Below are 97,964 nucleotides of genomic sequence, written 5' to 3'. Positions count from 1 at the left end.
TTGCCTCTTGACAATGTCCTGCTCATATTAAAAGGAACGTCCCTAAGTGCCAAGTTGAGATGAAAAAGGCGGAGGCCCTGGTGAGGGTCTCCGCCTTTTTACAGGGGGCGATATTAATCGCTGACTGCTGGATTAGACCAGGCGGGCGTTGATCGTCTTGGCGATCTCGGCGGCGTCGGTGGAACCCTTGACAGTGGCACGGAAGTCCTCGTCCATGAGTGCCTCGGCGACCTTGGACAGGATCTTGAGGTGTGTGGTGCCAGCCTGAGCACCCGGGATGAGCAGGGCGATGGCCACGTTGACGGGAGCGCCGTCCATGGTGTCCCAACCGGTCACGCCGGACTCGTCCTTGACGACGATGACGGCAGCCTCGGTAATAGCGTCGGACTTGGCATGCGGGATGGCGAAGCCCTCCATCATGCCCGTGGTGCCCTCGGCCTCGCGGGCCAGGAAGGCGTTCATCACGGCGTCGGCGTCGCCGGCGATACCGGCCTTGACAGCCTGGTTGGAGACAAAGCTCAGGGCCTCGTCACGAGAAGCGAAGTCCTCGGCGACAAAGACGTTCTCGACCTTCACGAAGTCGGCAGCCTCGGCCTTGGGAGCCTCGACAGCAGCGGCCTTGGGGGCCTCAACCGGCTTGGCTGCAGGGGCAGCCTTCTGGTTCTTCTCGAAGTCGAACTTCTTGAAGGCCACGAACAAGATTCCACCGACCACAGCACCGATGAGGATCGCGAGGACCCACAGCGGACCGTTCTCGACAACGGGCAGGACCAGGAAGCCGCCGTGAGGCGCCGGATCATGAACGTTGAACATAATGGTCAGGATCGAGGCGATGGAAGAACCGAGCATCATGATGGGCATGACGGGCCAGATGTTCTTGGTCATGAACGGAATGGCGCCCTCGGTGATGTGGGTGCAACCAAGGATGAGGTTGACGACACCGGCGTCGTGATCCTCCTGGCTGAAGTACTTCTTGCCGACGACGACGGCGAAGGTGGTGATCAGCGGCGGAACGATGCAGGCGGCGGAAACGGCAGCCATGAAGTTGGTGCCGAAGTTGTAGGTCTCGGTGCCAACACCGGCGGCCAGGGCCTCGGTGAGCATAGCCGTACCGGTGACGTAAGCAGCCTTGTTAACCGGGCCACCCATGTCAAAGGCGCACATGCAGCCGATAGCAAGACCCAGGACAACGGCGCCAGAGGCAGACAGACCCTTGAGGAAGTCCATCATGGCGGTGTTGATGGCAGCCATGGGGCCGGAGATGCCGAGCATGACCAGACCGACGATGGCAGTCGAGAACAGCGGGTACAGGAAGATAGCCTTGAGGCCGTCCAGGTTCTTGGGCAGACCGGCAAAGACCTTCTCGAGCAGCAGGATGACATAGCCAGCGAGGAAGCCGCCGACGATGCCGCCCAGGAAGCCGAAGCCCACACCGGCGCCACCGGCGTCGATCATGCCGGTATCGGCGTTAACGGGCAGACCCTGGATGGCGATCATGCCGGCAACAAAGCCGGGGACGAGCGCCGGGCGCTTGCCGATGGACTCGGCGATGTAGGCGGAAAGCACCGGAACCATGAGGTTCATGGCGATACCGCCGATAATCTTGAGCATAGCGGCGAAGCTGTTGTAGTCGGCAGCCGTCGAATCGAAGGACGTGATGCCCCACAGGAACGAAACGGCGGTCAGAACACCACCGGCGACGACGAAGACCAGCATGTGGCTGACGCCATTCATGAGGTGCTTGTAGATGACATGGCCGATGGACTCCTTCTCCTCGACCTCGTCCTCGACATCGGCGGCAGCGGCAACCGTATCGTCGCCCTTGGCGGCGAGCGCGCGGTCAATCAGCTTTCCGGCGGCCTCGACGGACAGGGCCTTGGAAACACCGACGGAAACCATGGGCTTACCGGCGAAACGCTCAGCCTGGACATCCTTATCGGCTGCGACGACAACGGCCTTGGCACCAGCGATCTCGCTCTTGGTGAGCTCGTTCTCGACACCGACCTGGCCATGGGTCTCGACCTTAATGGTCAGACCGCGCTCGGCAGCTGCCTTCTCCAGCGCCTCCTTCGCCATGAAGGTGTGCGCGATACCGGTCGGGCAACCGGTGGCGGCGATGATGTCAAACTTAGCCATGTGTCCCTCCTTCTTGAGTACTGCGCCCGCAGGCGCTCCCCTACACGCGCGTCCTTGCGCGCTTTTCCACAACTGAAAGATACCAACCCAGCGCTTTCGCGGAAAGGAAAATGTCCCAATTCTCCGGTGAAAGGTTCTTTCATAACCGTAAACGGTAGGTGAAAGTTTACCATCAACACTTGAAACGGCAAGGTGTATCTTGTAATTGAAAATGCCCGTATACTATGGCATTGAAAAACGAGTCCAATTTTCATGCCAACCAGGAGCCATCCATGACCGATAGCAGCAAGAGCGCGCTCTCCCTTATTAGCACTCATCAGGGATATAGTGGATCCGAGCAGCGCATTGTCGACTATATATTGGAGCACCAGTCCGAGGCGCCGCGCCTGACGGCCGCACAGCTCTCACGAGCCGCCGCCACGTCCGAGGCGACGGTTTCGCGCTTTTGCCGCAAGCTGGGCTTTGGCAGCTTCCGCAGCTTTCAGTTTTCGCTGGCACGCGACTTGGAGAGTCAGCGCAACGAGGGCCTGACCGACGAGGTCTCGCTCGACAACATGGAGCAGAGCCTTAAAAATATCTTGGCTGCCAAGGTCAGCGAGCTTAACGCGACCATCGACGGGATTGACCACGATACGCTAACGGCCGTTGTACACGCGTTAAAGAATGCGGGCGTTATTGAGTTTGCGGCCGTAGGCAACACCAACGCCGTTGCGCTCGACGCGACGTTTAAGTTTTCGCAGCTGGGCCTTCGCTGCATGGCAAGCACCATCAGCGAGACCTCGATTGGTTTCGCGCTCACGTTGCGCCCCGGCGACGTTATCGTGCTGATCTCGAACTCCGGCAAGTCGCGCCGTCTGAATCGCATGGCAAAAGCGGCTCGCGACTGCGGTGCCACCGTGGTCGTCATCAGCAGTGACAGCAAGTCTCCACTTGCGCGCCTAGCCGACTACACCTTTAATACCGTCAATCACGAGGCGCTGCTGACAACGGGCGACTTCGCGTTCTCCAAGATGAGCGCCACGATGATCATCGAGGTCATCTACAACTTCCTGCTGCCCGAAATCGAGGACGCCCGAGAGCACATCAGCTACTACGAGGAGCTCATTCAACCGGATAAGGTCGTAGAGTAGGTTTTAACGGGGGACGTTATGTGCCGTTCCCACAAAACTATGCCGGTTTACTACGATGAAATCGGAACATGCAATCACATCGCATTGTTAAAGAAAACCGCAGGCTTTCTACCTGCGGTTTTCTTTTTGCAATTTTAGCCGTGCTCGAGCTATGCCGATTCATCGTAGTAAACCGACATAGTTTTTTGACGGTCGTGCCAGACGGACAAGTAGCGAGGCAAGAATTACTGATATTTTGCCCCCCAACACCACCGGGTCGTTCTAACCTCGAGCATCTTCCAGCATCTGTCTGGCGTGCGCCAGGCTTGCCTCCGATTGATCGCCGCTCAGCATTCGAGCGATCTCTGCGGTACGGGCGTCCCCAGTCACCTCGTCCAGATGCGTCTGAGGAACGTCGCCTGGCTCCTTGCTGACCACGTAATGCTTGTCGGCCATGACCGCAACCTGCGCCAGGTGGGTTACGACGATGACCTGATGCGTGGCGGCAAGATCGGCCAGCACGCCAGCAAGAGCACGAGCCGTGGAACCACCGACACCGGCATCGACCTCGTCAAATACCAGCGTGTCGACGCCGTCCGCATTACCGAGGACAACCTTGCTCGCCAACATAACGCGGCTCAGTTCGCCGCCCGACGCAATGCGGCGCAAGGGACGCGGCGTCAATCCGGCGCCGCTGCGATACAAAAGCTCGTAGCTCGAAGGCCCCGCCGGCGTCCACTCGGCACGCGGAAGATCACGCGACTCCCAAACCAGCTCAGCGCCGCCCATCTCGAGGCGTGCCATCTGACGACCCACCTCGTGGCAAAAACGCGGGGCTGCCGTATTGCGCGCGCGCTTAAGCGCCTTGGCGGCGGCGAACAGTTCGTGCTCCGCCGCGCCGAGTGCCTCGCGTGCCTTCCTAATCTGCTCGTCACCATCGTCCACCAGCGATAACAACTCCCGCGAGCGGTCACGCATGGCAAATACATCGTCCATGGTGGGACCCCACTGACGCAGCAGGCCCTTGAGGTCGGAATACCGCTCGCGCATGCGAGCGAGCTCGCGAGGATCGAACGCAACGCCATCGCGATAAGCACGCAGCTCGTTGGCGCAATCCTCGAGTGAGATGCAGGCATCCGAAAGTGCGTCGGCGATGACACCCAGTTTGCGATCGACGGTAGCCATGCGCGACAGTTCTGCCACGGCGCCGTTCACGGCATCGAGCGCTCCCCCTTCGGCAGCAAGCGATGCATGGGCATCGTTAGCTGTGGCAACCAGTACCTCGGCATGTTCGGAGCGCGGCAGCAGCTCCTCGAGCTCCTCATACTCACCCGGCTTGGGGTCGACCTCGGCGATACGCTCCAGGGCGAAGCGCGCCTCCTCGACGCGACTCCCCTGCGCACGCGACGCCTCCTCTACGCGACGGACCTCCTTGACAGCCGCACGCGACGCCTTAAGGCAGGCACGGTACTTTTCCAGCGCCTCGAGCGCAGAGCGACCAGCCCAGGCATCGACCATAGCAACATGATGCGCCGGATCGAGCAAGCGCTGATGCTCGTGCTGGCCGCAAAGATCCATCATCACGCCGACGCGCTCGGAAAGCTCGCGCACGCTGGCGATGCGGCCGTCAATCTTGACGCGGCTGCGGCCCTCGGCAGAAAGGCTGCGCTGCACGGTGAAGCCCTCCGCGTCGTGCGGGCCATCGAACAGGCGAGCCTCGACGCTCGCAAGCGCCTCGCCCTCGCGCACGGTCGACGAATCGGCACGCTCGCCCAAAATAAGCTTAAGCGCCGAGAGCAGCGCGGTCTTGCCGGCGCCAGTCTCGCCAGTCAAAACCGTTAGGCCTGTGCTGGGCACCAGCGTCGCCTCGCGAATGAGTGCAATGTTTGAAACCTGCAGCTCATCGATCATGACGAACTCCGTAGAATACGCGACTCACCGAGTTATAGAAGCTTTCGGGGCCATAGTCGAGCAACAGCACATCGCCGGGACCGCGACGCACGGCCACGCTCTCGACCGTGCCGTCGCAGGTAATAAACTGTCCGTCGATAGCGATGGCAGGCACACTCGGGCGGTCGTCAGACATAAAGATCTCGACGACATCGCTTGGCGAGGTCAAAAAGGCGCGAGCTTGAATGGTGTGCGGCGCGATGGGCACGCAAACCATACCCGTGTAATCGGGGCTTACGATGGGACCACCGGCTGAAAGCGCATAGCCGGTGGAGCCGGTCGCCGTCGATACGACCACACCGTCGCCACGCAAGCGGTCGATATGGTGGCCCGACACGGTGATGTCGAACTCGACCATATCGGACAGGGGCCCACGCGTGAGCGCCATGTCGTTAAGGGCGAACGAACGCACGACGTCCTTCGTGCCGTCCTCGCGCACGGAAACGATATCTGCGGCGATGGTGGCGCGACGGCTCACGTGGAGCTCACCGGACAGGGCATCGCTCACAACCTGCAAAACGTCGCGTTCCTCGGGACTGGCCGCCGTCAAAAAGCCCAGGTGACCATAGGAAAGACCCAAAATGGGAATCTCACGGTAGTTGAGAATGCGGGCGGCGCGCAGCAGCGTGCCGTCGCCGCCGAGCGTAATGACCAGGTCGGCATCGTCAACATCGGGCGTGCTCTGAATCTTGGAGCGCTGGTCGGCCGCCCATGCGACCTCGTAGCCCTGGCGCGTCAGCCAGAGCTCGAGCATCAGGCCGCTCTCGACCGCCTCTTGCTTGTAGTAATTGGGAACCAGAAAGACCTTCATAGCGTTGCCGCTTTCTCGCTCAAAGCCGATACCTGGGCTTGCAGCTCGTCATTCGAGCGCTCGCCGGGGGCAAACCTCGTGCCGTACAGGAAAAACTCAACGTTGCCCTTGGCGCCATGGATGGGCGACACGCACACATCGACCGGGAACAATCCCTTCGCGGCAAACAGCTCGATGACCGCAACGAGCGTGTCGACACGCACGGCGGGGTCGGTCACGATACCGCCCTCGCCCACCAGCGCCGCCGGAGCCTCAAACTGCGGCTTTACCAGCGTACAAAACGAACCCATAGGCGTCAGGCAAGCCAGCACCGCATCGATGATGTTCGCGATGCTGGTAAACGACACGTCGCACACAGCCAAGTCGATAGCGCTCTCATAGCCGAGCTCGGGCAGCTGCGTCACGTTGGTGCGCTCATGGAGCGTCACGCGATCGTCTTGGCGCAGCGACCAATCAAACTGGGCACGGCCCACGTCGACCGAAACGACCGTGGCGGCACCGCGCTTGAGCAGGCAATCGGTAAAGCCGCCAGTAGAGCAGCCTACGTCCAGGCAGGTAAGGCCCGTGGGATCGATACAAAACGCATCGAGCGCACCCTCAAGCTTAAGGCCGCCGCGCCCAACGTACGGAATGCGCCCCTTAACGTGCAGCGGCAGGCCCGGCGTCACCTTGAGCCCCGGAGAGGTCAAACGCTCACCGCCGCTCGAAACCAACCCGGCCATAAGAGTGCGAAGGGCATCCGCGCGATCGGCGCAGATGCCCTGTGAAATCAGTTCGTCATCGAGACGCACGCGTTTCATGAATGCCATCAACCATTCGTATCCGGAGATGCGGCCTAGCTATCCTGGGATTCGTTTGCCGCATCCTCATCGTATTCCTGCTCGAGCTTGTCGGCCTCACGCGGCGTCAGCTCAAACTTGTCGACCATATCGACCGCGCGGGAACCCAGTTCAATCGCTTCGTCAAACAGATCGAGCGAACGCTCCAGGGACGTATCCTTGGAGCGAACGGTAGCGATGATCTGATCCAGACGGTCCGAGATCTCGTCAAAGTTGCGGACAGAACCCTCTGGCATGACTACTCCTCGAAGGAGTCGACGACAGCCTCGGCGGCGTCCGCATCCTCGGCCAGCACGCCAGCCTCAGCCTGAGCAACCGCAACCTTAGCGGCAGCCTCGGCAGCCTGGGCCTCCTCGCGAGCGCGATCCTCGGCCAGCAGTTCCTGGTACAGGTCCTCGCCCGGCAACTCCTCGCTGCGCGCGATCTTGCCCAGCACGCCGTTGACGAACGACGCGGACTGGTCGGTGCCATAGGCCTTGGCAAGTTCGACGGCCTCGTTGATCACGATAGCGTCCGAGACCTCTTCGTCGGTAAGGAAGCGCATCTCGTAGACGGCGATACGCAGCAAATTGCGGTCGGCGCCGGGCATGCGCATAAGATCCCAGTTCTTGGCGACGGCGCGCAGGGCACAGTCGATGCGATCGATATGCTCGTAGGCACCGCGGCACAGCTCCAGCGCATAGGGGTCGAGGGGGCCCTTCGAGATCAGGAAATCGCCCTCGAGGACGCGCTCGAGCGGGCTGTCCGTGGCCTCGGCCTGAAACAGCAGCTGCAGCGCCTGACTGCGGGCAAGCGTACGCCCGCGATAAACCTTAAGGCTCAAAGGTTACTCCTTGGGGAAAACGAGGCCGTCGATGCAAACGTCAACGCGCTCGACCTCAACGCCCACCTGGGCATCGATGGCAGCGACCACGGCAGCGCGAACGGCCTCGGCGAGTTTCTTGAACGGATAGCCAAAGAACACCACGACGCGCACGGTGAGCGCGAGCTTGTCGCCGACGACCTCGGCCTCGACCGCCGGCTCGGAAGCCGGGGCCTTGGACGAGAGCATCATGGAGACAAGGTTGGTGGCAAGGTCCTTGACGCCAACGGAGGCGATGCCCTCGACATCGGACACGGCGCGCGAGACGATGGCGGTCAGAACATCGGGCGAAATGCCGATGCCGTCAATCTTGATTTCCTGGGGCATGAGTCCTCCTAGAAGAGTTGGTTGCTAGACGCGGGAGACGAACTTGCCGTCGCGGGTGTCAACCTTAATGACCTCGCCCTCGTTGAGGTACATGGGGACCTGGATGACAGCGCCGGTGTCGATCGTGGCCGGCTTGGTGGAACCCTGGACGGTGTCGCCCTTAAAGCCCGGGTCGGTCTGGACGATGGTGGTCTCGATGAACATCGGCGGAGTCACGCCCATGAGCTCATCGTCGGCGAAGAGCAGCTGGCAGATGTCGTTCTCGCGCAGCCACTTGGAGTTCTCGCCCACCATGTCCTCGGGAACGGGAACCTGCTCATAGGATTCGTTGTCCATGAAGATGTAGTCGGTGCCATCGTTGTAGAGGTACTGGAACTCACGGGTGGTGAGCATGACGCTCTCGAACTTGGTGCCGGCGTTGCAGGTGTTCTCGACGACGCGGCCGCTCTTGATGTCGCGGGTCTTGTAGCGCACAAACGCGCCGCCCTTGCCCGGCTTGACATGCTGGAACTCGACGATGGTGTAGACCTTGTCCTTAATGCGGAGACCGAGGCCGTTCTTGAAGTCGGCGGTAGAAATGGTAGGCATAGCGACCTTTCTTGTTATGGGCAGAACGCACAAGCGTCCAAATTACATACGAGCGAAATTATACACTTGCAGACGGCGCCTGCAGCGAGCGCATAAAAAGAGAACGCGGGGCGTCCGAATTGCTCCGGAGGCCCCGCCCCAAACTATCTACCGAAGTAGACTAGCAATCGATGACGTGAAGGTCATGCGGCGTCTTGGTGAAGGGCTCGTAGCCGTTCTCGGTGACCACGCCGTAGTCCTCCAGGCGCACGCCGCCCACGCCGGGCAGGTAGACGCCGGGCTCCATGGTGATAACCGAGCCGACCTCGATGATATTCTTGCTGCGGTTGAAGTTGGGCAGCTCGTGGATGTCAATGCCCACGCCGTGGCCCAGACCATGGTTGTAGTAATCGCCATAGCCGGCATCGCCAATGATCTTCTTGGAAAGCTTGAAAATGTCGTTGCCCTCGACGCCCGGATGGATGGCGGCGACGCACTCCTCGTGCGCACGGCGCACGAGCGCGTACAAGTCGAGCTGCTCCTGCGTGGGCTCGCCCATCACGACGGTACGAGTCATGTCGGAGCGGTAGTCGCAATAACCCGCGCCATAATCCATGAGAACGAAGTCGCCCTTCTCGATCACGCGGTCGCTCGGGACGGCATGCGGGTTGGCGGTGTTGGGGCCGCTCGCCACGATGGAGCCGAAGGCCAGGCTGTCGGCGCCGTTGGCGAACATAAAGTTCTCGAGCTCGTTGCGAACCTGCTTCTCGGTCATACCGGGCTTAATATAGCCGAGCATGTGCTGGAAGGCGGTGTCGGTGATCGACTGCGCATGGCGCATGAGCTCGATCTCCTCGGCGTCCTTGATGGCGCGCATCTTGCGAATGTCGTCATGCATCAGCGGCAACATGCAGGCGACGGAACGATCCTCCAAGCCACGCTGGATACCCTGGTAGAAGTTGATCTGCATGTCGTCCTCGACAGCGCAGACGCGGCACTTGTTGGCCGCGATCTTGCCGGCGACCCAACCGGAGATGGTGCCCTCGTCCATGTCGTAAACCCAGGGGCTGCCGGCGGGCGTGTTCTCCTCAAAGCTGTTGAGATAGCGCGAGTCGGTATGGAACAGGCACTGGTCGGCCGTAATAAACGCAGCATGCGGGAACTCGAAGGTGTAATCGAAGACGCCCTTGACGCCCGTAAGCCAACGAAGGTTGGCCTCGTCGCGCACCACGATAGCGTCGTAGCCACGCTCAACCATCAGGGCACGGACACGCTCGATACGACCGGCGGGACCGGCAGCAAACTCTGACATGCAGGTTCCTTTCTTGTTGTCTCTATAAAGACGGAACGGGTCTCAACCGAACGACGGAATCGCGCGCGATTCGCAACCGATTGGAAACCCGCCCCTCAACATGATACGAAAGACGATGTATGTCAATAAATCCTAGAGAAGTTCTTTGCGAGAAGCCAAGTATGCGCGAGCATGGCGGTCGAGAACCTCGTCCTCAACGCTCGTTAGACGAATGGCGCCGAGCGCCGCGGGCAGCGGCAACATGCTGCGGTTCGAGCGGACAAACTGCTGCCTGCGGAACTCCTCGATATATGAGGCAGGCTCCAGATCGAAGGCAAGCTCCTCGATACCAAAGTCCTCCAGGCAGTCATCGACCTCAAAGACGTAATCGATATCGAAGTCACAGGCATCATGTGCTAGGCGCGCCTCAAAGCGCATACCCTCGGACAGCAGCTGGTAGACAGGGACCTGCGACGCGGCATCGACCAAGCAGGCGCGCAGGGTACGCTCCCCCGTCTTGCCAAAATCGAGCGCATGACGGGCGCTCGGGTTCGTGGCCATCAGTACGTCCTTACGTGCAGTCTGAGACCACTGAACGGCATTGACGAGCGCGACCTCCTCGCCCGCGAGAATCTCGGGGACGGTCTCGGTAAACTGATTCCAGCGGGACTTGCTGCTCGAAAGCATGGTGCCAACAAGTACCGCATAACCGAGCTTAAGGTCCTCGGGGTCCGCCGCGCGAACAAGGTCGAGGTCACACACGACCAAGCCCGGCTCGGGACGAAACGCGATAGCGGGAAGCGCATTCTCCGACGAGGCGACGAGCGGCTTCATGGTCGTCGCGACCGTGAGCATGGCGTCGAACGTCGTCGGCAGCAAGGCGCACTCGGTGCGACCGCACCACTGATTGGCACACCAGCAAACGACTGAGCAGGTCGCCGTGTCGCCGACAGCGACAACGAGATCGTCACAGGTAATGCCATTAGCCGACAGGGCGCCAAAGACGGTATCGGCATCGACCAGCGTAGCACCGGCAGGCGAAACCTCGAGGACGAGCAGCGACACGGCAAAGCCGGCGTCGACCAGCGCATGCTCGACGACCTCGCCAAAACGCTCGGATGTGGCGTCGTTCCAAACCACCATCGCGCGCTTAGGCTTGCCCACAACCGAGGCAAACATGCGCGGCAGCTCATCGAACGCGCCCAATCCGACACGGACATCGACGCTGCGGTTTTGGAAATTGATCAGTTGACGGCGAATCATAGCAGTCCACGCTCCAAAAGCATCTCGGCACAAAGGTAGGAAACGTCCTCGAAGGACTTGTTGCGAATATCAAGGGTAATATCGGCGGCCTGGCGATACAGCGGACGGCGATGCTCAAACAGGCGCGCAGCATGCTCGGGCGAGCGGAAATCGGGCCGGGTATCAGAACGGCGAATCTGGCGCAACGAGTCCTCAAAGTCGCCTTCGAGGTACACGCATGTACCCATCTCGTGCATCAGTTCAATGTTCACCGGCGTCTCGACGATGCCACCCCCGCACGACACCAGCAGGCTGCGCTCGCTTTGAAGCGAACGGAGTGCCGAGGTCTCAAGCTCGCGAAAACGATCCTCGCCCTCGGTCTCAAATATCTCGGTCACCGACTTGCCACATCGACGCACAACCAAACGATCGGTATCGATAAAACGCCGCTTGAACATAGTGCCGACGTTGCGCGCGAGCGTCGATTTGCCCGCGCCCAAAAAGCCGATAAAGAAAATATGGTCGCAGCCGTGTTTGATGTGCTGAGACATGGCGAAACCTATTCCTCGCAGGGAAGGTCGCGCAGGGCCCGGCGCTCAAAGATACGGAAGATCTGCGTGTACCACAGGTCCTGGGTTGCCTGCGGCTTGACCAGAATAGTGTCAACGCAGGCAAAACTACCGCTCCACACGTCCGTGTACAGCTGATCGCCGATCAGCACCGCCTCGTCTGCCGTGGCGCCGAGGCGCTTAAGACCCGCCTTCAAGGCAAACGGCGCCGGCTTCATGGCGTGGCTGATGGCCTCGAGTCCCAGCTCGCGTGCAGAGCTCATGACCTGATCGCGATGCCAGTTGTTGGACACCATGCACAGCTTAAAGCCTTTGGCGCGGGCGGCGTCGAGCCAAGCGGAAACCGCAGCGGGAACCTGCTCGGTGTCGCGCGGCACCAGAGTGTTATCGCGATCGAGCAGAATGGCGCGTTTGCCGTCGGCCCACAGGGTATCAAGGTCGATGCGATCGACCGAGGCAACGTATCGTTTGGGGCTAAAAATCCTCATGCTAATTCCAAGACTGTTGATGCTCTTCGTAGGTTTGCGAGAAGTACTCCTCGTCCTGCGTAATGTAGAAATACAGGTCATCGGAGTCGGTCGGCTCAAGGGTGGCCTTGAGCGCCTCGAGCGACGGAGAGCAGATGGGCGTGGGCGGCAGGCCCTCGTGCTTATAGGTGTTATACGGACTATCGCTCTGCAGGTCGTCGGCGGTAACCTCTCCGCCGGTGACATACATCATGGTCGCATCGCTATTGAGGTAACGCAGGCCATCGAGCTTGCCCGCCAGACGGTTATAGAAAACCGATGCCACATGCGCGCGCTGATCGGCGTTGAGGCCCTCGCGCTCGACGATCGAGGCAAGGTTAACGATGTCGTAATCGGACATCTCCACGCCATAGCGCTCCTTGATCATGGCCTCACAGCTCGCAAAGTCAAGCGACTTGTACTCGGTGTTGAACTGGTCAAGCATGGCGCGAATCACATCATCGGCAGAAGGGTCCTTACCCAACGAATAGGTCTTGGGGAATAGGAAGCCCTCGAGTGAATCGTTTGCAGCGTCTTTAAGGAAAGCGTAATCATTCACATAATTGCTCGCCTTGGCCTGGTTAAGGAAATCTTCCTTAGAAATGCTGTCGTATGCCGCGGCCACACGATCGGCGACCTGGTCGACCGTCAGGCCCTCAGGGATAGTCAGTGCATCGGAGCCCGCATTGGGGCCTTCCATGAGCTGCTGAACAACCTTGGTCGCGTCCATGAGCGTGGTAAACGAGTAGGTGCCAGGCTTAAGCGACATATCGGCATTGAGCTTTTTGACCGCCGCGTAATAATCCTTGGGGTCTTCGACGATATGGTTCTCGGAGAGAATCGAAGCGATGGCATCACCCGAGGCGCCATCGGGAATCGTAATAGTAACTTGCTGGCCAGCAGCGACTTTCGCATCCTCGCCGGCAAAGAAGCCCTTGACGGCCGGCACAACAAAGAAAACGATCGCGACAAGCGCAAGCACGGCGATGACGCCACCGATAATCATAGGCACCGGAGAGCTTTTCTTTTGGACGCCACGGCGGGCATGCGTGTTATAGCTCGAGCGCGTGGCCGGAGCAACGCCGTGCGAGCCATGAGCATGATGTGCGTGGGGGCGTGATTGCCGGGCCTGCCCCTGCGTGCGCTGGGCAGGAGCCTGCTGCTTAAAACGAGCGCCGCCAGCGGGCTGCGCGGGACGAGCTGCGGGCTGTTGAGCGGCACGCTGAGCAGGTTGAGCCGAACGCTGCGTCGGCTGCGCCGGGCGCTGGCCAGGCTGAGCAGGGCGCGGCGCAGGCTGCCGTGTACGATTCTGCTGGCGCGGATCGGAAGCGCTAGGCATGCGAAACCTCCTCGTTTTTACGATCGAGCCATGTCTGCAAGAACAGGCTGGCGGCGATCATGTCAATCTTGCCCCTCATCTGCTTTTCGTTGAGTCCCTGCTCTCGCAGGATTCGCTTGGCCTCCTGCGAGGACAGACGCTCGTCCTCAAACTCCAGCGGAAGTTCGAGCTCGTCGGCAATCTTTTGGGCCACTGCGGCGACGCGCTCGGCCTGGGGGCCGGGCTCACCTGCCATGGTCAAGGGACGTCCACTTACCAGGATATCGGGCTCATAGTCCTCGACCAGGTAGCGAAACGTCTTTGCCATACCAGTGACCTCGGCAGCCGGAAGCACCTTGACAGGCATCGCCATCTTGCCATCACGGCTCGAGACGGCAATGCCAATCCTGGTCTCCCCTATGTCCAGTGCGAGCGCGACCACAGCGACTACTTAGGTTCTTAGGCGCCGAGCGCGGTCTTGGCGGCCGCGAGGGCATCGGCGATACCGGCAGCATTCTTGCCACCGGCCTGGGCCATGTTGGGACGACCGCCACCGCGACCATCGACCAGGCCCGCGATCTGCTTGATCACGTTGCCGGCGTGGAAACCGGCCTTCACGGCGTCATCGGAGCCGGCGGCGAGCAGGGCCGGGGTGCCCTTCTCGGTAACGCTGGCAACGACGCAGGCGACGGGGCCGGCAACCTTCTGGTGCACGGTATCCCACACATTGCGCAGGTCAGCAGCCTCAAGACCCTGAAGCTCAGCGACGACGAGCTTGTAGCCGTCGAGCTCGACAGCGCCCTCGATGGCGCCAGAGATAGCGTCGGAGGAGCCACCGGTGAGTGCCTTCTTGAGCTTGTTGGACGTCTCGCGCAGCTCGGCCTGCAGGTTCTCCACGCGGGCGGGAACCTCGTCAACACGGCACTTGAGCGCAGCGGCAGCGGCGTCAACGAGCGCCAGGCGGTCGGCCATGTAGTCGAGAGCGCCCTTGGAGGTCACGGCCTCGATACGGCGGACGTTGGAGCCCGTAGAGGACTCGGAAATGATCTTGAACAGGCCGATCTCGGCAGTATTGGCGGCATGCGTACCGCCGCAGAGCTCACGGGAGAACGGCTGATCCTCGGCGCCCACGGAGACGACGCGGACGACGTCGCCGTACTTCTCGCCAAAGAGGGCGACAGCACCGGCGGCCTTGGCCTCGTCGATGCCCATGACGCGGGTCACGACCGGTTTGGAAGCGAAGATCTGCTGGTTGACCAGGTCCTCGACAGCCTTGAGCTGCTCGGAGGACAGGGCCTCGAAGTGCGTGAAGTCAAAGCGCAGGTGCTCGGGCGTCACCAACGAGCCAGCCTGGGAGACATGCTCGCCCAGGACCTGCTTAAGCGCGGCGTCGAGCAGGTGCGTGGCAGTGTGGTTGCGGCGCAGGAAGCCACGGCGCTCGGCGTCGAGCGCGGCTGTCACGGTAGCACCGACGGTCAGTGTGCCCTCGGCAACGTGCGCGACGTGAGCATACAGGCCATTGTGGTTCTTGGTGTCGGCAACAGTCAGCGCAACGCCCTCGGCGGAAAGCTCACCGGCATCGCCCTGCTGGCCACCCATCTCGGCGTAGAACGGGGTGCGGTCGAGCACGACCTCGACGTCCTCACCGACGGAAGCAGACTCGACGGACTCGCCGTTGCGAACGATGGCGACAACCTTGGCACCCTCGATCACATCGTTGTCATAGCCGTCGAACTCGGTCGCGGCAACCTTGTCGGAAAGCTCGACCCACACGTCGTTGAAGCTGCCCCAAGCATCGCCCTTGACGTTGGCGCGAGCGCGGGCCTTCTGGTCCTCCATGCAAGCGGTGAAGCCGTCCATATCGACGTCGTGGCCAGCGACGCCGGCAATCTCGACGGTCAGGTCAATGGGGAAACCAAAGGTGTCATGCAGCTTAAAGGCGACGTCGCCCGGAAGGACAGCACCCTCGGCAAGCGCGGCCAGAGCCTCATCCAGGTAGACGCGGCCGTTGTCGAGCGTCGTGGAGAAACGCTCCTCCTCGGAAGCGACGATACCCTTAACGAGCGCGACGTTCTTGAGCAGCTCGGGATAGGCCTCGCCCATCTGGGCGTTGACCTCGTCAATGAACTTGGTCAGGAAGGCGCCCTCGATGCCCAGCAGGCGACCGTGGAACACGGCGCGGCGGAGCAGGCGGCGAAGGACGTACTCGCGACCCTCGTTACCGGGGAGAATGCCGTCCGAGATCATAAAGTCGACGGCACGAGAGTGATCTGCGATGATGCGCAGGGAGCGGCTAGCACCGGAGTAATCGTCGGCGTCATAGGTCTTGCCGCTGATCTTCTCGCCCAGCTTGATGAGGTGCTGCATCAGATCGCCGTCGTAGTTAGCGGTCTTGTGCTGCATGATGGCGGCCATGCGCTCCAGACCCATGCCCGTATCGAGGTTGCGGTGCGGCAGCTCCGGCATGGAGCCATCCTCCTGGCGGTCGTACTGGGTAAAGACGAGATTCCAGAACTCCAGGAAGCGGTCGCAGTCGCAGCCGGGCTTGCAGTCGGGGCTGCCGCAGCCGACCTCCTCGCCCATGTCAAAGTAGATCTCGGAGCACGGACCGCAGGGGCCGGTGGGGCCAGCGGCCCAGAAGTTGTCGTCCTCGCCCAGGCGGGAGATGTGATCCTCGGCAACGCCCAGGGAGCGCCACACGTCATGGGTCTCGTCGTCCTCGGTAAAGACGGTGAAGTACAGGCGATCGAGCGGCAGCTTGAACTCCTTGGTAATGAGCTCAAAGGCCCAAGCGCAGGCCTGCTGCTTGGAGACGCCGCCAAAGGAGAAGTCGCCGAGCATCTCGAAGAAGGACAGGTGACGGCCGTCCTCACCGATGCAGTCGATGTCGTTGGTGCGGACACACTTCTGGCAGGAGATCGCGCCGATCTCTTTCATGGTCTTCTTGCCCTGGTAGTACTCCTTAAACTGGTTCATGCCGGCGTTGGCAAGCAGCAGCGAAGGATCGTCGGGGACGAGGGACGAAGAAGGATAGAGCTTAAGACCGCGCTCCTCAAAGAAGTTGAGGAACTTGGAGCGAATCTCGGCCGTAGTCATTGACGGGTAGTCAGCACTCATAGAGGGAATCTCCTCGGTTTCACATCGAAACAGTTCAAACGTAACGATATTACCATCCCACCGCGCCTGTGCAAAAAAGAGGGCCGCCAAACAGCGACCCTTCAGCGAAAGTGCACGTTATTATGGTCTGTCAAATACTTTGAAAAAAATGATTTTGGTAAAATTTCATATAGGAATCGTCCGGAAGGAGCGATCAATGAATAGCAAACGGTTTGTCGTGAATGCACTAACCTCAGTAGCCCTTTTAGCAATCTTCGCTTACTCGAGCTGGTATGTGAACCAGCCGAGATTTGGCTACGCATTGTACGCAGTAACATCTGGCGATAAAGCGTATTACACCCTAAGCGCAATTGACACCATCTTTTTCTATGTGGCTGGCCCCTTATCAATCGCTTTGATCGCGTTTATTGTTATTTACAACATCAAGAAACGCTAACAGGGCCTATTTGGAATCCGAATCGTCCATGGAGCCGTCGATGCCGGTTTTGGTGTCGTCGTCAGAGCTTGTGTCGTCGTCCTTGGCAAAGGGGTTCTTAAAGAAACCCGTCGCGTCGGGCTGTAGGCCTGAGAGCTTAATCCAGGGATTATCGAGCTCGGGCTTGGGCATTGCCTGGGCCTCGGGAGCGGTCTCGTTGCCGATGAGTTCGGACTCGTAGATGAACGTATCGTCGCCAAGCGCGTCGTAGGCGGCAACTGGGTTACCCTCGGTATCGCGATACGGAGTGCCCTTAAACACGGCGCCGTCGTATGCCACGAGCTGACGGCCGGTCTCGTTCTCAAAGTAGTAGACGAAGATGCCCTTGAGGGCCGCGCACAGCGGAATGGCGATAACCATGCCGATGGGACCCATGAGTGCCGAACCGATAACGAGAGCCGTCAGGCTCATAACGGGATGCACCTGCACCGAGCTCTGCATGACCTTAGGCGAAATGACATTATCGGTGACGTTTTGAGCCACCATGGTCACGACAAGCGTCCACAACGCCAGCATGGGGCTGAACATAAAGCCGAGCACCGTGGCGATCGCCGCACTCACCCAGGGACCGACAACCGGAACCAGGTGCATAATGCCGGTAAAGATAGCCATGAGTGCTGCATACGGATGGCCGATGATCGTAAAACCAATAAAGGCAAGAAAACCGCCACAGATCGATGTGATGACCATGCCACGCATGCAGCCGCCGACCGAACGCGAAAGGATGGCCACCATAAAGCGGTACGAGGTCTCCTTTTCCTGCCCGATGATGGTGCAGACCTCGTGGTGCATGCGGGGATAATCGCAGGCAAGCCAGTAGGCAAGCACCAGACCCAGGAAGATGACGAACAGCTGCGAGGCCGTGTTGGTAATGAGCGGAAACACACCGCGGCCGAGCTCAGCAGCGATTTGCGAGACGTACTTGGACGCTACGGTAACCAACGAAGAAAGATTGTCGTCCAGATACTCCTTGAGCGGCGTGTTGTTGAGCGTCTTAGCGTGCGAGAGCATCTCGTTGAGATCGCCACCCGCAACACGAAGCTGCTCGGGCAGGCGGCTCAGGACTTCCATGATTTGACCGAGCAAAATAGGCGATAGGATGCAGACGACGCCGACGAGCACGGCAACAACCACAATGAGTGCGATGAGCGAACCGAGGCCACGTCCGACGCCGTGATGCTCGAGCCAGTTGGTGATCGGAGACATCACAAAAGCGATGATGGAACCGACAGCGAGAAACTCGATGACCGGTGCCAGGATGCCCATAAGGTTGAAGATAACGGCAGCGATGACAATGCAGCCGACGACGCCCCAAATGCGCAGCGTCAGAATGCGGGTATCGCGAAGCGTGCGGTCGATTTGTTGGGGGTGCTCACTCATGAACGAACCATCACTCCGTCGGGGTCGATCTTATCCTGAATCTTCTTGAGGGTGCGGCGCAGCAGGCGCGAGACCTGCACCTGCGAGATGCCCAGCTTCTTGGCGATCTCGATCTGGGTCATGCCCTTCACAAAGCGCAGCTCGATAACCTCACGCTCGCGCGGCGAGAAATCGCGGATGGCTTCCTCGATCACCAGGCGGTCATCGGTAAAGTCGAGCTCGTTGTCGTCGTCGGCGTAACGGTCAAGAATCGAGGGCGCATCGTCGGAATCGGACGCTCCGGGAGCCTCGATGGGCACCGACGTATAGGCCGACGACGATTCCATGGCCTCCAGGACCTCGTCGACGGTCACGTCCAGGTACTCAGCGATTTCTTCAACCTTGGGCGAGCGCTGCAACTCGTTGGTAAGCTTGTCGGTAGCCTGGTTAACCTTGGCAGAAAGCTCCTGCAGGCGACGAGGCACGCGCACGCTCCAGCCCTTGTCACGGAAGTGACGCTTGATCTCGCCCAAGATGGTGGGCGTGGCAAACGTGGTGAACTCGAGTCCGCGCTCAGGGTCAAAGCGGTCGATTGCCTTGAGCAGGCCCAAATAGCCAACCTGCATCAGGTCGTCGAGCGGCTCGCCGCGATTCTTAAATTTGTTGGCAAGGAACCTTACCAGGTTCATATGGGACATGACGAGCTGCTCGCGGGCGTCCGGATCACCGGTCTCCTTGTAGCGACGAAACAGCTCGCGGGTTTTCTCCTTGTCCCAAGCGGTCTTGCCGCTCCGGGAACGTTCGGTCATATTAGATATCCGCCTTGAGATCGAGGGAAAGCGTCAGGGGCGCCGCAGTCTTTTCGTAGGAATCGCACACGCTCGCGAGGATGAGCTCGGCATACACCGCAGCCTGGTCGTTTTCATCAACCGTAGCCTGGTCTCCAAAGGTAATAGTCATGCCAACGTGAGTCTCATCGACATCGAATTTGATGGTGATGTCGTCGCAGTCGACCGCGGTGCACCCAAAGATGAAAGCCTCCTCGGCAGCCATGCGGATGTCCTCGATGCGATCGACAGACATGGAGCACAGGGCACCAACGTTGGCTGCCGTCATGCGCACAAGGCGAGCGAGACGCGGGTCGCCGGCAACGGTCAGCGTGATGGGGAAGGTTGCTTCGCTACTCATCGCAGGACTCCTCAGAGGACTCGGCGGGCGTATAGGTGTAATACTGAGCCGGCTTGGCTGCGGGCTTCTGAGCCGCATCCGCACCATCGGCGGCCTCGTCCTCAGCCTCACCGATCAGAACGCGCTCGGTAGGCTGCTCGGCCTCGGCGGCGGCAGCGGCTAGCTTACGATCGGCGTCGGCTGCAGGAGCCTTCACCTTATTGAAGAGCTTCTGCACGGCGCCGGCCGCAGAATCTGTCACGCTCGATACGGCATTGCTGGCCTCGGCCATACTGCCCGTGACCTCGGAGATGTCGCGAACTACCGCCTCAACCTCAACGAGGTTGGACGTCAGGGCGTCAATGGCAGTCTTGCTCGACTTGAGGAGCGGCTCCATCTGGGCAAGTGCCGGCGTAAGCTCGTCAACGGCACCATCAAGCTTTGCCACCACGGGCTGCGCCTCGGCAATCGTATTATTGAGGTCGGTTACCGTCTTGTCGAGCGAGTCGACAACGGTGCGGGTTTTACGCAGGGTGAGCGCAAGCTCAACGATAGCCCACACGCCGGCAACGGCGAGCAGCAGCAAGGCGATTTGAATGGGACTCATACAAGCCTCCCAAAGGAATCGAAATACAAACGCTTTCCATGGTACCCCAAAGGGGACCGAACATGCCAAGAGCAGCAACGTGGGACAAAATTATCAGCAGCTACTTCGGTGCATTCCCGCTGCGGTCGCGTTCGCTTTGCTCTACGCGCCATTCTTCCCAACCGCGGCCGGCAGGCTGCCAAAATGCACCGCGTTCTAAGCCTTCGGGCAAATAGCGCTGGTCGACCCAGCCTTCGGGATAATCGTGCGGATACTTATACACACCGTATTCATCGCTGCCCGGGCGATGGCGATCGCGTAGATAACTCGGCACCTCGCGAAGCCCACTAGAATGGATATCGGCCAGCGCCGCATCGATTGAAGCCTCACACGCGTTGGATTTAGGCGCCAAGCACACATAGAGTGCAGCCTGAGCCAGGTTAATGCGACACTCGGGATAGCCAATGACCTCGGCAGACTTAAACGCGGCATGCGCCACCAAAAGCGCCTGCGGATCGGCGTTGCCAACATCCTCAGAAGCCTGAATCATAATACGGCGTGCAATAAACTTAGGATCCTCCCCTGCATCGATCATGCGCGCGAGCCAATAAATGGTGGCATCGGGGTCGCTGCCGCGCATGGACTTAATGAACGCACTGATAATGTCGTAGTGCATGTCACCGTTTTTGTCATACGAAAACCCACGGCGCGGATTGGCGATCTTCACATCGTCGACCGTGATGGGATACCGCTCCCCCGCCGCCGGAGCCGGCGTCCCCTCGGTATCGGGACGCGTGACGGCAATCTCGCTCGCCAACTCAAGCGTCGTCAGGGCCGAGCGTGCATCACCCGCTGCCAGCGTGCAAATGGTCTTGACCGTATCATCATCGACCGAGAATTTGCCGTTCAGGCCCTGAGGTGCCTCGAGCGCACGCTCGATAAGCATGGCGATATCCTCATCCTTTAAATGCTCAAACTCCACGACTCGACCACGTGAGAGCAGCGCCGAGTTGACCTCGAAGTACGGATTCTCCGTCGTAGCGCCAATCATAATGACGGTACGGTTCTCAACTGCATGCAGCAGGGCATCCTGCTGCGACTTAGAGAAGCGGTGAATCTCATCGATGAATAGAATGGTGCGGCGGTCGTACGTATTCAGGCGCGTCTTGGCCTCGTCAATCACGCGGCGCAAGTCCTTTACGGTGCCCGTCACGGCGCTGACCTCGACAAACTCGCTCTTGGTATGGTTGGCGATAATGTGGGCCAGCGTCGTCTTACCCGTACCGGCCGGCCCGTACAGAATCACGCTCGAAAGCACGTCGTGCTCGATCGCGGCACGCAACCATGAGCCCTTACCGACGGCCTTTTGCTGGCCCACATACTCGTCGAGCGAATTGGGGCGCATGCGCACCGCAAGCGGCGCATTCTGAAAGGAACGCTCGCGCGTCGAAGCAGAAAAAAGGTCGTCCATAGCCATCCCGTGCATCAATCAAAAACGTTTTCCACAAACAGTATACCGAATAAATACGAACTACCGTTCGTTAATATAGGTACGATGCGGAAACTTTAGACCCGGGAACAGCTTGCTCGTCAGCTCGCAGAAATAACCGTCCGTCATGCTCGCGATGTAATCCACCACGGCTTGATCCTTGTCGTCCTGCCAGGCATAGGTACGATCGTAGTAGGAAAGCTGCTGCTCAATGCGCGAAATATGGTGCTTAAAGATATAAGAGGACTCGTCGCCACTGTTTAGATCCCGCAGGCAACGGTCGTAGAGCTTTTCGAACGCCTCACGCAGCTCCTCCTCGGAATCGCCTTCGATACCGCCCTTGCTATAGATCTTCTCGTAGTTCTCGCGCTTGGCTCGGCGAATTTCCTCAAACAGGTCCTCGCTCATCTCGATGCGCGGCTTACCATAGCTATGCTCAACGATATCGATGGAAGCGTGCGTGAGGATCCAGCTGTTATAGGCGCCGCCCCGACCATCGTCAAAAGCGTCGGGCGAAAGCAGACCCGCCGCGATCGCATCCTGACGGTCACGACCGACGTAGGCAAGAATATCCGAGATGCGAACGACGCAGCCCTCGAGCGTCATGGGACGCAGGTGCCCAATGGCGCCATAGCCCGTGGCGATGCAGTCCTCGACCGCCTGATCGAACTGGTCAAAGGAGCCCATATCCGACAATTCAAACACGCGCTGCTCGTACTCGCCGTTATGGCATAGCACGCCGTCGAGCGTCTGGAGTGACACGTTACGGCCGTACAGCGCGTCGAGCACGCGGACCGACTGCACGTTATGGAAAAAATAACGCCCCGTACGCTCGTGGTAGATATCGTTGAGGAATCGCTCACCGGCATGGCCGAAAGGCGTGTGTCCCAAGTCGTGGCCCAGGCCAATCGCCTCGATCAGATCGCAATTGAGCCCCAGGGCGCGACCGATATCGCGCGCAATGCGGGAGACAAGCTGCACGTGCAAACCGCGGCGTGACAGATCGTCATTGCTACGGAAGCTAAAGACCTGCGTTTTGCCTGCATAACGGGTGTACGCCGGAAGATGAAGTATCTTTTCGGTATCGCGCATAAACGCCGGACGCATAAGCGTGCCTTTGTCGGCGGCGCGATCAATACGACGAATGACCTGATCGTCGTTGCAACGATACGGGTTAACATAGCCCGAAGCACGATCGGTGGCAATGCGCTCGAAAAGTTCGGGCGACAACGCCGAGGGAATACGGTCCATGCGCGCCTTAATGACGGCCGTTTCTTGATTAGTTGCCATGGCATGCTCCTTAAAAAGGATGCGCAATCGGTTACAATGTCCAGCCCACGACCTCGATTATGGCAAATATCGGCACCAAAAACGGGAGCAATGGCAGGGAGCGCGATTTTGTGAAGAGGCAGGAGAGGGCCAGGACCAGGAGCGCAACGGCAAATGCCACGATGCCGCCCAGAGGGTCGAGCGTGCAAAGCGCGAAAAGCGCCTTGGCATCCCCCATGCCGATGCCGGGAGCCTGGCGGAAACGCCGCCAAAGCGACTCGGTCAGCACAAGGGAAAGGTACACGATAACGGCAGGACCGGCGTGGTCAAGCGCCGTGTTCAAGCCCCTGTCCAGCCAAACGCCTGCAAACGCCGCCACGGCGCATGCGGCGGCAAGCGCGTTGGGAAACCGCCGTTCACGGACATCAATCACCGCACCGGCAAAGGCGCAGATCCAAAAGGGAATATAGACCATTGAACACCTCCCGGGGCAATCACTCAAAAGCAGAAACCACCACAAAGGTGCCTGTCCCCTTCGTGGTGGTTCTGGTCGTGGTTACTTGGCGCCCTGCATGACCTCGTCGAGGGTAACGTTAACGGCGTGCTGCGTGGGCACCCAGTCGACCTTCAGGAACAGCGCGGCAACCGTGATGGGGATATAGCTGAACATAAAGATCGGGAAGGTAAACAGGTTGGTCACCAGGCGCCACTTTTGCGCGCAATGGATGTGCTTGTACTCGAAGATAGTCGTGAGCAGCGCCAGGATAAAGAAGGTCTGATACATCATGACGAAGGTCATGATGAGCGAAGCGGCACACGCCTGCATCTCGACCTCGGTAGCCAAAAAGCCATGCGAAAGACCACCGACGATTAGGAACGTGGCGTTGGCGAGCATCGAAATCAGCGATAACAGCATACCAGGGGCAATCGTCATAAACATGTCGTAGGCGGCAAAACGATGATAGCGGAAGGTCGACTTGACCAGATGCTTACCGTAGGTAAAGAACACCTGGTAGAAACCCTTAGTCCAACGCATACGTTGCTTCCAGGACGCCTTAAACGTCACGGGCTGCTCGTCAAAGAACTCCGCCGGCGCATAGCCAATACGAATGCCGTGAATAGCGCAGAACGTGGTGAACTGAATATCCTCGGTCAGCGTATGGAACTGCCAGCCGTGCATGCCCTCAATAACGCTAGCCGAGATAAGGTAGCCCGAACCCGATACGGCGCAGGACGTCTTGCAGATGTTGCGCGCGTTGTTGAGAAAACGCGCCTCGCGCAGATACCAAGTGGCATTCGCTGCCGAGATCCACGAGCTTCCGAAGTTCTTGGAGTTACGATAGCTCGTGACCACATGGAAGCCCTGGTCAAAGGCATCATTCATCTTGGACACGTAATCGCGGGCGATAACATTATCGGCATCGAAGATAAAGTAACCTTCAAAGGTGTCGGGATACTCGTTAAGGATACGGTCGAAACCAAAGTCCATGACCCAGCTCTTGCCTTTACGGGCCAGGTCGTTTCGCTCGTACACGACAGCGCCCGCCTCGCGCGCGAGCTGCGCGGTGTTATCGGTGCAGGCATCGGCGACGACAAAGACCTCGATGAGCTCGGACGGATAATCCTGGTCCTTGATGGAGCGAACGAGGTTGGCGATAACGGCCTCCTCGTTGTGTGCTGCAATAAAGAAGGCATACCGGTGGAGCTTTTTGGCCTTGGGAGGCGCGACCTCGCCGCGGAGAGCACCGATGACAAAGAAGACCACCTGGTACAAGAAGCAGACCGTGAGCAGCGTGACGACAATCTGGTTGAAGATCACGATGGGTGTGTTGGTTTGTAAAAAGGCGAGCATGCAGGCTCCCAGGAACGCATTACGTAAACAACCGTATATCTTACCGCAGGCTAGGGGCGTTCAAGAAACCACCTAATACCGACTAGGCTTCGAGAAGACCGAGCTGAGGAACGATCTCGTCGCCGGCAGCGGTGCGACCAAGCGAGCGCGGGGCCAGGTCGTCAAGAACCGCAGCGAGATCCCACGGCAGCTCGTCGCGGCACTCAATGCGCTCCCCCGTCACGGGATGGTCGAATGCGACGCGCCAGGAATGAAGGAATTGCCTGGTCAGCCCCTGATCGGCGCGTGCATCGCACTTGCCGTAGAGTGGATCGCCCACGCAGGCGTGGTTGATATGGCGCATATGCACGCGTATCTGATGCGTGCGGCCCGTAAACAGGTGGCACTCGACGAGCGTATAGCCGTCGTCAAAACGCGTGGAATCGAAGCGCTCGAGGACCTTAAAGGTCGTAATGGCCTGGCGCGCGAAAGGATCGTCCGAAACCGCCATCTTGACACGGTCACGCGTAGAACGGGCAATGCCGGTGTTAATGGTGCCCTCATCCATAGCGATATGTCCGTGAACGAGCGTAATATAGCGGCGGTCGAGCGTGCGCGTACGGATAAGATTTTGGAGCGCGCGCTGGGTGTCGTCGTCCTTCGCCGCAAGCATAAGGCCCGAAGTGTCGCGATCCAGACGATGCACGATGCCGGGGCGATCCTCGCCCTGCACGGTGCCCAGATGGTCAATACCGCAGTGATAGACCAGGGCATTCGCGAGCGTACCGCTCTCATGACCATGCGCAGGATGGCACACCAGGCCGCGCTGCTTGGAGAGCACGATAAGGTAGTCGTCCTCGTAGCGAATATCGAGGGGAATGGCCTCGGGAATCACGTCGGTCGGGTCGTGCGGCTCGGGCAAATCGACCGAAATACGGTCGCCGGCTCGCACGGCGTACTTTTTGGACAGGCAGGTCTCGCCGTTGACGGCAACGGCGCCGCCCTCAATCAGATGCGCGCAGGCAGAGCGTGTGGGACAGCCGTCGTTGGCACCTAGATAGGCGTCAAGACGCTGAGCAGCGGCATCATCGGCAACAAGGATATGGATGTCGGCCATTAGCGCTCATTCCTTTCGCGAATCTTGCGGGCACGCTCCCCACGCTGCTTGGCTTTGCGCTTGGCGCGGGCCTCGTCACGGGCGTTAAGCTCGGCGGTCGCATCGACCTCACGGGCCGCGGGGCTCAAGAACATGTAGCCAAAGAGGGCGAGCACGACGCCCACGGTAATGCCGATATCGGCAACATTGAAGACGGGGAAGTCGATGAAGGTGGTGGCAATAAAATCGGTCACAAAGCCAAAAGCCAGACGGTCGATCGCATTGCCAATGGCGCCGCCCACGACCATAGCCATGCCCACAACCTCAAAGCGAGCAAGCTGGGGCGCGCGAAGCAAGTACACCGCGATCGCAACGATAACGACAAACGCCAGCACGGCAAACGCGAGGCCATGTCCCTCGCCCATGCTAAAGGCAGCACCGATGTTACGCACGAAAAGGAAGTCGATCACACCGGGGATAATAGTCACATGCAGAGCATCGCCGACGGCACGAACCGCAAGCTTGGTCAGCTGGTCAACAAGCAGCACGGCCAACGCCACGCTACCAGCAACACCCAACCGCCAACGCAAAGGCGGCGTCATATCCGCAGAACGACCCAAATCAATCCCCTACCCTCAAAAACATCGAATTACGTTTAACGCAATTAACCATCTTATATTGCCACACGCAGAACGCACGACATATCCACCAACGCAAGCGAAATAACCAGCTAAAAACGAAAGCGGCATTCCGAAAAACGGAATGCCGCTTTTATTCAGCGGAGCAAATGGGCCGAAGGCGCCCAAATTCTCCCTATAACTAAAATGCCGAGTTACCGTGCCTTAAAGGGCATTCGCACACCTCTCGCAGATGTGAGCGTGGCCGTTGTACTCGCCGACGGTGGTGCGGTAGTTCCAGCAACGGTCGCAGCACTCGCCCTCGGCAGCCTCGATAGCAACGGAGAGCTCCTCGCCCTGGGTCAGCTCAACATCGGAGACGATGTAGAACTCGGCCAGGTCGACGGCCTTGTCGCCGGTCAGCAGCGCATACATCTCGGCGGGAACGACCGCCTCGACGCGGACCTGCTGGCTCTTGGTGAAGGTGCCGGCAGAACGGGCATCCTCAAGGGCCTTGGTCACGGCGCTACGGAGCTCGAGAGAAGCCTCGAGCACGCCCTCAAACTCGTTGGCCTCATCAACCGTGATGGGCGACTTGTACCAATCGAGCAGCGCGGCGTACTTCTGGTGGTCGACGCAGCCGGCGGGCGCATATGCCATGGCCTCGTCGACGGTGTAGGACAGGATCGGCTGCAGGTCGCGCATGAGCATCGAGAAGAGCTCGGCCAGCACGGTCTGAGCGCTGCGGCGCTCGAGCGAGCCGGGCTTGTCGCAGTACAGACGGTCCTTCAGAGCGTCGAGGTACACGTTGGAGAGCTCGGTAACCACGAAGTCGTAGAGCGCACGGTAGGCGCGCGGGAACTCGTAGCTCGCGTAGGCGTCGTCGACCTCGGCCTGGACCTGGGTCAGGCGGGCAACCATGAGCTTGTCGAGCGGCAGCAGGTCGGCAAAGGCGACGCCGTCGGTCTCGGGCTCAAACTGACCCTCGAGCTCGGAGAGCAGGAAGCGCAGCGTGTTGCGGAAACGACGGTAGGCGTCGGACGTACGAGCGAGAATCTCGTGGTCGATGGAAACGTCGGAGCTGGTGTCGACGGAGGCAACCCACAGGCGGATGATGTCGGCGCCCATCTCGTCGCAGACCTTGTTGGGGTCGATGACGTTGCCGAGCGACTTGGACATCTTGCGGCCCTGACCATCGAGGGTGAAGCCCTGCGAGACGACCGCCTTGTAGGGAGCGTGGCCGTTGGCGCCCACCGAGGTGAGCAGCGAGCTCTGGAACCAACCACGGTGCTGGTCGGAGCCCTCGAGATACACGTCCGCCGGGTACTCCAGCTCGGGACGGTACTCGCAGACGGCCTTCCAGGACACGCCGGAGTCCCACCACACGTCGAGGATGTCCTTATCGGACTTGAGGTGATGACCGCCGCACTTGGGGCAGACACAGGCCTCGCCCAGGTAGCTCTCGGGAGCGTCGGTGAACCAGGCATCGGAGCCCTTCTCGTGGAAGAGCTTGATGACGGCGTCGAGCGTGGCGTCGTTCATGACCTTCTCGCCGCAGTCGGCGCAGGTGTAGCTGGGGATAGGCACGCCCCAGTTGCGCTGACGGCTGATGCACCAGTCGGGACGCTGCTCGACCATGGCACCGATGCGGTTGGCCGCGTGGGCCGGATACCACTTGACGTTCTCGCGGACCTCCTTGCCAGCCTGCTCGCGCAAACCGGTCTTGTCCATCGAGACAAACCACTGGTCGGTAGCACGGAAGAGCACCGGGTGCTTGCAGCGCCAGCAGTGCGGATAGCTGTGCGTGATCTTCTTCTCGAGGACCAGGGTGCCACGCTCGCGCAGGAACTCAATGATGTGCGGGTTGGCCTCATCGGTATCCATACCGCTGAAGGGGCCACCGGTGCCAAACTCCTCACCGGTGTAGAACTTGCCGTCGTCATCGACCGGCATGCAGATGTCGGTGATGCCCTCCTTGAGGCAGGCGAAGTAGTCGTCGACGCCGTGGCCGGGCGAGTTGTGGACGATACCGGTACCGTCATCCACACCGACGTAATCGGCCAGCAGTGCCACGCCCTCGACACCGTCAAAGATCGGCTGCTTGTAGTGAATGTGGTGGAAGGTCTCGGCGGGAACCACGTAGGGCTTGCCGTCGACCATAACCGGGGTGTACTCCCAGCCAAACTCCTCGCAGCACTTGGGAGCCAGGTCCTTGAGCATGACCTCGGCACGACCTTCGTGCTCAACGGCGACATAGGCGGCGCCGGGCTTGAGGGAAACTGCCTGGTCGGAGGGGATGGTCCACGGCGTGGTCGTCCAGATGATGAAGTCGACCGGGCCGTCGAAGTTCTCGAGGCCGGCGGGCTTAGAGGTCATCTCAAAGCGAACGAAGATGGAGGGGCTCGTCTCGTCAGAGTACTCGATCTCGGCCTCGGCCAGCGCGGTGTGGCAGTGCTTGCACCAGTGAACCGGCTTGTGGCCACGATAGATCATGCCCTTATCAAACATGGCCTTGAAGACCTCGATGTCGGCGGCGTCATGCTGGTGATAGAGCGTCAGGTAGGGGTTGTCCCAGTCGCCGAGCACGCCCAGACGACGGAAACCGGCCTTCTGCAGCTCGATGTTCTCGACGGCGAACTCGTTGCAGAGCTCACGGATCTTAGCCGTAGAGGTCTGGTTGAACTTCTCGGTGCCGAGCTTCTCCTCGACCTTGTGCTCGATCGGCTGGCCGTGGCAGTCCCAACCAGGGACATAGGGGACCTCATAGCCCTGCATCATCCAGTAGCGGTTGATCATGTCCTTGGAAATCTTGTTCATGGCGTGGCCGATGTGGATCGGACCGTTGGCGTACGGAGGGCCGTCGTGCAGCACGAACTTCTTGTGACCCTCGTTCTTCTTCAGAACTTGCTCGTAGACCTTGTTGTCCTGCCAGTCCTTGAGTCGCTTGGGCTCGGACTTGGAAAGACCGGCACGCATGGGAAAACCGGTTTTGGGCAGATTCATCGTCTGCTTGTACTCGTTTGCCACGGTACCCCTTTCATGTCGTGGGCGCGCACGCCCGTTGGGCACCAAAAAAAGCGCCCGTCCCTGCAAGCTGGGACGAAGCGCCACAAAACGGGCCGTCTGCCCGCAAAAGCTCTTCGCTTAACCACCCAGCTTAGATGCCCTCACCCGCATTACAGCGCGCTCGCATCCGTTACTCGGCTGGCCTGTATCGACGACCATCTCGGCGATGTCTACTAAGACGTGCCTGTACGGCGCGTCCGTTGGGACCGCAGCTCCGGGGTGATTTTCATCGGTCGCATGCACGGGTTCTCAGCGCTCCCCGTTCTCTGTAGCACACGGACGGCCGACTACTCGTCCCCATCAACGCTTATGCGCTGTATGGTAGCACGGTCAACGCCGGCGAAAAACCCTCAACATCGGTTTCATACTTTAGTAATTTCTCGCGGTCGCAAGCACTCACTTGGAGCAAAATACCTGAAAGCACTTTATCTAACGAAAGAAGGCTGCTATGCGCACGATTGGAATGAGCGACTACACCGTCGGCGAGGACTGCTTTGACGAGCTGCCCGGCGCGCTGGACGAGTACGGAGCGGCCAAGGTCGCGATTATCGGTGGTAAACGAGCACTGGCCGCGGCGCTTCCCAGTATCGAAGCGGCACTGGAGGGCACCGACATCGAGATTCTGGAGACACGCGTCTACGGCACCAACAGCACGCGTGCCAATATCGCCAAGCTTGTTAACTCCCCCGCCTGCCGAGAGGCCGATGTGCTCATCGCATGCGGTGGCGGCAAAGCGCTCGACACCGTCAAGACGGCGGCCATCGAGCTCAAGAAGATCGTCTTTACGGTACCGACGATCTGCTCCAACTGCTCGGCCGCGACCGCCATTGCCGTTGTCTACAACGACGACGGCTCGCTCGAGGGCTATTCGTACCCCAACCGCCCCGCGCACATCTTCATCAACCCCAAGATCATCGCCGAGGCTCCGGCGGAGTACTTCTGGGCGGGCGTGGGCGATGCCCTGTCCAAGCAGCCCGAGGTCGAGTACGCCACGAGCGCCGGCAACCTGGAGCACACCGCAGGTCTTGGCCTGGCGCTCGCACACACCTGCTCCGAGCCGCTGTTTACCTATGGCGTGCAGGGTCTTGAGGACGTTCGCCAGAACCTGTCGACCGAAGCCGTCAAGCAGATCGCGCTCGATATCGTGGTCAACACGGGCTACGTCTCCAACCTGACCAACCAAAACGATTACTACTACAACTCGAGCGTGGCGCATGCGTTCTACAACGCCACCTGCAGCATTCCGCGCGAGGGCACCTACCTGCATGGCGAGGTCGTGAGCCTGGGCGTGCTGGTGCTGTTTGCCTACACGGGCGATACCGAGAACCTTGAGCGCTACTCAGCCTTTAACAAGCAGATGGGACTGCCCGTGACGCTTGAGCAGGTCGGGCTTTCCGAGTCCGATATCCCCGCCCTGTGCGAGTACGCGCACACCACCAACGAGTGGAAGCAGGGAAACCCCGGGCCCTTCACCGACGAAAAGTTCGCCGCCGCCATCAAGGCTGCCAACACCTACGGCCACACGCTCCTCGCCTAACCTACCAAAACCACCACAAAGGGGACAGTGAACTGCGCCCCGAAACTTGGACTGAATAAATAGCGACTACGCCGCAAGGGCCCGGTTCCGGAACTCCTCCGGCGTCAGGCCCTTCAATCTTACCTGCCTGCGCCGCGTGTTCCAATGGGCTATGTACCCCTCTAGGTCGCGCTTGAAGTCCCCGAAGCTGCCCCACTCCCTGCCGCGGTAGAACTCGTCCTTCACGTGGCCGAAGAGCTGCTCGGTGGTGGCGTTGTCGATGCAGTTCCCCTTGCTCGACATGCTCTGGGTGATGCCCGCCCCCTCCAGCCTGGAGGTGTAGGACTCGTGCTGGTACTGCCAGCCCATGTCCGAATGCATGGTCGGCGCCGCCCCGTCGGGCAGGGCCTCGAGGAGCCGGTCGAGCATCCTGTGCTGCTGGGCGAGGTCCGGCGAGGTCGATATGTCGCTCGCCACGATCTCCTTCGTGCAGAAGTCGAGCACCGGGGCCCAGTAGGCCTTGGCGCCGGCCACCTTGAACTCGGTGACGTCGGTGCCGAGCTTCTGCCACGGCCCCTCGGCGCCGAAGTCCCTCGCGATGACGTTCTCGAACGTGCTCCCCACGAGCCCCCTGTAGGAGCTGTACCGGCGGCGGGAGCCCCGGCGGCGTATCCCGCACCGGATGCCCATCTCGCGCATCATCTTGAGCACGGTCTTGTCGGCCACGACCGCGCCCAGCTCGGCGCGCAGGCACATGGCTATCTGCCGGTGCCCGCAGCCGTTGGCGGTGCGCGAGAATATCTCGGCCGCGGCGTCGCGCAGCTCGGGCCGGGTCGGCCTCCGCGGGTGCGCCAGCGCGTAGTAGTAGGTCGACCTCCTGAGCCCCGAGCACTCCAGCAGGTGGCGCAGGGAGTGCCCCTCCGCGCGCAGCGCCCTCACCGCCTCGGCCGCCGCCCTGGTCAGAGCCCGTCCCGCTCGACCAGGGCGCGCAATTTTTTAGGTAGGCGACCTCGGCCTCGAGCCTGCGGCAGCGCTCCTCGAGCTCCTGCTCGCGGGTGCGGGCCCGGGGTTTCGACCTCGACCCCCTCGGTCTGCCCTTCGGGCGGGGCCGCAGCGCCTCGGCGCCGCCCTCGCGGTAGAGCCTGCACCAGCGCTCCAGCGGGGATTTCGACCTGATCCCGAACTCGGTCATGGCGTCGGCCTTCGCCATCCCGTCGTCGACCACGGCCGACGCCGCGGCGACCCTCTGCTCGAATGTGTAACTGGATTGCTTCCCGTCCATGGACAGCAGCGCCTCGCTTCCGAACGCCCGGTATACCCACTGCCATTCTCTCACGGTCTCGCGGGGGACGGACAGGGCCTCGGCCGCCGGCTTGCAGCCGACGCCGGCGTCGAAGAGCTCGACGGCCCGCCTCCTGGACTCCAGGTCGTGCTTCGACCTGAGATCTATACTCATGGAAAACCTCCCATTTCCCGATGTCCAAGAAATGGGAGGCAGTTCACAGGCACCTTTGTGGTGGTTTTATATTGCTCCAGCATTCAGTTCGTACTCGGAACGGTAAACAGAAACGAACAGAGGCAGGGTATCATCGTGGTGATGGTATCCTGCCTTTTGTTTTGCGGGATCAAGGTCGCTTTATGCGAACTTGATCGCCACTTATATGGCGCATTGATGGCAATTGCTTCGTACGTGCATACCGGGAGCCTGTACACCTCTGGCAAGGCGTAACACACTAGACTTTGTTCCAAAGTCCGTGTGCTAAGGGGGCAGGCCCCTTAGAATTCCTGTGGAGTGTGTACGCACGTACGCAGGAAAACGGCAAAATTTCGCTATATCAGGGCGTTCTTTCATTGGAGAGTATGGTATACACGGCTTAGTTCAACAAATAAGAATTTATATATAAAGGAGAATATTGATGAAACTGTTTTTATGTTCTCACTTTTCAAGTGTAGGAAGTCTGATAAAGGAAGAAATTGAAAATAAAAAAGTCGCATTTATTCCAACAGCTTCGCTGCGTGAAGGCTACACCGGTTATGTCGGCTCGGCTCGAAAATTATTCAAAAAGTTGGGAGCAATCGTAACTGAAATTGATATTTCAACGGAGGCTTATTCAACGATACAGTCTCTTTTTGAAGATGCGGATGTGATCTATTTTACCGGCGGAAATTCTTTTTTCCTTATAGACCAGCTCCGTAAAACGGGAACGGATGAGCTGTTGAAGAAAGAATTGGCAAAGGGAAAACTGATGATTGGTGAATCGGCAGGTGCGATTGTATGCGCTCCAAGCATCCAATATATCGAGCAAATGGATGAAAAGCCGGAGGACTACTCACAAGAAGATGATGCAGGGCTTAATTTGATTGATTTCTATGTTCTTCCGCATTATCTTACAGCACCATTTAAGAAAGTTACCGAGAAGATAATGACTGAGTTTTCGGATTTGAATCTATGCCCAATTAACAACCGTCAGGGAATTGTAATTGATGGTGAATGTTCAAAGGTAATTTGCAAAGACTAATTTGAATATTTCAGTTTGCTGTACTCATTCCTAGCAGGGTTTGGGGCGGGCACGCCCCAACAAGAAGCTGTCCCAAAGGGGCAAGAATGGGGACTGCGGACGATTTCTTGGACCGCTACGCGGCCCTTCCCAGCGCGGCGCGGAACTCGGCCGGCGTGCGGCCGCCGAGCGCATCGCTGCGCCTCTCCGTATTGTAGCGGCCGATCCAGGCCCCGAGCTCCTCGATGAAGCGGGCGGGGGCCCAGCCCGACCAGTCCCTGCCGTGCCAGAACTCCCTCTTGAGCAGGCCGAAGAAGCCCTCCATCGCGGCGTTGTCCGGGCTGCAGCCCTTGGCGGACTGGATTGGCTACACTGATGTGGACAGTTCCGGGAGGGGCGCAAGAGACGGGAAGGCCGTGTGCGCGTTCCTGCGTGAGGGCCGCGGGGAGGGGCTGCCTGGGTACGGCGCCTGTCAACTCGGTCTACGTCTTTGATGACCGGGTCGTACTCAATATCAACTTCACGGATGATGCCAAAACGGTCACCCGTGAGGAAGTGTTGGGTTCGAGTGCTATGGACAATGTTCCAGCATGCTGGGATCGAATTCGCTTGCCGGGATCACGCGGTAGCCGTGGCGCAGGAGCAGGTCAACGAAGACACCGTTACCCGTTGTGAGCGTGCCGCTGAAGGAACCGTCGTAGATATGGCCCACGCCGCACGACGGACTGCGATCCTGCAAAATGCACGCAACAATCTCGGACGGGCCGCCCGCCTGCTCGCACATATCGAGCGCACGTTGAGCACCCTGGCGAAACTCGCGATCAACCGACACGCCCTCGCAGGTACGAACCTCTCCGTTCACAATCTCGGACGGCTTGCGCGGTGTAGGCAAGCCACCAAAAACCTCAGGGCATACCAACAGGACCTCGGTCCCCGTACGCTCGCAAGCCTCGACCAGCTCGCGATGGTAGTTGTCGAGCCCGTTATACTTGCAGCTCTCGCCCATCAAACAGGCACTTACCACGATCTTCATATACAACTCTCCCCACGCAAAACGCCCCATTTGAGATGGACACTCAAATGGGGCGATTGACACTGTGCAACTAGTATTACTGCTGCTTTGGCATCAGCGGGTTCTCGCGCGTGAGGAGATTCATAAACTCCTCACCCGTGATCGTCTCCTTCTTGTACAGATAACGAGCCAGCTCGTGGAGCTTAAACTTGTTCTCCTTGAGAATCTGCAGGGCGCGGTCATGCGCATCCTCGATCAGCTTGGCGACAATCGCGTCCACGCGCTCGGCCGTACCGGGGGCGCAGGTGAGAGACGTGTCCTGGTTGAGGTACGCATTCTGAACGGTACCGAGTGCCATCATGCCAAACTCATCGGACATACCAAAGCGCGTCACCATGTTACGGGCGAGCTTGGTGGCCTGCTCGATATCGTTGGCTGCGCCGGTCGTCATCTCACCAAAGATGAGCTCCTCGGCTGCACGGCCACCGCAATAGACGGCGAGCTTGTCCAGGACCTCCTGGCGTGTGGTCAGGAAGCGCTCATCCTCCTCGACCTGCATGGTGTAGCCCAGAGCACCGCTCGTGCGCGGTACGATGGTAATCTTCGTGACCGGCGCAGAGCCCTTCTGGCGAGCGGCAACGATGGCATGGCCGATTTCGTGGTAAGAAACGACCTGCTTCTCGTGATCGGACAGCACCGTGGACTTGCGCTGCTGACCGGCGATGACGACCTCCACCGACTCCTCGAAGTCGTCCTGGGTTGCACGCTTGCGACCCTCGCGAACGGCGCGCAGGGCGCCCTCGTTGATGATATTGGCCAGGTCGGCACCCGAGGCGCCGGGCGTGGCACGGGCGATCGCAGTCAGGTCGATCGGGGGCTGCGTCTTCACGCTCTTGGCATGGAGCTCAAGGATGTTCTTGCGGCCGGTCAGGTCGGGCAGCTCAACGGGGATGCGACGATCAAAACGGCCGGGGCGCAACAGGGCCGGGTCAAGGCTGTCGGGTCGGTTGGTAGCAGCGAGAACGACAATACCCTTGTGGTTATCGAAGCCGTCCATCTCGGTCAGCAGCTGGTTGAGCGTCTGCTCGCGCTCGTCGTTGCCGCTAAAGCCGCCGCCGTCACGCTTTTTGCCGATGGTATCGATCTCATCGATAAAAACGATGCACGGGGCCTTTTCCTTGGCCTGCTTAAACAGGTCACGCACCTTAGCAGCGCCGCGACCGACAAACATCTCAACAAACTCCGAGCCCGAAATGCTAAAGAACGGAACACCGGCCTCGCCGGCCACAGCCTTGGCAAGCAGGGTCTTACCGGTACCCGGAGGGCCGACAAGAAGAGCACCGCGCGGCAGCTTGGCGCCGATCTCCTCGTAGCGCTGCGGCTTCTCCAGAAAGTCGACGACCTCCTTAAGGGATTCCTTGGCCTCTTCCTGGCCAGCAACGTCCTTAAAGGTCACGCCCACATCCTTGGAAGCGATAACGCGAGCACCGGACTTGCCCAGTCCGCCGCCGCCAAAACCACCGCCGCCAAAGTTCATCGACGGGCCGTCATCGCCCATGGCCTTCTTCATGCGACGATTGAGCCACCAACCGATGAGGAAGAAGATAGCCATGGGAAGAATGAGCGTAAGCAGGTAGTAAGTCATCAGACCCGAGTTCTTATCGGGGACAACAGATTCCAGCGAGGCGCCGGATTCAAGCACGCGATCGGTAAAGCCCGCATCGTTTGGCACACCGGTCGTCTTGTAGGCGATGTTCTCGTCCTCGCCCTTCTTGGTGTAATAAATCGTGTAATCGTCCGTATTGTATTCGACCTTGTCGACACTCTTCTTATCGAGCGCTTTGACAAAGGTCGAGTAATCGGTCTTCGTAATCTGCTGCGTGTGACCGATGTTGGGGAACAGAACGGTCGAGAGCACGAGGTAGACGACGAAGGCGATGAGCACGTAGAGGATCATATTCCGTCTACGTTTGTTGTCATCCATCTCCATCTGCTTGAACTCCATCTACTGGGGTTGATAATGCTTTCTAGAATACCCAACCCGAGCGACGATAAACCGACGCCGGGCACGAAAGGACAGAGATGGCATCACTGGAAGTCGGCAAGGTTCAGATCTACACGGGCGACGGCAAGGGCAAGACGACGGCTGCGCTGGGGCTTGCACTGCGCGCCACGGGCTATGGACTTAACGTGCTTATGCTGCAGTTTGCCAAGAAGCTGCACTGCGCCGAGCATGATGCGGCGCCCCGTTTAGGTCTGCGCATCGTACAAGCCGACCGCGACACGCCCGAAGCCTGTGCCGCACAGATCATGGAGCTGGCGCGCGAGCAGATTAGCCAAGTCGACGTTCTGATTCTAGACGAACTTGGCGAGGCCATGCGCCGTGGATTTGTGACGCGCGTGGATGTCGAAGCGCTGATCGCGACAAAGCCCGCCACCACGGAGCTCGTGCTCACCGGCCGCGGTCTGCTGCCCCTCGCCGATCTGGCAGACCTGGTCACCGAAATGCGCCCCGTCAAACATTACTTCGACGAAGGCCTCCTAGCCCGCCAAGGCATCGAATACTAAATGATCCGAAGGGGACGGAGGAAAACGGATCATTTTGCCTTATTGCCAGGTCAATGATCCGTTTTCCTCCGTCCCCTACGGATCATTAGGCGGTGGCGCGGCCGAGCCAGTTGCCGCTGTGGTGGTAGATGGTAAACATCGTGGCCGTGATGAGCCAGGTTACGGGGTAAACCAGCAGCAGGTGCTCAAGCGACGGATCGAACGGCATAATCGCAAACACCCAGATCACCCTGAGCACGACGGTGCCAAAAATCGTGAGCATCATAGGCTGGAAGCTCACGCCAGCGCCGCGGATGGAGCCGGACGCGTTTTCGATAATCGAGAAGATCGCGTAGAACGGCGCGATGAAATGAAGAATCGTCGTGGTGTAGGCCGAAATCGAAGCATCGTCGACAAACAGACGCGACAACGGACCCGAGAACACCAGTAGCACGGCAGACAGGCCACCAATGAGCATAAACGACAGCACAAGCGACGTATGGTAGCCCTTGCGCATGCGCTCGTAGTTGCGCGCGCCAAAGTTCTGTGCCGAGAACGTGGTGATCGAAACGCCAAGCGCCTCGGTAACCATCCAGACAATGCCATCCAAACGGCCCGAAAGACCCCACGCCGTGGTGACATCGGCACCAAACGAGTTGACCGACACCTGAATCAAAACGTTGGAAATCGAATACGCAGCAGACTGAAAGCCAAGCGGCAGACCACACGAGATCATGCTCTTACAAATGCCAGGATCAATGCAGAGTTTGGACAGTGAAAGCCGCCACGCACCCGGAGCGTGCATCATACGAATCACGATCATCGTGGCGTTGGAGCAAATGGTCAGCGCCACCGCGATGCCGCAGCCCAGAGCCTCCATATGAAGCACGGCAACGAAGATGACATCCAGCACCGCATTAACAAGGCAGCCGGAAGCAATGATCACAGCAGGACCGCGTGTGTCGCCCACGGCGCGCAGCAGCGCCGTTCCCATATTGAGCAGCAGCGCCGCAACCATGGCGGCAAAATAGCAACGAGCATAGGCCACGCCCTCGGCCAATAGTTCATGCGGCGTGTTCATAAGTACCAGCATGGGCTCAACGAACACTATGCCAAGAATCGAGAAAACGATACCGCCCACCAGCGCGAGCGTCATGGCCGTATGGACCGAACGACTCAATCGCTCATCATCGTGCTGACCAAAAAACTGACCGGTAATGACCGCGCAGCCAGCGCCCACACCGACGCAAAAGCCAATGCAGAGCTCGGTGAGCACCATCGTGGCTTGAATGCCACCCAGCGCGAGCTTGCCGCCAAACTGGCCGACGATATACGTACCAATAAGCGTGTAAGCCTGCTGAAAAAACGAGCTAAAGAAGATAGGGACGCACAGCGACAGCAGCTGTTGCCAAATGACACCCTGCGTTACATCGATAGCCGTAGATTTCTTAGCCACACGCCCTCCCCACCAGCGTACGTCAAACAACAAAACGGCAATTTAAGACCAAAGCCAATACCAGCTTAGCACCGACCGACGTCGGCCGAAACGCCCCGAACCAGAGCCCGGTGCGAAATATCTGCCTAGTGATACAGCCCCGGCTGGTAGTGGTACTCGTTGCTCACATGCGGGCAGAGCTGCCAAAAGGCAACAGCGCTTGCCGCGGCCACGTTGAGTGAATCGACCCCATGCGCCATGGGAATACGCACGGCGCGGTCGCAGCCTGCAATGGTCTTGGCGCCCAAGCCAGCACCCTCGGTGCCCATAAAGATTGCCAGGCGGTCAATCTCCTGGAGCGCGGGATCGTCCAGCGACACCGAATCATCCGTCAACGCCATAGCGGCACACGAAAAGCCGGCATCGTGTAGCGCCGCCAGCCCATCATGCGGCCATACGCGCGCCTCGCTGCCAATGCGCGTCCACGGCACCTGAAACACCGTGCCCATGCTCACACGAGCCGAGCGACGATACAGTGGATCGCAGCACGTAGGGCTCACCAGAATGCCGTCGACATTGAGCGCGGCAGCCGAACGGAAAATTGCGCCCACGTTCGTGTGGTCGACAATACCCTCGAGCACGCATACGCGCACTGGGCGCTCCCCCGCCACCTCGACGACGCCGCCCAAGAACTCATCAACCGGAATCTGACGCGGGCGACGGAACGCCGCGAGCGCACCGCGCGTCACGTTAAAGCCCGTCAACTGCTCCATGAGTTCCATGGAGGCCACGAACACGGGAACCGGGCCGGCGCCCTCGCACACAACCAGGCGCTCAAACAGCGGCATCATTTGATCGAGCCAGCGTTCGCCCAAAAGAAAGCTCACCGGCTGGTATCCGGCGCGAACCGCACGCTCGATGACCTTGGCACTCTCGGCGATAAAAATGCCCTTCTGCGGCTCCAGCACGCAGCGAAGCTCACGCTCGGTCAGTCGCACGTAGGCATCGAGCCGCTCGTCCTCGAGAGAATCGATTCGCAGCACCTCAACGGCATCAGTCATAGCAGCCAGCCCGCACCCTTCTTTACAGCGCATCTATACCAAACGAGGCGACGCTAAGCGCCGCCCCATGCATTCAAACAACCCGATGATACCGTTCACGCCAGACGATTTACGCCTCAACGCGACGATACGTCACGAACTCATAATCGACACCCTCGTCTCCCTCGCCCGAGGCAATCGTGGCAACACCGTCACGCCGCGCAATCTCCCACGCGGGATCGGCATCCAAATCGGGAAAGTACGTATCCACGTCATGCACGCAATGGTCATGCGTAACCTCGGCCTCGGCGCAATACGGCAAAAACTGTCGATATACCTCGCCGCCGCCGATTACCCAGGCAACGGGTTCATCGGCAACCGCGGCAAGCGCCTCGTCGATACTATGCACCACGTCGACGCCCTCGGGAGCAAAGTCCTCATCGCGCGTGAGCACGATATTGCGGCGGTTCTTGAGCGGACGTCCGCCGGGAAAACTCAGCAGCGTCTTGCGTCCCATAATGACCGGGCAACCTTTGGTGCACGCCACAAAATGGCGCATGTCGGCGCGATTGGACACGACCATATCGCCCTCGCACCCAATGCCCCAATCGTCACACACGGCGACAATGGCAGAAAGCTTACACCTCATGCGCGTCACCTACACCGCAATGGGGATGTTCTTGACCTGAGGGCCGTGCTCATAGCCCTCGACGATCAGATCATCGGTCGTAAACGCATAGAAGTCATGCACATCGGGGTTGAGCGTTACCTTGGGCGCAGCAAACTGCGGACGCTCAATAAGCTCGCGAACGATATCGACATGACGGTCGTAAATGTGGGCATCGGCGATCACATGCAGCAGCTCGCCAGCGATCATATCGACCGACTGCGCGACCATCATCAGCAAAATGGCGTACTGGCACACATTCCAGTTGTTCGCAGCCAAAATATCCTGGCTGCGCTGGTTGAGAATCATGTTGAGCGTCGGTTTATCATCCTGCGGACGCTGCGTCACGTTATACGTCACGCTGTAGGCACACGGATACAGGTGCATCTCGGACAGGTCGCTAAACACATAGGTGTTCGTCATAATGCGGCGGCTGTACGGCGTGTTCTTAAGGTCGTACAGCACGCGATCCATCTGGTCAAAGTCGCCCTCGGCATAATGGCTCTTCTGCCCAATCTGATACCCGTAGGCCTTGCCGATGGAGCCAGTCTCGTCGGCCCACTCGTCCCAAATATGGCTGTTGAGGTCATGCACGTTATTGGACTTCTTTTGATAGATCCATAGGATCTCATCCATGGCAGATTTGAGGGCCGTACGACGCAAGGTAAGCGCCGGAAACTCCTCACGTAGGTCATAGCGTGCCGTGACACCAAAGTTTTTAATGGTATAGGCAGGGGTGCCGTCCTCCCACACCGGACGGACCTTTTGGCCCTCGGTGGTGGTGCCATGGTCCAGAATATCGCGGCACATGGTTACAAACTGTTGATCAGCCTTGCTCATTGACCCTCCTGTCAGTCGCCTACAAGCGAGATTCATTGTAGCCCAGGCGCACGCGGCCCCACAGCCCAAACATAAGCCCTTGTTTTCTGACATATGCCAGAAATCTCTTGCGTAAATCTGCACGTTCGTTATTCTATTGTTGACATATGTCAGATAAGGAGCACGTATGGCAGGAAGACGCGAGAAATTGCGCCGTGTTGGGATCATCCCCGAATATCGCGGCTTTACCCCCGACGGCCTTGCCAGTGGAGACGCCATCGACATGACGGTCGACGAACTCGAGGTGCTGCGCCTGTGCGACCTGGAAGGCCTTAACCAAGAGGCAGTCGCACAGCAGATGGGCATCGCGCGCGCCACGGTGGCGGCTATTTGCAGCCGAGCGCATCGCAAGGTGGCAAACGCGTTGGTCAATGGTCGGGCGCTCATCATCGAAGGCGGCAATATCGCGTACTCCCCCATCACCACGACAACGGCCGCATGGCCAGCAAAGGGGGTCGGCACCATGAGGGTGGCAACCACGTACGACAATGGCAACATCTTTATGCACTTTGGCCGCAGCGAGCAGTTCAAGATCTACGACGTTCAGGACGGCAAGGTGCTCAACGAGCAGGTCGTGGGCACCGGCGGCACCGGCCACGGCGCACTTGCGGGCCTGCTCGCCAACGGCGGCGTGGACACGCTCATCTGCGGCGGCATCGGCGGAGGCGCTATCAACGCGCTTGCCCAAGCCGGCATCACGGTATACGCAGGTGCCCAGGGCAGCTGCGACGCTTGCGTCGAGGCCCTTATCGCCGGCACGCTCGCACAGAACGGCGAGGCCACGTGCGGCTGCCACAGCCACGACCACGAGCACACCCATGAGCATGGCGGGTCCTGCGGCTGCCACGGCCACCACGACCACGAAGGCCATGAGGGCTGCGGCTGCCACTAACGGCACGGCACCGCGAGCTCGGGACGCGAAGCCGAACGCAACCCAACAATCAAAGCCAACAACAAAGGCCACCCGGTAGCTTCCGAGTGGCCTTTGCCATATCAAGCTGGAATTACAGCTCTATTTCTTATTACGCATCTGCGCTTCCATCTGGCGCAGCAGCTCCATATCGGACTTGGGACCGCCCGTACCCAGGCCGCCCATGCCGCCCAGACCCATAGCGTCCAGCCCAGGGATATTGGGCATGCGCATCTTCTTGCCCTTCTTGCCCTTTTTGCCCTTCTTGCCGCCGGCCTGTGCCTGATTGGCCATCGTGCGCATGCGGCCCATCATCTTGTTCATCTCGCCCCACTGCTTCATAAGGCTATTGACCTCGGTGGGGGTCACACCGGCGCCCTTGGCGATACGCGCGCGACGCTGGCCGTTGATGATGGAGGGACGCAGACGCTCCTCCTTGGTCATCGACATGATGATGGCCTCGTTCTTGTCGAAGATGCCCTCGTCCAGGTTACCGCCCATCTGGTTGAGCGCGCGCTGGCCACCGGGGAGCATGCCCAGGATACCCTTCATGCCGCCCATCTTTTTGACGGCTTTCATCTGGTCGAGCATGTCGTTCATGGTAAAGCCCTCGCGCAGCATGCGCTCGGCAGCCTCGAGCTGTTCGGCATCGGCGGCCTCCTGGGCCTTCTCGATGATGCCGACAACGTCGCCCATGCCCAAGATTCGCTTGGCCATGCGATCGGGATAGAACGGCTCAAGCGAGTCGGGTTTCTCGCCCATGCTCACAAACTTGATGGGCTTGCCGGTCACCTGACGCACCGAAAGCGCGCCACCGCCACGGGCGTCACCGTCGAGCTTGGAGATAATCACACCATCAAAGTCGGTGCGCTCGGCAAACGTCGAGACCACGTTGACGATATCCTGGCCGGTCATGGCGTCGACGACCATCAGCACCTGGTCGGGCTTGACGGCCTTCTTGATGTCGACGGCCTCCTGCATCATCTGCTCGTCGATCTGAAGACGACCGGCGGTATCGACGATGACCACGTCACGCAGGTGGTCGACGGCCTCCTGGATGGCGCCCTTGGCGATATCGACCGGGTGCTCACCGTCACCGCGGAAGACCGGAACGCCGATCTCGCCACCGAGCGTGGCCAGCTGGTCGGCAGCTGCGGGACGGTAGACGTCGCACGCGGCGAGCAGCGGCGAGCGGCCCTGCTTCTTGAGCAGGTAAGCCAGCTTCACGGCCGCCGTGGTCTTACCGGAGCCCTGCAGGCCCACGAGCATGATGACATTGGGAATGCGGTTGCTAAAGACGAGCTTGCTCTCGGTAGAGCCGAGCATCTCGGTGAGCTCGTCGAGCACGATCTTGACGACGTTTTGCGCCGGCGACAGTGACTCCATGACCTCGGCGGTCATGCAGCGCTCCTTGGTCTTGGCGACAAACTCCTTGACGACCTTGAAGTTGACGTCGGCCTCGAGCAGCGCCATGCGGATGTCGCGCATGGCCGAAGTAATATCGGCCTCGGTCAGCTTACCCTTGCCGCGTAGGCGGTCAAATGTGTCGTTGAGGCGATCGCTCAGGGAATCAAACACTGGTTACTCCTTAGTTGGACTCGCCCACCAGGGCGCGGCAGAAATCTTTGGCGTTAAACTCCTGCAGGTCATCGACCTGCTCGCCCACGCCGATGCGAAGGATCGGGAGCTTGAGCTTCTCGGCCACGGCCATGGCGATACCGCCCTTAGCCGTGCCGTCCAGCTTAGTCATGATAATACCGTCCAGGCCCAGCGCCTCATTAAACTCGAGCGCCTGGTTCAGACCGTTCTGACCAGTGGCGGCATCGATCACAAGCACGACCGAGACCGGCATGGGACCGGCGGCCATATTGGCGGCGCGCTTACGCGTCACGTTGACCACCTTGGCGAGCTCGCGCATGAGCTCGGGGCTCGTATGCAGACGACCGGCGGTGTCGATAAGCACCAGGTCGCTGCCGCGCCTGTCGGCCTCGTCGAGCACGTCGTAACAAACGCTCGCCGGGTCGGAGCCGCGGTCGCGCTTGATGACGGGAACACCGGCGCGCTGGCCCCACACATCGAGCTGCTCGATGGCGGCGGCGCGGAAGGTATCGGCCGAACCGATCACGACATTCTTGCCGCGGGAAGCCATGGCGCTCGCAATCTTGCCGACCGTCGTGGTCTTGCCGGCACCGTTGATGCCCACAAACAGCACGCAGCTCGGCGTATCGGAGAACGGATCGCGCTCGATGGGCACAAAGTGCTGCTCAAGCTGCTTGGCCAGAGCGCGACGAAGCTGCGGTGCGGTCTTGAGGTTCTTCTTGGCTGCGGCATCGCGCAGGTCATCGGAGACCTGAATGGCGACCTCGGCACCCATGTCACCCATAACGAGGGTGTCCTCAAGGTCCTCCCAAAAGTCCTCGTCGACCTCGCCGCCAAAGTAGAAGACCTCGTTGAGGGCCTCGCGGCTGCGCTCAAGTCCGCGCGAGAGAGCGTCAAAGAATCCCATTATGCATTCACGACCTTTCCGGTTTCGCGATCGAGTTTTTGCGAGACGACGCGGCTGACGCCGTCGGCTTGCATCGAGACGCCATAGAGAACGTCAGCGTCCTCCATAGTACGGCGCTGATGCGAAATGACCAAGAGCTGTGTATCGGAACGCAGCACATCGAGGGCTCCGATGAGCTTGGACAGGTTGGCGTCATCAAGCGCCGCCTCGACCTCGTCCAGCACATAGAACGGCACCGTGCGCGTGCGGTACACGGCAAAGAGCAGGGCGAGCGCCGTCAGACTCTTCTCGCCACCCGACATGAGCATCATCTTGGTAATGCGCTTGCCGCGCGGCTGCGCCACAACCTCAATGCCCGTCTCGGCAGGATGCTCGGGATCGGTCATCTCAAGATGAGCCTGGCCACCCGGGAACAGCATGGCGAAGATCTCACGGAAGTTCGCATCGACCTTCTCAAACGTCACCAGAAACGCCTTGCGCATCTTGCGATCAATGGCCACTGTGATCTTGGTGAGCGCCTTGCGCGCGCTCTCCAGATCGGCCAGCTGCTCCTCGATGTAATCGGCGCGGCGCTTGAGCTGCTCGTACTCCTCCATGGCAACCTGGTTCACAGGGCCCAGGTTGTTAATCTGGCGCACGAGCTGGTTGAGCTCGCGCTCGGCGGCGTCGCGGTCGGTGGGAGCAGGAAGCATGAGCGCTTCCTCGAGCACCGTAGTGCCATCGGCGGTAATGGCCTTGATGGCCGCCTCCACCTGCACCTCGAGCTTGCCGCGGGAAACCTTGAACTCGTTTTGCGTCGCCGTGGCGGCATCGACCCGCTCCTTGGCGCGGGAGACCTCGGCCTTGGCGTCTTCGATGGTCTTCTTGAGCGAGGCCGAGTCCGCCTCCTCGAGCGAAGCCTGATCACGCAGACGCGCGGCCCAATCCGATGCGCGATCCAGCAGGGCCGAATAGCGCTCGTGCATGGGGTCGACACGCAGGCGCAGCAGCTCGAGTGAGCGCGAGGCCTGGCGTGTTCCGCGGATACGGCGGTCGATGCCCTCGAGTCGATGCTCCAAGTCGGGCACACGGCCCTTCAGCGAACGCAGACGCTCGCTCGTCTGGGCCAGGCGGACCTTGGCATCGGCGAGCTTGCCGGCTGCCTCGGAATCGTCACGACGCACGCGATCGAGCTCGTCGTTGGCTTCGGCAATCTGGAGACCCAGGTCGCCTGCCTGCGCGCGGGCCTCGTCGCGCGAACGGGTGAGTTCGTCAACGCGCGGGCGCGCAGCGCGAACGGCCTCGGCGGCCTGCTCGCGGCGCTTGGAGATGCGCACGCGCTCGACCTCGGCGTTGTAGGCGCTTTGCTCCAGGCGGCCAATCTCGGAGAGCAGCGAGCGGCGCTCGCCCTCAAGACGGGCGATCTCGCCGGCGGCATCGCCCTCGGCGGCACGCGCCTCCTCAACGGCCGCATTGGCCTCGACGACCTGATCCGACACATGCTCAAACACAGCAGCTAGATCGGGCTCCAGGCCCTCCAGCTCGCGAATGCGACGCTTGCGCTCCAAGGCACCCGACGCCTCGCCAGCATCGAAGCCCACACGCACCAGGCCGCCGCAGGCGACGCGGGCGCCATCGGGGGTCACGTAAGTCACACCGTCAACGACAGGGGCAGCCAACGCGGCAGCCAAGTCATCGACCACGTAATAGCCGCCGAGAAGGGCCTCGACAACCGGGCCATAACCGGAGCGCACGGACAGACGATCGACCAGACGCGTACCGGCAGCGCCCTCGGCGGCAGCAGAGCCACTCACGCCGCGCGCCATCAGCAGTGCCTCGCCCGAGGCCTTCTTTTGGTCCAGAGCAGCACGACCGGCACGCTCAAGCGTAGCGGCGTCATCAAACAGTAGGGCATCGATATCGCCGGCAAGTAGTTGCTCAACCAGGCCCTCAAGCTCACGAGGGGCGTCGAGCACGTCGCCCAGACGGCCTGAGACATCATCGCCCAGTGCGCCCATCAGACGGCTCACCAGCGGCGAGCTGTCTGCCATGCGGGCATCAAGCTTCTTTTGGCTGGCAAGCTCCGAGCGCACCTCGGACAGCTTGTTGCGCGCCTCGCTCTCACGATTACGCAAGTCCTTCAGGGCTGCACGGGCGACCTCGGTGGCCTCGCGCGCATCGTTCTGGGCCTGACGAGCCGCCTCAAGGGCACTCTCAAGCTCCTCAGCACGGTCGCGACGGCTATCAAGCGATGCTGTAACCTCCTCGAGCTGTTCATCAATCTGCTCCAGGCGCGAGGCGTACATGTTGTCCTCGACCTCGGCGTTGCTCAGCGAGTCCTTCACCTTGGCGAGTTCGAGCGCCGCGTTATCGGCCACACGCTGCACGTCGCGTTGCTCACGCGTAAGCTGCGAAATCTGATTGTCGAGCGCCACGCGCCGCTCGTGGAGCTCAGCGGCGGCAGGACCAGCGGCGTCAACGTCCTCCTGGGCCTGCATGTGCGCGCCGGTCACTTCCTCAAGCTGTGCACGCGCGTCCTCGAGCTCCTCGACCACGCGACGACGCTGATGCTCGGAGCTCGAGATCTGGCCACGCATGTCGGACAGGCGCGACACCATGTTGTGGCCCTTTTCCTCGAGCAGGCGCATATCGGAGTTAATGCGGCCGACCACGTCTTGCATATGGCGGCGCTGCTCGCCCAGGTCGCCCACAAACAGGCCCTTTTCCTCGAGCATAACCTGGAGCTTCTCGAGCTCGCGCTCCTTTTCGCCCATGCGGTACTGCGCAAGCTCCAGCTCGGCGGCGCCCTCCTTGGAGCGGCTCTCCAAGTCGTTCCACTGCGACTGCAGCGAACGAAGCTCGTCGACGGCCAGCATCTGCGTAAGTTCGTTCGCGCGCGAGGACAGCTCTTTGTACTTGCGCGCGCGATCGACCTGACGCTCCAGCGGCCGCAGCTGACGGGCGATTTCCTTATTGATGTCGCGGGCACGGGTCAAGTGCTCGTCCATCGATTTAATCTTTTTGAGCGCACGCTCCTTGCGGCGTTTGTGCTTGGAGATGCCGGCGGCCTCCTCGATGAGGGCACGGCGCTCCTCGGGGCGGCTCTGCAAAATGGCGTCGAGCTTGCCCTGGCTGATGATGGAATGCGTATCCTTACCCAGGCCCGAATCGTGCAGGATGTCCTGAATGTCCATCAGGCGGCACGGGCTCGAGTTGATGAGGTACTCGCTTTCGCCCGAGCGATACATACGACGGGTGATGGCGACCTCGTCAAAGTCGACGGGCAGCATATGGTCCGAGTTATCGAGCACCAGCGTGACCTCGGCGACACCCACCGGCTTGCGCGCTGACGAGCCCGAGAAGATGACATCCTCCATGGCCTGGCCGCGCAGCTGCTTAGCGCTCTGCTCGCCCAGGACCCACAGAATCGAGTCAGAGATGTTCGATTTTCCCGAGCCGTTGGGACCGACGATGACGGTCAGGCCCGGCTCAAACGTCATATGGGCGCGGTCGGCAAACGACTTGAACCCTTTGAGCGTGAGGGACTTGAGATACACGGTTCCTCGCTTAAACAGGCTTCTTGTTGAGAATCACGCCGTTGGTGGTGTAGCCCATGCGGTCAAGTGCCTCGAGTGCAGCGGCTCCCTCGGCTTCCTTCTTTGAGGAGCCGGAGCCGCGACCCTGGCGAATACCATCGATCAACACCACGGCGGTAAAGGTGGGCGCATGCGCCGGGCCCTCGGAGCCAACGAGCTTATACGCCGGGGGTTCGTGACCGTCGGCTTGCACGCACTCCTGCAAGAACGATTTGGGGTTCGCGGGGTGCTCGGCACGCTCGGAAGCCAAATGCGGCTTAAGCGTACGGTGGATAAACTCCGCTGCGGCATCCCAGCCGGCGTCCAGGTACAGCGCGCCCACGAGCGACTCGTAGACGTTCTCGAGCGCCGAATGCAGGCCGCGCGCACCGGTACCGGTCTCGGAGGCACCAAAGATGATGATGTCGTCGATGCCCAACTCGTGAGAAACCTCGGACAGCGTGGCGCCCGAGACAAGCGACACCTTCAGGCGCGTGAGCTTGCCCTCGTCAAACTCCGGATAGGACTCAAAGAGCGAACGAGCGACGACGGCGCCCAAAATGGAATCGCCCAAGAACTCAAGGCGCTCATAGCTGGCAGAAACCGGCTGGCCCTCGACTGCCGAGGGATGCGTAAGCGCCGCGCGCAGCAGTACCTTATTATTGAACTCGTGTCCCAGGATTTCCTGGGCACGCGTAAGTCGTTCAGACAAAGCCAAGACCTAGGCCTCCCTGGCGTGTTCGATCGCGTCGACGGCGTCGGCGACAGAGTTGAGCGAGAGCAGAGTCTCGTCATCGATCTCGAGGTTGAACTCGTCCTCGATAGCCGTAACCAGCTGCAGGCGCTCGAGCGAGTTGGCATCGAGATCGTCAAAGGTGGTCTCATCGCTAATTTCGGCAACATCGACGCCCAGAACGTCAGCAGCGACCTCGGCGATCTTGTCGAAGATTTCGGAGCGGTCCATAGCGCTTCCTCTCATAGTGAATGAATACCAAAAGAATGGTACCGCCTGGGCGGTACCAAGACACGGTTCTGATTCTACCCCACGAAGCAGGCCGCGAGGCACATAACAGCGCTCTAACTCGCTCTTACAAAACGATGCCGTCCATGGAGTTGGCGACGTTCTCGACCAGCCTCGCGCGCACGGCTTCGGCCGCCGCGAGCGTACCGTTTTTAACAGCCTCGACCGAGGTGGCGCCATGGCCGATTAGGACCACGCCACGCAGGCCCAAAAGAATCGCACCGCCCTTGGCATCACCAGAGAGCTTGGCCTTAATCTCGCGCATCTGCTTTTTGATGAGCAGCGCGGCAATCTTGGTGCCGAGCGAAGACATAAAGACACCCTTGAGCTCCTGCAGCAAAAACTTGGCCGCGCCCTCGGTGGCTTTGAGCGCGATGTTGCCCGACATGCCGTCGGCGACCACGACGTCAAAATTGCCCGACGTAAGATCGGTGCCCTCGCAGTTGCCCACAAAACCGGGAACAGCGGCCTTCATGGCCGGGAAGCACGACTTGGTAAAGTTGGAGCCCTTCTCATCCTCGGTGCCGTTGGCAAGCAGGCCCACGCGAGGATGCTCAATACCCAAGACGACGCGCGCATAGGCGCTACCCATCTGGGCAAAACGCACCATATCGTCCACCGTGACATCGGGGTTGGCGCCCATGTCGCACAGAACCGTCAGGCCGCCGGCGCGGTTGGGCAGTGCATTGGTGAGGCACGGACGCACCGGCTGCTTCTTACCCTCGGCCTGATAGCGAAACGGCGTCACGTAGGCGGTAGCGGCAGCGGTCATGGCGCCGGTGGAGCCGGCAGAGAAGAACGCGTCCGCGTTACCCTTCTTGATAGCGCGGCAGGCAAGCACGATCGAGGACTTGCGCTTGGTCATCACGGCTCGAATGGGATCGTCATCCATGGCGATGACATCGGGCGCCTCCAAGGCCTCAACGCGAGCGTGAGCCGCGGCAAAGGGGTTCACGATCTCTGCGGGACCGACGGCCAAGACCTCGATATCGGGATCAGCCGCAAGCGCCGCCTCGATACCGTCGAGGACAACCTGTGGCTTCTCGTCTCCACCCACAACGTCTACACAAACGCGAACGTTACTCATATACATACTCCTTATACAAAAATGGCCGACTCATTGAGCCGGCCATTGTGGTTCCAGTTGGAACGGCATCGCATCCAGAGTATACAGTTACTCGGTAACGATAACCTCGCGGTCCTTGTAGAAACCGCAGCTGGGGCACACGTGGTGCGGGAGCTTGACAGCACCGCAACGGGGGCACGTGGACTGAGCCGCAGCCGAGATCTTCATGTTGGCGGAACGGCGGGTGTGAGTGCGGATACGACCCTGCTTTTGTTTAGGTACGGGCATAGTGACCTTCCTTATGAACTATCCAGTGTGGCGATTACGCGCAAGTAGCGATACTACCACAGTTTTACTCGTCAAGCTTGAGATTCTTCAATGCTGCAAATGGATTTTCCGTGGCAGCGGCCCATTCAGCCTCTGCTTGAGCGGCGCAATCGCATTGCTCGACGTTGAGATTGATGCCGCAAGTGGGGCATAGGCCGCGACAATCGGGCTTGCACAGGACAACGAACGGCGTGTCCATGACGACCGCGTCGTTGATGGGCTCACCCAGATCGACGATGCGATCCTCGCCCAGCAGCTCGTAGCCATCTTCGTAGGCCTCGGGGTCCTCGGGCTCGTTAAAGAGATAAAATTCCTCGATCTCACCGGCAATATCAAACGAAGCGGGCTCCAGGCAACGGTCGCACTCACCGGTTGCGTGCGCGCGGACCATGCCCGTAAGCAGAACACCGGTGCCGGCATTGGTAAAGACCACATCGTAGTCAATGCCGTCCTGTAGCTGGTACTCCTTCTCGCCCACCGTATAGGTGGCAACATCGACCTTACCGGTCAGCGGGTACGAGTCTCCGGGAAACTCGAGCTGCTCGGAAAGATCGACGGTAACGCTCGGGAACTCAGCCATTACCACTGACCGTTCTGCTGGGCAGCACCCTCGTTGAGCTGCTGACGGCAACGGGTGACGGTGCCGGTCAGGCTCTTGAGGTTCTCCTCGAGGTGCGTAAAGACCTGCTCGGCGTAGTCCTCGGCGGCATAGCGCGTCTCGCGCTCATACTGCTGGGCACGGTCGCGAATATCGTCGGCCTGCTGCTGCGCTAAGCGGACGATCTCCTGCTCACCGGCAATGGTGAGGGCCTGCTGCTGAGCATCGGCGATGATGGAATCGGCCTGAGCGGCGGCGGAAGCCATAAGCTCCTCGCGCTCCTTGAGGATACGGCGGGACTTCTGCCATTCCTCGGGATAGCTCATGCGGATCTCGTCGAGGATGTTAAAGAAGACGTCGGCATCGATAACCTTCATCTGGGCGTTCTTGCCGAACGGCGTCTTAGCCTCTTCGATGAGCCCCTCGAGCTCGTCGACAAGACTCACGATCCTGTCGCCAGGAAAATTCTCGCCCGGCATCCGGTCTCCTTTCATAGGTAACATATCATCGTGTTAGTTTACCACATGCCACCAGGCATTAAAAAACGTCACGAAAAGCGATGTTTGAGCGCCTTGACCACATTGGGCGGAACAAAATTAGAGACGTCACTACCGAGCGAGGCGATCTGGCGAACCACCGAGCTCGAGATATAGCCGTACTGCGGCGCGCTCATGACAAAGATGGACTCCAGCTCGTTATCCAGGCGGTAGTTGAGGTCGGCCTGCTGCAGCTCGTACTCAAAGTCGGTCATAGCACGCAGACCCTTGACCACGGCTCCTGCTCCCTGTTCGCGGGCAAAATCGACCAAGAGGCCGGTGAAGGGTAGCACCTCGACGCCGTCAATATCACCGAGCGCCTCACGGGCCAGCGCCACGCGCTCATCGAGCATAAAGGTGGTGCCCACGCCGTTTTTTCCCTGCGACTCGGCAACGGCCACGATCACGCTGGGGAAGATGCGGCGGGCACGGCGAATCACGTCGATGTGGCCAAACGTGATGGGATCGAAGGTACCCGGGACGATTACACGGTTAATGGTGTCACTCATGAGCATCCTCCGTGGGTGCGTCGCTATCGTTGCCATCATCCTCGCCGTTGCCAACCCAACGAAGCAGGTCGACCGAGGTAATGCCGTAACGCTTCTCACGCACGATCTCAAAGCCTGCCGGATGCGCACCCGCATCGGCGGCAGCGTGCTCGAAGAGCGCATAGGCACCCGGTACCAGCAAGCCTTGCTGAGCTAGGTTTTGCAGCAGCTCCTCGACCGGCTCGGCGCCATAAGCATAGGGCGGATCGAGCAAGACCAGGTCAAAGGGACCGCCCGGCACGCGGCCGCGCGAAGCGCTTGCCAGCACGTCGCCGCCCACCACACGCCAACGCGCACGGTCACGGCAGAGCGACTCGATATTCTTGGTAATCAGACGAGCAGCGTTGCGATCGATCTCGAACGTGGTGAGCGAGCGGGCACCACGCGAGAGCATCTCTAACCCTAAGGCACCGGAGCCGCCAAAGGCATCCAGCACGCGGACCTCGTCCAGATCGAAGTCGAATGCCGACATGACCATAGATGCGCACGCCTCGCGCACGCGATCGGTCGTGGGGCGGGTGACATCGCGACCACGGGGCTCCTCGATCTTACGACCGCGCCATTCGCCGCCGATGATTCTCATCCTCCGCTGACCTCCTTAAAGATGTGTCGATACCGCATGGCGACCGCATCGCGCAAGGGGCGCGTCGCCACGGAGTCAAGGTTGCAAGCATACCGCAAGAGCTCGACCGCGTCCAAATGGGCCCATTCGATCAATTCCTCGTCGGCATCGAGGTCAACAAAGTGCAAGGTCACGCCGCCATGCTGACGGTAGCCAAGAATCTCGCCCTCGTGGCGCAGACGCAGGTCCATCTGGGCGAGCGTAAAGCCGTCCGAGGTCTTCTCGAGCGACTGGAGGCGATCTTGTGCTGCCGAAGCGCCGCCGTTGCCCTTGGAGTGCGTCATGACCAGGCACGTGCCCGACACGCTGCCACGGCCCACGCGACCGCGCAGCTGGTGCAGCGCCGCCAAACCAAAGCGCTCGCCGTTCTCGATGACCATGACGGTGGCGTTAGGCACGTCGACGCCCACCTCGACCACCGTGGTCGAGACGAGCACATCGATCTCGCCGCGCTTAAAGGCATCGATCACGCGGTCCTTCTCCCCCGCCGGCATGCGGCCATGAAGACGCTCGATGGTAAGCCCCGGCAATGCCAGGCGCAGTCGGTCGAGCTCGGTCGCCGTGTCGTGCAACGGCACAGGCACGGACACGCGGCCTTCGTCGTCGCGAGCGATGCCGGGCACGTCTTCGAGCTCATCGGCCGAATCGCTCGGCTCCACGAGCGGACAGATCACGTAGGCTTGCTGCCCCTTTTCGTGCGCCTCACGAATGGCGCCATAGGCCAGGTCGCGACTCGACTCGGTGAGGACGCGCGTCATCACGCCGGCACCCGGAACGGGACGATGGCGGATGATACTCGTATCCAGGTCGCCATAGACCGAGAGCGCCAACGTGCGCGGGATAGGCGTGGCCGTCATAACGAGCAGGTCGGCGCCCGGGCCCTTGGCACGCAGGGCATTGCGCTGGCCCACACCAAAGCGGTGCTGCTCGTCGATGACGACAAGCGACAGATGCTTAAACGCCACGTCATCCGAAAGGACCGCATGGGTACCAAAGAGCACGTCGAGCTCGCCCGATTCCAGCTGCGCATGGATCTGCTCGCGCTCGGCCGCCGGCGTGGCACCCGTCAGGAGCGCCCAGGACATGCCAGCCTGCGAGAGCAAGGGGCCGGTCTTATCGGCATATTGACGCGCCAGCACGCCCGTAGGCGCCATAACGCAGGCCTGGGTGCCGCTATCGGCCGCAACTGCCAACGCGCAAGCGGCGACGGCCGTCTTGCCGGTACCGACGTCGCCCAGCAGTAGGCGGTTCATCACGCGCCCGCCATCGCACATGTCGTGCAGGATGTCTTGGAACGCGGCCTCCTGCTCGTCGCTCAGCGAAAACGGCAGGGCCTCCTTGAGCATCGCCAGGTGCCCGCCCGCGGCATGCGCATAAGGCACCACGTCGACCATACCGCCATCGTTGCGCAGACGCAGTGCGAGCTGCAAGCAGAGACACTCCTCGTACGCAAGACGCCGGCGTGCGATGTCGCGCTCGGCCATGCTCGAGGGAAAGTGGATCGAGCGCAGCGCACGGGCATTGCTCATGAGCTTCCGCTTTGCGCGCAGCGGCGCGGGAATGGGATCGAACGGATTAGCAGCCACTTCGAGCGCACCGCTCACGATACGGCGCATCCATGCCTGACTCACGCCGTCACTTACGTAGTGAACCGGCAAAATGGTGCCGGCGGCGCGCCCGTCCTCGAGCTTTTCAAAGTGGGGCGAGGCCATCTGCTTAAAACCGTAGGCAAACTCAACCTTGCCCATCACGGCCAGGCGGTCGCCCTGCTTAAGCTGTTGGGCAATCCAAGGCTGACGGAAAAAGGCAACCTGCAGCACGCCCGTCTCGTCCACGAGCGAGACCTCAGTCACCTGCATACGCGGACGGGGCTGCTTTTGCACAATACGATCGACCGTGGCGATGATGGTACACACGGTACCGATGGGCGCCATCTCGATGGACCACGAGCGAGTGAAGTCCAGGTAGCGATGAGGAATATGGAGAAGGAGGTCCCCCACCGTCCGAATTCCCAGACGGCGAAGGGCCTCCTCACGTTTACCCGAAACATATTTGAGTCGCGCGATATCCTCATCGAGCGCATTGCTCTGGGCAAAACGCTCCGAGACGCGCGGCACGGAGCACAGCTCGGACATGGGCAGATGCCTACTCGATCGAGAAGATCACGGGATAGAGCGGCTGCTCGCCACGATGGGCGTCGATCTCCAGATCGGGCTGAGCCTCCTCGATGGCGTCGACGATCTCCTGGAAGGCCTCATCGGACAGCTCCTCGCCGGCCAAAATCGTCAGCGCGTCGCCCTCCTCTTCCTCCTGCATGCGGTTGATGCAGTCGAGCGTGACCTGCTTCACATCGGAGCCGACCACGTCGATGGAACCGGCAATGATACCCATGACGTCACCGGAGTGAATCGGCGAGCCGTCGGAGGCGCTGGAGTCGCGCACGGCGCGGGTGACCTCGCCATCGCGGACCTCGCTGATGGCGTCGACCATGGCGGCAACGGCGTCCTCGAGCTCAGAATCGGGCAGGACCGCGAACAGTGCGGAGAAGGCCTGCGGGACGGTCTTGGTGGGAACGACGGCGACCTTCTTGTCGGTGCAGGCGGAAGCAGCGGCCTCGGCAGCCATGCGGATGTTGCCGTTGTTGGGCAGGATGATGACCGAGGTCGCGTTGACCTGGTCGACGGCGCCCAGTAGATCGGCGGTCGAGGGGTTCATGGTTTGGCCACCCGACACTATCACATCGACGCCGAGAGACTTGAGGATGTCAGCCTCACCAGAGCCAGCCGAAACGGCGACAAAGCCCAGGGCCTTGGCGGGCTCGGCGGCCTTTTCCTGATCCTCATGAATCTTAGCGGTGCGGTCGTGGGCCTCCATCTCCATGTTATGGATAAAGACCTCGTAGATCTGACCAAGCTGAAGCATGTGCTCGAGCACCAGGTTGGGGGTGTTGGAGTGCACGTGGATCTTGTAGTCGGGATAGGCACCAACGAGCAGCTCGCAGTCGCCCATGGAGCCCAGGAACTTCAGGCACTCGTCCTCGTCAAACGGGGCGTCGGCTTTAAAGAGGAACTCGTTGCAGTAACGGAACTCCGAGCCCTCCCAGTCGTCGTTGGCCTCGATCTCAACACGGCCAAGAGCGGCGTCGCGGGCAGAGCCGGCGGAATCAAACGTAGCGGAGAAATCCTCGACCACGGTGCTGCGGCCAAGAGCGGCGGCAACAAAGTTCTCCAAGAAGATGGCAAAGCCAAAGGCGCCGGAGTCGACCACGCCGTTCTCCTTCAGAACGGGCAGCAGGTCGGGCGTGCGGGCGACGGACTGGTAGGCCTCGACGACGATGGCGTCAAGCGCATCCTCGGCAGAGAACTTCTTCTTCTCGCACTCGTCTGCCTTGGTCGAGACATCGCGCAGGACCGTGAGGATCGTGCCCTCGATGGGCTTACGAACAGCCTGGAAGGCAACCTTGACGGCGCGACGGAAGGCGAAGGCGATATTGGCGGACGTAATGGGCTCATCGGCAGAGACAAGGCCCTCGGCCACACCACGCAGAATCTGCGAGGTGATGACGCCGGAGTTGCCGCGGGCGCCCATCAGGGAGCCGTGGGTGATGGCGCCAGCAATGGCCTCCATGTCGGCATCGGCGGGAAGGGCGGAAAGCTCCTTGGTCACCGAGGCGAGCGTGAGCGACATGTTGGTGCCCGTGTCACCGTCGGGTACGGGGAAGACGTTGAGCTTGTTGATCTCCTCGGCCTTGTCGGAAACGGCAGCCGCAGCGATCGGAAAACAGGTGCGAATGGTCTTTGCAATCATGGGTATTTGAATCTCCGTTTTCGGATGCTAGTTCAGACGGCTCTTGAGCGCGTCGATGTGGATGCCGATCTTAAGGCTGGCGGGATCGATCTGTGCGATCTCCTGCAGGGTGAAGGCAACGGAGCTCGAAAGATTGTGGCAGACGGACTTCATATTGACGCCGTTCTCGAGCACGACGTGAAGATCGACCGTAAGGCCGTTCTCGTCGGCGGAAACAAGCACGCCCTTGCGAAGGCGCTGGCCGGCAAGCAGGCGCACGCTCTCGGCGCCCTGCAGCTGTTCGGCCATACCGACGACGCCGTAGCACGTCATCGCGGCATAACCGGCAATATCGGCAATAACGTCGTTCGAGACGCTCAGGCTGCCGTTAATGGTCTCAGACACAAGAATCTCCTTTTCTGGTGCTCGCGGCACCATGTCGTGGGAGCAATCATTCCAACATTTTACAACGACCGCGCCATGTTGAGGTGGTGGGTCGCGGGATTACATCCTCGACACGAAATGTTGATATGGCAACGTTCGAGTCAAGTGGTCGCGGCATGAAAAAACCCGCCGCATATGCGACGGGTTTTACAACCTGGCTCCCCGGGTAGGACTCGAACCTACAACAGCGCGGTTAACAGCCGCGTGCTCTACCATTGAGCTACCGAGGAATTTAAAAGCCCAGCGAAATGGGCTGAGAAATTCTGGCTCCCCGGGTAGGACTCGAACCTACAACAGCGCGGTTAACAGCCGCGTGCTCTACCATTGAGCTACCGAGGAATAGGTGCGTGCTCTCAAGCAACGAAGTCTATTATACGGACGAATCAGCTTAGGGCAAGAACTTTTTTGAGATTTTTTCCGACCTAGTCATTGGGGACGTCCCCAACTGCCACCCAACTGCCAAGCAATGGAGATGCCGCAGGTAGAGGACGGACAGCGAGCGACGTCCAGGGCGAACAAGTTGGCATGAAAAAGGCAAGGCATAGACCTTCTGGTCATGCCTTGCCTTTTGAATGACAAATTGTCGCCCTGGGCGGCGCGCAGCGTCGACTGGTCCGCCGTTCGGTAGAACGGCGGAACCCCTAAGACTCGATGTAGTCCTTCAACTTGCTAGAGCGACTCGGATGGCGGAGCTTGGCCAAGGTCTTGGACTCGATCTGGCGGATACGCTCGCGCGTGACGCCAAACTCGCGACCGACTTCCTCGAGCGTGCGGGGGTGTCCGTCAACGAGACCAAAGCGCAGCTCGATAACCTTGCGCTCACGATCGGCAAGCGAATCGAGCACCTGGGTGAGCTGCTCCTGCAGCATGGAGAAGCTGGCCGCATCGGGCGGAACGATAGCCTGGGAGTCCTCGATGAAGTCGCCCAGCTGGGAATCCTCTTCCTCGCCGATGGGGGTCTCGAGCGACACGGGCTCCTGCGAAATCTTCTGGATCTCGCGGACGCGGTCGGCGCTCATGTCCATCTCGGCACCGATCTCCTCGGGGGTCGGGTCGCGGCCCAGATCCTGAAGGAGCTGGCGCTGCACGCGAACGAGCTTGTTGATGGTCTCGACCATGTGCACGGGGATACGGATGGTGCGGGCCTGGTCGGCGATAGCGCGCGTGATGGCCTGACGGATCCACCACGTGGCGTAGGTGGAGAACTTAAAGCCCTTCTGGTAGTCGAACTTCTCGACGGCGCGAATCAGTCCAAGGTTGCCCTCCTGGATCAGGTCCAGGAACAGCATGCCGCGACCGACGTAGCGCTTGGCGATGGAGACGACCAGACGCAGGTTGGCACTGATGAGCGCCTGCTTGGCCTCGAGGCCCACGTTCTCGATACGGGTCAGACGACGCATCTCGGCACGCGTGAGCTCGATCTCGCCCGCGTCGGCGGCCTCGAGCTTCTCGGTGGCCTCGAGACCGGCCTCGATCTTCATGGCCAGATCGACCTCTTCAGATGCGGTCAGCAGGTCGACCTTACCGATCTCCTTGAGGTACATACGAACCGGATCGCCGGTCAGCATCACCGTGGAGGCATCGATGCCACGCACGCGGGAGCGTGAACGGGACGTGCGCACGGTGCGCTTCTTCTTGCTCTTGGAAGAACCCATCTCGGCATCGGCCTGACGGGCCATCTTGAGCTCGTGATCGTCGAGCGAGCCGGAATCGTGCTCGTCGTCGTCATCGAAATCGTCGGTATCGGTATCGTTATCGTCATCGTCGACGTCCATGGGGGCGTCGTCGTTACCGCTCGCGGAGATAATCTGGATGCCGCTGTTGCGCAGCGCGGAATACACCGCGGTGAGCTGCTCGTCAGAAACATCGATATCCTTCAGGGCGACCTGAATCTCGTCCTCGGTTACCGAAGTCCTGTTTGAGCCGTTGCCCATGAGCTTTGCAACGTAGGATTCCAGCCCAGTACCCGTGCTCTCAGTCTTTTTTGGCACAGATTCTCCCTTCATAGTCCACAGGACTCAATACTTTAGCACACACATAGGCGTCTATACCCAAAAAGAGGACTGGATATAGGCGAGAATACGCTGGTTGACCACAACATCTAGGCCTGTTCGGTGCCTGCGGCCTCCAGACCGATCAAACGGAACGGGTCCGCCACGCCGCCGATAGACTTTTGCAGCTCGCGTTGACGCTGCGAATCCTGCGCGGCCTGCACGGTCAACGCGCGACGGGCCTCATCATCGAGCGAACGGTCCTGGCGCAGCTTGGCCTGTGCGGCACGCATGCGGCGCTTGATGGTGTAGAGCTCGAGCGTATCGAGCATGAACACGATGTTCGTCTCGGTGGGGTGCTTGCTCGTCGCGGAGATGCGCCCGGCACTCACAAGCGTTGCCGCCTCGGGACAGACCGAGCGCGCCGCATCCATGCAGGCTGCAGGATCGGTTCCCGGCGGCGTTGCCAGAACGGCCCATGCGATGGACTCGTGACGTGGGTCAACCCACTCGATAGAGCAGATGCGGTCGGCATACGTGCGGAACAGGTCGGGGTAGCTCGTGAGCATCGTCAACAGCTCGCGCTCCCCTGCCAAGGACTTGCGCTCAAGATCAGTAAGAACCATCGGCGCCGCCGCAGCCGGAGCGCCCGAACCATCAGTCACAGGCACAGCACCCATACCATCAGGCACATCGATCGGCGGCAGGTCGTCGACGACCTCCACGGGCGCGGCACCGTAGGCATCGAGCGGGACGTAGTCATACGGCTCTTCTTCGACCGGCGCGGACACCGGCGGCGTCGCGCCCGATGCCCAAGCACCGCGAGATGCCCCCTGCGAACCAGACGTCCGACCGCCCGCGCTACCAGAGCGCTCGGCTTGCGCCCGCTGGCGTTCATAGTTCTGCTCACGACGTCGTTCCGCATCTTCGCGCTTGGCGACATCGCGAAACACGCGACCCGAACTCGCGCGAACCGTCTCCAGATCCAAACCCAGCAGATCGGCAATCTGGATAAAGTATGTGTCGATCATATAGCTATCGCGCAGCGGATAGATAAGCGTCAGCGCATCTTCCAGCGCCTTGGCACGACCGCCCGGCGTGGTGATGTCACTCGACTCCTGCAGCGAACGGTAGACAAAGTCCATGAGCGGCTCGGCAGCGTCGATGCGCGCCTGAAGCTCCTGTCCACCATGCGCCGTGATGAACTCCATGGGGTCGTTGCCGTCGGGCAGCACCACGCAGCGCAGGTCCATCGAATCCTGCTCGATAAATTGAATCGCGCGACGGGCGGCCTTCTGGCCCGCGGCATCGCCATCGAACATATACACGATACGCTTGGCAAAGCGGGTGAGCGTCTTGACGTGATGCTCCGTGAGCGCGGTGCCCAGCGTGGCGACAACGTTTTTGATCCCCGCCTCCCAGCAGGCGATACAATCGGTATAGCCCTCCACCACGATGGCCGTATCCTGCGCGACGATAAACTCCTTGGCCCAGTTAAAGCCATAGAGGTTTCGCTTTTTATGGAACACGCTCGTCTCGGCGGTGTTGAGGTACTTGGGTTGGCCGTCACCCATGATGCGCCCGCCAAAGGCAATGTTGTGACCCTGCTCGTCAAAGATGGGAAACATCACGCGGTCGTAGAAGCGGTCGGCAAGCTGCCCGCGCCCGCGGCTCACGGCAACGTTGGCGTCGATCATCTCCTGCGGGGTAAAACCCGCCTGGGACAGGTGCGACACCAGCGCGTTGCGGCCCGGTGCAAAGCCCAGGCAGTAGCGGCGGCAGACGTCGCCACCCATACCACGGCTGGCAAAGTACTCGCGTGGACGGCCGTCCTTACCGCGCATAAGCATGGTGTGGTAGAACTGGGCGGTCTCGGCACACAGATCGTAGATGCGGGCACGCTTGGTACCGCGCTCGCGACGATCTCCGGTGTCATGCAGCTCAATACCCGCACGATCGGCCAAATAGCGGATTGACTCGGGAAAGCTCAGGTTTTCGCGCTTCATGATATAGGTGAAGACGTCGCCGCCTTCGCCGCAGCCAAAGCAGTGCCAGACCTGCGTAGCGGGGATAATGTGGAAAGAAGGCGTCTTTTCGCCATGGAAGGGGCAGCAACCCCAAAACTCATGGCCGCGGGGCTTGAGCTCAACCGTTTCCTGCACGATGGCAACTAAGTCGGACGCAGCGCGTACCTGGTCTTTTTCCTCATCGCTAATCACGGATACTCACCCCCTGCTCGCCCAAGTTGTGACGAATATCCTCGATATTACCCTCGACGGTCGAGATCAACTCATCCAGCGAATCGAACACGCGCGACGGACGCAGCCAGCGCGTAAACGCCAGCGAAACGGAAGCGCCGTACAGGTCGCCCGTATAACCAATTAAGTTAGCCTCGAGATGCGCAGAAGCCGCATCGTCGGCATACGTCGGCGGCAGTCCGACGTTGACGGCAGCGGGCCACACGATGTCGTTGACCAGCACCAGGCCCTCATACACGCCATCGGCAGGCACCTGAATGCCGTCGGGAACATGTAGGTTTGCCGTGGGAAAGCCCATGCCAGAACCCTCGTGACGGCCGCGAATAACACCGCCGCGCACCATATACGGGCGGCCGAGTAACTCAGCAGCAAGCTCCACATGGCCCTGTCCCAGCTCATGACGAATGCGGGTGGCGCAAATGGCCTCACCGCCCTCGCAAAGCAAGTCGTGCCCGTATACGTCAACGCCGCGCTTGGCACCCCAGGTGCGCATCTCGTCAACACCAGAAGCACCGCCACGACCCAGCCTAAAGTCGCTGCCAACGCGAATCGAACGAATGTCGACCACGCGTGACAGCAGTGCGAGAAAACCGACATGGTCGAGTGCCGCAACCTCAGGCGTAAAGGGAACGGCCACCACCGCATCGACCCCGGTCTGAGCCAAGGCATGTAGACGGTCGGACGTCGTCATCAATTTTTGAGCGGGCGAAGGACTCACCACAACGTCCGGATCGGGATCGAAAGTGACCACGACCGCCTTACAGCCATGGGCACGGGCGTCACGGACAAGCGCCGCAATGAGCTCTTGGTGCCCACGATGCACGCCATCAAACACGCCAATGGCGATCGACGCGGCACCCAAGAACTCGCACCCATCAAATGCATCGGCAGAGACGATACGGGCCTCATCCAACTCACCCGCGAAAAAGATACGCGCGAGCTCGTGGGGCGCCAGCATCATCGAACACCGCCGATCGCCTGCGGAAAGACGTGCTCCATCACAAAGCGGCCGCCCTCGATACGGGCGAGCGCCTTGAGCCCCCCATCGAGCACGAGCGCGAACGGTGCCTTCACCGTATCGAAGTCCGCAAGCGCGCGTTCAACGGGAATGCGGCGACCACAAAGCAGGTCGTCTGCAAGATTACCCGGCAAATCGACACGCGCGGCACCAAGGGCGGCGATGGGATCCAAGGCGAAGCCGGCCGCAGACTCGGGAGAAAGTTCCTCGACCGCATGACAGGCGCCAATGGAAACCACGCCGGAGGCCGTACGGCGCAGCGCGGAAATATGCGCAGCACTATCGCAGGCGCGACCCAGATCGCGAGCAAGCGCGCGAATGTAGGTGCCCTTGCTTACCGAAAACGCCACGGTCCAGACGCACGCATCGCCCTCGCCGCCCACGGCGATCAGGTCGGCGGCATAGACCTCGACGGGGCGCGGGGGCAACTCAACCGCATTGCCCTCGCGAGCACTCTTATAGGCGCGAACGCCATTGACCGAAATGGCCGAAAACGCTGGCGGCACCTGCATCTGCGGGCCAAGCATAGCGGCCAGCTGCTCACGGGCGTAAGCAAGATCGCGCAGCTCGGGGGCAACGGGCACTGTGCGGACGGCCTCGCCCTCCGCGTCATCGGTATTGGTCTCGACGCCAAACGAAATGTCGGCGACATAACTTTTGGTATCGAGGGTTAGCATGCCCAGCAGACGGGTCGCCTGGCCCACGCCCACCACCATGACACCCGAGGCCATGGGGTCGAGCGTACCGGCATGGCCGACGCGTCGCTCATGGAGGGCGCGTCGGCACTGCGATACCACATCGTGGGACGTACAGCCCACCGGCTTATCGACGGCGAGCAGCATATTCAATTGAGAAGGCGTACGACGAGCCATGTACCATCCAAAATGTTAGAGCTCGACGGTCACCGAAGCGGGATCCTCCCCTACCAGCTCGGCCAGCATGGGGAGTGCCGCGGTGAGCGTCTCGAGAATCGTTCCGTTGTTAGAGAAACCAGCGGCCGCGGGATGCCCGCCACCGCCAAAAGCAGCAGCGATCTCGGAAACATTGAGGTCGCCCTTGGAGCGCAGGTTGCCGCGTACCTTGGTATCGCCCTCAATGCCCTTCAGGAACAGGCAGACCTCCACACCCATCACCGAACGCACCACATCGACCAAGCCGTCGCACTCGTCCGAAGTAACGCCGCAGGCCTCGAGGTCGCTCTGGTACGCATAGCTATATGCCACGCGACCGTGCGCCACTGTCTTGATGCGCCCCATAACGATGGACTTGAGATGCAAGAACTCTACGCGCATGCTCTGGTAGACCTCGAGCGCAACGCGCGCCGGATCGGCACCGTGCGCGACCAGGCGCGAGGCGGCGTGAAACGCAGCGGCATCGGCGTTTTGATACTGAAAACGACCGGTATCGGTCACCAGGCCGCACAACAGGCAGGTCGCGACACCATCGCGAGCCACAATGCCGCAATTGTCCAAAAAGCGGTCGATGATCATGGCACAGGCCGCGGCATCGACGCACCTCAGGCTCAGCTCGGCAAATTCCTCGCGCGCCGGGTGGTGATCGAAGCACACCACATGCGACGAGCGGCGGAGCACCTCGGCGGAGTTGTTCAGACGCTCGACGACCGGCACGTCCACCGAGATGAACAGGTCCGGATTGCCGGTATACGCAGATGCCGGCACCAGACGGTCGGCGCCCTCCATAAAGCGGTAGATGCGCGGAACCGGGTCATCGTCTGCCAGCAGCAGGGCAATGTCCTTGTTGGGAAAGAACTTCCTAAGCGAGAGGCCCAGGCCCAGCACGGAGCCCAGGGCGTCGCCATCGGGAGACGTATGTCCCGAAATCGCAATGGAGGACGCACCCTCGATGAGCTCAAGGATGCGTCGCTGAATATCTGCAGACTCGCACGATGCAAGGTCGGCGGAATTACTCATCTAAAGCTGCCTCCTGGGCGGCATCCGCAATTGGATAGCCGTCCTCGTCCTTTTCGATCGCAAGCGTGGCGGGAACGTTTTCCAGCGCACGCGTGATGCGCTCGGCCTCATCGGTCGAGCGATCGATGCGAAAATCGAGCTCGGGCGTGACGCGCCAATCGAGCGAGCGGGCCAGCAGGCTACGGATGCGGCCCTTGGCGCTGGCGAGCGCCTCCATGACCTCGTCGTAGCGGCTCGCGTCGCACGACACATACACACGCGCGAACGAACGGTCCACCGCGACCTCGACCGCGGTCAGGGTGACCAGGTCGAGACGCGGATCGGAAACCTCAAAGAGCAGGATATAACCGAGCTTCTCGCGAAGCTGCTCGCCCAAACGGCGGGTTGCCTGCGTTTGCTTCATAGCGCTACCCCCTACTCGGTACGGGCAACCTGGTCGATGCGGTAGCCCTCAATGGTGTCGCCAGGCTTGATGTCCTGGAAGTTCTCCAGGCCAATACCGCCCTCGGAGCCGCTCTTGAGGCTCTTGGCCTCGTCCTTGTAGTGGCGCATCGAGGCGATTTTACCGTTGAAGACCACGATGCCGTCGCGCACCAGGCGCACGGAATCGGTCGCGGCGATCTCGCCCTCTTCGACGCGGACACCGGCGGCGATACCGACCTTGGGCACCTTGAAGGTGTCCAGAACGGTCGCGGTACCCGTGGAAACCTCGACCTCGGTGGGCTTGAGCATGCCGATACGGGCTGCGTCGAGGTCCTCGAGGCACTTGTAGATGACGTCGTAGCAACGGATCTCGACGCCCTCGCGCTCGGCGGCGGAGCGGGCCTTGCCGTCGGGACGGACGCCAAAGCCGATGATGATGGCGTTGGAGGCGTCGGCCAGAACGACGTCGGTCTCGTTGATGGCGCCAACGGCGGAGTGGATCGTGTTGATGCGCACCTCGGACTGGTCCATCTTGTCGAGGGAGTCCTGAAGGGCCTCGATAGAACCCTGGACGTCGGCCTTGATGATCAGGTTGAGCTCCTTGACCTCGGCGTCGGCGATGGTCTCGAAGAGGTTCTCGAGCGTCACATGCTTCACGCGGCTCTGCTCCTCGATGCGGGCCTTGAGCGAACGCTCGTCGGCCAGGGCGCGAGCCTCGCGCTCGTCCTCGAACACGCGGAACTCGTCACCGGCGTTGGGCACGGACTGCAGGCCCAGGATCTCGACAGCGTCGGAGGGACCAGCCTCGGTGACGGCGCGACCCTTGGGGTCGAGCATGGCGCGAACGCGGCCGTAGGTAAGGCCAGCGACCAGCGTATCGCCCACGTGCAGGGTACCGCGGGTCACGAGCACGGTAGCGACCGAGCCGCGGCCCTTGTCGAGCTTGGCCTCGAGGACGTTGCCGGAGGCAAAGGTGTCCGGGTTGGCCTTGAGCTCGAGCACGTCTGCCTGGAGCAGCACGGTCTCCAGAAGGTCGTCGATACCAATCTTCTGCTTCGCCGAGATGTTGACGAACATGTTCTGTCCGCCCCACTCCTCGGGGATGACACCGTACTCGGTGAGCTCCTGGCGCACGCGGTCGGGGTTGGCACCCGGCTTATCGATCTTGTTGACGGCGACGACGATGGGTACGCCGGCGGCCTTGGCGTGGTTAATCGACTCGACAGTCTGGGGCATGACGCCGTCGTCGGCAGCCACGATTAGAATGACGATATCGGTCACCTTGGCACCACGGGCACGCATGGCCGTAAAGGTGGCGTGACCCGGGGTATCGATGAAGGTGATCTTGCGGTCGTTGATCATAACCTGCGAAGCGCCGATTGCCTGGGTAATGCCGCCCGCCTCGCCGGCAGCGACACCGGTGTGACGGATGGCGTCGAGGAGGCTCGTCTTGCCGTGGTCGACGTGGCCCATGACGGTGACGACCGGGGCGCGCGGTTTAAGGTCGGCGGGATCGTCGTAGAACGAGAAGGTGTTCTCCTCCTCGGGGGTGATGATCTTGATCTGACGGCCCAGGTCGTCGGCAACGAGCTCGACGAGGTCGTCGGACATGGACTGCGTCATGGTGAGCGGCGTACCCAGCAGGAACAGGCGCTTGATGATGTCGTTGGCCGGAACGTCGAGGGCCTCGGCGAGCTCCTGGACGGTAACGCCCTGGGAGACCTTGATGGCATCGAGCTCCTCGGGGTTCACGCCCTGGGCCAGCGCCTCCTCTATCTTGCGCTCCTCCTGAGCCTTGGCAGCCTCGCGCTCGCGCTTCTCCTTGCGCTTCTTGCGGCGACCGGTGGACTCGCGAGAGGCCTCCTCGACGGCAGCACGAGCCTCCTCGAGCACCTTCTCGCGGCTGTACTCCTCGGCCTCGCGAGCCATGCGGCTATAGTGGTCCTCTTCATTGTTGTGACCGCCCTTGCGCTTCTTGCCCTTGCCCTGCTTATCGGGGTTGGGGAAGTCCATGCCAGCAGCGACGTTGTTGCTGGCGTTGGTGCGATGGCTGTGCGGACGGCTCTCGGAGGCGTTGCGCTCGGAGTTGTTGTCGGAAGCACTGCGATCGTTACGACGGCCACCGCGGCGGTCGTTGTTGCCGCCACGACGGTTACCACGCTCGGCGGCGCGCTCGGCCTTGGCCTTGTCCTCGGCGTCCTTCTTCTCCTTGAGCACGGTCTCCTGTGCGGCGATCTGGTCGAGCAGCGAACGGAAGCGCGAACCGGAATCGGAAGCGGGAACGGCGCGGCGCTGGGCCTCGCGGGCAGCCTCCTCCTTCTCGCGAGCAAGGCGCTCCTGCTCGGCCTTCTTCTTGGCCTCGGCCTCGGCGCGGGCGGCCTCCTCGGCAGCCTGGGCTGCGGCAAACTGGCGGCGCTCCTCCTCGCGTGCCTTCTCGGCGGCGATGCGCTCGCGCTCGGCCTCGGCGGCGCGGGCGGCCTCCTCGGCGGCAGCTGCCTGCTCCTCGGCCTGCTTGGCGGCCTCGACTTCCTGAGCGCGGGCCTCGATCACCGAGGCGAGCTGCTTGCGGACCATGGCAACGTAGGCATCCTCCAAGGTGGAGGAAGCGGACTTAGCGGGAATCTTCATATCGGCGAGATGACCCATCAGTTCCTTAGAGGTCATGCCGAACTCTTTGGCCAGGGTGGACACACGGACTTTTGCCATATGACTTCACCTACCCTTTCTGGCACCTTGGGTGCCTAGAGACTGAACGAGCGTGGGAGATGCGCCGGGACCTGCCCGGCGCGACCGCGCGCTAGATCAGGTCCTCCGCATCATCGAAGGCGTCGGTGTCGTGGACACCGCAGAAACGGGAGCCGGGACGGGCCTGGTTGCGGCACTGGATGCCGTCCTCGGACACGTACTCGCAGCGACGGACGTCCTCGTCCTCCTCGTCACCGATCAGGTCGGCGGCGGGCTCCTCGTGAACGGGAACGTTCTTGAGGATGTCGGCGGCAAGCGTCTCGGACTTGATGTCGATGTGCCAGCCGGTCAGGCGCGCAGCGAGGCGGGCGTTCTGGCCCTCCTTGCCGATGGCGAGGGACAGCTGGTCATCGGGCACGATGACGCCGGCGTAGGCCTTCTCCTCGTCGATGAGGACGCGGGTGACCTTGGCAGGCGACAGGGCGTTGGCAACGTAGACGGCAGGATCGGCATCCCACAGGATGACGTCGACGCGCTCGCCACGGAGCTCGCCCACGACAGCGCGAACACGGCTGCCCTTGGGGCCGACGCAGGCGCCCACGGGATCCAGACGGTCGTCGAGCGAGTGGACGGCGACCTTGGAACGCTGGCCGGGCTCGCGGGCGATCGACTTGATCTGGACGGTGCCCTCATAGATCTCGGGCACCTCCTGCTCAAACAGACGACGCATGAGCTCGGGGTGGGTACGGGAGATGACAATCGGTGGACGGCTGTGCTCGCCACGAACCGGCTGCAGGTTGGAGTTGGGGTCGCGAACGTCGATGATCACGGCCTTGATGTGCTGGTTGTGCAGGTAACGCTCGCCCATCGGGCGCTCGTTGCGCTCGTTCTCGTAACGGCGCTGATCGAAGTGCGGCAGCTCGGCCTCGACGCCCTCGCGAATCTTGACGATCGTGAAGTCGGGCGTGGATTGCAGCACGGTACCGCTGATGAGGTCACCGATGCGGCCGGAGAACTCCTCGTAGATCTGCTCGCGGGCGGAGTTGCGCACGATGGCGTTGATCTCGGCCTTGGCGTGCTGGGCAGCGATGCGGCTCGTGTTCTTGGGGGTGACGTCGATCTCCTCGAACTCGGTGAAGTTGCCCTCCTCGTCCATGGAATCGTCGATCGGCTCCAGGCGGTAGACGTAGATCTTGCCGGTGGTGCGGTCGATGGTCACCTTGGCGCCCCACTCAAGATGCAGGATCTCGGCATAGCTCTTGGCGAGCGACTGCTCCAGGCGGTCGATCAGGTAGAGCTGGTCGATGTGCTTCTCCTGGCAAAGCTCCATCAGGGCGGACATCATGTCGGATGCTGCCATCTTACTTTCCTTCCTTCGCGGGCTTGAAGTCATAGGTGGGCTTCAACTTGCACTTTTTAACATCAGAGAAATCGAGGGTGACGGACTCGCCGTCCTCGAGCTCGAGGGTCACGTCGGTCTCGGTCGCAGCGGCAATCTTGCCGGCGTACTTGCGACGGCCCTCGGTGGCGGTGGAGGTGAGCTCACAATTCTCGCCCACAAAGCGGGCAAAGTCGCGCGGACGGCGCAGCGGGCGCGCCATGCCCGGGCTCGACACCTCGAGTGTATAGCTCGAAGAGATGGGGTCGAGCTCCTCGATTACATCGCCGACCCATTTGGTGTTGGCCGTGACGTCGTTGAGCGACAGGCTCTGACCCTCAGCACCCTCGATACGCACGCGCACGCAGGGGGCCTTGGTGGCGCCCACGAGCTCGACGTCGACGATGTCGACATCGTGCTGGGGAGCGACGGCCTCGAGCGCGTCGATGATCGCCTGCTCGGTCTTGGTCTTGACCATTGCGGCACCTCCATCCATACAAAAAAGAAGCGGGGCCGAAACCCCACTTCTTTCAATTACAACTTCATTTGCAAGCAAACTATACCAATAGCTGCGGAAACGTGCAAGCACCGTACGAATCTGCAGGTCAGCGTGCGCACAGGTTCTCCACAAGAATAGAACAATTGACCGCGGGCGCTTTGGGCAGGCAAAACAAAACGAGGGACGACCCAACCGGACCGTCCCTCGTTTATTGCATGTCAGCTTTACACGCAGAGCCTATTTGACCACCAGGTTGACCAGCTTGCCGGGCACGCAGATGGCCTTGACGACCGTCTTGCCCTCGAGCCACTTGGCGACGGCGGCCTCGGCGGCAGCCTGCATCTCCTCATTGGAGGCATTGCGGGGCACCTCGACGCGGCCGCGGACCTTACCAAGCACCTGGACCACGATCTGCACCGTGTCCTCAACGGACTCGGCCAGGTCGAACTCGGGCCAGGCGGCGGTGTAGACGTTGCCCTCGCAGCCGAGCGCCTCGTGCCACAGCTCGTCGGCCCAGAACGGGCAGATGGGGGCAAGGACGCTCACGATATCCTTAGCCACGCCGTAGCACATCGCCTTGTCACGGGAAGCGCCCTCAGTAGCATTGAGGTAGGCACTCGCGGCATTGACGAGTTCCATGACGGCCGAGATGGCGGTGTTGAACTGGCCGCGATCGAAGTCCTCGGTGCACTTGGCGATGGTGCGGTGACGCTCGCGATAGAGCTTCATCGCAACCTCGTCGAGCGCGGACTTGTCGAAGGCAACGTTGGCGTCGCCGGACTGGACGAGCTGCCAAACGATACGCCAGGCGCGCTTGATGAAGCGGTTGGCGCCCTCAACGGCCTTGGGATCCCAGTCGAAATCCTTCTCGGGCGGGGCGATAAACAGGATCGCCAAACGCATGGTGTCGGCGCCGTAGGGCTCGATGACCGAGCTCGGGGGCACGACATTACCCTTGGACTTGGACATGGTGTCGCCGTTCTCGTCCTTGACCATGCCCTGGCACAGCAGGTTGGTGAAGGGCTCGTCCACACTCAGCAGGCCCAGGTCGCGCAGCGCCTTGGTAAAGAAGCGGCTGTAGAGCAGGTGCAGAATGGCGTGCTCGATGCCACCGATGTAGTTATCGACGGGCATCCAACGGTCGGCGGCCTCGCGGGAGAAAGGCAGCTCGGTGTTGTGCGGGTCGGTATAGCGCAGGTAATACCAGCTGGAGCAAGTGAAGGTGTCCATGGTATCGGTCTCGCGCTTGGCCGGGCGGCCGCAGACCGGGCAGGTGGTCTCGTAGAACTCCTTGCACTCGGCGAGGGTCTCGCCGGCGCCCAGGTCCAGGTTCTCGGGCAGCGTCACCGGCAGCTGGTCCTCGGGTACGGGGACGATGCCGCAGTGCTCGCAGTGGATGGCTGGGATGGGGTTGCCCCAATAGCGCTGACGGGAAATGAGCCAATCGCGCAGACGGAACTCGACCTTGCGACGACCGCAGCCCATGGCCTCGAGGTCGGCCACGATCGCAGCCTCGCCCTCGGAGTGCTTGCCGCCGCGCATGCCGGTGTACTTGCCGGACTGGACGAGCGTGCCCTCGGCAGCGTGGGCGCAATCCCAGTCGACGGTCTCGGCATGGAAGGTATCGATGGTCTCGCCGCTGGCCTCGACGGCTGCGCGGTCGTCATCGTCCAGGATGATCGGCACGATCGGCAAATCATACTTGCGTGCGAACTCAAAGTCGCGCTGGTCGCCGCAGGGAACGGCCATGACGGCGCCGGTGCCGTAGTCGGCAACAACGTAGTCGGCAACCCACACGGGGACCTTCTCGCCGTTGACCGGGTTCACCACGTAGCGGCCGGTAAAGGCACCGTGCTTCTCGAGGGTGCCCTGGGCACGCTCGACGGCGGAGATATGCTTGGAGTCCTCGACGATCTTGGTCACGGCCTCCTCGTACTCCGTGCCCTCGACGAGCTCGTGCAGACGCGCGTACTCGGGAGCCAGGACAAAGAAGGAGACACCGAAGAGCGTGTCGGCTCGCGTGGTGAAGACGGTGATCTTACCCTCGTCGCCCTCGATGGGCTCGCCATCCTGGTCGCACAGGGTAAAGTCGACCTCGGCGCCCTCGGAACGACCGATCCAGTTGGCCTGCATCTGCTTGACGCGCTCGGGCCAGCCGGGGAGCTTCTCCAGGTCATCGAGCAGCTCCTGAGAGTACTCGGTAATCTTGAAGTACCACTGCTCCAGGTCGCGCTTCTCGGGCTCGGTGCCGCAGCGCCAGCACTTGCCCTCGGTGACCTGTTCGTTGGCCAGAACGGTCTTGCAGGTGGGGCACCAGTTGACCGGGTTCTTCTTGCGGTAAACCAGGCCCTTTTCCCACAACTTCTCAAAGATCCACTGACCCCAACGGTAATAATCGGGGCTGCAGGTCTTGACCATGCGATCCAGATCGTAGGAGAAGCCCATGCGCTTCATCGTGGCGAGCGCCTGGTCCATGTTCTTATACGTCCAGGCGGCAGCCTGCGTGTTGTGCTTGATGGCGGCGTTCTCGGCAGGCAGGCCAAAGGCGTCAAAGCCGATGGGGTGCAGCACATCGTAGCCGCGCATGCGGGCCTGACGGGCCATGGCATCGCCGATGGTATAGTTGCGCGCGTGGCCCATGTGCAGGTCGCCCGACGGATACGGGAACATCTCGAGCACGTACTTCTTGGGCTTGCTGGCGTCGGTGTCGACGGCAAAGAGGTTGGAGTCCTCCCAGGCCTTCATCCACTTGGACTCAATGGCCTGCGCGTCGTAGGCAGGGATCTCATCCTTATGATCTGTGCAATCGCACATATCAGCTCCTTTAATCTTTAATGGGGTCGGTCGGCTTAGCTTTATTCGCTACTGCGGACAGTCCTGCGCAAGACGAAGAGCACATTAAGTGCTCTTCTTTGCGTGCGGAACTTGTAGCGAACAAAGCTAAACCGCCCGACCCTAAGGTTAACTTGACTGATGATAGCAAATACAACAAGCGAGATGTCTGCGACTTGCAGGCATCTCGCTTTATCTAAATAACGTGGTTGAGGCTCAACCTTTATGTGCAGGTCTTATCTTATCGATACGTTACGCTCTGTTGGGAGTCCTTGACTACGACGTCGTGGGCGCCGCCTTCGACGATCGAGGTCGAGCTTACCAGTGTCAGGCGTGCCTTTTCCTGGAGCTCGGGGATCGAGAGGGCACCGCAGTTGCACATCGTGGACTTGACCTTGTAGAGCGTGCCGCCCACGCCGTCCTTGAGGGAACCGGCGTAGGGAACGTAGGAGTCAACGCCCTCGACGAAGCTGAGCTTCGCGGCGCCGCCCAGGTCGTAGCGCTGCCAGTTGCGGGCACGCGCAGAGCCCTCGCCCCAGTACTCCTTCATGTACTGGCCGTTGACGTTGACGCGCTCGGTCGGGCTCTCGTCAAAGCGGGCGAAGTAGCGACCCAGCATCATAAAGTCGGCACCCATGGCAAGGGCGAGCGTCATGTGGTAGTCGTAGACGATACCGCCGTCGGAGCACACGGGCACGTAGACGCCGGTCTCCTCGTAGTACTCGTCGCGAGCGCGGCAGACGTCGATCAGCGCGGTGGCCTGGCCACGGCCAATGCCCTTAGTCTCGCGGGTAATGCAGATGGAACCGCCGCCGATACCGACCTTGATGAAGTCGGCACCGCAGTCGGCCAGGAAGCGGAAGCCCTCGGCGTCGACGACGTTACCGGCACCGACCTTGACGTCCTCGCCGTAGTTGGCGCGGATCCACTCGATGGTGCGCTTCTGCCACTCGCTGAAGCCCTCGGAAGAGTCGATGCACAAGACATCGGCGCCGGCCTCGATGAGCAGCGGCACGCGCTCGGCATAGTCGCGGGTGTTGATACCGGCGCCGACCATGTAGCGCTTATCGCCGTCGAGCAGCTCGTTGGGGTTGGTCTTGTGGCTGTCGTAATCCTTGCGGAAGACGATGCCCATGAGGTGATCGTTGTCGTCAACGATAGGCAGAGCGTTGAGCTTGTTGTCCCAGATGACGTCGTTGGCAACCTTGAGGCTGATGTTCTTATCGCCCACGATGAGCTGCTCACGCGGGGTCATGAACTCGGAGACCTTCTTCTGGTGGTCATCGCGGCTGGGGCGATAGTCACGGCTGGTGACGATACCCAGGAGCTTGCCCTTGGGAGTGCCGTCGTCGGTGACCGGCATGGTGGAGTGACCGGTCTTCTCCTTGAGCTCGATGACCTGCTCCATGGTCATGTCGGGGGTCAGCGTGGAATCGGACTGAACGAAGCCGGCCTTGTGATCCTTGACGGCCTTGACCATAGCGGCCTCGGACTCGGGAGCCTGGGAACCGTAAATGAAGGACAGGCCACCCTCGGTAGCGAGCGCGACACCCATGTCGACGCCCGAGACGGACTGCATGATGGCGGAAACCATGGGGATGTTCAGGGTGATTGCCGGCTTCTCACCGCGTTTAAAGCGGGTTAGCGGCGTCTTAAGAGAGACGTTGTTGGGGATGCACTGCGAGGACGAGTAACCAGGGACCAGCAGATACTCCGAAAACGTGTGGGACTCACCGGGAAAGAACGTAGCCATGTTTCTCCTTTTTCCATGCGACCGGTCGGCTGCAGGCCTCGTAGGACCCAGCCCAACCTTGGGCGCCCAATACTGGGGAAGTATCTTAACGCACTTTGACTGCTACAATGCATGATTTAAGAAGAGCACACGAGGGTTTGACGCAGGCTTTGCGTTTGCCCAGCAAACACTTTAGCAGGGAGACGTGGAGCACATGGAGTACAAGACGACGGCAAAGTTGGTCATTCAAGCGTGCGACAAAGACCTGCCGGGCGTGTTTGGCCACGGCTGTGTCTTGCTGCTGCAGGGTATTGCCCGGGAGCACTCGCTCAACCGCGCCGCCAAAAGCATGGGCATGGCGTATTCCAAGGCCTGGCGCATCGTGAACGAGGCCGAAGGACAGCTGGGCTGCAAGCTCATCGAGCGCGACGGCGCCCGCGGATCCACCCTCACCCCCGCCGGCGAGCGAGCCATAGCGGTGTACGAGGAGCTGCAGGCTGACATCAACCAGGCCATAGCCGCCAAAGCCGACGTCCTCATCGCCAGCATCAACGCGGAGTAGTCCTTTTAGGCGGTTTTTAGCCCACAGCGCCCTCGGGTTGAGGCTCGCGCCACAAAACGGGCCCATCTACTACGTTTAGTTGAATACCCACGACCATACCGGACATTATGAAATTAAAACCGCTGGTAAACAGCTTGGTAATTTTCAAAATAGGCGGGTGTGGTCGACCCCTATTGCTTAAACGTAGTAAATAGACCGTTTTCATGACATAGACCCCGATTAGCTACTTGCGAAGGGCGTTATCGAGAGTGGCAGCCACCTGCAGAGGGTCGTCTGTGCCGGCGAAGAGGCGGATGGCGCTCCCCTGCTTACCGCGCGGGGCCGAAAGGCGCGTTGTTGAGCCGCCGGCGGGTGATGTGCGGAATTCGTCCGGCAAAGCGTCGAACAGCTCGCCCGCGCTACGCTCGATTAGGTCAAATTCTACTGCTGGGCCAAAGCCGTGCTCCAGGATTCCCGTTGCAGCCACATGGTCAGGATGCGAGCTCAGCCCGGGATAGCGTACGTTGCGCACCATCTCGTTGGCGGCCAGATACTCGGCGAGCGCACGGGCGCGATCGAAGTGGGCCTGCATGCGAGCGTCGAGCGAAGACAGCCCCCGCTCCAGCATGCAAGCCTCATTAGCAGAAAGGTCGAGTGCAGACGCACCGCAATCCGCAAGAAGCGCATGCGCACACTCGGCGGCGGCATCCACGCGATGGCGCTTAAGCTGCGAGCGCGCCACCGAAGCGGCGACGAGTTTGCGCGGCGCAACGCCGGCACACACACGGTCGAGTGCCTCGAGCGAAAGCACGGCGCCCAGACGCAGCGGGTTGCACCCAAAGACGCCTGACGCAGTGTTATCAACCACGAGCAGCGCATGCGGCTCACGAGCGGCGCGGCCCAGAGCGCGAAGGTCGGGCACACGCAGACCAAACCCGCCGATGGAGTTGACGAACCACCACAGGTGCGGCCCCTCGGCATCAAACGAAGCATCAAAGCCTTCGGACGCAGCAGCAAACGCCGCAGCCGCAGGCTCCCCCACCAGCGCAACATCGCAGCCATCAAAGCCGCAGGCAAATGCATCGGCAAAGTCGTCCGCAAAGGCCACCAAGCGATCGCCGGGCTGCACAATCCCCAGCATCGACAGCGCCGCCGGCACATGCGAGGCCGCAACAAGACGCGCCTCACGCGCACCAGCCCTGACAGCCCAGTCCTCTTCTAACTGTTGCACGTCCACGCAACACCGTCCCCAAAAACCGAACCGAATAAACCATCCATGAAGATCGTACGCCAGCGAGCGGGCAGCTGCCGTGGCGAGGTGCCGCGAAAGAGGAGCGACGCGTACTTTATGTACGCGAGCGACGGTTTGAGCGGCAGATCGCCCGGCAGATGTCCGCGCAGCGTCGAGCGGTCCGGCGTTTGTTAAAACGCCGGAACAAAATTAGCCGTGATATTCGCCGTTGTATTGGATCAACGTTAGATCTTCCACGCCATCGAGCGCGCGGATGGCGTCGGCGTAGGGCATGTCCACACCGTCCGAGAAGACCTCGACGGCCATCTCGACCTTGTCACCGCGCATCGTCTTGGATTTGACGGTGAACTTGGTGCGTCCAAACGCGCGAACGATATCATCGCCGGTGGTCTGCCCCGTGTAGTGGATGACCATCATGTACACGCGCGCCTTGTCCTGGTGGCTCGCAAAGCCGGCGATCATCACCACGATCACCACTGCCGTGAGTCCTACGAGCGCATACATACCGGCGCCTGCAGTAATGCCTGTGGTAATGGCCCAAAACAGATACAACAGGTCGAGCGGATCCTTGACCGCCGTGCGGTAGCGGACAATAGACAGAGCACCGACCATACCGAGCGAGATGACCACATTCGTCGAGATCGCGAGCGTGACCATGCAGGTGAGCACGCACATGCCAACGAGCGTTACGGCAAAACTGCGCGAATACACCACGCCGGTAAAAAAGCGCTTGTACACGTAATAGATCAGGATGCCCATGGCGAGCGCCACGAGCAGTGACAGGCCAATCTTGGCAGGGTCGACCTGACCAAACGCCTCCAAGACGGAGTTCTTAAAAAAGTCCCTGGTGCTCATGGTCTAAATATCCCCTCGGTTCTCAAAATCCGATTCCCAGTAATTAAATCCGCGCAGGTAGGCGGTCTTTTCGTAACACAGGCAGTACTTGGAGACCGCCGTAAGCTCGGCCGCACCTGGCGGCACCATATCGCGCACCAGCTGCGGGCAAAACTCGGTAAACTTGACCTCCATCACCAGCTTGCCGGGCTCCAGCACGGGCAACGCGGGCAACGTCGCGTCAAAGATGTCAAAGCTCCCCACCGCCGCACGCACGTTGCTATCAAAGGTAATGCGCACGGTTCCCTCGTCCATCACCCACGGCTCGCGCTCGTAGTCCACGATGGTCCGCGGGCGCATCATATTGCAGATGCACTCGATGTAGAACTCACGGCAGAGTTGGTGCGGACTCCTCAGCAAAAAGTCGTAGTCGCCGGCCAGAATCTGCTCAAACTCGCCACGCGTGGGCGGCGCGTCCTCCTTGTAGATCCAGCTGCCGTACTTCTTTTTACGCTCGAGCTTAATCACCTTGTCGCTGCCGTTATAGATGCGCACGCGATACTTTTTGCGCATAAGGATACCGGCGTCTTTTTCCTCGTAGGCCGAGTTGCAGTAGTCGTCAAAGTACAGGCTGCGGATGGTGTAGCCGCCCGCCCGCGCATGCTTATCCAGCTTAAACACCGGCGCCATGCGACAGGCAAGCGAGGCGTGCTCGCCCTCGTTAATAAGATATTTGAGCTCGTGGCGGTAACGCTCCTGCGTGGTACGCGCGGGAGGTGCCGCCAGGCGCTCAAGCAGCGCGCTAGCCCTCCTCATACGTGTCCTCCACGACCTTACCGCCGTCTTGCACGTAAAAACACTTCATGCCGTAGTGCTTGCCGTCGTCGGTCACATAGTAGTCAAACGCATCTTGCGTATAGCCATCTGAGTTGGTGGCGCGCACGCGCACAAAATACTGGCCGGCATCGGGAGCATCGCAGGTCACCTCGGGAAGCAGCACGTCCTCGGCCTTAAAAAGCACGTCGCTTATGGCATAGTCGCGCGCCAGCTCCACGGTATAGCGGATGTCACGCGCCTTAAAGTCGTAGGATGCATCCCAGTTCATGCGCAGCTTACCGTTATCGATCTGCGGCACGCCAATGTAGAACGGCATGGGCTTGTTATAGCTCTCGCAAAAGCTCTTGTAGTTCTCCTCAATCTCGGAGGGAATCGCCGCGGCGATTTGCTCGTATTGGTCCTTGGTGACAGGCAGATTGTCGATATCGGGCGAAGCAAAGACCAGCGATTCGGTCACCTCGCGATAATGTTTAATCATCTTGGCCAGGCGTGCCTCGGTCATATACGAGCGCAGGTCCTTGACGGCGCGGTCGAGCTCACTGCGGAACGATTTGCTGCGCAGCGCACGATTGAATAGCACGTTGCCCCAATAGTTACTTACGCCGCGCTCCCAGCTCGCATAGTCCGAGAACCCGGCAAGAGAAAGCTCCAGCTTACGCAGCATTCCGTCGTTATCCCAATCTAAAAAGTACCAGGTATTTGAGTTGAGCGGGCTGTACAGATAACAGTTACGGTTCTGAGTATCGCAGTTGCCCGTCAGGATCTGAAACGCCAGCCAATAGACCAGGTTCTCGGTATCAAAGTAGGTATCGAGCACGTCGTCGATCTTTTGCGATTCATCGTTGAGCGCGTCGAGCATCTCGATGAGCTTGGTGTGGTCCGAGTCGCCTTTGATCTCGAGCATGCCCTCAAAATTAGCCTGGTTGTAGTCGGGGTCGTCGGCAAGTTTTATGGTGTCCTCGTAGCGGTGGAAATCGAAGCTGTTCACCTTGTACAGATGCCCGTTCTTATCCAGGCCATGTGCCTTGAGCGCCGTTTTGTTGAGTTGCTCCACCTGCGTAAACAGGCCATAGTCCTCAAAGGTGTCGTTGGATTTCTCGGTCTGGTCGCACACCCATAGATGCACAAACTGCGTGCGCAGGCCCATCATCTGGGGAATCCCGCGAATAAGGTCATAGGCCATCTTGTTGCGAAAGCGCATGCCCTCGCCCATGTGCTTGTTGAGCGCAATCGCACGTTGCTGGCGCCAGGCACCCTTGCCCTTTTTGAGCTCCACCTTGTAATTCTTTTGCGTGTTGGAACTCGACGTCTGACCGCGCACCTGCACGGTGGCATTGGGCGCTTCCTCGCCATAGCCCACTTCGCCGGCCACGGGACCCTTTTCGTCGCCCGCCTGCAGCAGGCCCATAACCTGATAACGCGTCACGCCCATGTCGGCGTAGTCGTAGACCGAGTACGTGTTGATCTCGGCCCAGCTGTGGTCGGTGTTCTCGGAGCTGTTGCCGCGCGAGACCGTCAGGTACATGGTCACAATGCCCGAGTCGTCGTAAACCTCGTACAGCTCGTCCTTATCGCGGAGGTGCTTGGCTTCGCCCGAGGCCTCGGCCTTTTTGATCTTGCCCTGCTTTTTGGGCTTTTTGGTCGAGGATTCGTCCTGAGACGAGCAGCCCGAAAGTAGCAGCGCACCGGCAGCCGCTTCAAGCAGACGGCGACGAGACATCATCCTATCGGTCATCAGAACCTCCCCAATGGTTGCGATACACGCGGACCACCGTGCGCTCAAACGTGCCATGCGGCTCGCCGTTATGGCGAAGCTCCTCATAGCGCTGCTCGGCACGGTCGAGCAAGCGACCCAGCTGCGTAAAGCGACCCGTTTTGTCGGTCGCCACGATGGGCTGCTGGCTCAGGATACGATACGGCAAGTTGGCGGTATAGGTATCGAGCCGCAGCAGCGCCACAACAAAAAACACCGCCGCGCCCAACAAAAAGCCAAAGCCGTAAAACTGCTGCGGCAACAACAGCGACACGAGGGTCGCCAGCCCGGCCACGCCGGAAAACAGGCCCGAGGCCAGCACGGCCCCCTTGTAGTCGGTAAAGTACAGCAAGATGAGCATCACCGTATTGCCCACGGCATACAGTCCGTAGCCCACGCATAACGTGCGAAAATACCCGTGCATAAGGTTATTAAAGCCCAGCGGCAGGGCCGAGAGCACCGTGGTCTCGAGCGAAATGACCGCCGCGGTCACAAACAGCTGCTTGAGCGCACAAAAACGCAGTTCGCGGTTGAGCGTGGAGAGCATCTCCTCCTCGGCCACCACAATGTCGCCCACCACGCCGCCGTCGTTAAACAGGCTGTAGTAGTCGCGGTAGCGCGGATAGAAGTTGACCTCGACCGAGACCACAAAGTTGACGGTCGTGACTAGAATGGTCAAAAACGCGATAAGCGCCGGCACGTCGTGATAGGGCGCACCGTAAAACAAGCCCTTGACCTGCACGCCGATGGGCCCGGCCCAAATGATCACCAGATGTGCGAAGAGCCCCAGGTTGGTAAACAGGCCCGTGAGCGCCAACGGCAGAAACTGATCGAGCCACTGCAAAAAGAGCCAGGGGCTGCGATCGCTCTGCGGAAAATATCGGTACAGCAGCACCACGTCCCAGGCAAGCATCACGCCGTAGCCCAGAGCGATGGACGCCAGCAGGCCCTCGACCGGCGGCAGACCCAGCGCAAGAGCGGCCAGGGCGCACAGGCACGCCATGCCAATGGCAGCCGCAAAGCTGCACAGGATCCCTCGATAGTCCTTGATGGCCGTGAGATAGCTCATGCCGTTCCAGTTGACGATCATAATGTTGAACAGCCACAGGCACAGCAGCCCCTGCAGCAGTGTGGCGCCCGAGAACAGCAAAAAGATGCCGTAGAGCACCGTGCCCGCAACGAGCATGATGGCGTTGGAGCCCCAAAACGAGGGCAAGATCTCTTCCTCGCGCTCGGCAAAAAGCATGTCGGCCAAAAAGCGCGTGACGGGCATGGAAAAGAAGCTCGTAAGCGTGAGTGAGGCCAGCAGCGTATAGGTCACCATGCATACCAGCAGATCCTGGTTGGCGCGCCCGACGCCCCACAGGCCGCACAGCACCAAGATGCCCACTTGGAGTAGCACGCCCAGCAGCATGGGGCCCGTGCACACAATGCCGGCGTAGCCATAGGCGCGCATCGTGGCAAACAGGCCCTTGCGCCTAAACAGGCGCTTGAGCTCAAAACCGATTCCGGCCACCGGCTACTCCCCCTCTCTGGGCAGGTCGAACGCACGCGCCGTCTCGTCGTACAGTGCGCGATAGTTGGCGAGCATCTGCTCGTGCAAAAAGTACGTGGCAACACGGCGCTGGCCGCGCTCCCCCATCTCGATACGGCGGGCGCGACTCGCGCACATGCGCTCCATGGCATCGGCCAAGCCCTTGCGATACATGGGCGGGCTCACAAAGCCCGCCACGCCAAAATCGTCGCCCGGGGCGCCTTCCAGCAGCTCACGGCAGCAGCCCACCTCGGTCGTCACGCAGGGACGACGCGCGGCGAGCGACTCCAGCACACTGAGCGGCTGGCCCTCGGAGATACTCGTCAAAATGGTAAAGTCGAGCTTTTCCATGTACTCGACCACGTTGACGCGCCCGGTAAAGATCAGATCGCGCACGCCCAGGGTATCGACCAGCGCGTGGCACTCGGCACCGTACTCCTCGTCGTCCACGCCGCCCATGATGTGCAGACGCACCTTGGGAAGGCGCTCGTGCAGCTCAAAGAAGGCATAGATCATGGTCTTGACGTCCTTGATGGGCGCCAGGCGCACCACCGCGCCAATGTCCACCCAGCCGTCATCGGTCTTTAAGGGAATGTCCTTAAAGCGGTCGAACTGGATGCCGTTGGGGATGACCAGGCATTTACCTGCATCGCAGCCCATATCGATCTGCGTCTTGCGGGCGTTATGAAACAAGCTCGTCACGCGAAAGGAGCGGCGGTAGATCTCCTCCGAAAGCAGGTAGAAAAAGCGAATCCAGCGGTCCTTAAACGACGGCACCACCCAGTCGGCGCGAATGATCTCTTCCTCGCGCTCGCGAGTATAAATGCCATGCTCGGTCAGCAGCACCGGCGCATGGTGAACGATTGAGCCCAGGCAGGCGAGCAGGCCACCGTAGCCGGTCGAGATGGCGTGGTACACATCGGCCACCGGCACCTCGCTGCCCAGAAGGTAGAGCACGGGCAGCAGCATGGAGCGCATGGTGTGGAATGCATCGGCAAAGGGCGTGTATGGGTACTCGGCCAGGCACACGTCGCGAAAGATATCCATAAAGGCGCGACTCTGCAAAAACGAGAGCGGATGCACGCGACGGCGCTGGAAGATATCGAACAACACGTCCCAGTCCGGATTGGAGAGCGATACCAGGCGGCGCAGCGCCTCGCGCTCGTGAGCGTTAAAGTCGGCCTCTTCTTGCTCGCCCGAAAGCCGCAGGGCGTCGTCCAGAAACACCTCGTGTACCTCGACCACGTTGCCGGGCAGCTCGTAGACAAACTTGCCGCGGTCGGCAGCATGCGCGCCGATCACCCACAGCACAAACTCGTGCTCGGGCATGGCCTGTATGTAGCCGTGCATCCAGGTGGACACGCCGCCGTGCACATAGGGGTAGCAACCCTCGAGTACCAAGCAGATTCTCATTTGTCGCCACCCTCCTTGCGTGCAATGGTCACCGTCTTGTCCGTGGCTTTGACCAGGTACAGGTCGCCCGTCAGATGCGTAATCTCGCCACCCGTGACTGCACCCGGGTCGCCGTTGTTGGCGCGAAACATGAGCCACGCCTCGTCGTGGAAATTGCCCAGGCTGAGCGTCCAGGCATCCGCACTTGTATCCACGCTCACCGTCACGGACGAAAAGCGCTGGATGGCGCCCGAGCATTCCGAACCGGTCTGGCGCCGCAGGTCGGGCGCAGACTTGGAAAGCCAGTCCAGGTAGTCGGTCAGGCCGCCCTTGTAGACCTCCCAGCCCTCCTTAGCGCCGCGATCGGGGTCCAAAAGGTCGTCCGGATGCATAAAGTGCGTGCTCACGTAGTGCATGTTGAGCTCGGACACGGCTGCCAGGCGCATATAGGAATCGTCGACCATGCCGCCCGAGACAATACGAGGCTGCTCCACAATGCCATCGCTCGCCACGCCAAACTCCTGTACGTACGGCAGGTCGGTGCCATCCTCAAAATACGTACTGGCGATGGTCTTAATGCGCGGAACGTCGGTGCCGATAAGCTTGCGCGCACGGGCCGAAAGGATATTCGACGGTGGCACATAGACCGAGCCGTGCGCGTTGGGCAGTACCTCGTCCTGGAAGGCTATAAGCTCGTTGAGCGATGCGACGAGCGCCTCCTTGTTCTTCCACGTCTTGTAGTCGTACAGTGTGCCATAGTCGGTATCCCAGAGCGCCAGCGGCTGATGGTTGTAGCCGTGGAAACCCAGCTCTCCGCCCATCTGCAGCAGCATGCCGCCAAAGTAGCGGAACTGCGTGGTATCGGCCTGGCGCGCGGGCTCGGTCTGGTTGACCGCGTCCTCGTAGTTTTCGATCATCACGCCGGTAAAGCGAACGCCAAATTTTTGCGCGAGCTTTTGAAGATCGGGCCACCAGACCTTGGCATAAAAGTCGGCGATAGAAAGCCCGTAGTCGCGCTTGATATAGGTGCCGTCGCCCGAGGGCACGGGGCTGGGAAAGTCGTCCAGATAGAAGACGGCGCTGTTGATGACGGGGTAGGCCGTGGCATCGCCCAGCAGGCTGATCGCCGCGGCGTAAAAACCGCGCATGACCTTGTCATAGATACCGATATTGCACACCACGGTGCGACCGCTACCGCAGTCATTCGACCAAATGAGCGGGGCGCCCGCATCGCCGGTCTTAGCCCACACACGAGCCGTCTCGCGCAGCGAAACCGAAAGCGACGAATCAAAGGGGTCCGAGAGCTCGTAGCGCTCTCCCCCGCCCAGCATAAAGTCCTCGCTCGGCACAATGCTCTCGGCTTTTACATAGTCATATCCGGCAGATTCAATGCCAAGCTTAGGAGCAATCACTTGCAGATAGCCCGAGTTATCCGGCGGCATGGCGAGCATAAGCGAACCGCCGGCACTCACCCAACTTATAATGTCGCTCAGGTGCGTACCGAGCCCATCGAGCGACGGCATGAGCAAAATCACGCGATCGTAGGAGGTCAGCGAGGGAATGGCATCCGCGCCGTCCAGGGCAAGGTCCACGTCGCGGTGCGCGATCTTCATGTCGAGCAGAATCTGGTCGAACTGCTCCTTTACGTCCTCGACGCCAGCTTGATCGGAATCGGTAATGACCAGGCACGTGGGCTTTTGGCCAAATATTGCCGAGGAAGCCGGCACCGCATCGTTGGCGGCAAGCATCCCCAGCTTATGCTGGCCCGCACTGTACTGTACGCCGGCGCGCTCCACCAGCAGCACGGCCGCCATGGCAATAAAGACCGCCCACACCACAAGCAGCCCCATCCAGCGAAAATGGCCCGCACGGTCGCGGATATGCTGTACCACGCTCATCGGGCCTCCTCTCCGTTGCGCCAAAACGCCAGTTCCTCGCGGTTGGCGGCGCTCAAGTATACATGCTGTTTGTCAATCGCATCGATCACGCGGTGGACCTCGTCACCGTCGCGGCGCATCACCGCGAGGCGCAGACAAAGCATCCAAACCTCCTGCTCCTCGGGCACATCGAGCACCAGCTGGTCGGTCACGGCCTGCGCCTCGTCGATCTGTCCGACATCGGCCAGCGCCGTCGCGTATCGAATGCGAAGCTCAAGGGTGTCCTCGCGCTCGCAGCGACGCGCAAGCAAACGCGCGTACTGTTGGCGCTGAATCTGAGCCACGCGCCCCTCGGCCAAGCCCGAGTCCAAGTATTCACCAAGAAAATCGCAATATTCGTTGAGGTTTTGCGCGCTCGGGTCTGTCTTAAAGGCACGCTCCAGCTGCTGCAGTTTAAGGTCGGACTCCTTGGAGATCTGCGCCACCGCCGTCGCGGCATAGTGCGCCACCTCAACGTCGTCGTTAAGCTTAGCCGCCTGCAGCTGCGCCAGGTACGCGTCGGGCTCCTCGGTGAGCATGGAGAGCATGAGGCGGCGCCGGTATGCCGGGTCGTTGACGATGAGCGCCTCCTCGAGCGGCACTACGCCTGCATCATCCTCACCACTCGGTACCGGCATACTGCGATGCAGGTCGTCGTTGAAGCGCAGCGACTCCAGCGCAGACTCTTTCAGTCCCTCGCCAAACACCGCGCTGCGGACCGATAGCAGAGCCACCAGCAATGGGCCCCACAGCGGCACCAGCACTATCACAGGCAGCATGTGCCCGCGCACCGGCAGCAGGCCCAGCTTCATGAGCGTCCACAGCACCAGGCAAACCAGCGCATGAATCAGCAGCAAGACGGCAGCAACGACAAGCGAGATCAAGCGGCACCCCCCTCACCGTCACCGGTGTAAGAGATGTGCTGCAACAGCGCCACGATGTCCTCGCCGTCGACGGGCTCCACCGCAATCTGCTTTGCGCTCAGGCGCTCGCGGATAATGGGCAGATCGCACGCCTTTGCCTGACGCATAAGCAGGTAGAGCACGTCGCCGTCGACCAAGCCCGCCGCATCGTTCTCGCGGATAGCCGAACCAATCGCGCCCACCAGCTCGCCGACAGGCTCCATGCCCGGCACCACGCGCAGGAGCAAAAAGCTCCCCATCTTGCTATCTGCCAACGCCTGCTCCGCCACGAGCTCTTGGCCAAAGGCCGCCTGCTTGAGCACGCAAGTGCCGTCAACGCAGCGCTTATCCTGCGCCACCGCCTCATAGTCAAAGGCGCGCCCCAGCGCGCTTTCGACCAAGCCGCACAAGATGCGGAACAGGTTTTGGTAATAGAGCGTCATTTGATTCTGAGCCGCACGACGCACAGAGATCAACACGGCGGGTGCCCCGTCGCGCTCGATCGAGTATCCAAACATGGGCAGCCCCGGCGTCAATTCGCGATTCACCCACAGGTTCGAACGACCCCCGCCGCCCAAAAGGGGCGCAAGCTGCTCAAGCGAAAACGAGCGCGTGGCGTCTTCGGCAATCACGGGACTCGCCGCCACCAGACGTGCAAACGCCCCGCCCGAAACGTGGTAGATCGCCACCGAATCGTTTTCCAGAATCTCACCCATGAGCTCGCAGCACTTGCGATAGATGTCGCGCGGATTGAGCACGTCGAGCTCTTGCGTCACGGCAAAGATCTTGCCAAAGCTATCCTGACGCCCCACAATCTGGCGCTTGTATGTGCGCTTGTCCTCGATGGCATCGTGGTAGAGCTGCGTAAGAAACGTATTGCGGTTGCGCACGAGCTCGTTTTGATCACGCTCCGCCCTAATGGCCTCGCTGTTACGCAGCTGCACATAGCCGCACACGGCACCCACCACAAAGTACGCGATAAACGGCAGCCAGTTGGACGGCTCATAGAACAGGCCCTGGAAGGTATAGCCGTACTGAGTAAAGTAGCTCGCGGCCAAACCCACCGACGCCAGCAGCGCCGCAACCAGGCCAAAGTCCAAGCCATACAATGTGCCGATCAGCACAACGTAGAGCAGGCGATAATCGAGCACGTTGAGCTGGGCAGATTGGGAGAACAGATGCTCCAGTACCTCGAAGAAAACCCAAGCAACGCCCGTCTCCAGGCATTTGATGGGCAGCGAGCGCATCTGGATACGGTCGATGGCGGCACGCAGCGGATTGACCTTTTTGATGCGTCCAGCGCCCCAGCGAGCTTGAATGGTCGAAAGATCGCGCAGCAAGTCGTAACGCTGAAACCAGCCATAGCGCACGCGAACGACGTCGCTGGCGGGCAGAGCATAGCCGGCAGAATCGCCATAGGCAACGTCAAGCCCTGGGAACAGCGCCTTGAGGGCCTCGCCCACCTCACCTGACGTGTGATGGAAGGCATCGGCAACGTCGAGCGTCTCAAAGTTACCATCCCAGCTGTCGAAGATACGGCGTACCAGCACCGCAAGCTCCTCGGCACACAGCAGGGGAAACGCCGCAGCTTGCGCGCCCTGCAGAGCGACCGATCCGGTTGAGCACGCGTCGAACAGCGGCACCAAAAACGGGTCCTCCAGCGCGGCAGACGCGGTATACAGGAACGGCACGCGCAGGATCTTGGTTTGAACGCCCTCGCGAGCAGCGTAGTAGCGGCACAGGTCGTTGGCTGCGTGCGCGATAATGCCTTTGCCCGTTTGTTCTGCGGCATCGGTGGCATCCTCAGCGCCCGCGGGCCCGGCTACAAACAGCAGCTGAACCCGGCGCCCCATGCACGCACGAAAGACCGAACGCAGAAGCTCGATATCGCCCACGGTATCGGTATGCGGGGTAAGGTAATTAGACAGGTAGACCACGCGGTCGAACTCGTAGGCCTGATCCAGGTGCTGGAGGAGCTCTTTCCACGAGGCATGGGGCGACGACTCATCGCGGCGCGCTTCCTGCGCGGCTACGACATTAACGTGGTCCTCGGGGAATGCCTTGGCGCAAAAGTCATCGTCAACATATGCGGTGTTGCCAACAACCAGCACCTCCATGGCGTTCCCCCTTTCATCAGATTTCAATCATGCAAAACATGCGTATTGTACGCTGCCAACGCGAGCTGGAACGCCTTTAAGGCTGTCTTAAGAACTTTTTTAGAGGATGTGGGAACTTCGAGAGTGTTAAATGAGCGCCCAATCCGGAAGTGCGGCGAAAATCCGAGATCGGCAGACCAAGCCCGGTTTTAGACAGCAGCGACCTGCGGTTTTGTTGGCAAAAATCGGTTTGTGCTCAGAGGTTTCCGATTTTCCCCGCACTTCTCCTACGCACTGGACTTGCAATAGCACAGTACAATCCGTCAATCGCCCTAACCGGAAAGCCAATCCACAGACTCGACTAGCCAACCAGATACGGCCCGATTACATCGAAAATTTCGCCCACCTTAGTTGCAGGGTTTTGCGCAGATGGCATAACGTTGCCCAGCCCCCTATGGTATGTAACGAGGCGCCCAACACGCTGCAATGCCTCGCCTCGTTTGCCGTCCACCACCTCGAACAGCCCGTCCAAGTTCTTGCGGTACTCGATGCCCAGGTCTCTCGACATCTCCTGCGCGAGGGCATGCTGGCAGTCGGACGCGGACATATGCGCGGTCGTGTAGCGAAAGTGCAGAAGAGGCCACAGCTCGAAGCAGGGGTTCGACCACAACGCATGGAAGGTCCTCGAACCATCGGAGAGCTCGTCGCATTTGCGCTCCATCGCGTCAAAGTCGGACGCAGGAAAGTCATCCTTGTCATACACGAGCCACACATGGTCGAATGTCTCGGGCGCATAGCGGCAGTGTTCGACGGCAAAGTCAAGTAGGTCAAGTGTGTGTTTGCCGGTCCCCTTAACGACAATGGCAACCTTACGCTCGTTCGCCGCACCCAACGCCGCACGCACACCCTCAAAGTAGCGAGGCTCGGTCTCCTTGCCCTCGCTCACTACAAGATGACGCGTCATCTGAACCATGCGCGAGCGGCCCTCTCGTTTGCCGCTACGCCAGCCCTTCGACTTCTTCGCCACCATGCTAATCCCACTCCTCGATGCGGGTGAGATACGGATCGGCGCCGTAGCGACCGGACAGGTATTGCTTGTCGAAAGCCGCGTTCTTGCTTACCAGATTACCGTTTGCCTCGTGGATGTCGGCGAGAGACCACAGTTGGCTCGCCTCCCCCTCGCCGCGCGCAGCGAACCATATCTCGTCACGGCGGAACACATCGTTTCGCATGGTTGACACATCCTGGGACGAGAAGATGAGCTGCGCGCCACTCTTGTTGACCCCAGGATCCTTAAACAGCAGAATCACATAGCGAAGAAGCTTCGGGTGCAGTTTGGCGTCGAGCTCGTCTACCACAACGGTGCCACCACGCTCAAGCGCTGTCATCAGATACGCAGCCAACCCCATGAGCTTCTGGGTTCCGGCAGATTCCTCGGATAAACGCAGCTCGTACGCCTTGCCGCCCACCTCGTGCCTCACGAAGACGCGCTGGCCGCGCCACTCCGGCGCCCTCTCCACTCTGAAGCCATCAATACGTACATCAACGGCGCGCAAAAAACGCGTGACCTCGGGTGAGTCATCCTCATCGAGCAATTGTTCGAGCATCTGCTCCAGATAGGAGCTGTTATAGTTCAGGAACACCCCGTCAAGAAACCAGCTGGCAGCCTCCTTGACCACCGGCGCGTCAAAGTTGATGCAGAGAAACGACAGGTACGGCAGCCTCGGGTTGAATCTCGCAGCCGTCACGAGCTTACGCAGCGTGGGACCGAGCTCAACCTCTGCGCCCTCACGCTCGAACAGCATCGCCGTGCGTGACGCTCCCAATTTTCGCCGCCATAGGCCTTCGGACACGATCTCGTCCGCATGCACGGACAGGGCATAGCGGTACTCGTGCTCACCCGCGCGATAGTAGAGCTCGAATTCGGTGGGCTCAGCAGCCGACACTTCATCGAACTCAAACGCAGAGCAACGTGGTATCGAAGGACGGTTACCCTCTGGCGCATCAGTGCTGGCAGACAGCAATCTGATCGGCCTGGCCACCGCCGAGCGAACGTAATCAAGCGCCTCGAGCAGATTAGACTTGCCGCCAGCGTTAGGCCCGTACACCGCAGCCACCGGAAGAAAACTCTGCCCGTCAGGGAACTCTATGAGGGAGCACTCGAACTCCCTCATCGATGTTGCCTGCATAGAAAGCTCGGTCTCGTCGCGATAGGATCTATAGTTCCTGAAGGTGAACTGACAAAGCATCGTCCTCAAAATTCCTTTCATTGTTTTGAAAAGATATTTCAGAGTTTTTATTTGATTATAGACTTTAAGAAACATCAATCAAGTGTTTACCACTCCCAAGACAACAGGTATAGGGCGCCGAACACGGAAGTGCGGTAAAAATGAGTCCATCGTCGAAGCGGACACGGCCGGCGTGCCAGACTTTAAACGCATAAAAAAGGGCAACACCCTCTAACTGAAAGCGTCGCCCTTAAAGCCCCAAAGAGCTTTTGTACTATGACTACGTACTATACACCTCAATAAGGTGAAGCATCATACCCAGTTCGCCCGCCACGAAAGCATCAATGCCCACAAGCTAGAGGATGATCGAATCAACCGCATACCAGGTTCTTCAACGTCGAGACGCATTGCTTTAGATCGGACGCTACGCCAACTTTCACGACATTACCCAATCCGGCACGCGGGTTTGAGGAGACGCTCTTATATTTGCACTAAGAACCTGAGCACATGACGAGGCTCGGGATACATCAACCAACGAGAGGACTCGCCATGCCAATAGACGGAATCATCTACCTACTGAAGTTCGCTCCCCAAGAGGCGTACATCGACGACCTGATGAACGGGCGCCTCTATATGAACGCCGCCGGCTACTATCACGGTCTGCCCGGAGAGCAGGGCGATCCGCTAGAAGCGTCTCTGGCATGCGGCATGGGCATCTACGCCCATTGGCTCTTGCCGATCTACTGCATGTACACGGTGTGGGAGAGCGACATCGTTGACAACGCTGTCGTAATTACCAAGCGAATGGTCGAGGAGTTCAGGTGTTCCGACGGCTGGATCGGCATCGTGCGGTATGACCGCTTTGAGCGGCTGCTAAATAGGAAGTTTGATTCGGGAGATGGCGTATCCCTGCACGGCCCCGTCTTTTACGGCGCCCCTAGTCCAAGCGTAACTGCCGAGGCATTCCAAGGCATCCCGGACAACCTTGTTATCAAAACACCCAAATTTGCATACCAACGGGAGTATCGAATCGTCGGATCGCAACCGGTCAAGTGGCGCCTTAAGCCCGACAAGAACAACCCTGACTACAAAATCGAAGAGTATGGACATGCGGAACTGGACTTAGGCGGCAGCCTTATGGACTTTTCCTGGAAGGTGCCGGTATCGAGCCTCACGGAGGTTAAAGGCGGCCTCATGCTTAAACTGCCGTTAGCTAAATAACAAGTCGACGAGCAAGCAATCGACCACTCGAAAAGCCACAATGGAACCCTACTCAATACCGCAAGGAACTAATGGAACTGGGGCACGGCGCAATCTCCGCCGCCCTCCGCAGACGACTCAAGCTCAAGCGAGAAAATACTCACGTTACATCGCCACGCGAACTCACAACTCTTGAGTCACTGCTTAATCGAACTTGACGGGAATGGAGCGGGTTCGCCTAATTGCTAGTCGGCAACTACACTCAATCATTCACTTGAATCGAACTCACGCCCCGTTCGCAATCATCACGAGAATCTCTCTCGCCTGATGAAGGCAGCTGCAGTGGCTTGTCAACATGAAAGCCCGGAGAAGAGCAGAGCGCGGTATCGATAACATATAACGGATCGCTCGAGCCGATTTCGATCCCCCGACTCGAGAACTTCAATCGCTGCGGGGCGGGCAGATAGCGAGGGGCCTCATCCGCATTGTGTTCATACTCATACCGATATAAACAGGAAAGGAGAACGAACAATCCTGAAAGCGCCTGGAGCACATTGCCAAGATTGGCTTCGGCATAGCTATCTAAGCGATGGTGTTTGACATTGTTATACGAGATCCACCATTCAGGATTCATGGTGGATTCGGTCCCATCATCTGCCCACCAAGATGACCAGGGGTTAATAACGATCTCGCTGGCATCAATAACAACCCAGCTAAAACGAAACTGTTGCGAGAAGCGAGCGTGAACCATCTCACGCGCTCCGGAAATGTTTTTAACCACACCCCAATTGACGCTCTCGTAACGCCCAACAAGGTGGTTAAGATCTTTAAAGGCGACGTCGATCTCGGAACAAATCGAGAGATAGGCTTTGACGAGCTCGGCGCCATAGGTGCCATAGTTCGCTTCGGTTGGCTCGATGTAATGCAATATACGAATGACATCTTCCTCGAGCAAAATGAAGTAATCCCAGTGTATTTGACTCATTGAAAGCGCCATCTAAACCATCCAATCAATCAGCATAACCAGTAAGCCCATTTTACGGTCTAGGCATTGTTAAACATTAAAAGGGTAAAACCTACGGATGGAAGCCAGATAAGAAGAGACCTACCGATCCTATTTACGGAAAGAATAAGACCGAAACACAATCTAAGACCACAGAAAGAAGGCGGCCACCATGAAACGAGTCGATGAGGAGCCCACGCCGAAAGCGATTGACAACGCCCTCAGCCAGGATCCGCTTCACCGCAAGAGAGAAATTGAGGACTTTCTAAAGATGCTCATTACAGTTGAGCCTCCGTATACCTTTGTTATTGACGCGCCTTGGGGATCTGGTAAGACATTCTTTGTAAAACAAGTAGCTAGAGTCCTGCAAATGGCAAATCCGACTCTCAACCACGATTTCGAGACACTTAACGCGACACTAGGAGAAACCGCAACAGAACTCCCCGCGACACCATGCCTCCCCATTTATTTCAACGCATGGGAAGACGACCATTTCGACAATCCGATCTTGCCTATATTGGCCTCTATCGCTAACGCCGTAGACGAACAGAGCGTCAAGGGAGGAAAGGATTTCGGCAAGGGAGTCATTAGCGTCATAGAAACCGCCGCCTCCATTATTGGATACGGCGTTGACATTAATGGCATCATTGAAAATTTCAGCGGCACCGATTTTCTCGAACAGTACAAAGCGGAAAAGAGCTTAGGAGCAAAATTGGCGAGCTCATAAAGAGCCATCTGCCCAAGGTAGCCAAACGAGCCATCATCTTTATCGACGAGCTTGACCGCTGCCGGCCCGAATTCGCTATAAAGGTGCTCGAGCAGACCAAAACCCTGTTTCAACAAGAAAGCATTGTTGTGGTTTATTCGACCAGCATCACGCAGCTTGCACATTCCCTCCAAGGCGTATATGGCCCAAGATTTGAAGGGAGAAAATACCTCGAGCGCTTCTACGACAAGCGCCTAGAGCTAAATCCGATAAAGCCGGCTGACTACCTTCTGTATAAAGGCATCAATACAATGGATGGATATACCTTCATGGATATAACCGTCGATTTGCTCAGCTACAAACATGCCTCACTAAGAGCCTGCAACAGGCTTATCGACTCTATAACAAGTCTGTCCGGATACATTACTAACCACTGGGAGCACTTTGGGGATGGAAGGGTTCAGCATTTCCAAGACCAGGGCCTGCTTCCTGTAATAAATATTCTTGCTTACTATGACCCGCTCGCCTGGCACGAAATGAAAACCAGCACTGACTTCGGGGCTGTCTACGAACTTGCGAAACACAGCAATCGCTTCATCCAATATCTTGATGAAGTGATTGAATCGGTATGGGGAGCCAATAAGGATGAACTTCCCTATAAGCAGGATATTGAAAATAGACGCAAGCGTATTGTAGAAGATCTATGCGCGTTGATATACGGCAACGATGACAGGGACCCACGGGTCAAAGAACTGGGCAATTGTGAACTTACCAGAATGTCTTTCAATCAGCAGCTATATCAGCGCCTGACGCCACCATCGTAGGGCGGCGGCGATCCGTCCAGTGGCCTTATGCACAGCTCCATGACGCCCGCATCCGGGCTCGAGGCAATGGCACTCGACCACTTCATCCGAGAAGAAGCAACCATCACGGACAAAGACGCACACGACACGACCCGCGCCAACATGAGCAAAAACAACACGCGGCAGCACCGCAGAGCCGAACGTTAGCAAGAAAAAGGCAACGAGGGCCCATGACGGCCACGGCGCCTAGGCGCAATGCTGCGGTACCACTTCGCAATATTCAACAGTGGCTAATTAAACAAACACCGCATCCTACCAAGACGCCAGTGCCCAAGCCGTTCTAGTCAAAGAGCAGCTTGGGCACACTCCATGAGACCATAGTAAGGGCCGCAACCGGACCTCGCGTCAGAAGCAGACACGCTCCATCCCACCGGCAATCACCCCTCCCCGTCCATGACCGTCCAGCTCACAGGCTCAATGCCCGGAAGAGACGTTAGGCAAGAGGGGCAGGCAACCTGATAGTTCCCGTAATTTGTTCTGCGCTGCATCGAAGCGGAGACGTATACCGCTTTGCGGGCGCGAGTGACGCCGACGTACAGCAGGCCTATTTCCTCAATAAGCCCATCTGGCATTTTCTTCGCATCAGCAATCTGGCAACCTCGCGCAGAACGTAAGCATATACCAGCATTTTCGCAACGAGAGCAAATCCCTCCAGGCCAATCGAAACGCGTAACGCCCGGAATGAAAACGGTGTCCCACTCGAGCCCCTTAGCGGAGTGAGCGGTCATCATGGAGATGCCCACATCAAGGTAATCGGAGAAACGTCGCAGGGAGCCCTCGGAAAAGATACTAACTATATAGTCGAAGCGCTCCGAAGGTCCCATCGCGACGCAGTCATTTTTAAGGTGTTTCCGCAGCGCTCCTAGAAGCATGGCATAGGACCGCCCATACTCGAACCTCTTGGAGCCAGTCAGCAGTTCATCAGAGATGGAGTCGATTATTTTGTCCGCAGCAGACCGGCTGACGCCCTTTTCTCCAGACACTGCATCAGTAATCCTGGATAAAGCAAACGCATTGAATTCGATGAACCCCCGACTTGTATCCGAGAAGAGTCCGTTGAAGTAAGAGATACCTTCTTTAGCAAGCTCTTCCATAATGAGATCGGCAAGGGCACCACGCTTACGAACAAGAATCGCAATCCTCCCGCCACTGCTTTGAGCGAGCGCCGTAACCTTGGAAACGATGGCAGTCGCTTCGTCTTGCTGAGTAGAGCCAACAAATATGGGAAGTCGGGGCGTACCGCCGGCAATGGTGCCCTTCATGTTGGAGCGAATCGCAGCACCGAGCTCTCCGACGATAGATCTCCCAGAAAACCTATGGTTATGCTCGAGTTCCAACGGCGTTAGACGCAGGTCGGTAGTGGCCTTTGCCTTTAAGCCTTCCATTGCACCAATAAAACCATAAACACGCTGAATGGGGTCGCCGAACATGCAGATCCCCGACTCATCAGAAATCAGACCCCTTAGGAAGACATAGCACAACGCATTCGTGTCCTGCGCCTCGTCGACAAGCACGACAGGATATGCTGCCGACAGATAGGACCTTAACTTGGGAAAATGAGCGAGCAATTCAATTGCAAGGGAAATCATTGCAGAGTATGGCAAGAGACCGTTCGATGCAAACCTTTCCTTGATGATCCTATTAAAGGAAAACATCACACGCCTCAAGTCCATTTCCTGACCGTTTCTCATGAAGCGGAGGAAGTCGTCAACGGCATTCTTTTCATCCCAGGTCAGCCTGCCACCTCGCGAAACCAGCTCGCTAACGGCGCTGTTGTCATCAACCATAGAGAGCTCGCCAACGTTCACTGGGAGCGAGAGCGATTTCCAGTATCTGCGTAGCAGAGCCCAAGCAAAGCCGTGGAAGTTGGTCGCCATGACGCTGTCCTCAAAACGCTTGGCCACGGGACCAGGAAGTGCCGACATAGTGATGCCCAAATTCATACGCATCCTCCGCGCGGCGGCAACGCTAAAGGTCAGGGCCAAAATCCTTTTTGGCGGATGGACTTCGCCAGATGCCAGCAGCCAGCAAGCCCGCCCAGTCATCACCGTGGTCTTCCCGTAGCCTGCCGGCGCCTCCACGAACACCCTCTTTGATGGCGAGAAAATCGCGGAGCACTGTGACGCATCCCCACCACAGCGCGCCTCAATCTCGGCTCTAACACTATCCCGCAGGTCAGTCTGACTCATCAGCATTCGAGCCCCACGGCCTTGCGAATAATACTTTTGTAACATGTGGGAACGCCATTAGCACCAAGAGCCTCCGCGAGGGCGACGCCAGACACGACGCCCTTGTTCGATGAAAGCCATGCATACATAAGCGCACGTGATTTGGGCGTGTCTGCGAATAACCCGTCAAACTCCGATCCCCGGAAATCGTATTCAGGGTCCCGCAAGTTAACGCCGTAGACAGCACAGGCGCTTTTCAAAGCTTTACTATTCCCCTTGATGCAAGTTGCCCTCTGAAGAGGATCAATCGACTCAAGAAGCGCAATAAACGCACCCTGGTTATCGCTAGCGAAGAACGAGTCAACGACCTCACCTTCGAAATCCCGTTCGGTTGTCGTTATATGGTCTTCAGAAGTTTCTTGCAGCTCATCCTCATCTCTGTCGACAATTGAATAATTTGGGATCTCGAACTTGCCCAGAAGTTCACAGAGTGGTTTAACGTTCTTTTTCCCGCCGGCCCTGATAGGCACAACTCCATAATCATCCAGATCCATCCCAAGGTTGCGAGCGAACACCGGAATGGCTCCAGACTCTGTCTGCCCCTCAAAAGCCAAAACCGACCGCGCGAAAAAGGCCTCTCGTATCGACTCAAAGTTCAGCATAAGATGCTTTTCAACCTTGTCGGACAGGTCAATATCCCTACCGCATATGACCTTCGGCGAATTTTCGCCCTGCCCGAATCGCACAATGTTCTTATAGCCGCGAGCCAGAATGTTAGGCGAATGCGTCACCATGATCAGCTGAGCTTTGATTGAATCAATTCCGAAATAGTCCTTTAGAAGAGCATTGAATCTATCATCCTTCCCTTCGCAAATCCTATGCAAGCTCTTCGAGAGACGCCTCTGCATATACGGGTGAAGGTGGGCTTCGGGTTCGTCATAAGCCAGAACGGCATGCAGCACGCGTCTGTCATCATCATCTGAGCAAAGGCTCTCTTGAAGGCGTTTAGGCGAAAGACGCATAATGCTCTCGATTATCGAGAGCGAGGCAATAGCGAGGTACTGCAAGCCTACCCCTGCCTTTTTAAAATGAACGCCCCTCTTGTCAAGCAAGGTAACCAAACTTCCAAGCGTTCCGCCATCCGATGAATCGACGCCAGGCCTCACACCATATGATGACAGGATCGGAACGTCGCCGACGATTTCGCCGAGATCTGCAACCAGACCTTCGAGCTCGCTCCCATCCAGAAAATCGGAGACCTCTTTACCCTCCTTATCTAGATAAAGAGCGATACCTTTGGAGAGAACTTTACCGACACCTCGGGTACCATCAAACGCCAGGTCTCCCCTATTAAAGGATGCAGTCGAGTACCTGAACATGTGAACGGATCGCATCAGAGAGGGTGGAATACTTTCTCCGCTCCCTTCGGCCTTAAATTCAATTCGAGAATCCGGGTCGTCAGCAAAAGCGCAGATGGTAATAGTGTTTCCGGTCGTAGGATCGATGTCGAGCCTCGTTATTCCGATCTCGTCCTCGTCCAACTTTAAAGTTACTAGAGCCCCTGCGCGCTTTTCAATGTCAGCGAAATCCTCTTCGCTAATCGTCGCTTGATTGAAAATTGTATTGAGCAAGTCAAGCACATTCGTTTTGCCGAGGTTGTTCTCGCCGACAATATAGCTCACGTCCTCGTCAAAACTAATCGACACTCCATCGAGATTCCGATAGTTCTCAATCCTCAGTTTAGAGATCCTCATGCGTCCTCCCGACCTTTATGGTTTTATGGCTTCCAACAATCTAACACGCCTCGTGTTGTACTGAACTTGAGGCACAGCCACTTCGAGAGGCTTGTAAATCATAAGAGTAGTCCTAAGAAGGTTGTTTACATGCACCAAGCCGTCTCCTAAGACTCCCCCTCCCCAACATTCCCCAGAAAGTTCGCTGATGTTGACTGGGGTTCCCGTAAAATAAACCCCAACAAAATATGTGCGGAGTGCTGGCCTGGAGCTGCCTTCGGACCCTATTGGCTGCTCACCGAGAGGCTCCGCTATGAAACGATCCCTTTACTACCTGCTCTGCGCGATCGCGTGCACGTCCATGGTCGGCGCGACGTTGCCTATGGCAGCCATCGCAGAAGCTATGCAGCCTCAAGAAACCGCCGGGCAGCAGGCGCAAGCCGACGCAACGAGCAGCGACGCAGGCAAGGCCGAAGACGGCACCAACACAAGCACGACAGCAGATACCGTAGAGGACAGCACCGCAACATCCACCGGCACCAGCGCCGTCAACACGGAAAGCGCCGACGGCACCGCCGCCGCAACCGGCACCCCCGCCCCATCCCTCCGAGCCCAAGCCAACCCCACGCCTGAGGCCATCTCCACCACGTCACAAACCACCTACGCCCACTCCGCCACGGCAAGCCAAAACGGCGTCACCTTCACCGTATCGTGGAACGACGCCCCCGCGGGCACCGCGACGACCTTCCACGTAACCCAAACCAACGGCTCGTCCCAGGCCAAGGCGCGCATGGACGTGCCCACCTATTGGGACGGCGGCAGCCAGGAAAGCGTCTGCGACCCGTCGCGCCAGGCATGGGCCAGCTACTACAGCCTTCGGGTCCGCGCTCGCGATCGGGCCCAAAGAATCCACGTGGGACCACAATTCACTTGCATGGAGCTAGCGAAGGTGCCTATCCCAAATCAGAAATGGTAAAACCAGCAGCAGTGCGATGCAGAGGGGCGCGGCCAGCAGGGTGGCCACGCCCGAGTTGATGCGCTCGCGAATTTCTTGGGAGCTCAAGAGATGAGCTCGTTCACGCGCTTTTGCACAGACGCATAGAGGCTTCCGAGCTTCTTTGAATAGCAGGGGCGCGCCGGCGTTTGCC

Annotated in this window: 84 protein-coding genes, 2 tRNA genes and 1 pseudogene; 11 read left to right on the top strand and 76 right to left on the bottom strand. The window is 59.8% G+C overall.

Annotation, left to right across the window (positions count from 1 at the left end; genetic code table 11):
• Positions 1-132: 132 nt before the first annotated feature.
• The gene (locus DXD77_RS00970; RefSeq protein ID WP_117564114.1) at positions 133-2,136 is read right to left on the bottom strand and encodes a fructose-specific PTS transporter subunit EIIC; all 2,004 of its coding nucleotides are present in this window, start codon (positions 2,134-2,136) and stop codon (positions 133-135) included.
• Positions 2,137-2,408: 272 nt separating this feature from the next.
• On the opposite strand from DXD77_RS00970, the gene DXD77_RS00965 reads away from it, so the two are divergent.
• Positions 2,409-3,266, top strand: a complete 858-nt coding sequence (locus tag DXD77_RS00965; protein ID WP_117655428.1) for a MurR/RpiR family transcriptional regulator — start codon at positions 2,409-2,411, stop codon at positions 3,264-3,266.
• 261 nt (positions 3,267-3,527) lie between these two features.
• Here DXD77_RS00965 and DXD77_RS00960 read toward each other — a convergent pair whose 3' ends face one another.
• The 14 genes from DXD77_RS00960 to alaS all read right to left on the bottom strand — a co-directional run bounded on the left by DXD77_RS00960 (position 3,528) and on the right by alaS (position 16,644).
• Positions 3,528-5,156 carry a DNA repair protein RecN gene (locus DXD77_RS00960; RefSeq protein ID WP_117647344.1) on the bottom strand — a complete coding sequence of 543 codons (1,629 nt, stop codon included), beginning with the start codon at positions 5,154-5,156 and terminating at the stop codon, positions 3,528-3,530.
• Positions 5,146-6,006, bottom strand: coding sequence for an NAD(+)/NADH kinase (locus DXD77_RS00955; RefSeq protein ID WP_117564117.1), 861 nt, complete (start codon positions 6,004-6,006; stop codon positions 5,146-5,148). Before DXD77_RS00955 ends, DXD77_RS00960 begins: the two co-directional genes overlap by 11 nt.
• Positions 6,003-6,806: a TlyA family RNA methyltransferase gene (locus tag DXD77_RS00950; RefSeq protein WP_117564158.1), complete on the bottom strand. Its 804-nt coding sequence runs from the start codon at positions 6,804-6,806 to the stop codon at positions 6,003-6,005. Before DXD77_RS00950 ends, DXD77_RS00955 begins: the two co-directional genes overlap by 4 nt.
• Positions 6,807-6,841: 35 nt before the next feature.
• Positions 6,842-7,081, bottom strand: coding sequence for an exodeoxyribonuclease VII small subunit (locus tag DXD77_RS00945; protein ID WP_006233978.1), 240 nt, complete (start codon positions 7,079-7,081; stop codon positions 6,842-6,844).
• A gap of 2 nt (positions 7,082-7,083) precedes the next feature.
• Positions 7,084-7,668: a transcription antitermination factor NusB gene (gene nusB, locus DXD77_RS00940; RefSeq protein ID WP_117564118.1), complete on the bottom strand. Its 585-nt coding sequence runs from the start codon at positions 7,666-7,668 to the stop codon at positions 7,084-7,086.
• 3 nt (positions 7,669-7,671) lie between these two features.
• A complete protein-coding gene (locus DXD77_RS00935) occupies positions 7,672-8,034 on the bottom strand; it encodes an Asp23/Gls24 family envelope stress response protein (RefSeq protein WP_006233982.1) in 363 nt (120 codons plus the stop codon).
• A gap of 24 nt (positions 8,035-8,058) precedes the next feature.
• Entirely contained in the window at positions 8,059-8,622 is a 564-nt protein-coding gene (gene efp, locus DXD77_RS00930; RefSeq protein ID WP_006233983.1) for an elongation factor P, read from the bottom strand.
• A 160-nt stretch (positions 8,623-8,782) separates the two neighbouring features.
• Positions 8,783-9,913, bottom strand: coding sequence for a Xaa-Pro peptidase family protein (locus DXD77_RS00925; protein WP_117564119.1), 1,131 nt, complete (start codon positions 9,911-9,913; stop codon positions 8,783-8,785).
• A 132-nt stretch (positions 9,914-10,045) separates the two neighbouring features.
• A complete protein-coding gene (locus tag DXD77_RS00920; protein WP_117564120.1) occupies positions 10,046-11,155 on the bottom strand; it encodes a hypothetical protein in 1,110 nt (369 codons plus the stop codon).
• The gene (locus DXD77_RS00915; RefSeq protein ID WP_099431675.1) at positions 11,152-11,685 is read right to left on the bottom strand and encodes a shikimate kinase; all 534 of its coding nucleotides are present in this window, start codon (positions 11,683-11,685) and stop codon (positions 11,152-11,154) included. Before DXD77_RS00915 ends, DXD77_RS00920 begins: the two co-directional genes overlap by 4 nt.
• 8 nt (positions 11,686-11,693) lie before the next feature.
• Positions 11,694-12,191 carry a YqeG family HAD IIIA-type phosphatase gene (locus DXD77_RS00910; protein ID WP_117647342.1) on the bottom strand — a complete coding sequence of 166 codons (498 nt, stop codon included), beginning with the start codon at positions 12,189-12,191 and terminating at the stop codon, positions 11,694-11,696.
• Between the two features lies 1 nt (position 12,192).
• Positions 12,193-13,548 carry an endolytic transglycosylase MltG gene (gene mltG / locus DXD77_RS00905; protein WP_233502352.1) on the bottom strand — a complete coding sequence of 452 codons (1,356 nt, stop codon included), beginning with the start codon at positions 13,546-13,548 and terminating at the stop codon, positions 12,193-12,195.
• Positions 13,541-13,969: a Holliday junction resolvase RuvX gene (gene ruvX, locus DXD77_RS00900; RefSeq protein ID WP_089571740.1), complete on the bottom strand. Its 429-nt coding sequence runs from the start codon at positions 13,967-13,969 to the stop codon at positions 13,541-13,543. The genes mltG and ruvX overlap by 8 nt, the downstream gene beginning before the upstream one ends.
• Positions 13,970-13,986: 17 nt before the next feature.
• A complete protein-coding gene (gene alaS / locus DXD77_RS00895) occupies positions 13,987-16,644 on the bottom strand; it encodes an alanine--tRNA ligase (protein ID WP_117564124.1) in 2,658 nt (885 codons plus the stop codon).
• A 196-nt stretch (positions 16,645-16,840) separates the two neighbouring features.
• Here alaS and DXD77_RS00890 point away from each other — a divergent pair, with 196 nt between their 5' ends.
• Positions 16,841-17,080, top strand: a complete 240-nt coding sequence (locus tag DXD77_RS00890) for a hypothetical protein (protein ID WP_117564125.1) — start codon at positions 16,841-16,843, stop codon at positions 17,078-17,080.
• 6 nt (positions 17,081-17,086) lie between these two features.
• On the opposite strand, the gene DXD77_RS00885 is transcribed toward DXD77_RS00890, so the two are convergent.
• The 11 genes from DXD77_RS00885 to ileS all read right to left on the bottom strand — a co-directional run bounded on the left by DXD77_RS00885 (position 17,087) and on the right by ileS (position 29,536).
• Complete coding sequence (locus DXD77_RS00885; protein ID WP_117647340.1) at positions 17,087-18,499, bottom strand: AI-2E family transporter; 1,413 nt, start codon at positions 18,497-18,499, stop codon at positions 17,087-17,089.
• Complete coding sequence (locus DXD77_RS00880; protein ID WP_117564127.1) at positions 18,496-19,287, bottom strand: RNA polymerase sigma factor SigF; 792 nt, start codon at positions 19,285-19,287, stop codon at positions 18,496-18,498. The genes DXD77_RS00885 and DXD77_RS00880 overlap by 4 nt, the downstream gene beginning before the upstream one ends.
• Position 19,288: 1 nt before the next feature.
• On the bottom strand, positions 19,289-19,666 hold the full coding sequence (locus DXD77_RS00875) for an ATP-binding protein (RefSeq protein WP_117646449.1): 378 nt from the start codon (positions 19,664-19,666) through the stop codon (positions 19,289-19,291).
• Positions 19,659-20,252, bottom strand: coding sequence for a hypothetical protein (locus DXD77_RS00870; RefSeq protein ID WP_117564129.1), 594 nt, complete (start codon positions 20,250-20,252; stop codon positions 19,659-19,661). Before DXD77_RS00870 ends, DXD77_RS00875 begins: the two co-directional genes overlap by 8 nt.
• A gap of 100 nt (positions 20,253-20,352) precedes the next feature.
• Positions 20,353-21,702, bottom strand: a complete 1,350-nt coding sequence (locus DXD77_RS00865; protein WP_199408975.1) for a replication-associated recombination protein A — start codon at positions 21,700-21,702, stop codon at positions 20,353-20,355.
• A 60-nt stretch (positions 21,703-21,762) separates the two neighbouring features.
• Positions 21,763-23,010 (bottom strand): deoxyguanosinetriphosphate triphosphohydrolase family protein, encoded by a 1,248-nt coding sequence (locus DXD77_RS00860; RefSeq protein WP_117564131.1) that lies wholly within the window; start codon positions 23,008-23,010, stop codon positions 21,763-21,765.
• Between the two features lie 31 nt (positions 23,011-23,041).
• Positions 23,042-23,464 (bottom strand): prepilin peptidase, encoded by a 423-nt coding sequence (locus DXD77_RS00855; RefSeq protein ID WP_089571722.1) that lies wholly within the window; start codon positions 23,462-23,464, stop codon positions 23,042-23,044.
• An 81-nt stretch (positions 23,465-23,545) separates the two neighbouring features.
• The gene (locus DXD77_RS00850) at positions 23,546-24,841 is read right to left on the bottom strand and encodes a glycosyltransferase family 2 protein (RefSeq protein WP_117564132.1); all 1,296 of its coding nucleotides are present in this window, start codon (positions 24,839-24,841) and stop codon (positions 23,546-23,548) included.
• An 82-nt stretch (positions 24,842-24,923) separates the two neighbouring features.
• Entirely contained in the window at positions 24,924-25,937 is a 1,014-nt protein-coding gene (locus DXD77_RS00845; protein ID WP_117564133.1) for an RluA family pseudouridine synthase, read from the bottom strand.
• Positions 25,937-26,494 (bottom strand): signal peptidase II, encoded by a 558-nt coding sequence (gene lspA / locus DXD77_RS00840; RefSeq protein ID WP_233506673.1) that lies wholly within the window; start codon positions 26,492-26,494, stop codon positions 25,937-25,939. The genes DXD77_RS00845 and lspA overlap by 1 nt, the downstream gene beginning before the upstream one ends.
• Positions 26,495-26,758: 264 nt before the next feature.
• Positions 26,759-29,536, bottom strand: a complete 2,778-nt coding sequence (gene ileS, locus DXD77_RS00835) for an isoleucine--tRNA ligase (protein WP_369831492.1) — start codon at positions 29,534-29,536, stop codon at positions 26,759-26,761.
• 511 nt (positions 29,537-30,047) lie between these two features.
• Between ileS and DXD77_RS00830 the strand changes: the two genes are divergently transcribed.
• Positions 30,048-31,136 (top strand): iron-containing alcohol dehydrogenase family protein, encoded by a 1,089-nt coding sequence (locus tag DXD77_RS00830; RefSeq protein ID WP_117564135.1) that lies wholly within the window; start codon positions 30,048-30,050, stop codon positions 31,134-31,136.
• A gap of 66 nt (positions 31,137-31,202) precedes the next feature.
• Here DXD77_RS00830 and DXD77_RS00825 read toward each other — a convergent pair whose 3' ends face one another.
• Entirely contained in the window at positions 31,203-32,054 is an 852-nt protein-coding gene (locus tag DXD77_RS00825) for an IS3 family transposase (RefSeq protein ID WP_199407894.1), read from the bottom strand.
• 205 nt (positions 32,055-32,259) lie between these two features.
• Positions 32,260-32,307: pseudogene (locus tag DXD77_RS10525) on the bottom strand (hypothetical protein); the annotation flags it as partial.
• 724 nt (positions 32,308-33,031) lie between these two features.
• On the opposite strand from DXD77_RS10525, the gene DXD77_RS00815 reads away from it, so the two are divergent.
• On the top strand, positions 33,032-33,634 hold the full coding sequence (locus DXD77_RS00815) for a Type 1 glutamine amidotransferase-like domain-containing protein (RefSeq protein ID WP_117564137.1): 603 nt from the start codon (positions 33,032-33,034) through the stop codon (positions 33,632-33,634).
• Between the two features lie 115 nt (positions 33,635-33,749).
• Here the strand turns inward: DXD77_RS00815 and DXD77_RS00810 are convergent, their stop codons facing one another.
• The 3 genes from DXD77_RS00810 to ftsH all read right to left on the bottom strand — a co-directional run bounded on the left by DXD77_RS00810 (position 33,750) and on the right by ftsH (position 36,615).
• Positions 33,750-33,977, bottom strand: coding sequence for an integrase core domain-containing protein (locus DXD77_RS00810; protein WP_255413152.1), 228 nt, complete (start codon positions 33,975-33,977; stop codon positions 33,750-33,752).
• Positions 33,978-34,184: 207 nt separating this feature from the next.
• Positions 34,185-34,646, bottom strand: a complete 462-nt coding sequence (locus tag DXD77_RS00800) for a DUF523 domain-containing protein (RefSeq protein ID WP_117564140.1) — start codon at positions 34,644-34,646, stop codon at positions 34,185-34,187.
• 76 nt (positions 34,647-34,722) lie between these two features.
• Complete coding sequence (gene ftsH / locus DXD77_RS00795) at positions 34,723-36,615, bottom strand: ATP-dependent zinc metalloprotease FtsH (RefSeq protein WP_198019956.1); 1,893 nt, start codon at positions 36,613-36,615, stop codon at positions 34,723-34,725.
• A 92-nt stretch (positions 36,616-36,707) separates the two neighbouring features.
• Here ftsH and DXD77_RS00790 point away from each other — a divergent pair, with 92 nt between their 5' ends.
• Positions 36,708-37,193 carry a cob(I)yrinic acid a,c-diamide adenosyltransferase gene (locus tag DXD77_RS00790; protein WP_117564141.1) on the top strand — a complete coding sequence of 162 codons (486 nt, stop codon included), beginning with the start codon at positions 36,708-36,710 and terminating at the stop codon, positions 37,191-37,193.
• Positions 37,194-37,278: 85 nt separating this feature from the next.
• On the opposite strand, the gene DXD77_RS00785 is transcribed toward DXD77_RS00790, so the two are convergent.
• The 4 genes from DXD77_RS00785 to thyA form a co-directional block, all read right to left on the bottom strand.
• Positions 37,279-38,628 (bottom strand): MATE family efflux transporter, encoded by a 1,350-nt coding sequence (locus DXD77_RS00785; RefSeq protein WP_117647336.1) that lies wholly within the window; start codon positions 38,626-38,628, stop codon positions 37,279-37,281.
• A gap of 125 nt (positions 38,629-38,753) precedes the next feature.
• On the bottom strand, positions 38,754-39,668 hold the full coding sequence (locus tag DXD77_RS00780) for an RNA methyltransferase (RefSeq protein WP_117647334.1): 915 nt from the start codon (positions 39,666-39,668) through the stop codon (positions 38,754-38,756).
• Between the two features lie 109 nt (positions 39,669-39,777).
• Positions 39,778-40,296 (bottom strand): dihydrofolate reductase, encoded by a 519-nt coding sequence (locus tag DXD77_RS00775; protein WP_117647332.1) that lies wholly within the window; start codon positions 40,294-40,296, stop codon positions 39,778-39,780.
• A 9-nt stretch (positions 40,297-40,305) separates the two neighbouring features.
• Complete coding sequence (gene thyA, locus DXD77_RS00770) at positions 40,306-41,154, bottom strand: thymidylate synthase (RefSeq protein WP_117564144.1); 849 nt, start codon at positions 41,152-41,154, stop codon at positions 40,306-40,308.
• A 166-nt stretch (positions 41,155-41,320) separates the two neighbouring features.
• Between thyA and DXD77_RS00765 the strand changes: the two genes are divergently transcribed.
• On the top strand, positions 41,321-42,085 hold the full coding sequence (locus tag DXD77_RS00765; protein WP_117647331.1) for a NifB/NifX family molybdenum-iron cluster-binding protein: 765 nt from the start codon (positions 41,321-41,323) through the stop codon (positions 42,083-42,085).
• Between the two features lie 120 nt (positions 42,086-42,205).
• Here DXD77_RS00765 and ffh read toward each other — a convergent pair whose 3' ends face one another.
• The 27 genes from ffh to DXD77_RS00630 form a co-directional block, all read right to left on the bottom strand.
• Positions 42,206-43,681 carry a signal recognition particle protein gene (ffh, locus tag DXD77_RS00760; protein ID WP_055251122.1) on the bottom strand — a complete coding sequence of 492 codons (1,476 nt, stop codon included), beginning with the start codon at positions 43,679-43,681 and terminating at the stop codon, positions 42,206-42,208.
• 10 nt (positions 43,682-43,691) lie between these two features.
• A complete protein-coding gene (gene ftsY, locus DXD77_RS00755) occupies positions 43,692-44,609 on the bottom strand; it encodes a signal recognition particle-docking protein FtsY (RefSeq protein ID WP_117647329.1) in 918 nt (305 codons plus the stop codon).
• Positions 44,609-48,145: a chromosome segregation protein SMC gene (gene smc / locus DXD77_RS00750; RefSeq protein WP_117647327.1), complete on the bottom strand. Its 3,537-nt coding sequence runs from the start codon at positions 48,143-48,145 to the stop codon at positions 44,609-44,611. Before smc ends, ftsY begins: the two co-directional genes overlap by 1 nt.
• Before the next feature lie 10 nt (positions 48,146-48,155).
• Complete coding sequence (rnc, locus tag DXD77_RS00745) at positions 48,156-48,881, bottom strand: ribonuclease III (protein ID WP_117637759.1); 726 nt, start codon at positions 48,879-48,881, stop codon at positions 48,156-48,158.
• A 3-nt stretch (positions 48,882-48,884) separates the two neighbouring features.
• A complete protein-coding gene (locus tag DXD77_RS00740; protein ID WP_117635126.1) occupies positions 48,885-49,127 on the bottom strand; it encodes an acyl carrier protein in 243 nt (80 codons plus the stop codon).
• A 124-nt stretch (positions 49,128-49,251) separates the two neighbouring features.
• Positions 49,252-50,271: a phosphate acyltransferase PlsX gene (plsX, locus tag DXD77_RS00735; protein WP_117647325.1), complete on the bottom strand. Its 1,020-nt coding sequence runs from the start codon at positions 50,269-50,271 to the stop codon at positions 49,252-49,254.
• A gap of 87 nt (positions 50,272-50,358) precedes the next feature.
• Positions 50,359-50,538 carry a 50S ribosomal protein L32 gene (gene rpmF, locus DXD77_RS00730; RefSeq protein ID WP_022094017.1) on the bottom strand — a complete coding sequence of 60 codons (180 nt, stop codon included), beginning with the start codon at positions 50,536-50,538 and terminating at the stop codon, positions 50,359-50,361.
• Positions 50,539-50,602: 64 nt separating this feature from the next.
• Complete coding sequence (locus DXD77_RS00725) at positions 50,603-51,157, bottom strand: DUF177 domain-containing protein (protein ID WP_117647324.1); 555 nt, start codon at positions 51,155-51,157, stop codon at positions 50,603-50,605.
• Positions 51,157-51,654 (bottom strand): hypothetical protein, encoded by a 498-nt coding sequence (locus DXD77_RS00720; protein ID WP_022094019.1) that lies wholly within the window; start codon positions 51,652-51,654, stop codon positions 51,157-51,159. Before DXD77_RS00720 ends, DXD77_RS00725 begins: the two co-directional genes overlap by 1 nt.
• A 68-nt stretch (positions 51,655-51,722) precedes the next feature.
• The gene (gene coaD / locus DXD77_RS00715; RefSeq protein ID WP_099431641.1) at positions 51,723-52,220 is read right to left on the bottom strand and encodes a pantetheine-phosphate adenylyltransferase; all 498 of its coding nucleotides are present in this window, start codon (positions 52,218-52,220) and stop codon (positions 51,723-51,725) included.
• The gene (rsmD, locus tag DXD77_RS00710) at positions 52,213-52,842 is read right to left on the bottom strand and encodes a 16S rRNA (guanine(966)-N(2))-methyltransferase RsmD (RefSeq protein WP_117647322.1); all 630 of its coding nucleotides are present in this window, start codon (positions 52,840-52,842) and stop codon (positions 52,213-52,215) included. Before rsmD ends, coaD begins: the two co-directional genes overlap by 8 nt.
• Positions 52,839-55,016: an ATP-dependent DNA helicase RecG gene (gene recG, locus DXD77_RS00705; protein ID WP_117647320.1), complete on the bottom strand. Its 2,178-nt coding sequence runs from the start codon at positions 55,014-55,016 to the stop codon at positions 52,839-52,841. The genes rsmD and recG overlap by 4 nt, the downstream gene beginning before the upstream one ends.
• A gap of 10 nt (positions 55,017-55,026) precedes the next feature.
• On the bottom strand, positions 55,027-56,688 hold the full coding sequence (locus DXD77_RS00700; protein WP_117647318.1) for a DAK2 domain-containing protein: 1,662 nt from the start codon (positions 56,686-56,688) through the stop codon (positions 55,027-55,029).
• Between the two features lie 27 nt (positions 56,689-56,715).
• On the bottom strand, positions 56,716-57,105 hold the full coding sequence (locus tag DXD77_RS00695; protein ID WP_006234031.1) for an Asp23/Gls24 family envelope stress response protein: 390 nt from the start codon (positions 57,103-57,105) through the stop codon (positions 56,716-56,718).
• A 161-nt stretch (positions 57,106-57,266) separates the two neighbouring features.
• Positions 57,267-57,341: transfer RNA gene (locus DXD77_RS00690), tRNA-Asn, on the bottom strand.
• 34 nt (positions 57,342-57,375) lie between these two features.
• Positions 57,376-57,450: transfer RNA gene (locus DXD77_RS00685), tRNA-Asn, on the bottom strand.
• A 302-nt stretch (positions 57,451-57,752) separates the two neighbouring features.
• Positions 57,753-59,102 (bottom strand): RNA polymerase sigma factor RpoD, encoded by a 1,350-nt coding sequence (gene rpoD / locus DXD77_RS00680; RefSeq protein ID WP_035138120.1) that lies wholly within the window; start codon positions 59,100-59,102, stop codon positions 57,753-57,755.
• A 110-nt stretch (positions 59,103-59,212) separates the two neighbouring features.
• Positions 59,213-61,321 carry a DNA primase gene (gene dnaG / locus DXD77_RS00675; protein ID WP_117647316.1) on the bottom strand — a complete coding sequence of 703 codons (2,109 nt, stop codon included), beginning with the start codon at positions 61,319-61,321 and terminating at the stop codon, positions 59,213-59,215.
• Positions 61,314-62,321: a riboflavin biosynthesis protein RibF gene (gene ribF / locus DXD77_RS00670; RefSeq protein WP_233506671.1), complete on the bottom strand. Its 1,008-nt coding sequence runs from the start codon at positions 62,319-62,321 to the stop codon at positions 61,314-61,316. The genes dnaG and ribF overlap by 8 nt, the downstream gene beginning before the upstream one ends.
• The gene (gene truB / locus DXD77_RS00665; protein WP_117647315.1) at positions 62,318-63,250 is read right to left on the bottom strand and encodes a tRNA pseudouridine(55) synthase TruB; all 933 of its coding nucleotides are present in this window, start codon (positions 63,248-63,250) and stop codon (positions 62,318-62,320) included. Before truB ends, ribF begins: the two co-directional genes overlap by 4 nt.
• Positions 63,251-63,265: 15 nt before the next feature.
• The gene (locus DXD77_RS00660) at positions 63,266-64,309 is read right to left on the bottom strand and encodes a bifunctional oligoribonuclease/PAP phosphatase NrnA (RefSeq protein WP_117647313.1); all 1,044 of its coding nucleotides are present in this window, start codon (positions 64,307-64,309) and stop codon (positions 63,266-63,268) included.
• Complete coding sequence (gene rbfA / locus DXD77_RS00655) at positions 64,302-64,712, bottom strand: 30S ribosome-binding factor RbfA (protein ID WP_117647311.1); 411 nt, start codon at positions 64,710-64,712, stop codon at positions 64,302-64,304. The genes DXD77_RS00660 and rbfA overlap by 8 nt, the downstream gene beginning before the upstream one ends.
• A gap of 11 nt (positions 64,713-64,723) precedes the next feature.
• A complete protein-coding gene (gene infB, locus DXD77_RS00650) occupies positions 64,724-67,438 on the bottom strand; it encodes a translation initiation factor IF-2 (protein ID WP_117647310.1) in 2,715 nt (904 codons plus the stop codon).
• 91 nt (positions 67,439-67,529) lie between these two features.
• Positions 67,530-68,777 (bottom strand): transcription termination factor NusA, encoded by a 1,248-nt coding sequence (gene nusA, locus DXD77_RS00645; protein ID WP_006234042.1) that lies wholly within the window; start codon positions 68,775-68,777, stop codon positions 67,530-67,532.
• A gap of 1 nt (position 68,778) precedes the next feature.
• Positions 68,779-69,273 (bottom strand): ribosome maturation factor RimP, encoded by a 495-nt coding sequence (gene rimP / locus DXD77_RS00640; protein ID WP_117564814.1) that lies wholly within the window; start codon positions 69,271-69,273, stop codon positions 68,779-68,781.
• A 258-nt stretch (positions 69,274-69,531) separates the two neighbouring features.
• On the bottom strand, positions 69,532-72,108 hold the full coding sequence (gene leuS, locus DXD77_RS00635; RefSeq protein ID WP_117564816.1) for a leucine--tRNA ligase: 2,577 nt from the start codon (positions 72,106-72,108) through the stop codon (positions 69,532-69,534).
• A gap of 259 nt (positions 72,109-72,367) precedes the next feature.
• Positions 72,368-73,879, bottom strand: coding sequence for an IMP dehydrogenase (locus DXD77_RS00630; RefSeq protein WP_117564817.1), 1,512 nt, complete (start codon positions 73,877-73,879; stop codon positions 72,368-72,370).
• A gap of 193 nt (positions 73,880-74,072) precedes the next feature.
• Between DXD77_RS00630 and DXD77_RS00625 the strand changes: the two genes are divergently transcribed.
• The gene (locus DXD77_RS00625; RefSeq protein WP_117647308.1) at positions 74,073-74,420 is read left to right on the top strand and encodes a winged helix-turn-helix domain-containing protein; all 348 of its coding nucleotides are present in this window, start codon (positions 74,073-74,075) and stop codon (positions 74,418-74,420) included.
• Between the two features lie 223 nt (positions 74,421-74,643).
• Here DXD77_RS00625 and DXD77_RS00620 read toward each other — a convergent pair whose 3' ends face one another.
• From DXD77_RS00620 to DXD77_RS00570, 11 genes are all read right to left on the bottom strand, one after another.
• Entirely contained in the window at positions 74,644-75,630 is a 987-nt protein-coding gene (locus DXD77_RS00620; RefSeq protein ID WP_233506670.1) for a PLP-dependent transferase, read from the bottom strand.
• A 210-nt stretch (positions 75,631-75,840) separates the two neighbouring features.
• Entirely contained in the window at positions 75,841-76,506 is a 666-nt protein-coding gene (locus DXD77_RS00615) for a DUF4956 domain-containing protein (protein ID WP_089571688.1), read from the bottom strand.
• A 3-nt stretch (positions 76,507-76,509) separates the two neighbouring features.
• Positions 76,510-77,301, bottom strand: coding sequence for a polyphosphate polymerase domain-containing protein (locus DXD77_RS00610; RefSeq protein WP_117647306.1), 792 nt, complete (start codon positions 77,299-77,301; stop codon positions 76,510-76,512).
• Positions 77,288-79,057, bottom strand: coding sequence for a CotH kinase family protein (locus tag DXD77_RS00605; RefSeq protein WP_117564821.1), 1,770 nt, complete (start codon positions 79,055-79,057; stop codon positions 77,288-77,290). The genes DXD77_RS00610 and DXD77_RS00605 overlap by 14 nt, the downstream gene beginning before the upstream one ends.
• A complete protein-coding gene (pelG, locus tag DXD77_RS00600) occupies positions 79,047-80,591 on the bottom strand; it encodes an exopolysaccharide Pel transporter PelG (RefSeq protein WP_117564822.1) in 1,545 nt (514 codons plus the stop codon). The genes DXD77_RS00605 and pelG overlap by 11 nt, the downstream gene beginning before the upstream one ends.
• 3 nt (positions 80,592-80,594) lie before the next feature.
• On the bottom strand, positions 80,595-82,022 hold the full coding sequence (gene pelF / locus DXD77_RS00595) for a GT4 family glycosyltransferase PelF (RefSeq protein ID WP_117647304.1): 1,428 nt from the start codon (positions 82,020-82,022) through the stop codon (positions 80,595-80,597).
• A complete protein-coding gene (locus DXD77_RS00590; RefSeq protein ID WP_117647302.1) occupies positions 82,019-83,899 on the bottom strand; it encodes a DUF2194 domain-containing protein in 1,881 nt (626 codons plus the stop codon). Before DXD77_RS00590 ends, pelF begins: the two co-directional genes overlap by 4 nt.
• On the bottom strand, positions 83,896-84,801 hold the full coding sequence (locus DXD77_RS00585; RefSeq protein WP_117647300.1) for a hypothetical protein: 906 nt from the start codon (positions 84,799-84,801) through the stop codon (positions 83,896-83,898). The genes DXD77_RS00590 and DXD77_RS00585 overlap by 4 nt, the downstream gene beginning before the upstream one ends.
• Positions 84,798-86,936, bottom strand: a complete 2,139-nt coding sequence (locus tag DXD77_RS00580; protein ID WP_117647299.1) for a DUF4118 domain-containing protein — start codon at positions 86,934-86,936, stop codon at positions 84,798-84,800. Before DXD77_RS00580 ends, DXD77_RS00585 begins: the two co-directional genes overlap by 4 nt.
• A gap of 340 nt (positions 86,937-87,276) precedes the next feature.
• Positions 87,277-87,945 carry an RloB family protein gene (locus tag DXD77_RS00575; RefSeq protein WP_117564826.1) on the bottom strand — a complete coding sequence of 223 codons (669 nt, stop codon included), beginning with the start codon at positions 87,943-87,945 and terminating at the stop codon, positions 87,277-87,279.
• Between the two features lies 1 nt (position 87,946).
• Positions 87,947-89,164 (bottom strand): ATP/GTP-binding protein, encoded by a 1,218-nt coding sequence (locus DXD77_RS00570; protein WP_158548969.1) that lies wholly within the window; start codon positions 89,162-89,164, stop codon positions 87,947-87,949.
• Between the two features lie 528 nt (positions 89,165-89,692).
• Between DXD77_RS00570 and DXD77_RS00565 the strand changes: the two genes are divergently transcribed.
• Positions 89,693-90,364, top strand: coding sequence for a hypothetical protein (locus tag DXD77_RS00565; RefSeq protein ID WP_117564828.1), 672 nt, complete (start codon positions 89,693-89,695; stop codon positions 90,362-90,364).
• A gap of 241 nt (positions 90,365-90,605) precedes the next feature.
• On the opposite strand, the gene DXD77_RS00560 is transcribed toward DXD77_RS00565, so the two are convergent.
• Complete coding sequence (locus tag DXD77_RS00560; protein WP_117646607.1) at positions 90,606-91,340, bottom strand: hypothetical protein; 735 nt, start codon at positions 91,338-91,340, stop codon at positions 90,606-90,608.
• Positions 91,341-91,518: 178 nt separating this feature from the next.
• On the opposite strand from DXD77_RS00560, the gene DXD77_RS00555 reads away from it, so the two are divergent.
• Entirely contained in the window at positions 91,519-92,073 is a 555-nt protein-coding gene (locus DXD77_RS00555) for a P-loop NTPase fold protein (RefSeq protein WP_117564830.1), read from the top strand.
• Positions 92,058-92,876: a P-loop NTPase fold protein gene (locus DXD77_RS00550; protein ID WP_117564831.1), complete on the top strand. Its 819-nt coding sequence runs from the start codon at positions 92,058-92,060 to the stop codon at positions 92,874-92,876. Before DXD77_RS00555 ends, DXD77_RS00550 begins: the two co-directional genes overlap by 16 nt.
• A gap of 416 nt (positions 92,877-93,292) precedes the next feature.
• On the opposite strand, the gene DXD77_RS00545 is transcribed toward DXD77_RS00550, so the two are convergent.
• Positions 93,293-95,110 carry a UvrD-helicase domain-containing protein gene (locus DXD77_RS00545; protein WP_233506669.1) on the bottom strand — a complete coding sequence of 606 codons (1,818 nt, stop codon included), beginning with the start codon at positions 95,108-95,110 and terminating at the stop codon, positions 93,293-93,295.
• Positions 95,104-96,837: an ATP-dependent endonuclease gene (locus tag DXD77_RS00540; protein WP_117564833.1), complete on the bottom strand. Its 1,734-nt coding sequence runs from the start codon at positions 96,835-96,837 to the stop codon at positions 95,104-95,106. Before DXD77_RS00540 ends, DXD77_RS00545 begins: the two co-directional genes overlap by 7 nt.
• Before the next feature lie 292 nt (positions 96,838-97,129).
• Between DXD77_RS00540 and DXD77_RS10630 the strand changes: the two genes are divergently transcribed.
• The gene (locus DXD77_RS10630; protein ID WP_117564834.1) at positions 97,130-97,792 is read left to right on the top strand and encodes a hypothetical protein; all 663 of its coding nucleotides are present in this window, start codon (positions 97,130-97,132) and stop codon (positions 97,790-97,792) included.
• The last annotated feature ends 172 nt before the right edge of the window (positions 97,793-97,964 follow it).

It is taken from the genome of Collinsella sp. TM09-10AT, assembly GCF_003436275.1.
Lineage (GTDB): Bacteria > Actinomycetota > Coriobacteriia > Coriobacteriales > Coriobacteriaceae > Collinsella.
Note: the sequence above shows the minus strand (reverse complement) of the source record. Positions and strands in the feature narration are given on the sequence as shown.

Bases quoted from the DNA above. Each gene is read 5' to 3' on its own strand.
- DXD77_RS00970 (WP_117564114.1), bottom strand. From the start codon at position 2,136: ATGGCTAAGTTTGACATCATCGCCGCCACCGGTTGCCCGACCGGTATC.
- DXD77_RS00965 (WP_117655428.1), top strand. From the start codon at position 2,409: ATGACCGATAGCAGCAAGAGCGCGCTCTCCCTTATTAGCACTCATCAG.
- DXD77_RS00960 (WP_117647344.1), bottom strand. From the start codon at position 5,156: ATGATCGATGAGCTGCAGGTTTCAAACATTGCACTCATTCGCGAGGCG.
- DXD77_RS00955 (WP_117564117.1), bottom strand. From the start codon at position 6,006: ATGAAGGTCTTTCTGGTTCCCAATTACTACAAGCAAGAGGCGGTCGAG.
- DXD77_RS00950 (WP_117564158.1), bottom strand. From the start codon at position 6,806: ATGAAACGCGTGCGTCTCGATGACGAACTGATTTCACAGGGCATCTGC.
- DXD77_RS00945 (WP_006233978.1), bottom strand. From the start codon at position 7,081: ATGCCAGAGGGTTCTGTCCGCAACTTTGACGAGATCTCGGACCGTCTG.
- DXD77_RS00935 (WP_006233982.1), bottom strand. From the start codon at position 8,034: ATGCCCCAGGAAATCAAGATTGACGGCATCGGCATTTCGCCCGATGTT.
- efp (WP_006233983.1), bottom strand. From the start codon at position 8,622: ATGCCTACCATTTCTACCGCCGACTTCAAGAACGGCCTCGGTCTCCGC.
- DXD77_RS00925 (WP_117564119.1), bottom strand. From the start codon at position 9,913: ATGTCAGAGTTTGCTGCCGGTCCCGCCGGTCGTATCGAGCGTGTCCGT.
- DXD77_RS00920 (WP_117564120.1), bottom strand. From the start codon at position 11,155: ATGATTCGCCGTCAACTGATCAATTTCCAAAACCGCAGCGTCGATGTC.
- DXD77_RS00915 (WP_099431675.1), bottom strand. From the start codon at position 11,685: ATGTCTCAGCACATCAAACACGGCTGCGACCATATTTTCTTTATCGGC.
- DXD77_RS00910 (WP_117647342.1), bottom strand. From the start codon at position 12,191: ATGAGGATTTTTAGCCCCAAACGATACGTTGCCTCGGTCGATCGCATC.
- mltG (WP_233502352.1), bottom strand. From the start codon at position 13,548: ATGCCTAGCGCTTCCGATCCGCGCCAGCAGAATCGTACACGGCAGCCT.
- alaS (WP_117564124.1), bottom strand. From the start codon at position 16,644: ATGAGTGCTGACTACCCGTCAATGACTACGGCCGAGATTCGCTCCAAG.
- DXD77_RS00890 (WP_117564125.1), top strand. From the start codon at position 16,841: ATGAATAGCAAACGGTTTGTCGTGAATGCACTAACCTCAGTAGCCCTT.
- DXD77_RS00885 (WP_117647340.1), bottom strand. From the start codon at position 18,499: ATGAGTGAGCACCCCCAACAAATCGACCGCACGCTTCGCGATACCCGC.
- DXD77_RS00880 (WP_117564127.1), bottom strand. From the start codon at position 19,287: ATGACCGAACGTTCCCGGAGCGGCAAGACCGCTTGGGACAAGGAGAAA.
- DXD77_RS00875 (WP_117646449.1), bottom strand. From the start codon at position 19,666: ATGAGTAGCGAAGCAACCTTCCCCATCACGCTGACCGTTGCCGGCGAC.
- DXD77_RS00870 (WP_117564129.1), bottom strand. From the start codon at position 20,252: ATGAGTCCCATTCAAATCGCCTTGCTGCTGCTCGCCGTTGCCGGCGTG.
- DXD77_RS00865 (WP_199408975.1), bottom strand. From the start codon at position 21,702: ATGGACGACCTTTTTTCTGCTTCGACGCGCGAGCGTTCCTTTCAGAAT.
- DXD77_RS00860 (WP_117564131.1), bottom strand. From the start codon at position 23,010: ATGGCAACTAATCAAGAAACGGCCGTCATTAAGGCGCGCATGGACCGT.
- DXD77_RS00855 (WP_089571722.1), bottom strand. From the start codon at position 23,464: ATGGTCTATATTCCCTTTTGGATCTGCGCCTTTGCCGGTGCGGTGATT.
- DXD77_RS00850 (WP_117564132.1), bottom strand. From the start codon at position 24,841: ATGCTCGCCTTTTTACAAACCAACACACCCATCGTGATCTTCAACCAG.
- DXD77_RS00845 (WP_117564133.1), bottom strand. From the start codon at position 25,937: ATGGCCGACATCCATATCCTTGTTGCCGATGATGCCGCTGCTCAGCGT.
- ileS (WP_369831492.1), bottom strand. From the start codon at position 29,536: ATGAATCTGCCCAAAACCGGTTTTCCCATGCGTGCCGGTCTTTCCAAG.
- DXD77_RS00830 (WP_117564135.1), top strand. From the start codon at position 30,048: ATGCGCACGATTGGAATGAGCGACTACACCGTCGGCGAGGACTGCTTT.
- DXD77_RS00815 (WP_117564137.1), top strand. From the start codon at position 33,032: ATGAAACTGTTTTTATGTTCTCACTTTTCAAGTGTAGGAAGTCTGATA.
- DXD77_RS00800 (WP_117564140.1), bottom strand. From the start codon at position 34,646: ATGAAGATCGTGGTAAGTGCCTGTTTGATGGGCGAGAGCTGCAAGTAT.
- ftsH (WP_198019956.1), bottom strand. From the start codon at position 36,615: ATGGAGATGGATGACAACAAACGTAGACGGAATATGATCCTCTACGTG.
- DXD77_RS00790 (WP_117564141.1), top strand. From the start codon at position 36,708: ATGGCATCACTGGAAGTCGGCAAGGTTCAGATCTACACGGGCGACGGC.
- DXD77_RS00780 (WP_117647334.1), bottom strand. From the start codon at position 39,668: ATGACTGATGCCGTTGAGGTGCTGCGAATCGATTCTCTCGAGGACGAG.
- DXD77_RS00775 (WP_117647332.1), bottom strand. From the start codon at position 40,296: ATGAGGTGTAAGCTTTCTGCCATTGTCGCCGTGTGTGACGATTGGGGC.
- thyA (WP_117564144.1), bottom strand. From the start codon at position 41,154: ATGAGCAAGGCTGATCAACAGTTTGTAACCATGTGCCGCGATATTCTG.
- DXD77_RS00765 (WP_117647331.1), top strand. From the start codon at position 41,321: ATGGCAGGAAGACGCGAGAAATTGCGCCGTGTTGGGATCATCCCCGAA.
- ftsY (WP_117647329.1), bottom strand. From the start codon at position 44,609: ATGGGATTCTTTGACGCTCTCTCGCGCGGACTTGAGCGCAGCCGCGAG.
- DXD77_RS00740 (WP_117635126.1), bottom strand. From the start codon at position 49,127: ATGGACCGCTCCGAAATCTTCGACAAGATCGCCGAGGTCGCTGCTGAC.
- plsX (WP_117647325.1), bottom strand. From the start codon at position 50,271: ATGAGTAACGTTCGCGTTTGTGTAGACGTTGTGGGTGGAGACGAGAAG.
- rpmF (WP_022094017.1), bottom strand. From the start codon at position 50,538: ATGCCCGTACCTAAACAAAAGCAGGGTCGTATCCGCACTCACACCCGC.
- DXD77_RS00725 (WP_117647324.1), bottom strand. From the start codon at position 51,157: ATGGCTGAGTTCCCGAGCGTTACCGTCGATCTTTCCGAGCAGCTCGAG.
- DXD77_RS00720 (WP_022094019.1), bottom strand. From the start codon at position 51,654: ATGCCGGGCGAGAATTTTCCTGGCGACAGGATCGTGAGTCTTGTCGAC.
- coaD (WP_099431641.1), bottom strand. From the start codon at position 52,220: ATGAGTGACACCATTAACCGTGTAATCGTCCCGGGTACCTTCGATCCC.
- rsmD (WP_117647322.1), bottom strand. From the start codon at position 52,842: ATGAGAATCATCGGCGGCGAATGGCGCGGTCGTAAGATCGAGGAGCCC.
- recG (WP_117647320.1), bottom strand. From the start codon at position 55,016: ATGTCCGAGCTGTGCTCCGTGCCGCGCGTCTCGGAGCGTTTTGCCCAG.
- DXD77_RS00700 (WP_117647318.1), bottom strand. From the start codon at position 56,688: ATGATTGCAAAGACCATTCGCACCTGTTTTCCGATCGCTGCGGCTGCC.
- DXD77_RS00695 (WP_006234031.1), bottom strand. From the start codon at position 57,105: ATGGTGCCGCGAGCACCAGAAAAGGAGATTCTTGTGTCTGAGACCATT.
- ribF (WP_233506671.1), bottom strand. From the start codon at position 62,321: ATGATGCTGGCGCCCCACGAGCTCGCGCGTATCTTTTTCGCGGGTGAG.
- truB (WP_117647315.1), bottom strand. From the start codon at position 63,250: ATGGCTCGTCGTACGCCTTCTCAATTGAATATGCTGCTCGCCGTCGAT.
- DXD77_RS00660 (WP_117647313.1), bottom strand. From the start codon at position 64,309: ATGAGTAATTCCGCCGACCTTGCATCGTGCGAGTCTGCAGATATTCAG.
- rbfA (WP_117647311.1), bottom strand. From the start codon at position 64,712: ATGAAGCAAACGCAGGCAACCCGCCGTTTGGGCGAGCAGCTTCGCGAG.
- infB (WP_117647310.1), bottom strand. From the start codon at position 67,438: ATGGCAAAAGTCCGTGTGTCCACCCTGGCCAAAGAGTTCGGCATGACC.
- nusA (WP_006234042.1), bottom strand. From the start codon at position 68,777: ATGGCAGCATCCGACATGATGTCCGCCCTGATGGAGCTTTGCCAGGAG.
- rimP (WP_117564814.1), bottom strand. From the start codon at position 69,273: ATGGTCAAGACCAAGACCGAGCAGGCGATCATCGACGCGCTCGAGGCC.
- leuS (WP_117564816.1), bottom strand. From the start codon at position 72,108: ATGTGCGATTGCACAGATCATAAGGATGAGATCCCTGCCTACGACGCG.
- DXD77_RS00630 (WP_117564817.1), bottom strand. From the start codon at position 73,879: ATGGCTACGTTCTTTCCCGGTGAGTCCCACACGTTTTCGGAGTATCTG.
- DXD77_RS00625 (WP_117647308.1), top strand. From the start codon at position 74,073: ATGGAGTACAAGACGACGGCAAAGTTGGTCATTCAAGCGTGCGACAAA.
- DXD77_RS00615 (WP_089571688.1), bottom strand. From the start codon at position 76,506: ATGAGCACCAGGGACTTTTTTAAGAACTCCGTCTTGGAGGCGTTTGGT.
- DXD77_RS00610 (WP_117647306.1), bottom strand. From the start codon at position 77,301: ATGAGGAGGGCTAGCGCGCTGCTTGAGCGCCTGGCGGCACCTCCCGCG.
- DXD77_RS00605 (WP_117564821.1), bottom strand. From the start codon at position 79,057: ATGACCGATAGGATGATGTCTCGTCGCCGTCTGCTTGAAGCGGCTGCC.
- pelF (WP_117647304.1), bottom strand. From the start codon at position 82,022: ATGAGAATCTGCTTGGTACTCGAGGGTTGCTACCCCTATGTGCACGGC.
- DXD77_RS00590 (WP_117647302.1), bottom strand. From the start codon at position 83,899: ATGAGCGTGGTACAGCATATCCGCGACCGTGCGGGCCATTTTCGCTGG.
- DXD77_RS00580 (WP_117647299.1), bottom strand. From the start codon at position 86,936: ATGGAGGTGCTGGTTGTTGGCAACACCGCATATGTTGACGATGACTTT.
- DXD77_RS00575 (WP_117564826.1), bottom strand. From the start codon at position 87,945: ATGGTGGCGAAGAAGTCGAAGGGCTGGCGTAGCGGCAAACGAGAGGGC.
- DXD77_RS00570 (WP_158548969.1), bottom strand. From the start codon at position 89,164: ATGCTTTGTCAGTTCACCTTCAGGAACTATAGATCCTATCGCGACGAG.
- DXD77_RS00565 (WP_117564828.1), top strand. From the start codon at position 89,693: ATGCCAATAGACGGAATCATCTACCTACTGAAGTTCGCTCCCCAAGAG.
- DXD77_RS00560 (WP_117646607.1), bottom strand. From the start codon at position 91,340: ATGGCGCTTTCAATGAGTCAAATACACTGGGATTACTTCATTTTGCTC.
- DXD77_RS00555 (WP_117564830.1), top strand. From the start codon at position 91,519: ATGAAACGAGTCGATGAGGAGCCCACGCCGAAAGCGATTGACAACGCC.
- DXD77_RS00545 (WP_233506669.1), bottom strand. From the start codon at position 95,110: ATGCTGATGAGTCAGACTGACCTGCGGGATAGTGTTAGAGCCGAGATT.
- DXD77_RS00540 (WP_117564833.1), bottom strand. From the start codon at position 96,837: ATGAGGATCTCTAAACTGAGGATTGAGAACTATCGGAATCTCGATGGA.
- DXD77_RS10630 (WP_117564834.1), top strand. From the start codon at position 97,130: ATGAAACGATCCCTTTACTACCTGCTCTGCGCGATCGCGTGCACGTCC.